The organism is Achromobacter mucicolens, assembly GCF_902859725.1.
In the GTDB taxonomy this organism is placed as follows: Bacteria; Pseudomonadota; Gammaproteobacteria; order Burkholderiales; family Burkholderiaceae_B; genus Achromobacter; species Achromobacter mucicolens.
In genome coordinates this window covers 54594-151469 of record NZ_CADIJP010000014.1, presented here as the reverse complement: position 1 = coordinate 151469, position 96876 = coordinate 54594, and the positions used below count along the sequence as shown (strand labels likewise).

Annotated in this window: 101 protein-coding genes and 1 pseudogene (1 of these 102 cut by a window edge); 60 read left to right on the top strand and 42 right to left on the bottom strand. The window is 66.1% G+C overall.

The features are described 5' to 3' along the window. The 6 genes and pseudogenes from HV786_RS18875 to fliF form a co-directional block, all read right to left on the bottom strand. A pseudogene (locus HV786_RS18875) lies at positions 1-579 on the bottom strand (flagellar hook-length control protein FliK); the annotation flags it as partial. A 24-nt stretch (positions 580-603) separates the two neighbouring features. Continuing rightward, positions 604-1059, bottom strand: a complete 456-nt coding sequence (gene fliJ / locus HV786_RS18870; RefSeq protein ID WP_056316675.1) for a flagellar export protein FliJ — start codon at positions 1057-1059, stop codon at positions 604-606. Continuing rightward, positions 1052-2479 carry a flagellar protein export ATPase FliI gene (gene fliI / locus HV786_RS18865; RefSeq protein ID WP_056318674.1) on the bottom strand — a complete coding sequence of 476 codons (1428 nt, stop codon included), beginning with the start codon at positions 2477-2479 and terminating at the stop codon, positions 1052-1054. The genes fliJ and fliI overlap by 8 nt, the downstream gene beginning before the upstream one ends. A gap of 92 nt (positions 2480-2571) precedes the next feature. Continuing rightward, entirely contained in the window at positions 2572-3315 is a 744-nt protein-coding gene (gene fliH, locus HV786_RS18860; protein WP_056316677.1) for a flagellar assembly protein FliH, read from the bottom strand. Next, positions 3308-4318 (bottom strand): flagellar motor switch protein FliG, encoded by a 1011-nt coding sequence (fliG, locus tag HV786_RS18855; RefSeq protein ID WP_056316680.1) that lies wholly within the window; start codon positions 4316-4318, stop codon positions 3308-3310. The genes fliH and fliG overlap by 8 nt, the downstream gene beginning before the upstream one ends. Beyond that, the gene (gene fliF, locus HV786_RS18850; protein ID WP_128828152.1) at positions 4308-5984 is read right to left on the bottom strand and encodes a flagellar basal-body MS-ring/collar protein FliF; all 1677 of its coding nucleotides are present in this window, start codon (positions 5982-5984) and stop codon (positions 4308-4310) included. Before fliF ends, fliG begins: the two co-directional genes overlap by 11 nt. Before the next feature lie 329 nt (positions 5985-6313). Here fliF and fliE point away from each other — a divergent pair, with 329 nt between their 5' ends. Further along, positions 6314-6646 (top strand): flagellar hook-basal body complex protein FliE, encoded by a 333-nt coding sequence (gene fliE / locus HV786_RS18845; RefSeq protein ID WP_056316686.1) that lies wholly within the window; start codon positions 6314-6316, stop codon positions 6644-6646. A 93-nt stretch (positions 6647-6739) separates the two neighbouring features. On the opposite strand, the gene HV786_RS18840 is transcribed toward fliE, so the two are convergent. The 7 genes from HV786_RS18840 to HV786_RS18810 all read right to left on the bottom strand — a co-directional run bounded on the left by HV786_RS18840 (position 6740) and on the right by HV786_RS18810 (position 12004). Further along, entirely contained in the window at positions 6740-7540 is an 801-nt protein-coding gene (locus tag HV786_RS18840) for a flagellar brake protein (protein WP_128828429.1), read from the bottom strand. Positions 7541-7554: 14 nt separating this feature from the next. Continuing rightward, entirely contained in the window at positions 7555-7881 is a 327-nt protein-coding gene (locus HV786_RS18835; protein WP_056316694.1) for an EscU/YscU/HrcU family type III secretion system export apparatus switch protein, read from the bottom strand. Further along, entirely contained in the window at positions 7881-9251 is a 1371-nt protein-coding gene (gene fliK / locus HV786_RS18830) for a flagellar hook-length control protein FliK (RefSeq protein WP_175211540.1), read from the bottom strand. The genes HV786_RS18835 and fliK overlap by 1 nt, the downstream gene beginning before the upstream one ends. Beyond that, positions 9248-9598, bottom strand: coding sequence for a flagellar protein FliT (locus HV786_RS18825; RefSeq protein ID WP_063952296.1), 351 nt, complete (start codon positions 9596-9598; stop codon positions 9248-9250). The genes fliK and HV786_RS18825 overlap by 4 nt, the downstream gene beginning before the upstream one ends. A gap of 47 nt (positions 9599-9645) precedes the next feature. Then, entirely contained in the window at positions 9646-10074 is a 429-nt protein-coding gene (gene fliS, locus HV786_RS18820; RefSeq protein WP_062841390.1) for a flagellar export chaperone FliS, read from the bottom strand. Between the two features lie 20 nt (positions 10075-10094). Further along, positions 10095-11483, bottom strand: coding sequence for a flagellar filament capping protein FliD (gene fliD, locus HV786_RS18815; protein WP_128828153.1), 1389 nt, complete (start codon positions 11481-11483; stop codon positions 10095-10097). A gap of 143 nt (positions 11484-11626) precedes the next feature. Further along, positions 11627-12004: a flagellar protein FlaG gene (locus HV786_RS18810; protein WP_056316709.1), complete on the bottom strand. Its 378-nt coding sequence runs from the start codon at positions 12002-12004 to the stop codon at positions 11627-11629. A gap of 139 nt (positions 12005-12143) precedes the next feature. Here HV786_RS18810 and HV786_RS18805 point away from each other — a divergent pair, with 139 nt between their 5' ends. Beyond that, the gene (locus HV786_RS18805) at positions 12144-12881 is read left to right on the top strand and encodes an IclR family transcriptional regulator (RefSeq protein ID WP_128828154.1); all 738 of its coding nucleotides are present in this window, start codon (positions 12144-12146) and stop codon (positions 12879-12881) included. A 28-nt stretch (positions 12882-12909) separates the two neighbouring features. Here the strand turns inward: HV786_RS18805 and HV786_RS18800 are convergent, their stop codons facing one another. From HV786_RS18800 to HV786_RS18785, 4 genes are all read right to left on the bottom strand, one after another. Then, entirely contained in the window at positions 12910-14076 is a 1167-nt protein-coding gene (locus tag HV786_RS18800) for an acyl-CoA dehydrogenase family protein (RefSeq protein ID WP_128828155.1), read from the bottom strand. Next, positions 14066-15307, bottom strand: a complete 1242-nt coding sequence (locus HV786_RS18795) for a CaiB/BaiF CoA transferase family protein (RefSeq protein ID WP_175211538.1) — start codon at positions 15305-15307, stop codon at positions 14066-14068. The genes HV786_RS18800 and HV786_RS18795 overlap by 11 nt, the downstream gene beginning before the upstream one ends. After that, complete coding sequence (locus HV786_RS18790; RefSeq protein ID WP_175211536.1) at positions 15304-16275, bottom strand: Bug family tripartite tricarboxylate transporter substrate binding protein; 972 nt, start codon at positions 16273-16275, stop codon at positions 15304-15306. The genes HV786_RS18795 and HV786_RS18790 overlap by 4 nt, the downstream gene beginning before the upstream one ends. A 65-nt stretch (positions 16276-16340) precedes the next feature. Next, positions 16341-16757, bottom strand: a complete 417-nt coding sequence (locus HV786_RS18785) for a cupin domain-containing protein (protein ID WP_128828156.1) — start codon at positions 16755-16757, stop codon at positions 16341-16343. Between the two features lie 166 nt (positions 16758-16923). Here HV786_RS18785 and folC point away from each other — a divergent pair, with 166 nt between their 5' ends. The 4 genes from folC to purF all read left to right on the top strand — a co-directional run bounded on the left by folC (position 16924) and on the right by purF (position 21174). Then, entirely contained in the window at positions 16924-18234 is a 1311-nt protein-coding gene (folC, locus tag HV786_RS18780; protein WP_175211534.1) for a bifunctional tetrahydrofolate synthase/dihydrofolate synthase, read from the top strand. Between the two features lie 73 nt (positions 18235-18307). Continuing rightward, positions 18308-19135 (top strand): SPOR domain-containing protein, encoded by an 828-nt coding sequence (locus tag HV786_RS18775; RefSeq protein ID WP_175211532.1) that lies wholly within the window; start codon positions 18308-18310, stop codon positions 19133-19135. Beyond that, positions 19135-19623 carry a CvpA family protein gene (locus tag HV786_RS18770; protein ID WP_056316730.1) on the top strand — a complete coding sequence of 163 codons (489 nt, stop codon included), beginning with the start codon at positions 19135-19137 and terminating at the stop codon, positions 19621-19623. Before HV786_RS18775 ends, HV786_RS18770 begins: the two co-directional genes overlap by 1 nt. A 30-nt stretch (positions 19624-19653) precedes the next feature. After that, entirely contained in the window at positions 19654-21174 is a 1521-nt protein-coding gene (gene purF / locus HV786_RS18765; RefSeq protein ID WP_062841383.1) for an amidophosphoribosyltransferase, read from the top strand. A 74-nt stretch (positions 21175-21248) separates the two neighbouring features. Here the strand turns inward: purF and HV786_RS18760 are convergent, their stop codons facing one another. The 5 genes from HV786_RS18760 to map all read right to left on the bottom strand — a co-directional run bounded on the left by HV786_RS18760 (position 21249) and on the right by map (position 26542). Further along, the gene (locus tag HV786_RS18760; protein ID WP_128828158.1) at positions 21249-21770 is read right to left on the bottom strand and encodes a YgjP-like metallopeptidase domain-containing protein; all 522 of its coding nucleotides are present in this window, start codon (positions 21768-21770) and stop codon (positions 21249-21251) included. Positions 21771-21783: 13 nt separating this feature from the next. Further along, a complete protein-coding gene (locus HV786_RS18755) occupies positions 21784-22266 on the bottom strand; it encodes a disulfide bond formation protein B (RefSeq protein WP_128828159.1) in 483 nt (160 codons plus the stop codon). A 49-nt stretch (positions 22267-22315) separates the two neighbouring features. Then, positions 22316-23029: a MarC family protein gene (locus tag HV786_RS18750; protein WP_056316742.1), complete on the bottom strand. Its 714-nt coding sequence runs from the start codon at positions 23027-23029 to the stop codon at positions 22316-22318. A gap of 68 nt (positions 23030-23097) precedes the next feature. After that, positions 23098-25704 (bottom strand): [protein-PII] uridylyltransferase, encoded by a 2607-nt coding sequence (locus HV786_RS18745; protein ID WP_175211530.1) that lies wholly within the window; start codon positions 25702-25704, stop codon positions 23098-23100. Between the two features lie 16 nt (positions 25705-25720). Then, a complete protein-coding gene (gene map, locus HV786_RS18740) occupies positions 25721-26542 on the bottom strand; it encodes a type I methionyl aminopeptidase (RefSeq protein ID WP_056316747.1) in 822 nt (273 codons plus the stop codon). A 913-nt stretch (positions 26543-27455) separates the two neighbouring features. On the opposite strand from map, the gene rpsB reads away from it, so the two are divergent. The 20 genes from rpsB to HV786_RS18640 all read left to right on the top strand — a co-directional run bounded on the left by rpsB (position 27456) and on the right by HV786_RS18640 (position 45302). Next, the gene (gene rpsB / locus HV786_RS18735; protein ID WP_063952311.1) at positions 27456-28205 is read left to right on the top strand and encodes a 30S ribosomal protein S2; all 750 of its coding nucleotides are present in this window, start codon (positions 27456-27458) and stop codon (positions 28203-28205) included. A 180-nt stretch (positions 28206-28385) separates the two neighbouring features. After that, positions 28386-29264, top strand: a complete 879-nt coding sequence (tsf, locus tag HV786_RS18730; RefSeq protein ID WP_056316754.1) for a translation elongation factor Ts — start codon at positions 28386-28388, stop codon at positions 29262-29264. A 179-nt stretch (positions 29265-29443) separates the two neighbouring features. Further along, a complete protein-coding gene (pyrH, locus tag HV786_RS18725; protein WP_056316757.1) occupies positions 29444-30160 on the top strand; it encodes a UMP kinase in 717 nt (238 codons plus the stop codon). 15 nt (positions 30161-30175) lie between these two features. Further along, positions 30176-30736: a ribosome recycling factor gene (frr, locus tag HV786_RS18720; RefSeq protein WP_056316760.1), complete on the top strand. Its 561-nt coding sequence runs from the start codon at positions 30176-30178 to the stop codon at positions 30734-30736. A gap of 176 nt (positions 30737-30912) precedes the next feature. Beyond that, positions 30913-31677: a polyprenyl diphosphate synthase gene (uppS, locus tag HV786_RS18715; RefSeq protein ID WP_056316763.1), complete on the top strand. Its 765-nt coding sequence runs from the start codon at positions 30913-30915 to the stop codon at positions 31675-31677. A 51-nt stretch (positions 31678-31728) separates the two neighbouring features. Continuing rightward, complete coding sequence (locus tag HV786_RS18710) at positions 31729-32586, top strand: phosphatidate cytidylyltransferase (protein WP_175211528.1); 858 nt, start codon at positions 31729-31731, stop codon at positions 32584-32586. Then, complete coding sequence (locus HV786_RS18705; RefSeq protein WP_175211526.1) at positions 32583-33782, top strand: 1-deoxy-D-xylulose-5-phosphate reductoisomerase; 1200 nt, start codon at positions 32583-32585, stop codon at positions 33780-33782. Before HV786_RS18710 ends, HV786_RS18705 begins: the two co-directional genes overlap by 4 nt. A 54-nt stretch (positions 33783-33836) precedes the next feature. Then, positions 33837-35168 (top strand): RIP metalloprotease RseP, encoded by a 1332-nt coding sequence (gene rseP / locus HV786_RS18700; protein WP_175211523.1) that lies wholly within the window; start codon positions 33837-33839, stop codon positions 35166-35168. Between the two features lie 53 nt (positions 35169-35221). Further along, positions 35222-37555, top strand: coding sequence for an outer membrane protein assembly factor BamA (gene bamA, locus HV786_RS18695; RefSeq protein WP_056316774.1), 2334 nt, complete (start codon positions 35222-35224; stop codon positions 37553-37555). 109 nt (positions 37556-37664) lie between these two features. Beyond that, entirely contained in the window at positions 37665-38225 is a 561-nt protein-coding gene (locus tag HV786_RS18690) for an OmpH/Skp family outer membrane protein (protein WP_056316777.1), read from the top strand. Positions 38226-38243: 18 nt separating this feature from the next. Then, positions 38244-39341, top strand: coding sequence for a UDP-3-O-(3-hydroxymyristoyl)glucosamine N-acyltransferase (lpxD, locus tag HV786_RS18685; protein WP_056316781.1), 1098 nt, complete (start codon positions 38244-38246; stop codon positions 39339-39341). A 67-nt stretch (positions 39342-39408) separates the two neighbouring features. After that, positions 39409-39864: a 3-hydroxyacyl-ACP dehydratase FabZ gene (gene fabZ / locus HV786_RS18680; RefSeq protein WP_006385190.1), complete on the top strand. Its 456-nt coding sequence runs from the start codon at positions 39409-39411 to the stop codon at positions 39862-39864. Next, positions 39865-40659, top strand: a complete 795-nt coding sequence (gene lpxA, locus HV786_RS18675; protein WP_128828161.1) for an acyl-ACP--UDP-N-acetylglucosamine O-acyltransferase — start codon at positions 39865-39867, stop codon at positions 40657-40659. Next, the gene (lpxB, locus tag HV786_RS18670) at positions 40656-41852 is read left to right on the top strand and encodes a lipid-A-disaccharide synthase (protein WP_128828162.1); all 1197 of its coding nucleotides are present in this window, start codon (positions 40656-40658) and stop codon (positions 41850-41852) included. The genes lpxA and lpxB overlap by 4 nt, the downstream gene beginning before the upstream one ends. Further along, on the top strand, positions 41839-42447 hold the full coding sequence (gene rnhB, locus HV786_RS18665; protein ID WP_128828163.1) for a ribonuclease HII: 609 nt from the start codon (positions 41839-41841) through the stop codon (positions 42445-42447). The genes lpxB and rnhB overlap by 14 nt, the downstream gene beginning before the upstream one ends. Then, positions 42444-43232 (top strand): TrmH family RNA methyltransferase, encoded by a 789-nt coding sequence (locus HV786_RS18660; RefSeq protein ID WP_128828164.1) that lies wholly within the window; start codon positions 42444-42446, stop codon positions 43230-43232. The genes rnhB and HV786_RS18660 overlap by 4 nt, the downstream gene beginning before the upstream one ends. A 125-nt stretch (positions 43233-43357) precedes the next feature. Next, on the top strand, positions 43358-43825 hold the full coding sequence (locus tag HV786_RS18655; protein ID WP_128828165.1) for a DUF2846 domain-containing protein: 468 nt from the start codon (positions 43358-43360) through the stop codon (positions 43823-43825). A 166-nt stretch (positions 43826-43991) separates the two neighbouring features. Then, positions 43992-44324, top strand: a complete 333-nt coding sequence (locus HV786_RS18650; protein WP_223575383.1) for a hypothetical protein — start codon at positions 43992-43994, stop codon at positions 44322-44324. Beyond that, positions 44321-44800, top strand: a complete 480-nt coding sequence (locus tag HV786_RS18645) for a DUF2846 domain-containing protein (protein ID WP_128828166.1) — start codon at positions 44321-44323, stop codon at positions 44798-44800. The genes HV786_RS18650 and HV786_RS18645 overlap by 4 nt, the downstream gene beginning before the upstream one ends. A 22-nt stretch (positions 44801-44822) precedes the next feature. Beyond that, positions 44823-45302: a DUF2846 domain-containing protein gene (locus HV786_RS18640; protein WP_128828167.1), complete on the top strand. Its 480-nt coding sequence runs from the start codon at positions 44823-44825 to the stop codon at positions 45300-45302. A gap of 72 nt (positions 45303-45374) precedes the next feature. On the opposite strand, the gene ppsR is transcribed toward HV786_RS18640, so the two are convergent. After that, positions 45375-46202, bottom strand: coding sequence for a posphoenolpyruvate synthetase regulatory kinase/phosphorylase PpsR (gene ppsR / locus HV786_RS18635; protein ID WP_056316802.1), 828 nt, complete (start codon positions 46200-46202; stop codon positions 45375-45377). A gap of 214 nt (positions 46203-46416) precedes the next feature. On the opposite strand from ppsR, the gene ppsA reads away from it, so the two are divergent. Beyond that, on the top strand, positions 46417-48783 hold the full coding sequence (gene ppsA / locus HV786_RS18630) for a phosphoenolpyruvate synthase (protein WP_128828168.1): 2367 nt from the start codon (positions 46417-46419) through the stop codon (positions 48781-48783). 85 nt (positions 48784-48868) lie between these two features. Here ppsA and HV786_RS18625 read toward each other — a convergent pair whose 3' ends face one another. Then, positions 48869-49714: a bifunctional transcriptional activator/DNA repair enzyme AdaA gene (locus HV786_RS18625; protein ID WP_056316807.1), complete on the bottom strand. Its 846-nt coding sequence runs from the start codon at positions 49712-49714 to the stop codon at positions 48869-48871. Positions 49715-49858: 144 nt separating this feature from the next. Beyond that, complete coding sequence (locus HV786_RS18620) at positions 49859-50599, bottom strand: glutamine amidotransferase (protein WP_128828169.1); 741 nt, start codon at positions 50597-50599, stop codon at positions 49859-49861. 169 nt (positions 50600-50768) lie between these two features. Here HV786_RS18620 and HV786_RS18615 point away from each other — a divergent pair, with 169 nt between their 5' ends. From HV786_RS18615 to HV786_RS18605, 3 genes are all read left to right on the top strand, one after another. After that, the gene (locus tag HV786_RS18615; RefSeq protein WP_128828170.1) at positions 50769-51200 is read left to right on the top strand and encodes an NfeD family protein; all 432 of its coding nucleotides are present in this window, start codon (positions 50769-50771) and stop codon (positions 51198-51200) included. Positions 51201-51296: 96 nt separating this feature from the next. Next, the gene (locus tag HV786_RS18610) at positions 51297-52223 is read left to right on the top strand and encodes an SPFH domain-containing protein (RefSeq protein WP_056318680.1); all 927 of its coding nucleotides are present in this window, start codon (positions 51297-51299) and stop codon (positions 52221-52223) included. A gap of 25 nt (positions 52224-52248) precedes the next feature. Next, positions 52249-53436 carry a GGDEF domain-containing protein gene (locus tag HV786_RS18605; protein ID WP_128828171.1) on the top strand — a complete coding sequence of 396 codons (1188 nt, stop codon included), beginning with the start codon at positions 52249-52251 and terminating at the stop codon, positions 53434-53436. 1 nt (position 53437) lies between these two features. Here the strand turns inward: HV786_RS18605 and smpB are convergent, their stop codons facing one another. Continuing rightward, positions 53438-53911, bottom strand: a complete 474-nt coding sequence (smpB, locus tag HV786_RS18600) for an SsrA-binding protein SmpB (RefSeq protein WP_128828172.1) — start codon at positions 53909-53911, stop codon at positions 53438-53440. A gap of 244 nt (positions 53912-54155) precedes the next feature. Between smpB and HV786_RS18595 the strand changes: the two genes are divergently transcribed. The 7 genes from HV786_RS18595 (at position 54156) to HV786_RS18565 (ending at position 59681) form a co-directional block, all read left to right on the top strand. After that, positions 54156-54590: a type II toxin-antitoxin system RatA family toxin gene (locus tag HV786_RS18595; RefSeq protein WP_056316825.1), complete on the top strand. Its 435-nt coding sequence runs from the start codon at positions 54156-54158 to the stop codon at positions 54588-54590. Continuing rightward, on the top strand, positions 54580-54927 hold the full coding sequence (locus HV786_RS18590; RefSeq protein WP_128828173.1) for an RnfH family protein: 348 nt from the start codon (positions 54580-54582) through the stop codon (positions 54925-54927). The genes HV786_RS18595 and HV786_RS18590 overlap by 11 nt, the downstream gene beginning before the upstream one ends. Before the next feature lie 246 nt (positions 54928-55173). Continuing rightward, on the top strand, positions 55174-56328 hold the full coding sequence (locus HV786_RS18585) for an acyl-CoA dehydrogenase family protein (RefSeq protein WP_062841365.1): 1155 nt from the start codon (positions 55174-55176) through the stop codon (positions 56326-56328). Next, the gene (locus HV786_RS18580; protein ID WP_062841364.1) at positions 56325-57500 is read left to right on the top strand and encodes an enoyl-CoA hydratase/isomerase family protein; all 1176 of its coding nucleotides are present in this window, start codon (positions 56325-56327) and stop codon (positions 57498-57500) included. Before HV786_RS18585 ends, HV786_RS18580 begins: the two co-directional genes overlap by 4 nt. Before the next feature lie 88 nt (positions 57501-57588). Further along, complete coding sequence (gene mmsB, locus HV786_RS18575) at positions 57589-58479, top strand: 3-hydroxyisobutyrate dehydrogenase (protein ID WP_056316836.1); 891 nt, start codon at positions 57589-57591, stop codon at positions 58477-58479. A gap of 1 nt (position 58480) precedes the next feature. Beyond that, entirely contained in the window at positions 58481-58918 is a 438-nt protein-coding gene (locus tag HV786_RS18570; RefSeq protein ID WP_056316839.1) for a PaaI family thioesterase, read from the top strand. A 73-nt stretch (positions 58919-58991) separates the two neighbouring features. Beyond that, positions 58992-59681 carry a VIT1/CCC1 transporter family protein gene (locus HV786_RS18565; RefSeq protein ID WP_175211521.1) on the top strand — a complete coding sequence of 230 codons (690 nt, stop codon included), beginning with the start codon at positions 58992-58994 and terminating at the stop codon, positions 59679-59681. Between the two features lie 54 nt (positions 59682-59735). On the opposite strand, the gene ygfZ is transcribed toward HV786_RS18565, so the two are convergent. Then, on the bottom strand, positions 59736-60734 hold the full coding sequence (ygfZ, locus tag HV786_RS18560) for a CAF17-like 4Fe-4S cluster assembly/insertion protein YgfZ (protein ID WP_175211519.1): 999 nt from the start codon (positions 60732-60734) through the stop codon (positions 59736-59738). 160 nt (positions 60735-60894) lie between these two features. On the opposite strand from ygfZ, the gene mltG reads away from it, so the two are divergent. The 11 genes from mltG to HV786_RS18505 all read left to right on the top strand — a co-directional run bounded on the left by mltG (position 60895) and on the right by HV786_RS18505 (position 71151). Next, positions 60895-61980, top strand: coding sequence for an endolytic transglycosylase MltG (mltG, locus tag HV786_RS18555; protein WP_420809645.1), 1086 nt, complete (start codon positions 60895-60897; stop codon positions 61978-61980). Next, positions 61977-62600 (top strand): dTMP kinase, encoded by a 624-nt coding sequence (gene tmk, locus HV786_RS18550; RefSeq protein WP_063952342.1) that lies wholly within the window; start codon positions 61977-61979, stop codon positions 62598-62600. The genes mltG and tmk overlap by 4 nt, the downstream gene beginning before the upstream one ends. Next, positions 62597-63646, top strand: a complete 1050-nt coding sequence (holB, locus tag HV786_RS18545; RefSeq protein ID WP_175211516.1) for a DNA polymerase III subunit delta' — start codon at positions 62597-62599, stop codon at positions 63644-63646. Before tmk ends, holB begins: the two co-directional genes overlap by 4 nt. Positions 63647-63712: 66 nt before the next feature. Beyond that, positions 63713-64483: a TatD family hydrolase gene (locus HV786_RS18540; RefSeq protein WP_056316856.1), complete on the top strand. Its 771-nt coding sequence runs from the start codon at positions 63713-63715 to the stop codon at positions 64481-64483. A 38-nt stretch (positions 64484-64521) separates the two neighbouring features. Beyond that, the gene (locus HV786_RS18535; protein ID WP_175211514.1) at positions 64522-65403 is read left to right on the top strand and encodes an ankyrin repeat domain-containing protein; all 882 of its coding nucleotides are present in this window, start codon (positions 64522-64524) and stop codon (positions 65401-65403) included. A 204-nt stretch (positions 65404-65607) separates the two neighbouring features. Then, positions 65608-66348: an IclR family transcriptional regulator gene (locus HV786_RS18530; protein WP_128828174.1), complete on the top strand. Its 741-nt coding sequence runs from the start codon at positions 65608-65610 to the stop codon at positions 66346-66348. Positions 66349-66403: 55 nt separating this feature from the next. Then, on the top strand, positions 66404-67147 hold the full coding sequence (locus HV786_RS18525; protein ID WP_175211502.1) for a glutamine ABC transporter substrate-binding protein: 744 nt from the start codon (positions 66404-66406) through the stop codon (positions 67145-67147). Then, positions 67144-67812, top strand: coding sequence for an amino acid ABC transporter permease (locus HV786_RS18520; protein ID WP_128828175.1), 669 nt, complete (start codon positions 67144-67146; stop codon positions 67810-67812). The genes HV786_RS18525 and HV786_RS18520 overlap by 4 nt, the downstream gene beginning before the upstream one ends. Then, positions 67809-68597, top strand: a complete 789-nt coding sequence (locus HV786_RS18515) for an amino acid ABC transporter ATP-binding protein (RefSeq protein ID WP_056316871.1) — start codon at positions 67809-67811, stop codon at positions 68595-68597. The genes HV786_RS18520 and HV786_RS18515 overlap by 4 nt, the downstream gene beginning before the upstream one ends. Next, a complete protein-coding gene (hutG, locus tag HV786_RS18510; RefSeq protein ID WP_175211500.1) occupies positions 68594-69541 on the top strand; it encodes a formimidoylglutamase in 948 nt (315 codons plus the stop codon). The genes HV786_RS18515 and hutG overlap by 4 nt, the downstream gene beginning before the upstream one ends. 320 nt (positions 69542-69861) lie before the next feature. Continuing rightward, positions 69862-71151, top strand: a complete 1290-nt coding sequence (locus HV786_RS18505; protein ID WP_056316875.1) for a Glu/Leu/Phe/Val family dehydrogenase — start codon at positions 69862-69864, stop codon at positions 71149-71151. A 159-nt stretch (positions 71152-71310) separates the two neighbouring features. Here HV786_RS18505 and HV786_RS18500 read toward each other — a convergent pair whose 3' ends face one another. The 6 genes from HV786_RS18500 to HV786_RS18475 all read right to left on the bottom strand — a co-directional run bounded on the left by HV786_RS18500 (position 71311) and on the right by HV786_RS18475 (position 75474). Next, positions 71311-72129 carry an RsiV family protein gene (locus tag HV786_RS18500; protein WP_128828176.1) on the bottom strand — a complete coding sequence of 273 codons (819 nt, stop codon included), beginning with the start codon at positions 72127-72129 and terminating at the stop codon, positions 71311-71313. Between the two features lie 30 nt (positions 72130-72159). Next, positions 72160-72936: a lipoate--protein ligase family protein gene (locus tag HV786_RS18495; RefSeq protein WP_128828177.1), complete on the bottom strand. Its 777-nt coding sequence runs from the start codon at positions 72934-72936 to the stop codon at positions 72160-72162. After that, entirely contained in the window at positions 72933-73208 is a 276-nt protein-coding gene (locus HV786_RS18490) for a lipoate-protein ligase small subunit (protein ID WP_056318682.1), read from the bottom strand. The genes HV786_RS18495 and HV786_RS18490 overlap by 4 nt, the downstream gene beginning before the upstream one ends. A 36-nt stretch (positions 73209-73244) precedes the next feature. Then, the gene (locus tag HV786_RS18485) at positions 73245-73709 is read right to left on the bottom strand and encodes a GNAT family N-acetyltransferase (protein WP_056316881.1); all 465 of its coding nucleotides are present in this window, start codon (positions 73707-73709) and stop codon (positions 73245-73247) included. A gap of 17 nt (positions 73710-73726) precedes the next feature. Next, positions 73727-74428 carry a glutathione S-transferase N-terminal domain-containing protein gene (locus tag HV786_RS18480; protein WP_128828178.1) on the bottom strand — a complete coding sequence of 234 codons (702 nt, stop codon included), beginning with the start codon at positions 74426-74428 and terminating at the stop codon, positions 73727-73729. Between the two features lie 140 nt (positions 74429-74568). After that, entirely contained in the window at positions 74569-75474 is a 906-nt protein-coding gene (locus tag HV786_RS18475) for a DMT family transporter (protein ID WP_128828179.1), read from the bottom strand. Positions 75475-75596: 122 nt separating this feature from the next. Between HV786_RS18475 and HV786_RS18470 the strand changes: the two genes are divergently transcribed. Beyond that, positions 75597-76064 carry an Lrp/AsnC family transcriptional regulator gene (locus HV786_RS18470; RefSeq protein WP_056318685.1) on the top strand — a complete coding sequence of 156 codons (468 nt, stop codon included), beginning with the start codon at positions 75597-75599 and terminating at the stop codon, positions 76062-76064. Here the strand turns inward: HV786_RS18470 and HV786_RS18465 are convergent. Then, entirely contained in the window at positions 76061-76552 is a 492-nt protein-coding gene (locus HV786_RS18465) for a glutathione peroxidase (RefSeq protein ID WP_128828180.1), read from the bottom strand. The two genes, HV786_RS18470 and HV786_RS18465, sit on opposite strands and share 4 nt — an antisense overlap. A gap of 158 nt (positions 76553-76710) precedes the next feature. On the opposite strand from HV786_RS18465, the gene HV786_RS18460 reads away from it, so the two are divergent. Next, a complete protein-coding gene (locus HV786_RS18460; protein ID WP_128828181.1) occupies positions 76711-77043 on the top strand; it encodes a tetratricopeptide repeat protein in 333 nt (110 codons plus the stop codon). Here the strand turns inward: HV786_RS18460 and HV786_RS18455 are convergent. Beyond that, entirely contained in the window at positions 77006-78676 is a 1671-nt protein-coding gene (locus HV786_RS18455) for a methyl-accepting chemotaxis protein (RefSeq protein WP_175211498.1), read from the bottom strand. The genes HV786_RS18460 and HV786_RS18455 overlap by 38 nt on opposite strands. A 92-nt stretch (positions 78677-78768) precedes the next feature. Then, positions 78769-80187, bottom strand: coding sequence for a deoxyribodipyrimidine photo-lyase (gene phrB, locus HV786_RS18450; RefSeq protein ID WP_175211496.1), 1419 nt, complete (start codon positions 80185-80187; stop codon positions 78769-78771). 308 nt (positions 80188-80495) lie between these two features. Between phrB and HV786_RS18445 the strand changes: the two genes are divergently transcribed. Next, positions 80496-81944, top strand: coding sequence for a CoA transferase (locus HV786_RS18445; RefSeq protein ID WP_128828182.1), 1449 nt, complete (start codon positions 80496-80498; stop codon positions 81942-81944). A 78-nt stretch (positions 81945-82022) separates the two neighbouring features. Here the strand turns inward: HV786_RS18445 and HV786_RS18440 are convergent, their stop codons facing one another. From HV786_RS18440 to dbpA, 5 genes are all read right to left on the bottom strand, one after another. Then, positions 82023-82559, bottom strand: a complete 537-nt coding sequence (locus tag HV786_RS18440; protein ID WP_128828183.1) for a peroxiredoxin — start codon at positions 82557-82559, stop codon at positions 82023-82025. A 76-nt stretch (positions 82560-82635) separates the two neighbouring features. Further along, entirely contained in the window at positions 82636-84108 is a 1473-nt protein-coding gene (locus HV786_RS18435) for a YXWGXW repeat-containing protein (RefSeq protein WP_175211494.1), read from the bottom strand. A 31-nt stretch (positions 84109-84139) separates the two neighbouring features. Further along, positions 84140-84307, bottom strand: a complete 168-nt coding sequence (locus HV786_RS18430; RefSeq protein WP_174245455.1) for a hypothetical protein — start codon at positions 84305-84307, stop codon at positions 84140-84142. Positions 84308-84584: 277 nt separating this feature from the next. Further along, positions 84585-84992: a DoxX family protein gene (locus HV786_RS18425; protein ID WP_128828184.1), complete on the bottom strand. Its 408-nt coding sequence runs from the start codon at positions 84990-84992 to the stop codon at positions 84585-84587. Positions 84993-85180: 188 nt separating this feature from the next. Further along, entirely contained in the window at positions 85181-86569 is a 1389-nt protein-coding gene (dbpA, locus tag HV786_RS18420; protein WP_175211492.1) for an ATP-dependent RNA helicase DbpA, read from the bottom strand. 144 nt (positions 86570-86713) lie between these two features. Between dbpA and HV786_RS18415 the strand changes: the two genes are divergently transcribed. Further along, on the top strand, positions 86714-87232 hold the full coding sequence (locus tag HV786_RS18415; protein ID WP_175211490.1) for a hypothetical protein: 519 nt from the start codon (positions 86714-86716) through the stop codon (positions 87230-87232). A 10-nt stretch (positions 87233-87242) separates the two neighbouring features. Here HV786_RS18415 and HV786_RS18410 read toward each other — a convergent pair whose 3' ends face one another. Next, complete coding sequence (locus HV786_RS18410) at positions 87243-88001, bottom strand: IclR family transcriptional regulator (RefSeq protein ID WP_056316911.1); 759 nt, start codon at positions 87999-88001, stop codon at positions 87243-87245. Positions 88002-88162: 161 nt separating this feature from the next. Here HV786_RS18410 and xsc point away from each other — a divergent pair, with 161 nt between their 5' ends. From xsc to HV786_RS18370, 8 genes are all read left to right on the top strand, one after another. Continuing rightward, positions 88163-89974 (top strand): sulfoacetaldehyde acetyltransferase, encoded by a 1812-nt coding sequence (xsc, locus tag HV786_RS18405; RefSeq protein ID WP_175211488.1) that lies wholly within the window; start codon positions 88163-88165, stop codon positions 89972-89974. 100 nt (positions 89975-90074) lie between these two features. Then, positions 90075-90995, top strand: coding sequence for a bifunctional enoyl-CoA hydratase/phosphate acetyltransferase (locus HV786_RS18400; RefSeq protein ID WP_175211486.1), 921 nt, complete (start codon positions 90075-90077; stop codon positions 90993-90995). Between the two features lie 124 nt (positions 90996-91119). Next, positions 91120-92697 (top strand): ABC transporter substrate-binding protein, encoded by a 1578-nt coding sequence (locus tag HV786_RS18395; RefSeq protein ID WP_128828187.1) that lies wholly within the window; start codon positions 91120-91122, stop codon positions 92695-92697. A gap of 11 nt (positions 92698-92708) precedes the next feature. After that, a complete protein-coding gene (locus HV786_RS18390; protein WP_128828188.1) occupies positions 92709-93677 on the top strand; it encodes an ABC transporter permease in 969 nt (322 codons plus the stop codon). After that, the gene (locus tag HV786_RS18385; RefSeq protein WP_062841338.1) at positions 93674-94576 is read left to right on the top strand and encodes an ABC transporter permease; all 903 of its coding nucleotides are present in this window, start codon (positions 93674-93676) and stop codon (positions 94574-94576) included. Before HV786_RS18390 ends, HV786_RS18385 begins: the two co-directional genes overlap by 4 nt. Next, positions 94573-95574, top strand: coding sequence for an ABC transporter ATP-binding protein (locus HV786_RS18380; protein ID WP_128828189.1), 1002 nt, complete (start codon positions 94573-94575; stop codon positions 95572-95574). Before HV786_RS18385 ends, HV786_RS18380 begins: the two co-directional genes overlap by 4 nt. Next, the gene (locus tag HV786_RS18375; RefSeq protein WP_062841336.1) at positions 95571-96593 is read left to right on the top strand and encodes an ABC transporter ATP-binding protein; all 1023 of its coding nucleotides are present in this window, start codon (positions 95571-95573) and stop codon (positions 96591-96593) included. The genes HV786_RS18380 and HV786_RS18375 overlap by 4 nt, the downstream gene beginning before the upstream one ends. A 40-nt stretch (positions 96594-96633) precedes the next feature. Further along, positions 96634-96876, top strand: partial view of an amidohydrolase gene (locus HV786_RS18370; protein ID WP_128828190.1) — the start only. The gene runs 1410 nt beyond the window's last position; the window shows 243 of its 1653 coding nt (coding positions 1-243); it begins with the start codon at positions 96634-96636; the stop codon falls past the right edge of the window.

The window sequence follows — 96876 nt, the reverse complement described above, 5'->3', positions numbered from 1 at the left end:
GGCTTCGGCGTCGCGGGCGATCTGGGCGGCGGCGGCTTGCGCCTGGCCGGCGGTCGCGGCCACCGGCGTCTGCTGCGCGGCCTGCGGCGCCAACGTGTCGGCGGCATTGAGCGCGGCCGTCAGCACGGCGGCGCCCTGGTTCATGGCGGTGACGGCCGCAGCGGCATTGCCGCGGGCAAGCTGCACCTGTTCGGCGGCCTGGGCCGCGATCTCCAGGGCCTGTTGCGGCAGGTCGGACGGGGCCACGGGCAACTGCGCCGCGACGGCCAGAGCGCCGGCTTCGGCCTGGGCGGCGGTCTGCACCGCTTCATTGATGGCGCCGGCGGCGGCGCCTTCGGCCGTGGCGGCCGGATCGCCGGGCTTGCCGTCCTTGGACGGCGTCTTGCTGTTGCCGTTCGCGGGGCGGGCGTCGGCGGCCTGGTTGGGCCGCTGCTGCGCCGGACGCTGTTGCGCCAGGACGTCGGAAAAGGCGGGGCCTTTATCTTTCTTGTTCCCGGCAGCCGGTTTGGCGCCGAGCACGTCGTTGACCGGCGACGGAGAGGCCGGCGCGATCGAAGGCAAGGGCAGGGGAGCGGTCATCTAAAGCTTCCTGTGAGGTATTGCTTAATGCTGCATGCCGCTGGCCTGGCGCTGGACCAGGCGGGCGGAGTATTCGTCGTTGGCGCGCTGTTCACGGCGCGACTCCACCAGCGCCTGGGCGCGCTGCTCGCGCTGCGCCAGGGCATCGTAGGAGTTGAGCTTGCGTTTTTCCTGCTGCCAGTAGAGCTGCCCCTTGGACAGGTTTTCCTCGGCCTGGCGCAGCACGCCCTGCTGCTGGCCGATCGCGTCGTCCAGCGTGCCGATGAAGCGCTGATAGTTGTGGCAGTCGCTGGCGGCCATGCCGGTCGTCATCGCCGTCTGAAGGCGCTCGAGGTAGTCCTGGCGGTAGTCGTGCAGCATGGAAAGCTGGCGTTGCGCATTGCTGCGTTCGGCGGTCAGCCGGCCGAGCAGGCGCGCGGCTTCGTCCGTGCTTTCCTTGGCCAGGTTGATCAGCATGTCCAGAGGCAGTTGGCTAGGCATAAGTGTCCCGTGATTCGAAACTGGCTCGCAATTGGTTGACGGCGTCTTCGTAACCGACGTTCTCGCCGATGTCCTGCTGCAGGAAGGCTTCCAGGCGCGGGTAGCGCGCGATGGCGTCGTCCAGCTGCGGGTCGTTGCCGGCGGCGTAGGCGCCCACGGCGATGAGGTCGCGGTTGCGCTGGTAACGCGACAGGCTTTGCTTGAAGCGGCGCACGATGGAGAACTGCTGCGGCGTGATGAGCGAGGTCATCGCCCGCGAAATCGACGCTTCGATGTCGATGGCGGGGTAGTGGCCCGATTCGGCCAGGTGGCGCGACAGCACGACGTGGCCGTCCAGGATCGCGCGCGCCGAGTCGGCGATCGGATCCTGTTGATCGTCACCCTCGGCCAGCACGGTGTAGAACGCCGTGATGGAGCCGGCCTTGCCGGACGGGCCGGGCGCGCCCATGCCCGCGCGTTCCACCAGCGTGGGCAGCTTGGCAAACACCGACGGCGGATAGCCCTTGGTGGCGGGCGGTTCGCCGATGGCCAGCGCGATTTCCCGTTGCGCCATCGCATAGCGGGTCAGCGAGTCCATGATCAGCAGCACGTCCAGGCCTTGGTCGCGGAAATGCTCGGCCAGGCGAGTGGCGTACGCGGCGCCTTGCAGTCGCAGCAGCGCCGACACGTCGGCCGGCGCGGCCACCACGACCGAGCGTGCCAGGCCTTCCGGGCCCAGGTTGTGCTCGATGAATTCCTTGACTTCACGGCCCCGTTCGCCGATCAGGCCGACCACGATCACGTCGGCCTTGGTATAGCGGGCCATCATGCCCAGCAGCACGGATTTACCGACGCCGGAACCGGCGAACAGGCCCATGCGCTGGCCGCGGCCGACAGTGAGCAGGCCATTGATGGCGCGCACGCCGGTGTCCAGCACCGTATCGATGGGCGCGCGCGACAGCGGGTTGATCGGCTGGGCAGACAGGGGCGCCAGTTCGGCGCCGGTCAGCGGACCCAGGCCGTCGAGCGGACGGCCCGCGCCGTCCAGCACGCGGCCAAGCAGGGCGTTGCCGACTGGCAGGTGGCGGCCAAGCTGGGGCTTGGCATTGCCGTTCAGTTCGGCCTTGCGCGGCAGCGGAATCTGGCGCTGCACGGGCGGTTCGCCGGGCACGACGCGCGCGCCGGGCGGCAGGCCGGAAATGTCGGCCTGCGGCATCAGGTACAGCGTGTGACCGTCAAAGCCCACGACTTCGGCGTCGGCCCAATGGTCGTGTCCGCGCGCGATCTCGATGCGGGCGGCGGCGCCGACGGGCAGGCGCAGGCCGGTGGCGTGCAGCACGAGGCCGGTCGCGCGCGTGATCTTGCCGCTGACCAGCCACGGATCGGTGGACGCCGCGCGGATCGAGCCGATCTCAAGCTGCGTCTGCCAGCGGTCGAGCACCGGCGCGGTGGGCTTGGCCGACGCGGAAACGGCCGGGGCGCCCGCGAGGGGCGCGCCGGCCTGGCCGGGTTGCTCGGAGGCCGGATTGCCGTTCACACCGGCTCCTCCCAGGAGGCGTTGCGGCCGAGCGAGGCGGCCACGCGGCGCCAGCGAGTCTGCAAGGTGGCGTCGATGTCGCCGAAAGGCGTCTCGGCGCGGCAGCCGCCACGCAGGATGGATTCATCGGCCAGCACGCGCCAATGGCCTTCCTTCAATTCGTCGGCCAGGTGCAGGCGGATCAGTTCGATATCGTCCGGATTGGCCCACAGACGCATCTGGCCGCCGGCCGTCGGATTGATGTGCAGCACGTCGCGCACGGCGTTCACCACCGTCTCGGGCTGTTCGGCGAGGGTGGTGCGCACGACTTGCTGGGCAATGTCCAGGGCCAGCGTCAACAGGCTCTGGCCCATCTTTTCTTCCAGCGCGCCGATCGAGACGGCGCAGGCTTCCACCAGCGCATGCAGGCGCTGCGCTTCGGCGGCGCCTTGTTCGCGGCCTTGGGCCAGGCCTTCGGCGTGGCCGGCTTCGCGGCCAGCGGCAAGACCGGCCTCATAGCCCGCCTGCTGGCCAGCTTCGAACCCGGCGGCATGACCGCGCGTCACGCCTTCCTCGTGGCCTTCCGCAATCGCCTGGGCGCGCAACTGCGCCATCACCACGGCGGGATCGGGGCCCGGATCGGGTTCCGGCTCGGGTTCGACTTCGACGGGCGCCGGCTCGTCGAACGACAGCATCTGCCAGCGCCGCCAGGCGGCGCTGCGCGAGATGAGCGTCGCCGCGCCGTTGTCCGCTTCAGACATACGCGTCGTCTCCGGAATTGCCCAGCACGATCTGGCCGCTTTCCGCCAGGCGGCGGGCGATCTGCAGGATCTTCTTCTGTTCGGTCTCGACCTTCGACATGCGGATCGGGCCCTGGGCTTCCAGGTCCTCGCGCAGCATTTCGGCCGCACGGCTGGACATGTTGCGCAGGAACTTGGCGCGCAGCTCTTCCTGGGCGCCCTTGAGCGCGACCATGAGCGTGTCGTTGTCGATTTCCTTGAGAATGAGCTGGATCGCGCGGTCTTCCACGTCGAGCAGGTTGTCGAAGACGAACATCTCGTCGATGATCTTCTGCGCCAGGTCGTTGTCGCGTTCGCGCAGGCTGGCGACCACGGTTTCTTCCTGCGTCGAGTTCATCATGTTCAGGATCTCGGCCGCGGTGCGCACGCCGCCCATCTTGCTTCGCTTGGCGCCCTGGCCGGCCAGGACGGAGTTCAGCACTTCGGTCAGCTCGGACAGCGCGGCCGGCTGCACGCCGCCGAAGGTGGCGATGCGCAGCATGACGTCGTTGCGCAGGCGGTCGGTCAACAGCGCCAGCACGCCGGCGGCGCGGTCGCGCTCCAGGTGCACCAGGATGGTCGCGATGATCTGCGGGTGCTCGTCGCCGATCAGTTCGGCCACGGTGTTCGGATCCAGCCAGTTCAGCGCGTCGATGCCGCTGCCGCCGTCGCCGGCTTCCAGGATGTCCTCGATCAGGCCGGCCGCGCGGTCGCTGCCCAGCGCCTTGGTAAGCACGCTGCGGATGTAGTCGTCCGAGCCCAGCGTCACGGCCATGAACTGGTCGGCTTCCTGGCGGAACTCTTCCAGCACGACGGCGACGTCGTTGCGCGTGACCTGTTTCAGACTCGCCATCGCGGCGCCGACCTGCTGCACTTCACGGGCGCTCAGGTACTTGAACACTTCGGCCGCGGCGTCTTCGCCCAGCGACATCATCAGGACGGCGCTGCGCGTCATGCCGTCCATTGGCAGGGAATCATTTTTCATCTTTGGTCATCCAGGTGCGCAGGACCATCGCGACGGCGCGCGGATCCTTGTTGGCCATGGTGCGAGCGCGTTCAAGGTTGTCCTGATAGCGATCGGTTTCCTTGGCGCGGGCCAGGTCCTGGGCCTCGCGGGCGGCTTCGGCGCGCTCGGCTTCGGCCTGTTCCGGATCCACCGGCGGGTACAGGTACTCGGTGACCGAGCGGCGAATCTTGCGGTACAGCCACAGGGCCAGGACGCCACCGATCAGCCAGAACAGGATCGTCTTGAACAGCGAGATCATTTCCGGATCGCGCCACATCGGCAGCGGCGGCGGGCCATCGTTGAACTGGCTGTTGACCAGGTTCAGCGAGTCGCCGCGGCCTTCGGAATAGCCCATTGCCTCGCGCACCAGGTTGGTGAGCTTGTTCAGTTCCTCGGGCGGCAAGGCTTGCAGTTCGCCATCCTTGTCGCGCACGTAGTTCACGACCACGGCCACCGACATGCGCTTGAGGTTGCCAACGGGCTGTTTGATGTGGCTGATGGTGCGGTCGACTTCGTAGTTCGTCGTTGCGTCGCGGCGTTCGTTCAGGTTGCCGGCGGGGGCCTGCGTGCCGGTCTGCTGCTGTTGCTGTTGCTGCTGCTGTGCATTGGCCTGCGGCGGTTGGCCGGGGCGGGGCGGTTGCTGCTGCGGGGGATTGGTGACGGGCGCCTGCGCGTTGGCGGGCGCCTGGTTCGACAGCGCGCCGGGCACGCCTTGGGCGGGGCCGACGCCACGCTGGGTGGAATCGCTGGTCTGCTGGCTGCGCACGGCGGCCTGACCAGGTTCCTGGTTGGGGCGGTAGACCTCGGACGTTTCCTCGCGGCGCGAGAAGTCGACGTCGGCGGTGGCCTGGGCGTGCACGTTGCCGGGGCCGACCAGGGGATTCAGGATGGTAAGGATGCGCTCGACGGTGCGCTGCTCGATCTCGCGCACGAAGCGAAGCTGGTCGGCGTCCATGCCGCGGCCTTCGCCCAGCGGGGCGGACAGCAGGCGGCCGTTCTGGTCGACGATGGACACGCTTTCGGCGGTCAGCTCCGGCACGCTGGAAGCCACCAGCCAGGAGATCGCGGACACCTGGGCATCGCTCAGGCTGCGGCCCGGGTACAGGTTCAGCAGCACGGAGGCGGTGGGCGCCTGGCGCTCGCGCACGAACAGCGACTGGCGCGGCATGGCCAGGTGGACGCGGGCGTGCTGCACGGTGTTCATGGCTTCGATCGAACGGGCCAGCTCGCCCTCCAGACCGCGCTGGTAGTTGATCTGTTCCGCAAACTGGCTGGCGCCGAAGCGGGCGTTGTCCATCAGTTCGAAGCCGACGGAGCCGCCGCGCGGCAGGCCTTGCGAGGCCAACTGCAGCCGGGCGTCATAGACGCGGTCGGCGGGCACCAGCAGCGCGGTGCCGTTTTCGTTGTATCGGTAGGGCACGTTCATCGTGCCCAGGGCCGTCACGATGGCGCCGCCGTCACGGTCGTCCAGGTTCGAGAACAGAACCTTGTACTTCGGTTCGCTGCTCCACATGACCACGGCGACGATCACCGCGACAAGGGCCGCGGCGGCGCCGAGCAGGACGGGCTTGGGAAGCGCGCGGACCCGTTCCAGCACGGGGAACTTGGCCAGAAGCGACGAGCTCAGGGTAGCCTGCTGATTCATTGACGGCTCCCGCTGGCTTCGCGGAGCAGGGAAAATGACTTCATGTCTGGGTAGGGCCGATTACACATGCAACGTGCTTCTGGTCTGGGGAGAGCGTGGATTATTGCCCCTGAGACACCAATCCCAATCGATGAAAACAGCCGTTTTTTGGCGTTACTTAAGCCCTATGTCGATGACGAGGCGCAAAGCGGGGCCGCATCCCCGGCGGGGGACGTTCGCATTCGTTGAAATGTCAGGTTTTTTGGCGGTTCTTGTCGGCTATGGACAGCCCTGATCGGCGTTACGCTGCGTCTTCAATTTGGCGTAATCCCACCAGCAAGGAATAGGTAATGGCTGTATCAGGCTTGTCCGGCATCGAAGGCATGCTCCAGCAGATGCGCGCGGTCGTGAGCAAGGCGGAGACGGGTAATCTGTCCGCCGGCGAGGGCGTCGCGCAACCCGACGGTTTTGCCGCGGAACTGCAGCGCTCCATCCGTCGCGTGACCTCCGCCCAGAACGCCGCCAGCAACCAGGCCAAGGCCTTCGAGCTGGGCGCGCCCGACATCTCGCTCAACGACGTCATGATCGACCTGCAGAAGGCCAGCCTGGGCTTTCAGACGGCGGTCCAGGTGCGCAACAAGCTGGTTGCGGCCTACAAGGAAATCTCGTCGATGGCCGTGTAAGGCCGGCAAGCAGCTCAAAGGCCTTCCCGCGGGAAGGCCTTTTGCGTTGCAGCGGCGCCATCAGGAGCGCGCCATGCGGCCCGAGGCGCCGTTTCAGTTGCGCTGCGCGCCTTTCTCCAGGCGCCACACCACCTGCTGCAGCCAGTTTTCCTGGCGGGCGTTCAGGTTCATGAAGAGGGCGCCCACATGGCTGACCGGGGGTTCGCCCGTCAGCGACACGTGCTTGGGCGCTTCACCGTCGCTGCCGTCGGCGGCGGCCATCGGCTGGCCCGACACCGGATAGATGTTGCGCACTTCCAGGTCGGCGCTCAGCTTGCCCAGTTCGCCGAAATCCAGTTCCACGTCTTGCATCACCGTGCCGCGCTCGGGCAGCTCGCCCACGGCCAGTCCCACGCGCAGGCCCACGCCGTCCACTGAAATGTCGCGCACGGTGAAACCCACTGGCTTGTCCGCCGGCGCCGCTTGCCATGTGGCGAAGCACCGGTTGGCGCTGGTGATCATCGAGGCGCGGAACATTTTGCGCCGCTGGATGCGGGCCAGGCGATCGGGGAAGGGCGACATCAGCGCCGCGCTGCCGTCATCGAAGTGGATGACTTCAGGACGCTGGACGCGAAAGCGGATCTGCACGCCGCCATAGGCGGTGGCATGGAAGTGGAAGTTCGTGCCGCTCAGGAGGCCCATGCTGTCCGACTGCTCGAAGTCCGCGCCATCGTAGTCGCGCGGGCGCCAGAAGAACTGGCGCGTCTGCTTGTCGGCTCCCAGGATCAGCACGGCAATCTCACGGTCCGCGGCATCGCGCACCAGGATGTGGCTGTCGGGGTGCGTCAGCTCGAAAAGGGCTGAGCGCATGTCTTCCGGCCGGGTCAGCAGGAATTCCGGATCGGCGGCATCCAACACGGTGATCGTCCTTAGGTAGAGATTTCGGGCCGCGCGGCCTGGGGTATGTCGCGCGATTCCAGGCGGTAGAGCCAGGCGAGCAATTCTGCCACCGCGACATAGAGTTGGGGGGGAATATGCGCGTCCAGGTCGACCTGCATGAGCAAGCCCACCAGTTCGCGCGATTCGTGCACGTACAGTCCGTTTTCCTCGGCCGCGCGGACAATCGTGTCCGCCAGCTGGCCGTAGCCCTTGGCCACCACGCGGGGCGCGCCGTCGCTTTCGTCGTACGAGATGGCGACCGCCGCGTTGCGGTTGGCGTTCGGGCCGGCGTCCGCGGGGGAGGAAGGGGTGTTCATCAGAAATCGGTCGGGATGACGGGACGGGGTTCAACCACGCTTACCGTCAGATTGCTCAGGGTCAGGCCGGCAGCCAGCAGGCGCGAGCGTAGCATGTCCGAGGAGTCGTTGATCTCGGAGGCGCTGTGCGGCGCAATGAGCTGCAGCACGATCTGGTCGCCCGCAAGGTTCAGGCGCGCGTCCACCAGGCCCAGGCGCGGCAGATCCAGCTTCACGCGCGTGGCCCAGGTGGGAACCGCCGATTCGCGGTCGGCGCCGTAGGGGTCACGTTCGACTTCCCACTCCATCTGCGTGCCGGGCCAGGCTTCGCCTTGCCAGTTCACCGTCTGATTGGCCAGCACGTCCAGCTGCTGGCGCACCAGCACCGTCAGATCCTGATGGATGCCGCTGATCGGCGCGCCGGGCGTGGACGATGCCGCCGAGCCGCCCGAGGACGCCGGCGCCTCGGCGCCGCCGCCGGACCGGCTGGCGCTGGCCGCTTCGGTGCGGCCGCGGGCCTGGACGTTGGCGTGCGAGGCCGTGTCGCGAGACAGCCGGGCTTGCGGCTCGTTCTCCAGCGTGGACGGATTCTTGCGGCCAAAGACCATGTCGGTCAGATGCGATTCGTAGAACAGGCCGCTGGTCTGCAACGCATTGCGCAAGGCCTGGCCGAGGGCGCGGGCAGACGGGCCGCCCGCGGCAAGCGAGGCATGCGAGACGGCCTCGGCGCCTTTCGCGCCACCGGCTTGTCCAGCTGGATGCGTGGCCGGCTTGGCGTTGGCGGCGTCTGCGGTCGCAGAAAGAGGGGCGCCCGGGGTGGCGGCAGACGTGGCTGCAGACGCGGCGGCGGCCGCGGGCAGTGGGGTTGCCGGTGCGGCGGCGGGCTGGCCAGGCTGGCCAGCCTGCGCGGGTTGGCCGGGTTGGGCCGGGCCGGCCTGGCTGCCCGGGGCGGCGCCGCCGGGTTGCTGTCCGCCCTGTGCATCGGCGCTCCACAAGGGCGCGCGGCCTTGCACGGCCGGTGCGGCTTCGGGGTATTGGGCAAGCAGGGCCAGGATGGTGCGGGCCGTCGTGCCCAGCGTGGTCGGGGCCGAGGCGGTCGTGTCGCTGCTGGTGACCAGGCCGCGCGCGGCCAGTGCCAGCGCGGCGGCGGTTTTGGGGTCGACAACAGTATTCTGGCGGTCGCCTCGGGCGCCGCCAGTTTGTATGCCTTGCCGGGTATCGCGCGCCGAGCCGTCCGAAGGCCCGGCTTTCTCCGGGCTGCCGGGCTGGCTGACCGCGTCAGGCCGTGCGCCCGAAATCTGGTTGGCGTTCGCGGCGGACATCGTCGTGCCAAGCACGGCGTCCAACCGCTGCACCAGGACGTTGCCGAGCGCGGCGGGACCGATGCTCATTCGTCAGGCGCCTGTTTGCCGTAGGCGGACAGCAGGGTCTGCTGGCGCTTCATGCGTCCCAGCAGTTCGCCCAGCCGCGCCAATTGGGGCAACGCCAGGTCGCGCGTCATGGCATCGTTTTCAAGAATGCGCACGAGCAAGTCGTACTTCATGCTGCGCCCGGCTTCGTCCAGCGGGTTGACGGGTTCGGCATGGCGCAGGCGCTCGACCTGCTCGCAGTAGAGCTGGCCGTGCATGAGTGCGGTGTCCCAGTCGCCGGCCTGGGCGGCCGTCAACATCTCGCTCGTTGAGAGCGCGATCTCCTGGTACTGTTCCAGGATGGTGGAGGACTGGGTGAGCGACGTCATAGAAATCTCGGGCGATCGATGGCTGGCAATAGCGGTTATGGGGGCCATCAAAGCGTTGCGCCCGGGGCAGGCCGATCGATGGAAGTCTGCCAGGCGTCGGCCAGGTCCGCCAGCAGGCGGTCCGCAATGTCCAACTGCTCGACGTCGGCTTTCAGGTTTGCCATGAGCAGGGTGCGGACGATGTAGTCGTAAAGCCGGCTCAGGTTGGCGGCGATGTCGCCGCCGGCTTCCATGTTCAGGCCCATCTTCAGGCCTTCGTCGACGATCTTGATGGCCTTGGTGATTGCTGCGCCGCGCTCGGCAACCCGCCCTTCCTGCAGATGCAGGCGAGCCTGTCCGATTGCCGCGCGCGCACCCTGGTAAAGCAGGGTGATCAGCCTTTCCGGTGTGGCGCTCATCACTTGGGTCTCCAGGCCGATATCGGCGTAGGAGCGGACAGAGTATGAGCCTGTGGGGCGGCGCGCGGCGTACGTCATTTAATGCATCTTCTCGGTTATCACTTCGTCGACTTGTTCATGGCCGCGAACTGCTGCGTCAGGTAGTTGGCCGTGACCGACTGCTGCGCAACGAATTTGTCCAACTGGACGAACTGCGCGCGCATCAGCTCCAGCGAAGCTTCGCCAGCGGCCTTGGCGCGCGTGTACTGATCCTTCACGTTGGCGATCGACTTGGCCAGACCGTCGGTCTTGGTCTTGATCGAGCCGGTGTCGCTCAGGATGTCCTTGGTCGCCTTTTCAAAATTGGCGGCCAGGCCGTTTTCGCCCGTCAGCATGCGCGAGACGTCCGCGCCGTTCGTGGACAGCGCCTTGTCCAGCTTGGTCTGGTCCAGCGTCAGCTGGCGCGTCTGCGGGTTGGTCGTGATGCCCAGGTCTGCCAGCGAACGCAGCGTGCCTTCGCCTGTCACGAACTGCAGGGCGCTGGCGAGCGACGACTGGATGGCGCGCGTCGTGCCGTCGCCGGTGAGCGGCTGGTTGGTGGCGGCGGCGGCGTCGAAGGCCGTCAGGTTCTTGATCGTCGTCTGCAGCGTGTTGTAGGCGGTCACGAAGCTCTGGATCGCCTTGCTGGCCACCGAGGGATCGCTTTCCAGCTTCAGCGTGATGGGCTTGCCGGCTTCGGTCTTGGACGACAGGTTGAGCGTGACGCCGTCGATGGCGGTCGAAATGTTGTTCGTGCCGCTCTTGACGGTGATGCCGTTGATGTCGATTTCAGCGTCGACAGCGGCGGTGGCCGTCATCTTCGCGCTGGTGTCGGCAGCGTCGGTGTTGTAGTTCAGGACGTCCTTGAGCGACTGGTCGCCCGTCACCGTGATGGACTTGACCGACGCCTGCACGCCCGTGTTCTTGGCGGTCATCATCAGGTAGCTCTTGCCGTCGCCGTCGGTGATGACGGTGGCGCGCACGCCCAGCGAGTCGTCGGCGTTGACCGCCTTGACGATGCCGTTCAGCGAGGTGTCGTCCTTCAGGTCGACGGTCTTCTTGGTGCCGTCGGCCAGTTCGATTTCAAAGGAACCGGTGGCGCCATTGGACGCCTTGCGGTCGGCGACCGCGCCCGATTGCAGGGTCTGGGAGGTGGCAACGTTCTTCACGTTGATCGTGTACTGGCCAGCCACGGCGCCTTCGGCGGCCACGGTCGCGGTCAGGGCGTCGCCGCCGGTCACGCTGCCTTTCACGGCGCCCAGCGTCTCGGGCTTGCCCAGCGCAGCGGCAGCCTTCTGCACGGCTTCCACGGCGCTCTTGAGCTGGCCGTATGCCGTAACGCGGGTTTCGAAGCTGGTCTGCCGTACGGTGTACTGCTGCAGCTTCTTTTCCTCGGCAGCTTCCAGCTTCGAGAGGATGTCCTCCAGGGGCAAGCCTGAATTCGAACCGAGGTTGGTGATGGTGGCCATGTGAAGTTCCTTCCTAGCGATGCAATTCTGACAAAAATGTGGTCCCGGCTATCGGCCGGGTAAAGGCATAAGGCGGGCCTATTTCGACGGTTCTCGTGCCGGGCCCCGCGTCAATTTTGGCGAACGGCGTTTTAAGTGCCGGATCAGGCCGAGGTCTTGATACCGTTTCCCTGCATGTTCACGATCATTTTGGCGATCTTCAGCACCGCTTCGCTGGGGATGGTGCGCAGGACGTCACCCGACTCGGCGTCGATCACGGACACAACCACCTGGTGCACATTCGGGTCGATCTCGAACTGAAGCTGGGTCGACCAGGCCTTCATCTGTTCGTTGATCTCGTCCAGCGCCTTATCGAGCGGCATCTTCTGCGCATTGGCCTGATCCGACGTGGCGTTGCCGGAGCCGCTGCTGTTGCTGCTGGCGGGTGCGGGCGTGGCGGTGGCGGAAGGGTCGGGCGTGGCGATAACGGTCGAAACCGGTAACGACGCGAACGCTGCGGGGGCTAACGGGGTTACGGCCATGATCACTCCAACGGCGAGGGGGGCGTCTCGGAGAACGCGCTGTTTTCAGGAAATTCTCAGTTACCATAACGGCACCCTCGGGGCGAACTTTAGCCCCGCGCAACTGGATGGTTCACGTGCTAAGAGTCTGGATCGGGCAATGAGTGTCAAGACGGCGTTGCGAGTTATCGAAATCATCGAAACCTACGCCCGCGAGAAACGCGCGCTGCCCCTGTCGGAACTGGCCCGCCTGCTGGATGTGCCGGTGTCCAGCTGCCTGGCGCTGATCCGCACGCTCACCAGCTTGGGTTACCTTTATGAAACCGGACGGCGCCAGGGCTACTACCCGACCGGCCGGCTGCTCGCGATGGCCCAGCGCATCGCGCGGGCCGATCCCGTCCTGGACCGGGTGTATCCCAGCCTGGTCGAACTTCGCGACGCCACGCGCGAAACGGTGGTCTTCGCCAAGCTGTCGGCCGACGGCCGCGTCGTGTACCTGGATGTGCTCGATTCCCCCCATACGATCCGATACGCGCCGGTTGCCGGCGAGTTCAAGGACGTTCACGCCAATTCGCTGGGTAAGGCGTTGCTTTCGCTGCTGGACGACGCGGCGCGCGATGCGCTGTTGGCGGCCATCCCCATGACGCGCTACAACGAGCGCACCCTGGTGACCCGCGAGGCGCTGCTCGCGGATCTGGACGCCTCGCGGCAGCGGGGATGGTTCATGAATAGCGGCGAGTCGATCGCCGACGTGGGCGCGATCGCGTGGCCGGTCACGCTGTCTGGCGAACACTACGCCATTTCGGTGGGCGGCCCGATCTACCGGATCGAGCCGGAGCAGGAATCGTATGCCCGGATCCTGCGGGCGGCCTGCACGGGGCTGGAGCAGCAGGCCTGAATCGCGCCCGCCTGCCGTCGTGGTCCGCCTAGTACGACTTGGGCAGGCCCAGCACCTTTTCCGCAATGAAGCACATGATGAGCTGCGGGCTGACCGGCGCGATGCGGGGGATGAAGCTTTCGCGCAGCAGCCGCTCCACGTGGTACTCCTTCGCGTAGCCCATGCCGCCCAGCGTCATCACCGCCGTCTGGCAGGCGTTGTAGCCCGCTTCGGCCGCCAGGTACTTGGCCGAGTTGGCGGCCGGGCCGCAGGGCTTGCCCGCGTCGTACAGGCTGGCCGCCTTGAACACCATCAGGTCCGCGGCCTCCAACTGCATCCACGCCTGGGCAAGCGGGTGCTGGATGCCCTGGTTCTTGCCGATGGGGCGGCCGAACACGGTGCGTTCGCCGGCGTACTTGACCGCCCGGTCCAGCGCCGCGCGGCCAATCCCGACCGCTTCGGCGGCGATCAGGATGCGCTCGGGATTCAAGCCGTGCAGGATGTATTCGAAGCCGCGGCCTTCCTCGCCAATACGATCGGCCACCGGAATCCGCAGGCCATCGATGAACAGCATGTTCGAATCGACCGCCTTGCGGCCCATTTTTTCGATCTCCCGCACCTCGATCTTTTCGCGGTCCAGGTCGGTGTAGAAGAGCGACAGGCCCTGCGTGGGCTTGTCCACCTCGGACAGCGGCGTGGTGCGCGCCAGCAGCAGCATCTTGCTGGCCACCTGCGCCGTCGAGATCCAGATCTTGCGGCCATGGACGATGTACTCGTCGCCCTGGCGCACGGCGCGGGTGCTCAGTTTGGTCGTGTCCAGCCCCGCGTCGGGCTCGGTGACCGCAAAGCAGGCCTTTTCCCGGCCGGCGATCAGCGGTTCGAGCCACCGGCCGCGCTGTTCATCGCTGCCGAACACCACGACCGGATTCAGCCCGAAGATGTTCATGTGGACGGCCGAGGCGCCGGTAAAGCCCGCACCCGACGCGGCGATGGTCTGCATCATCAGCGCCGCTTCCGTCATGCCCAGGCCCGCGCCGCCGTACTCCTGCGGCATCGCGATGCCCAGCCAGCCGTCGCGCGCCAGGTCCGCGTGCAGGGGTTCCGGAAACCCGCCCTCGCGGTCTCGTTCCAGCCAGTATTCGTCGGGGTAGCGTTCGCAGATGCGGGAAACCGCGTCGCGCAGGGCGAGCTGGTCGGGGGTGAATTCAAAGTCCATCGTTGTTTCCGTCCTGGGTAATGCCACGGGCAAGCATGGCGTCGATCTGTTCCTGGCCGTAGCCCGCCTCGGCCAGCACCTCCCGGCTGTGCTGCCCGAGGCGCGGGGCCGCGCGTCGTATCGACGTCGGCGTGCCTTCGTAGCGGCCCAGCGTTCCGGTGGTGCGAATGCGGCCCTCCGACGGGTGGTCCATTTCCTGGATGAAGCCGGTCGCGGTCAGGTGCTCGTCGTGCAGCAGGCCGTCGATGGTGTAGAGCTGCGAGGCGGGAATGTCGGCGCGCGCCAGTTCCGTCAGCCAGTCCTGGCTTGGGCGGGTGGCGATCACCTCGGCCACGAAGGCGTAGACCTCGCTGATGTGCGCCGCGCGGGCCCCGTGGGTGCAAAAGCGCGGATCCTGCGACAGCTCGGGACGCCCGATCAACGCGAAGAAGTTGCGCCAATGCTTGTCGTTGTAGATCAGCAGGCAGATGTATCCATCCGCGGTGGCGTACGGCCGGCGATGCGGCGCCAAGAGGCGCGCGTAGCCCGTGGGGCCCATCGGCGGCTCAAAGGTCGCGCCGCCCAGGTGGTCGCCCAGCACCAGGTGCGCCATGCCCTCGAACATCGGGATCTCCACCTGCTGGCCGCGGCCGAGCGTGCGGGCGCCCAGCACTGCGGACACCAGCGCGATGCCGACGTGCAGGCCGACCGCCCGGTCCGCCAGCGTCAGCGGCGCATAGCGCGGCACATCGCCGCTCTGCTGCGCGGACAGCGCGGCAATGCCGGTCTGCCCCTGGATCAGGTCGTCGTAGGCGGGGCGGCCGGCATAGGGGCCGGCCTCGCCGAATCCATAAGCGCCGACATAGACAAGTCGCGGGTTGCGCGCGGCCACCGCCTCGTACGACAGCCCCAGCCGCGCCATCGCCTGCGGGCGAATGTTGTAGAGCAGCGCGTCGCAGCTTTCCGCCAGTTTCAGGCAGGCCTCCCGGCCCTCGGGGGTCTTCAGGTCCAGGACGATCGACCGCTTGTTGCGGTTCAGGTGCAGGTAGAGATGCCCCATGCCCGGGTTGCGCATGGGGCCGACGGCCCGCATGTTGTCCCCCGCCGGCGACTCCACCTTGATGACGTCCGCACCCAGGTCCGCCAGGACCTGGGTCGCATACGGCCCCATCACCACCGAGCTCAAGTCCAGGATGCGCACGCCGGCGAGCGGCCCGGCGGCCGGCGTGTCGGACAGGGGCTGGTCGATCATTGCTGCTCGATCCCCGCGTCGCGGATCAGTTTGCCCCACAGGTCGCGCTGTTCACCGACGAACTGGGCGAAGGCCTCGGGGGTGCTGGAGAACGCGTCAAATCCCAGTCCCGCCAGGCGCTTTTTCGTGTCGGGATTGGCGGCGATCTTGTTGATGGCCGCATTCAGCTTGGCCACGATCTCGGGCGGCATGCCGGCCGGGCCGAAGTAGCCATTCCAGGAATTCAGGTCGAAGTCGGGCACGCCCGCCTCGGCCATCGATGGCAGGTCGGGCGCGATGGCGCTTCGCTCGGCCGTGGACACGGCCAGGGCGCGCAATTGCCCCGACTGCACGAACGGCAGGCCCGAGGCCAGATCGGTGAACATGAAGTCCACCTGGCCGCCCACCACGTCGGTCAGGCTCTGCGGCGTGCCTTTGTAGGGCACGTGCAGGATATCGATCTTGGCGCGGTTGGCCAGTGTTGCGCCGGCGACGATGCCCGTGCTGTTGCCGCTGGCATAGGTGATGCGGCCGGGGTTCTTCTTGGCGTCGGCCACCAGGTCAGCCACCGTCTTCCAGGGGCGCTTCGGATTCACCACCAGGAGGAAGGGCAGGTTGCCGCCCCGCGCGATGGGGGTGAAATCCTTCACCGGGTCGTATGGCACGTTCTTCATCAGCCACGGCGCGGCCGAATGGGACGTATTGGTGGTGACGAAGAGCGTGTAGCCGTCCGGCTTGGCGCGCGCCACGTAGTTGGCCGCGATCGTCGCGTTGGCGCCGGGCTTGTTCTCGACCACGACCTGCTGGCCAAGGATGGTCGACAGTTCGGCCCCGAAGATGCGCCCCACGGCGTCCGTGCCGGATCCGGCGGGAAAGGGCACCACGAGGGTGATGGGCTTGGTGGGGTAATCGGCGGCGTGTGCGGGGCCAGCGGCCATCAAGGCGGCGCCGCTCACTAGCGCGGCGCCCAGCAGGCGTAGGGATTGCATGGGTGTGTCTCCTGTTTTTATGGAATGCGGCGCGGCTCTGCGGCCGCTGCCTGGGGCAAGCCGCGTCAAGCGGCTGAGGGTGGCGCCGGAAAATCGCGTATCACGCGGTCGGGGGATTCTTCGTACGGGGGCGTGTAGATGACCAGCAGCCGGGCCGGCTCGTCGCTCGTCACCGTGAAGACGTGGGGGATGTCAGGCGGGAAATAACAGCAGTCGCCCGGGCCCATGTCGGCCCATTCGTCCTGCACCTGGGCGCGGGCGGTGCCCGATATCAGGTAGCAGACCTGTTCAATGCCGGGATGCGCGTGCGGCAGCGCGCCCTTGCCCTTGTCGATCACGCCCAGCAGGACTTCCACGCCGCGGGCGCCCACGGTGTCCGGACTGATCAGCCGGCGGTTGAGGGTGCCGGTGTGGTTGGCCGGGTGGTAACCGGGCACGTCGGCTTCACGCACCAGCCAGCTCGGGGTATCACGCTGCGTCATGTCTCTTCCTTATATTTTTCATACATGAATTTATTTTTACGTATGAGAAAAACATGGGCAAGCACTTTTTGTTCCGGGATACCGGGCCGCGCCCTAGGGGATTAGGGAAAACACCGGGCGCGGACTGCTAAAATCGCAGGCTGATTTCCTTTCGCGAACCCGCCTCATGTCTTCTGTCCGCACGCCTGACGCCGCCGCCAACCTGTCTGATTGGCTGCAGTACCTGGAGTCCATCCACGCAACGGCGATCGACATGGGCCTGGATCGGGTGCGCCAGGTCGCGGACCGCATGGCGCTGTCGCTGCCGGGCATAAAGTTCGTCGTCGGCGGCACCAACGGCAAAGGTTCTACCTGTGCCATGCTCGAGGCCATCCTGCTTGCGGCCGGCTACAAGGTGGGCCTGTACACCTCGCCGCACCTCATCGACTTCAACGAGCGCGCCCGTGTCAATGGGCAGATCGCGTCCGACCAGGACCTGATCACCCAGTTCCAGGCCGTCGAAGCCGCGCGCGGCGACGTGTCGCTGACCTACTTTGAATTCACCACGCTGGCCATTCTGCGCCTGTTCTCGCAGTCGCGGCTCGACGCCGTCGTCCTCGAAGTCGGCTTGGGCGGACGTCTGGATGCCGTGAACATCGTCGACGCCGACTGCGCTATCGTCACCAGCGTCGACTTGGACCACACCGACTGGCTGGGCGACACGCGCGAAAAGATCGGCTTCGAAAAAGCCCATATCTACCGCAGCGGCCGGCCCGCCATCTGCAGTGACCCGGTGCCCCCGCAGTCTCTGCTGGATTACGTCCAGGAGATCGGCGCGGACCTGTGGCTTTTCGGACGCGACTACAACTACTCGGGCGACCGCCAGCAGTGGGCCTACGGCGGGCGCGAGCAGCGCCGCAGCGCGATGGCTTATCCGGCCCTGCGCGGCGCCAACCAATTGCTCAACGCCTCGGCGGCGCTGGCTGCGCTGGAATCCGTGCGCGACCGGTTGCCCGTGCAGCAGCAGGCCGTGCGCCTGGGGCTGCTGCAGGCTTCGCTGCCGGGCCGCTTCCAGATCCTGCCGGGCCAGCCCACGGTCATCCTGGACGTCGCACACAACCCGCACGCCGCCGCCGTGCTGGCGCAGAACCTGGACAACATGGGCTTTCATCCGTACACCCACGCGGTGTTCGGCATGCTGAACGACAAGGACCTCGCCGGCGTGGTGGCCAAGCTCGGTTCCCGCGTCGACTACTGGTATTGCGCGGGCCTGCCCGGACCTCGCGGCACCCCGGGCCAGGCGCTCGCGGACCAGGTCGGCGCGGCGCTCCCGCCGCTGCCCGCCGGCAGCGAAAGCCCCGGCATCCAGGCCTACGCCGATCCCGCCCAGGCCTTTGCGGCAGCGCGCGAACGGGCAGGGGAGAATGATAGAATCGTCGTATTCGGATCGTTTCTCACCGTAGCCTCCGTTTTGCAGGCTCTGGGTCGCAAGGCATAGGCAAATCGGGCCATTCGCGTCATGGCGGCCGTGCCGCCGCAATGCCGCAAGGCGCCGCAAGGAATTCTCTTCCATGGGTTTTTTCAAACGCAAAGATCCTGCCGAGCAGGCGCAGGCCTCCAAACGGGCTGCCGTGCCCAGCGAGGTCCAGGCGGCCGAGTTGCGCGGCCGCGCGCGGCGCAGGCTTGCGGGCGCAGTGGCGCTGGTGCTGGCCGCAGTCATCATCCTGCCCATGGTGCTGGACTCTCAGCCCGCCCCGGTCGATGACAACATCCCCATCAAGGTGCCGGAACGCACGACGCCGTTCCAGCCTCAGGTCTCCGAACCCCAGGTTGCCGCTCCCGCCGACCCCTCGGCGTCCGGGGCCACTGATCCGGCTGCGGTGCCTACGCCTCCCGCCGTGAATTCCGTGCCGCCCGTGGCCGCCGCGTCCGGCACGCCCACCACCACGCCTCACACCACGCAGTCGGCCAACCCGCCCGCGACGCCTGCCGTCCCGCCGGCCACGCAGCCCAAGCCCGAAACCAAGCCCAAGCCCGAGCCCGCCAAGCCGGCCAAGCCTGAAACGCGTTCCGACGACGGTGCGCGCGCGCTGGCGCTGCTCGAGGGCCGCAGTGCGCCGGCATCGGCGGCCAAGCCGGAAGCGGCCAAACCCGCCGCCGCGAAGGGCAATTTCGTGCTGCAGATCGCTGCCTACACGACCTCCGAAGATGCCCAGTCGCGCCGCGGCAAATTGCATCAGGCCGGCGTCACCAACGCCTTTGTCGAGCAGGCCACGATCAATGGCAAGCAGCAGTACCGTCTGCGCGTGGGGCCGTTCCCGTCGCGCGAGGCGGCCCAGGCGGCCCAGGCGCGGTTGCGCACGCTGGGCTATGACAATGGTTTCATTGCCGCCCAATAGTGACCGGCTTCGACTTCGTCGTGCTGGCCATCCTGGTGGTATCGGGTGTGCTGGGCCTGGTGCGCGGCTTGCTCAAAGAGGTGCTGTCGCTGGTCGCCTATCTGCTGGCTTTCGTGGCCGCGATATGGTGGGGGCCCACGGTGTACACCTGGCTGGAGCCCTATATTGAAACGACGCTGCTGCGCATGGGAGTCTCCTACGCGGCGGTGTTCATCATCGTGTTGCTCGGCGTGGGGTTGGTCAATATGACGCTTGCCGCCCTGATCCGCAGCACCGGACTCAGCCCCGCCGATCACGGCCTGGGCGGAATGTTCGGGCTGGCCCGTGGTCTATTGATCGTGCTGGCGCTGGTCGCCGCCGCAGGGTATACGCCGCTGCCGCAAGAGCCGTGGTGGCAGGACGCCATGTTTTCGCATTCGGCCATCGAGGCCATCAAACATATCAAGACGTGGCTGCCGCCAACCCTGGCGACGTGGCTGCCGTATTGATTAGCTTCAAATCAACCAGGAAATCTCACCATGTGTGGAATCGTAGGGGTCATCGGGCGCGGGCCGGTCAACCAGCTGCTCTATGACAGCTTGCTGCTGTTGCAGCATCGCGGGCAGGACGCCGCGGGCATTGCGACGTCGCAAGGCAACCAGTTCAATATGTACAAGGCGCACGGCCTGGTGCGCGACGTTTTTCGCACGCGCAACATGCGCGCGTTGCCCGGCACGTCGGGCGTCGGCCAGGTCCGCTATCCCACCGCCGGTTCCAGCGCCAGCGAGGAAGAGGCCCAGCCGTTCTACGTCAATGCCCCATTCGGCATCATGTTGTCCCACAACGGCAACCTGACCAACTGGCGTGAACTGCGCGAGTCGCTGTATCGCGTCGACCGCCGCCACATCAACACGAACTCCGATTCCGAAGTCCTGCTGAACGTGCTGGCGCACGAGCTGCAATCGGCCGCCAACGGCGTGTCGCTCGACGAGGACGCCATGTTCCGCGCCGTGTCCGCCCTGCACAAGCGCGTGCGCGGCGCCTATGCCGTCGTGGCCCAGATTTCCGGCTACGGCCTGCTGGCCTTCCGTGATCCCAACGGCATCCGCCCGCTGTGCATCGGCCGCCAGGAGACCGAAGAGGGCGTGGAATGGATGGTTGCTTCGGAATCCGTGGCGCTTGAAGGCAGCGGATTCACGTTCGTGCGCGACGTTGAACCCGGCGAAGCCGTCTTCATCGACCTGGACGGCCGCATGGTGGCCCGCCAGTGCGCCGACAACCCCCAATTGGTCCCCTGCATTTTCGAATACGTCTACTTCGCCCGCCCCGATTCGATGATCGACGGCGTGTCGGTGTACGACGCGCGCCTGCGCATGGGTGAGTACCTCGCCGACAAGGTCGCGCGCAACATGCGCCTGGGCGACATCGACGTCGTCATGCCGATTCCCGATTCCTCGCGCCCGGCCGCCATGCAGCTTGCCGCGCGCCTGAACCTGGATTATCGCGAAGGGCTCATCAAGAACCGCTACGTGGGCCGTACGTTCATCATGCCGGGCCAGGCCGTGCGCCGGAAGTCGGTGCGCCAGAAGCTCAATGCGATCGGCATGGAATTCAAGGGCAAGAACGTGCTGCTGGTGGACGACTCCATCGTGCGCGGCACGACCAGCCGCGAAATCGTCGACATGGCTCGCGCCGCCGGCGCCAACAAGGTGTACTTCGCCTCGGCAGCGCCTCCGGTGCGCTTCCCCAACGTGTACGGCATCGACATGCCCACGCAGAGCGAGCTCATCGCCACCGGCCGCACCGACGAGGAAATTGCCCGCGCCATCGGCGCCGACAGCCTGGTCTACCAGGACCTGCACGACATGCAGCAGGCCGTGCGCGACATCAATCCCAAGCTGACGCGCTTCGAGGCCTCGTGCTTCGACGGCCAGTACATCACCGGCGACATCACGCCCGAGTACCTGGCCCGCCTGGGGCAATCGCGCTCCGAGCCCGGCAAGGACGAAGACGCGGGCGGCCTGCGCTTCAACATGGGGCACACCTCCGACGACGCCTGATCGCCTACGGCGTTTCGCGCAGAACAAAATGCCGTCCCTCGGGACGGCATTTTTTTACCCGTTGCAGATGCGATCTAGCCTTTCGCTTCCCACAGCGGCGTGCGCGTGGCCTCCAGGTGCGTCAGGTACAGTCGCAGGTCGAATTCGTACTGATGGTAGTGCGGCTCCATGCGCAGGCACATGTTGTAGAAGGCCTTGTTATGGTCCTTCTCCTTCAGGTGCGCCAGCTCGTGCACGGTGATCATCTTAAGGAATGGCGCGGGCACGTTCTTGAATAACGTCGCCACGCGGATCTCGTGCTTGGCCTTCAGCTTGCCGCCTTGCACCCGCGATATGTAGGTGTGCTGGCCCAGCGCGTGCTGAATCACATGGATCTTGCTGTCGAACGCGACCTTGTTGATCTGGTCGCCATTGCGCATGTGGGCGTTCTTCAGCTCGGTCACGTACTGGTACAACGCCTTGTCGGTGCGCACGTCGTGCACGCCTTCCGGATAGCGCGCCAGGAGGGCCGCACCCAGCTTGTCCTGGTCGAGCAGTTTCTGGGCCTGCGCCAGCAGCGGTTCCGGATAGCCGGCAAGGTATTTCAGTGTCTGCATGTGCACGCCGGGTTCAGGCACGGCCGCGCCTGAACGCCACCGGCAGCGCCATGAAGAACAGGATGACAAAGAGCGCCAGGCTCCACAGGGCGTATTCAACGCCCAGCACCGGCACCTTGGCGTCCATGCAGGTGGCGAAGATGCCGAACAGCGACGGGATGGCGCTTTCCAGCCCGATGCCGGTCATGAAGCGATCGGCAAACGTCTGATCGCACGAAAGCATGTTGGCGGCCACGCTGTACTGGTACCAGGCGGCCGCAACCCCCGACAGCGACAGCAGACCGGCCAGAATGCCGCAGATCCGCGTCAGGGCGCGTCCGCCGCCAAAGCCGCCCACCAGGGCGACGACGCCGATCACCAGGTAGATCAGGCGCTGCAACACGCACCAGGCGCAGGGCGGCATGTCGAAGACATGCTGGGAAACGAGGGCGATGCCTACGGCGCCGAAGGAGAATAGGGCGATCAGGCGGAGCAGGCGTTCTGAGCGAGAGGTCATTGTTGCGTTGGAATGGGTTGGACGAGGCCGGCGCGACGGCCGGCCATGCTTAGGCCTTCGGGACGGGAATTGGTTGCATCACCTGGGTCAGCACGCCCAAAAGGAGTTCCCGGGCGCCCTCCCAGAAGATCTGCACCCCCAGGCACAGCATGATGAAGGCCGACAACCGCATGAAGACAGCGGTGCCATTGTCGCCCAGTCGGTGCAGCATCTGGGCCGCGAAGCGCAGGCAGACATACAGCGTGAGCGAAACGACGATGATGCCAGGAATGGAGCCGGCCAGGCGCACCAGGCTCAATGCGTGATTCTGGTCTCGCAGCGAGACCCCGACCGTGATGGCGGCCGCGATGGAGCCGGGACCGCAGCTGATGGGAAAGGTCAGTGGATAGAACGCGCGGGCCTTTGCCATTTCGGGCGTGAACGATTCGGCCATGCGGGCGACGCGTTCGGTGTCGGCATCTGGCGAGTTCACCAGCCGCCAGGCGCTGGCGATCACCAGCATGCCCCCGCCCACTCGCACGATCGACAGCGAGATGCCAAAGAAGCTGAGGAGCACGTTGCCCGCCACCATGGCCACGATCAGCATCAGGCACACGTTGGTGGCGACCCGCTTGGCCAGCACCACCCGCGTGGCGGACGAGGCGCCTTCGGTCAGCGATAGGAAGATGGGGGCGATCGCGGGTGGGTTCAGAAACGGCAGCAGGGTGGCCAGCGCGAAGAAAAAGCTGCCACCGAAAACGCGCAGATAGTCATTGAGCTGCATGGGAGCAAGCATCGCCTGGCCGAAAACCCGGATTGTATGCGGTCCGGGCGGGGTCTGGCGATGCGGGCTCAGGCGGCGCGCTGCTGGGCCTCGTCGCCGGAAAGCGCGTCCAGGATGTCGCGTTCGAACTGCATCTGGCTGCGGGGGCGCGCCAGCGCGGATCCGTCCACGATGAACACGTCCTCGACGCGGTCGCCGAGCGTCATGATCTTGGCCATGAGCAGGTTGACCTCGTGGCGGGCAAAGACGCGCGCCAAGGCATGCAGCAGGCCCGGCCGGTCGGTCGCCGTGACGGACAGGCGCCACGATGTGCTGCGCTCGTCCGGTTGCAGTTCGGCCTGCGGCATGACTGGAAACACGCGCGATACGCGCGACTGCCGGCCGCGTCCGTACCATCCGCCGCGCCCGGGCTGGGCCTGCGCGGCGGCCTGCGGGTCCTTCAGCCGCTCGGCCAGTTCGTGTTCGACCAGCGTGGCCTGCGCCCGCAGGTCGCTGGCGCCTTCCGGCAGCAGCACGATGAAGCTGTCCAGCGCCCAGCCATGGCGAGTCGTGTGGATGCGCGCGTCCTGAATGGACAAGGACTTGGCGTCAAAATAGCCGCAGATCGCCACGAACAGGTCGGGTGCATCCCGCGTGTAGACCATGATCTGCAGGCCTTCTCCCTGCTCGGTGGGGCGGGCCTTGACCACGGCCCGCGTGGGCTCGACCTGGTGGTACAGATGGCGCGTGTGCCAGGCGATGTCCGAGGCGTCGTGCCGCAGGAAGTACGCCACGTCCAGCTGATTCCAGAAGGCTTCGCGCGCGTCGTCGCGCAGCCCGGCCAGGCGGGTCAGACGCGCCGCTTCTTCCTTGCGTTCGGCCAGCACCGTATGGGCGTCGGCGTGTGCGCCGCCCAGCGCGGCCAGCGTCAGCTTGTACAGGTCTTCCAGCAGCTTGCCCTTCCAGGCATTCCAGACCTTGGGGCTGGTTCCGCGGATGTCGGCCACCGTCAGCAGATACAGCGCGGTCAGATGGCGTTCGTCCTTGACCGTCGCGGCAAATTCCTTCACGACGTCGGGATCGGACAGGTCACGCTTTTGCGCCACCGCCGACATCAGCAGATGCTGACGCACCAGGAATTCCACCAGTTTGGCGTCTTCGGGATCCATGCCGTGGTCGGCGGCAAACTTGCGCACCTCGCGCGCGCCCAATTCGGAATGGTCGCCGCCGCGGCCCTTGGCGATGTCGTGAAACAGCGCGGCCACGTACAGCAGCCAGTGACGGTCCAGGCCCGCGATCAGCTGGCTGGCCAAAGGATATTCCTGTGCGTGCTCGGGCATGGTGAAACGGCGCAGGTTGCGCACCACCGCAAGCGTGTGCTGGTCCACCGTATAGGCGTGGAAAAGATCGTGCTGCATCTGGCCCACGATGCGGCGGAACACCGGCAGGTAGCGCGGCAGGATGTTCAGCATGGTCATGCGCCGCAATTCGTGGACGATGCCGCGCGGCTGCTGCAGGATCTGCAAAAACAGCTTGCGGTTGACCGGGTTGCGGCGGAACTGCGCGTCGATGCGGTGACGCGAATGCCAGATGGCGCGCAGTGTGCGGGCAGACATGCCCGTCAGCTCGGGGTGCTGCTGCATCACCAGGAAGGCGCGCAGGAGCAGGGTGGGATTGCGCTCGAAGCCGTCGTCCCGAATGATGTCCAGACGGTCACGCAGATTGCGAAAATCGTCGTCGATGTCGCGCGCGTCGCTGTCGGGGCGGGGGAACAGCCGCTCCTCGATGTTCTGCACCAAAATGCCGTTCAGCTGCGTTACAAGCCGCGCCGCCCAGTAGTAGCGCTGCATCAGCAATTCGCTGCCGCGCCGCGTGGCGGTGGCATGGATGCCGTAGACCTCGGCCAGCGCGGGCTGCAGGTCGAACAGCACCCGGTCTTCGCGCCGGTTGGCCAGCAGGTGCAGTTCGATGCGCAGGCGCTTGAAAGCCTGCTCGGCCTTGCGCAGGTCGCGCGCCTCGGACGAGGTCAGCAGACCCGCCTGCGCCACCGAGCGCCAGTTGTTGCCAAATCCGGCGGCCCGGGCCATCCACAGGATGACCTGCAGATCGCGCAGCCCCCCCGGCGATTCCTTGCAATTGGGTTCCAGCGCGTAGGGCGTGTCGTGGTAGCGCCCGTGGCGCTGCTGCATTTCGACGCGCTTGGCCAGAAAGAAAGCTTGCGGATCGAGCCGCGACTTGGTGGCCGCGTCGAACTTGCGCATCAGCACGCGGCTGCCGGCGAGCCAGCGGGATTCCAGCAGGGCGGTTTCCACGGTGATGTCCGCGTCCGCCTCGCGCTCGCAATCCTCGATGGTGCGCACGCTGTGTCCGGGTTCCAGTCCCAGATCCCACAGCGACGCCACCAGCTTCTCGATCGCGCTTTCCTCGTCGGGCGTCGGCGCGTGCGGCAGCAGGATCAGCAGATCGACGTCGGAGTGGGGGTAGAGCTCGCCGCGGCCATAGCCGCCCACGGCCGCCAGCGTGGCGCCGACCGGTAGCGGGCAATGCTTGACCAGATCCCGCAGGGCGGCATCCACGATGCGCCGCAGCTCGGTCAGCAGGATGTCGGGGCGTTCGTGTTCCCGGAACTGGGCCACCGCGGCCCGCCGGGATTCCTGAATGCGTTCGCGCAGCTGAGTAAGGATTTCGGCGGTCATGGATGGCTGCGGTGCTTCAGACGGCGGGGATGACGATGGGTTCGGTGATGAACGCGGGCGGCTGGGGCATGCCGGGCGACAGGGTCAGGACCTCGTAGCCGGTCTCCGTCACGCAGACGGCGTGTTCCCATTGCGCGGACAGGCTGTGGTCGCGCGTGACCACGGTCCAGCCGTCGGCCAGTTGGCGGATCTCGCGGCGCCCGGCGTTGATCATCGGCTCGATCGTGAACAGCATGCCGGTCACCAGCTTCACGCCCGTGCCCGGCTTGCCGTAGTGCAGGACCTGGGGGTCTTCGTGAAAGCGCTGCCCGATGCCGTGGCCGCAGAATTCGCGCACCACCGAAAAGCCGTTGGACTCGGCGTGCTTCTGGATCGCGTTGCCGATGTCGCCCAGGGTGGCGCCGTTCTTGACCTGCTGGATGCCTTTCCACATGCACTCGAACGTGATGTCGGACAGGCGCCGGGACAAAATGGACTGTTCGCCCACCGCGTACATCCGGCTTGTGTCGCCGAACCAGCCATCCTTGATGATCGTGACGTCGATGTTCAATGAGTCCCCATTTTTCAGCACCTTGTCGCCCGGAATGCCGTGGCACACCTGGTGATTCACGGAGGTACAGATGGCGCCGGGGAAGGGCGGGTAGCCGGGGGGCGCGTAGCCGACCGTGGCGGACTTCACCTTCAGTTCGTCGGTCAGGTACTCCAGACAGAGACGGTCGAGTTCGCCCGTGGTAACGCCCGGTTTGACGTGCGGCGTGATGAAATCGAGAACTTTGGCGGCGTCCTGGCAGGCGGCGCGCATCTTGGCCAGGTCGGCCGGATCAGTGATTGTGCCCATGGAAAGCTTGCGATGTGTCGCTTGAATGTCTGCTTGAAAGAATAGTAGAATTATAGGCTTCCCTAAAAATTTGGGGAGCAATCGGGTTACCGGCAAGAAGGGTCTGCACTATCCATGCGTGGCAAGAGCTGGGGCGAAAGCGCTTCGGCAAAAGCCACCGCTAGGGCAGTCTGACCCCCAGCCAAACCCGGCGGGTGCTGGCCTTTGGGTCCAGGGCACACCCGGCAGGATTTTTTCGGTCACGCGCGGTTCTTCCTTGAGATCACGCGGCAGGCCCTGAAGTTTCACCGCAAGCGAAGGTTGTGGAGCGAATTCGGGCAAGCCGCAGGGTGTTGGGAAGCAGTCGGGCGTCAATCGGGATCCGGCCGGATGCGTTCGGGACATGAATGCTGCCGCCAGCTGGGCGCGGCGTGCTTGCAAGCCCGGAAGTGTTTTCGAGCGGCGATGCAGGTTCGGTATGGGCGCTGGATTAAGTTCTTGGAAATGTGCTGAAAAGCGCACCCTGAAAAGGGCATTCCTGAAAAGGACCTTAAGAACTGCCACAGCGGCCTGATGCGCGGGCTGGCCTAGCGGCCAGGTTTGCGAAGAACTGGATTTCGCCGCCAACAAAACAATTCCGGGTGCGTCTCGAAGAAACTTCCAGGAATCTCCTGGAGTGTCGGAAAGACGCAATGCAAGAATCTTGTGGTGGCGGCCGTCTGGGTTTATCGCGGCAGCGTAGTAGAAGTCGTTAAAGGCGAGCCGCTACAGGCAACGCGCCTGGAGCGTCGTAGTTATTGCGGCAGTGATCGGCCGGCCCGGTTAAAATCTTTGTCATCCCGCGTTTTGCGGGAAATCGCGCGCAACACCACCCAGGGTGTCAGCAAGATGCTGATGCAGGTGCGGCGCAAGAAACCAACCCTTGGAGAATTAAATGTCTTTGATGCGCGAAATGCTGGAAGCGGGTGTCCACTTTGGTCACCAGACCCGTTACTGGAACCCCAAGATGGCTCAGTACATCTTCGGTCACCGCAACAAGATTCACATCATCAACCTCGAAAAGACGGTTGATAAGTACCAGGAAGCCACCAAGTTCGTGAAGCAGCTGGCTGCTCGCGGCGGCAACATCCTGTTCGTCGGCACGAAACGCGCCGCTCGCGAGCTGGTCGCCGCTGAAGCCGCCCGTTGCGGCATGCCCTACGTCGACGCCCGCTGGCTCGGCGGCATGCTGACCAACTTCAAGACGGTCAAGACCTCGGTCAAGCGCCTGAAGGACATGGAAGCCGTGGTCGCCGAAGGCGGCGCCGAGCGCATGATCAAGAAGGAAGGCCTGCTGTTCCAACGCGAACTGGACAAGCTGAACAAGTCGATCGGCGGCATCAAGGACATGAACGGCCTGCCCGATGCCATGTTCGTGATCGACGTCGGCTACCACAAGATCGCCATCGCCGAAGCCAAGACCCTGGGCATCCCCGTGGTCGCCGTGGTTGACACCAACCACTCGCCCGAAGGCATCGACTACGTGATCCCCGGCAACGACGACTCGGCCAAGGCCATCGCGCTGTACGCCAAGGGCATCGCCGACGCCGTCCTGGAAGGCCGCGAGCAAAATCTGAACGGTCTGGTCGAAGAGCTGGGCGAAGGTCAGGAAGAGTTCGTCGAAGTGCAAGACAACCAGGCCTAAGCCTGTTGTCATGTCCGGCGGGTAAGGTCTGGAAGCGGCGCCGAATCTGGTCCGCTTTCGCCCCGCCGGCGCTGCGAAGCTGGGCTCCCATCTTCCAGGCCCGCCACGTGCGGGCGTCTCATCGAATCAAATCACAGCCCCGGCCCGCCGGGGCGTGTCTTAGCAAAATTTGGAGCAAACATGGCTGAAATTACCGCTGCCCTGGTCAAGGAACTGCGCGAAAAGACTGACGCGCCCATGATGGAATGCAAGAAGGCCCTGACGGAAGCCGAAGGCGACCTGGCCCGCGCCGAGGAAATCCTGCGCGTCAAGCTGGGCAACAAGGCCAGCAAGGCCGCCGCCCGCGTCACCGCCGAAGGCCTGATCGGTCTGTTCATCTCCGCCGACGCCAAGAAGGGCGCCGTCATCGAAATCAACTGCGAAACCGACTTCGTCGCCAAGAACGACGACTTCGTCGGCTTCGTGAACAAGCTGGCCGAGCTGGTCGCCACGCAGAACCCGGCCGACGTCGCCGCGCTGTCGGCGCTGCCCTTCGGTGAAGGCACCGTCGAAACCACCCGTACCGCCCTGATCGGCAAGATCGGCGAAAACATCTCGATCCGCCGCTTCGAGCGCATCGAGACCGCCAACTCGCTGGCCAGCTACGTGCACGGCGGCAAGATCGGCGTGCTGGTGGAATACACCGGCGCCGAGGAAGTGGGCAAGGACCTGGCGATGCACATCGCCGCCACCAAGCCCAAGGCCCTGAATGCCGACGGCGTGAACCCCGCCGACATCGCCGCCGAGCGCTCGGTTGCCGAGCAGAAGGCCGCCGAATCCGGCAAGCCGGCCGACATCGTCGCCAAGATGGTCGAAGGCTCGGTCGTGAAGTTCCTGAAGGAAGTGACGCTGCTGTCGCAGCCGTTCGTCAAGAGCGACAAGCACACGGTCGAACAGCACCTGAAGGAAAAGGGTGCGTCGATCAGCAAGTTCGTGCTGTTCGTCGTCGGCGAAGGTATCGAGAAGAAGACCAGCGACTTTGCCGCTGAGGTTGCCGCCGCCGCCGCTGGCGCCGCCTGACCTCTAGGTAGTGCTTAAAGGCCGGCGCTAGATTAAATTCTAGTCCGGCCTTTTTCGCCGCATGGGTCCCCAAAGGCTGACGCCGATGGGGCAGCCAACCCGCCAGGCGGGCGCGGTGCTGGGGGTCAACCCCATTCTTGTCTTACACTTTCGTCGGATTGTTCTTCGGGATATCACCTATGAGCAGCAGGGCATACAAACGGGTTCTTCTCAAACTTTCCGGCGAGGCGCTGATGGGCGACGATGCATTTGGCATCAATCGCTCCACCATCGTCCGTATGACCGATGAGATCGCTGAAGTCGCCGCCGCAGGCGTCGAATTGGCCATCGTCATCGGCGGAGGCAACATCTTCCGTGGCGTCGCCCCGGGTGCGCAGGGCATGGACCGCGCCACCGCCGACTACATGGGAATGATGGCCACCATCATGAACGCGCTTGCGCTGCAAGACGCGCTCAAGCACAAGGGTATCGACACCCGGGTACAATCCGCGCTGAATATCGATCAGGTCGTCGAGCCCTACATCCGGCCGAAGGCCTTGCGTTACCTCGAAGAGGGCAAGGTCGTGATCTTCGCCGCGGGTACCGGCAATCCCTTCTTCACCACCGACACGGCTGCGGCTCTGCGCGGCGCCGAGATCGGCGCGGAGATCGTGCTGAAGGCCACCAAGGTGGACGGCATCTACAGTGCGGATCCCAACAAGGATCCCACTGCGACGCGTTACGCGCGCATCAGCTTCGACGAGGCGATCGTTCGCCGCCTTGAAGTCATGGACGCCACCGCCTTCGCGTTGTGCCGCGACCAGAAATTGCCGATCAAGGTGTTTTCGATCAATAAGTCCGGCGCGCTCAAGCGAGTCGTGAGCGGCGAGGACGAAGGCACGTTGGTACACGTTTAAAGAAAAGGAAATTCCATGAGCGCAGCAGAAATCCGCAAATCCGCCGAAGCCAGGATGGCCAAGTCGCTTGATACGCTCAAGACCAACCTGGCCAAGATCCGCACGGGCCGCGCCCACACCGGCATCCTGGACCACGTGCAGGTCGAATACTACGGCTCGCCCGTGCCGGTCGGCCAGGTCGCCAACGTGAACCTGGTCGATGCCCGCACCATCAGCCTGCAGCCGTACGAAAAGCACATGGCCGGCCCGATCGAAAAGGCCATCCGTGAGTCGGACCTGGGCCTGAACCCCATCTCGATGGGCGACACGATCCGCGTTCCGATGCCCGCGCTGACCGAAGAACGCCGCCGCGACCTGACCAAGGTCGTGCGCAGCGAAGGCGAAGACGCCAAGATCGCGGTGCGCAACCTGCGCCGTGAGGCCAACGAAGCGCTCAAGAAGCTGGTCAAGGACAAGGAAATCTCCGAGGACGACGAACGCCGTTCGCAGGACGACGTCCAGAAGCTGACGGATCGTGCCGTCGCCGACATCGACAAGATGGTCGTCCAGAAAGAAGCCGAAATCATGACCGTATAATCCCAACACGCCACGCGGCGCCGCTTTGTCGGCCCGCGTGGCGTCAGGATTTCGTTGCACATGCGCCGTCCTGTCCATTGCCTCGCGGTACTTCCTCGTAGCGATGGAAACGACGGCGCAGGTTTTTTCCCGTATTCGTGTCTTTCGCCGGTCCGCCGCGCGCAGCCCCCAAACTAATGGCAACAAGTTCGACTCAGGCGGTTCCCGATATCCGCGACATCCCCGAGCACGTGGCTATCATCATGGATGGCAACGGCCGCTGGGCGACGCGGCGTCTGCTGCCTCGCACGGCCGGGCATGCCAAGGGCGTGCAGGCCGTCCGCCGCGTGGTCGAGGCCTGCGGTCGCGCGGGTGTGCGCTACCTGACGCTGTTTGCGTTCAGTTCCGAGAACTGGCGCCGTCCGGCCGAAGAAGTCTCGCTCTTGATGCGCCTGTTCGTGCAGGCGCTCGAGCGTGAGGTCGGCAAGCTGCAAGAGCAGGGCGTGCGCCTGCACGTCATCGGCGACCTGAGCGCCTTCGAGCCGCGCCTGCGCGAGCTGATCGCCGCCGCGCAAGAGCGCACCGCACACAACGACCGGCTGCACCTGACCGTCGCCGCCAACTATGGCGGCCGTTGGGACATCCTGCAAGCCACCCGCGCCATGCTGGCGGCCGAGCCCGACCTCGCCGCGCACCCCGAGCGGGTGGACGAGGAGCGCCTTTCCAGGCACCTTTCCATGGCATGGGCCCCCGAGCCCGACCTGTTCATCCGCACCGGCGGTGAGCAGCGCATTTCCAATTTCCTGATCTGGCAGATGGCGTACGCGGAGTTCTACTTCACGGACCGCTACTGGCCGGATTTCGGCGCCAATGAACTCATGGCCGCCTTTGATTGGTACCGCACGCGCGAGCGCCGCTTCGGCCGCACCAGCGCACAAGTCAGCGAAGCGGCTGCAAAGTAAGCTGAACGCGACGCGCGCGTCTTTCCAGGCTGCACAAGAGGAGACCGTCACATGCTGGGCCAGCGTATCGTTACCGCCGTCGTTTTGTTGGCCATTCTGGCCGCCGCCATGGCGAGCGCCAATCCCTGGTGGTTCGTCGCGCTGCTGGCCCTCGCGGCCGCTTGCGCCAACTGGGAGTGGTTGCGCCTGACGCTGCCGCAACCGCCGTCCCCCCTGATCTCCGTCGGTGTCGCCGTCCTGCTGTTCGCTGGCATGCTGGTGCTGACGTCCGCCTGGCTGGCGGGTGACCGGACGGGCGCTGGCGATCCCGGCTGGGTGCTGCGCTACCTAGTGCCGGCCGTGTCGGCCGTCTGGCTGTTTGCGGGCGTGGCCGCCGTGGTGCGCGGGCGCGCCGACGCGCCGCCGGCCAGTCTGGCGTGGTCGGTCTTCTCCGTCCCGGCCGCCTTTGCGGCCTGGGCGGTGCTGGCGCAGATGTACGTGGCGCGCGGCGGCGTGTTCGTCGTGTCGCTGCTGGCCCTCGTCTGGGTGGCCGATATTGCCGCTTACTTTGCCGGCCGGGCCTTTGGCAAGCGTAAACTGGCTCCGCGAGTGAGTCCGGGCAAGACCATCGAAGGCGCCATTGCCGGCGTCCTGGGCGCGGTGGTGTGGATCGGGCTGTCCAGCCTGTGGGACGGCACCTTCGGTCACGCCCTGGTGGAACGCTGGACTTTCTGGATCGCCCTGCCGATCGCCGCGGTGCTGGGCGTGCTGTCCATTGTGGGAGACCTGTTCGAGTCGCTGCTCAAGCGCCGCGCGGGCCGCAAGGATTCCAGCACTCTCTTGCCTGGCCATGGCGGCGTCTATGACCGGATCGATGCGATTCTTCCCGTCGCGCCGTTCGCGCTACTTTTGTCTGGAGTCTTGTTTTGACGGCTTTTCAACGTGTCGTCGTGCTGGGATCGACCGGTTCGATTGGTGAAAGCACGCTGGACGTGATTGCCCGCCACCCGCAGCGGATGGCGGTTTACGCGCTTTCGGCCCACAGCCGGATGCAACGGCTGGCCGAGCAGGCGCTCTCCAGCCGGGCCGCGGTCGTCGTGGTGCCCGACACCGCCGCCCGCCAGAAATTCATCGATGCCTGGACGGGCGGGCAAGCCATGCCCGAAATCCGCGTGGGCGCACAGGCGCTGGCCGACACCGCCGCGGATTCGCAGTGCCACACCGTGATGGCCGCCATCGTGGGCGCCGCAGGCCTGCCTTCGGCGCTTGCCGCCGCGCGCGCCGGCAAGCGCGTGCTGCTCGCCAACAAGGAGGCGCTGGTCGCCGCCGGTACGCTTTTCATGCAGGCCATCCGCGACAACGGCGCCGAATTGCTGCCCATCGACAGCGAACATAACGCCATCTTCCAATGCCTGCCGCACCAAGGTCGTGCCGATGCGCCGCAGCAACCGGCCAAGGGCGTGCGCCGTTTGCTGCTGACTGCGTCGGGCGGGCCTTTCCGCGGCCGCGACCTGGAAGACCTGCACGACATCACCCCTGAACAGGCCTGCGCCCATCCCAACTGGAGCATGGGCCGCAAGATCTCCGTCGATTCGGCCACGATGCTGAACAAGGGGCTTGAGGTCATCGAAGCGCACTGGTTGTTCGCGATGCCGGCCGATCGGATCGACGTGGTCGTACACCCGCAGAGCGTCGTGCATTCGATGGTCGAATACGACGACGGCTCGGTGCTTGCGCAGCTGGGCCAGCCCGACATGCGTACGCCCATCGCGTACGGCCTTGGCTTTCCCGACCGCATCGAGAGCGGCGTAAGCCCGCTGGACTTGACCCGGCATGGCCGCTTGGACTTCGAAAAGCCGGATCTGACCCGCTTTCCGTGCCTGGCGCATTCCTTCGCCGCGATGCGGGCGGGGCAGGGCGCCTGCGTGGTGCTCAATGCGGCCAACGAGGTGGCGGTTGACGCATTTCTGGACGGGCGGCTGGCCTACACCTGGATTCCGCGGGTCATCGAGGCTGCGCTCGAGTGGCAGGCGCGGCAAGCATCTGTTACGCTCAGCAGTCTTGACGACGTACTTGCGCTTGACGCCGAGGCGCGCGCCTTTGCGGGCAACCTCGGACTGGCCTGATGGCGGGCCGCGATTGCCTCTGCGTTTGCCTCTGATTTCCTAGATTCCGACCCCATGCTTTTCACCTTGCTGGCCTTTGCGGTAGCGCTCGGCTCACTGATCATTTTCCATGAGCTTGGGCACTATTGGGTTGCCCGCCTTTGCGGTGTGAAGGTCCTGCGTTTCTCGGTGGGCTTTGGCAAGGTCATCCTGCGCCGCACCGACCGGCACGGCACCGAATGGGCGGTATCCGCGCTGCCGCTGGGCGGCTACGTCAAGATGCTGGACGATGCGCCGCCTGGGGCCTCGCCGGAAGTGGCGGCTTCCGCCTTCAATACCAAGCCTGTGGGCCAGCGCATCGCCATCGTGGCAGCCGGCCCCATCTTCAATCTGATCCTTGCGGTGTTCCTGTATGCATGCCTGAACATGGCAGGCACCGAGGAGCCCGTCGCGATCATCGCGCCGCCCGCGGCCGAAACTCCCGCCGCCCGGGCTGGCCTGTTGGCCGGCGACCGCATCCTGGCCATCGATGGCCAGGAAGTCGCGTCGTGGTCCGACGCCCGCTGGCGCCTGATGGACGTCATGTCCACCGGCGGGCGCGCCAGCATCGAGGTCAGCACGCCGTCCGGCGCCGTCCAGCGGCGCGAACTCGATCTTCCCCCCAATACGATGGACCCGGCCGAGGGCGACCCGCTTGCCGCGGCAGGCGTGCGTCTGGCCCAGCCCAAGCCCGCGGTGCGCGCTGTGATCGACGGCGGCGAAGGGCAGGCCGCCGGCCTGCGCGCGGGTGACCTGGTCGTGGCCGTCAATGGCCAGCCGGCGCCCGACACCGGCGCCCTCGTCAAGCAGATCCAGGAAAGCGCCGGCAAGCCGCTCGCCCTGACCGTGGTCCGCGATGGCGCCAACGTCACCCTGAACGTCACGCCCCGCCCTGAAGTCGTCAACGGCCAGGAAATCGGCCGATTGGGCGTGCAACTGGGCGGCAACGTGCCGATGGTGACTGTGCGCTATGGCGTCTTCGACAGCCTCTGGCGCGGCGCCGTCCGCACCTGGGACACCGCCTGGTTTTCGCTGCGCATGATGGGCCGCATGGTGACGGGCGACGTGTCGTGGCGCAATGTGAGCGGTCCGGTCACCATTGCGGATTACGCCGGCCAGACCGCCCGGATCGGTATTGTTGCGTATATCGCCTATATCGCATTGATCAGTATCAGCCTGGGCGTTTTAAATTTGCTTCCCATTCCTATGCTGGATGGTGGCCATCTGCTGTACTATCTCGTCGAAATTGTGCGGGGTAGCCCCCCGCCCGCAAGATGGATCGACATCGGGCAACGCGCCGGCATAGGCATATTGGCAAGCCTGATGGGGCTTGCGCTGTTCAACGATTTCACGCGTTTGTTCACTTGAACGCCATTTAGCATAAAATCCCCCGCCATTTGCACGACCGAGGATACTCAAGGATGTCTTTTCGCCGGATGTTTCAACACAAAAAGGGTGTACTGCCGGGTCTCGTAGCCGCGCTGATGTTGCCGGCCTTGGCCCACGCCTTCGAACCCTTTGTCGTGCGGGATATCCGCGTAGAGGGTATTCAACGAACCGACGCCGGCACCGTCTTTGGTTATCTGCCTGTCAAGGTCGGCGAGAAATTCACCGAAGAAGAAGCCACCGAAGCCATCCGTCGTTTGTATGGCACGGGCTTTTTCACCGACGTTCAGATCCAGACGGACAATAATGTCGTCGTGGTGGTCGTTCAGGAACGTCCCACCATCGCGTCCGTTAACTTCAACGGCATGCGCGAATTCGATTCCAAGGCGATCACCACCTCGCTGGCGCAGGTCGGTTTTGCGGAAGGCCGCATTTTCGACCGCTCCATGCTCGAGCGCGCCGAATACGAATTGAAGCAGCAGTATCTGTCCAAGGGCAAATACGGCGTCGAAGTCACTTCCACCGTCACGCCGCTGCCGCGTAACCGCGTCGGCGTGAGCTTCGACGTGTTCGAAGGCTCGGTTGCCCGCATCCAGGAAATCCGTTTCGTCGGCAACAAGGCCTTCTCCGAAAGCGACCTGCTGGACGAATTCAAGCTGACCACCCCGGGCTGGCTGACCTGGTACACCGATACCGATAAATACTCGCGCGAAAAGCTCGAGGGCGACCTCGAACGCCTGCGCTCGTTCTACCTGGACAAGGGTTACCTTGAGTTCTCGGTCGAGCCGCCGCAGGTCACCATTTCGCCGGATCGCCAGGACATCCGCATCACGATCACCGTCCACGAAGGCGAGCCCTACAAGGTGCGTAGCGTCAAGCTGGCCGGCAACCTGCTGGGCCTGGACAAGGAAATCAACGACCTGGTGCAGATCAAGGCAGGCGAGACCTTCTCGGCCGCCAAGACCAATGATTCCGCCAAGGCGATCACCGACTACCTGGGTGAGCTGGGGTATGCGTTCGCCAACGTCAACCCGAACCCGCAACTGGACCGCGCCAAGCACGAAGCCGACCTGACGTTCTACGTCGATCCGAGCCGCCGCGTCTACGTGCGCCGCATCCAGATCGGCGGCAACACCCGTACCCGCGACGAAGTCGTGCGCCGCGAAATGCGCCAGCAGGAAGCCGCCTGGTACGATGCCGGCGACATCAAGACCTCGCGCGACCGCGTGGACCGTCTGGGCTACTTCAGCGACGTTAACGTCAAGACCGAGCCGGTCCCGGGCTCCCCTGACCAGGTCGACGTCAACGTCGACGTGAAGGAAAAGCCCACCGGCATGATCAACCTGGGCGTGGGCTACGGCTCGTCCGAAAAGGCCATTCTGTCGGCCGGTATCAGCGAAGACAACGTCTTCGGCAGCGGCACCAACCTGACGCTGCAACTGAACACCAGCAAGACGAACCGCGCCGTGGTGCTGTCGCATACCGATCCGTACTGGACCAAGGACGGCATCAGCCGCACCACGTCGGCGTACTACCGCGTGACCGAGCCCTGGAACAACAACGACGGTGATTACCGCGTCAAGGCCTTGGGCCTGGGCATGAACTTCGGTATCCCGATCTCGGAGTACGACCGCATCTTCCTGGGCGGCAACTTCGAACGTAACCAGATCGACCTGTACAACAACTCGCCGGCGGCCTACGAAAGTTTCGTTGACCAGTATGGCGATGCGACGAACTCGGTGATCCTGAGCGCCGGCTGGTCCAAGGACACGCGTGACAGCGCGCTGGCGCCGACCAAGGGTTCGTACACGCGCTTGAAGGCCGACGTGTCGACCATCGATCTGCAATACACGATGCTGACGGCGCAACAGCAGTATTACGTGCCGCTGGGCGGCTCGTACACTCTGGCGCTGAACGGCATGGTCGATTGGGGCCAGAGCTACGGTAGCAAGGATTACCCGGTCATCAAGAACGTCTATGCCGGCGGTATCGGCACCGTCCGCGGCTACGAAGGCTCCTCGCTGGGTCCGCGCGACGTCAAGACGGGCGATTACCTGGGCGGCACGCGCCGCATCGTGGCCAACGCCCAGCTGTACCTGCCGTTCCCGGGCGCCTCGAAGGATCGCACCCTGCGCTGGTTCATCTTCAGCGACGCCGGTCAGGTGTCGGCGGGCAGCGGCCTCTCTTGCACCCGCGGCCGCGACAACACCGAGGTCGAGGATCCTTGCGGCTGGCGTTTCTCGGCCGGTATCGGCCTGTCTTGGCAATCGCCGATGGGCCCGCTGCAGTTGTCGTATGCGCGGCCGCTCAATTCCAAGCCGGGCGACGACAAGCAAAGCTTCCAGTTCCAGATCGGGACCGGATTCTAAGCGAAGCGTTACTCTTGAAAACAAGGGCGCGGCCCCCTGGTCCGGCGTCCTTGCTGTTTAGTGGCACAATACACACTTTGGCTTTGCCTTACTGGAAGGTGAGATTTTCATGATGTCTGATTTCGCACTTAAATCATCGAAGACGCTGGGCGCCAAGCGCCGTGGCAAGCTGGGCGGCTCCATTGCCCTGGTGGGTGCGCTCATTCTCGGTTCGGCTGCCGCGATCCCCGCGCAAGCGCAAGGCACCAAGATCGGTTTCGTCAATACCGAACGCATCCTGCGCGAATCGGGTCCGGCCAAGACTGCCCAAAGCAAGATCGAAGCCGAATTCAAGAAGCGCGACGACGAGCTCCAGCGCCTGAACAACAGCCTGCGCTCGCAAGCCGAGAAGTTCGACAAGGACGCCCCCGTCCTGTCGGAATCCGACCGCGTCAAGCGCCAGCGCGAACTGGCCAACCTGGACACCGACCTGCAGCGCAAGCGCCGCGAGTTCCAGGAAGACTTCAACCGCCGTCGCAACGAAGAATTCTCGGGCATCGTGTCCAAGGCCAATGACGCCATCAAGCGCATTGCCGAACAGGAAAACTACGACCTGATCATCCAGGACGCGGTGACGGTCAACCCGCGCATCGACATCACCGACAAGGTGATCCAGAGCCTGGGCAAGTAAAGCGATACCCGTCTAGTCATGCCGGTTTTACTGGATCTTGCCCGCGCGCCGACACTCGAAGCATTGTTGAGCGCCGCCAATACCCAGGGTATGGACTGGCGTATCAGTGCGGTTCCCGGCGCAGACCCCATGCGGGTCTGCGGCATCGGGACCCTGTCTTCGGCCGGTCCCCAGGAAATCACTTTCCTGTCCAATCCCCGTTACCAAAGCCAGCTTGGCGCAACCGGAGCGGGGGCGGTCATCGTCTCCACCGACGTCGCCGAGGCGCTCGAAGCCCAGGGCAGCGACCGCCCGCCATTCGCGCTGGTCGTCTGCAAGCATCCCTATCTGCTCTACGCGCGCGTCGCGCAGTGGTTCGACACTGCCCGCAGACCCGCCTTGCCCGCTGAAACCCATCCCTCCGCCGTGGTTGCGCCCGACGCGATCATCGAAGAGGGCGTGCGTATTGGCCCGAACTGCGTCGTCGAAGCCGGCGTGCGCATCGGACGGGGCACGGTGCTGGGTCCGGGTTGCGTCATCGGCGCCGGATCGTCCATCGGGCCTGACGGCCGGCTGCATGCCAACGTCACGCTTTATGAAGGCGTCAAGATCGGCGCCCGCGTCATCCTGCACAGCGGTTCGGTGCTGGGGGCCGATGGTTTCGGCTTCGCGCCGGATCCTTCGCTGGGCAAGGGCGCCTGGGGCAAGATCCCGCAGTTCGGCGGCGTTTCGCTGGGCGATGACGTCGAAATCGGCGCCAACACCACCGTCGACCGCGGCGCCCTTGAAGACACCGTCCTGGCGGACGGCGTGAAGCTCGATAACCAGATCATGATCGGCCACAACTGCCGCATCGGCGCACATACCGCGATGGCGGCCTGCGTGGGTGTGGCGGGCTCGACCACCATCGGTGAGCGCTGCACCATCGGCGGCGCCGCGATGCTCTCGGGGCATCTGGTGCTGGGCGACGACGTGCATATCTCGGGCGGCACGGCAGTGACGTCCAACATTTCCAAGCCTGGCCGCTACACCGGGGTCTTCCCGTACGCGGAGCATGGCGAATGGCAGCGCAACGCCGCCGTGATACAACAATTGGCGCAATTGCGCCGCCGCGTGCGCACGCTGGAAAAGGACTAGGGCGCGTTCGCCGCCCTGGCGCGCCCGCGCCGCCACTTTATTTAATTTCGCAGGAACGCATAGAAAAATGGAACTCGACATCAAGGGGATCATGGAGAGGCTGCCGCATCGCTACCCGATGCTGCTGATTGACCGTGTCGTGGAAATGGTGCCTGGCAAGTCGATCGTCGCCATCAAGAACGTCTCGATCAACGAGCCGTTTTTCAACGGTCACTTTCCTCACCATCCGGTGATGCCGGGCGTGCTCATCGTCGAAGCCATGGCCCAGGCCTCGGCGCTGTTCTCGTTCACGGACGAGAACGGCGGCCTCAAGTGCGAAGGCGCCAAGACCGCCTATTACCTGGTCGGCATCGACGGTGCGCGCTTTCGCCGCCCCGTCGTCCCGGGTGACCAGCTGCGCATCGAGGTCGAAGCGGAACGCCTGAGCCGCAGCATCTGTAAGTATCAAGCACGCGCGACGGTCGACGGCCAGGAAGTGGCCTCCGCCAAGCTGATGTGCGCGATTCGCAGCCTGGAAGAGTAAATGGCAGGAAACATCCATCCCACCGCTGTTGTCGATCCGGCGGCAAAAATCGACCCGACCGTGGTCATCGGCCCGTTCGCAGTGGTGGGGCCTGATGTGACCATCGGTGCGGGTACCGAAATCGGCCCGTACTGCATGATCGACGGTGTGACCACCATCGGTCGCGACAACCGCTTCTATCGTTATTGCTCCATCGGCGGCATGCCGCAGGACAAGAAGTACGCGGGCGAGCCGACGCGCCTGACGATCGGCGACCGCAACACGGTGCGCGAATTCGTCACGCTGAATACCGGCACGACGCAGGATGGCGGTGAAACAACGCTGGGCAACGACAACTGGATCATGGCCTATGTTCACGTGGCCCATGACTGCCACATCGGCAGCAACACGATCCTGGCCAATTCGGTGCAGCTTGGCGGCCACGTGCATGTGGGCGACTGGGCCATCATCGGCGGCCTGACCGGCGTGCATCAGTTCTCGCGCGTGGGCGCGCACACCATGACGGGCGGCAACAGCTCCCTCATGCAGGACACCCCGCCTTTTGTGCTGGCGGCCGGCAACCCGTGCCGTCCGGTGGGCATCAACGTCGAAGGCCTGAAACGCCGCGGTTTTTCCGCGGCCTCGATTTCGGTCCTGCGCGAAGCCTACAAGATCATCTACCGCCGGGGCCTGCCCCTGGACGCGGCGCGCGCCGAACTGCGCGAGCGCCAGCAATCCACCCCTGAAGCCGCGGAACATCTGCAGACGCTGCTGGACTTCCTTGACGTCGCCTCCCGCGGCATCATCCGCCCATGAGCACTCGGATCGGCATGGTGGCCGGCGAGCCTTCGGGCGACCTGCTGGCCGGACGCATCATTGCCGGTCTGCAAGCGCGCGACAGCGGCGTGCGCTGCGAGGGCATCGGCGGACCGCAGATGCAGGCGCGAGACTTCGACGCCTGGCATCCGATGCACGCGCTGACCGTGTTTGGCTATGTGGACGCGCTCAAGCGCCTGCCCAGCCTGCTGGCCACCTACCGCGACGTCAAGCGCCGCTGGCTCGCCGAGCCGCCGTCCGTCTTCGTGGGCATCGACGCACCCGACTTCAATCTGCGGCTGGAGCACCAGCTTCGCCAGGCGGGCACGCCGACGGTGCATTTCGTCGGCCCCTCGATCTGGGCCTGGCGCTACGAGCGTATTCACAAGATCCGTGAATCGGTCTCGCATATGTTGGTGCTGTTTCCGTTCGAGGAAGAGATCTACCGCAAGGAACGCATACCGGTGACGTACGTGGGCCATCCGCTGGCCGGCGCCGTGCCGATGCAGCCGGACCGCGCGGCGGCCCGCGAGCGCCTGGGCATCGATCAAGACGCCCGTGTGCTGGCGATCCTGCCCGGCAGCCGGTCTTCCGAGATCCGTCTGCTCGCGCCGCGCTTTCTGCAGGCGGCCCAGCAACTGCTGAAGAAGGATCCGGCCCTGCAGTGCATCGTGCCCATGGTCAATGACCAGCGGCGGGCCGAATTCCTGGAAATCCTGGCCCAGTACCCGGTGCCCGATCTGCGCTGCGTCACCGCGCACGACCTGCACGGCGAGGGCGGCGACCGCAAGGCGCCGGTGGCCTGGTCCGTCATGGAAGCCGCCACGGCCGTCCTGGTCGCCAGCGGCACCGCCACGCTGGAGACGGCGCTGTTCAAACGGCCCATGGTCATCTCCTACGTCCTGTCGCCCTGGATGCGGCGGATCATGGCGTGGAAGTCCGGTCAGCAGCGCCCGTACCTGCCCTGGGTGGGCCTGCCCAACGTGCTGCTTCGCGACTTCGTCGTTCCCGAGCTTTTGCAGGACGACGCGACGCCCGATAAACTGGCCGAAGCGACCTGGCAGGCGTTGACCGACGACGCCCTGATCGCCCGCGTGGAGGCCCGTTTCACCGCCATGCACCAAGACTTGTTGCGCGATACGCCGGCGCTGGCCGCGCAGGCGATCCTGGAGGTGGCCGATGGAGCAGCCTGAGCTTTTCGTGGCGCCGGAGCAGCCCGCGCTGCTGACCGCCGGCGTCGACGAGGCGGGCCGTGGCCCGCTTGCCGGCGAGGTCTACGCGGCGGCGGTCATTCTGGATCCGTCACGCTTCATTGACGGCCTGGCCGACTCCAAGGTCCTCACCGCCGTGCGCCGCGAGGAACTGGCGCTGCAGATCAAGGAACAGGCGCTTGCCTGGTGCATCGCCAGCGCCACGGTCGCGGAAATCGACAGCCTGAACATCCTGCGCGCCACCATGCTGGCGATGCAGCGCGCGGTGCAAGGCCTGACCACCGTGCCGCAACTGGCGCTGGTCGACGGCAATCAGGCGCCCAAACTGCGCTGCACCGTGCAGACCGTCATCAAGGGCGATGCGCTGGTGCCGGCAATTTCGGCCGCCTCCATCCTTGCCAAGACCGCCCGCGACGCCGATCTGCTTCGCCTGCACGCCCTGTATCCGCAATACGCGTTCGACCAGCACAAGGGCTACGGCACGGCGCTGCATCTGCAACGGCTGCGCGAGCACGGTCCGTGCGCTGAACACCGGCGCAGCTTCGCGCCCATCAAGGCCTTCGGCCTGGTTTCATGAAGCACATCAGTTCCCGGGACAACCCGGCGGTCAAGGCGCTGGTCAAGTTGGCCGGCACCGCGGGCAAGCGTGGCGCCCAGGTGCTGCTCGATGGCGTGCACCTTTGCCAGGCATGGTTGCAGCACCACGGCGCGCCGGACAGGGCGATTTTCGACGTGGACCGCCTTTCCCAGCCGGACATCGCGGCGCTCGCCGCGGCCGTGCCGGACAACGTCAGCCTCGCGCTGGACGCGCGCCTGATGCACGCCGTGGCCGCCGTCGAAAGCGGGCAGGGCGTCGCCTTCCTGGTCACGCCGCCGGTGCCCGCGCTGCCTGAACAGGTGGATGAAACCTGCGTGCTGTTCGACCGCATCCAGGACCCTGGCAATGTGGGCACTTTGCTGCGCACGTGCGCCGCGGCCGGCATCAAGCGGGTGTTTCTTGCCACGGGCTCGGCGGCGGCCTGGTCTCCCAAAGTGCTTCGCAGCGGCCAGGGCGCGCATTTTGCCCTGGATATCCACGAGCATGTCGATCTCCAGGCCTTGCTGCCGCGCTTGCGTTTGCCGCTGGTGGCGACGGCGTTGGACGGCTCGCGCGACCTTTATGCGGACCGCCTGCCTGAGCGGTGCGCGTGGGTGTTCGGGCATGAGGGCCAGGGTGTGGCGCCCGCGCTGCTGGCCGCTGCCAGCCTGAAGGTGCGCATTGACCACGACGCCGCCGCCGTCGAGTCGCTGAATGTCGGCGCCGCCGCAGCGATCTGCCTGTTCGAGCAGCGCCGCCAGGCGAGCCTGCGCCATCCCGCCTGAGCCGGCGCGGGATCCCCCCGTTTTTCCACCGATTGATGGGCGAATCTGCCCCCTATACTGCGGCGCTTGTGCAACGTGGGCGGCGCACTGACGCGGCCCGCATTTCGAGCCCGGGGAGGGGACACGTGAAACACTGGATCAAACTGAGCCTGGCCGCGCTGGGCGCCGCAACCGTGCTGGCGGGCTGCGCGGGCCCCCGGTATGGCGACGTGGCGGCCAAGATCTCCGCGCTGGAGCCAGGCGAAGGGCGGATCTATTTCTACCAGCCCAAGACGTCCAACGGCGACAAGGTGCCGCATCCAGCCATCCTGGTCGACAACGCCCGCGTCGGCAAATCCAAGGCAGGCCACTTCTTTTTCGTGGACCGGTCGGCCGGGACGCTCGAAGTGATCACGGCAACGGACCGCAAGGAACGCAAGGACCCGCTGGTCGTGCCGCTAGCGGCAGGGCAGACGCAATACGTCCGGGTGGACGTCGCGGGAGGCAAGCAGGTGCTGCGCCTGGAGCAGTCGCCCGACGCCGCGCAGCAAGCGCTGGCCGACTTGCGATATTGGGGCGCGGGCCGCCGCGAGCGCGAGCCGCTGCGCTATTGAGCGCAGATACGTTTTGTAGATTTCTGATGCACCCCTATACTTACGCACTTCATTTGTCGCCGGGGTATCCATGGTGTCGTCGGTAGTTCCAACAATCGCGGGCGCGGCCCGCCTGAGCAAGTTTGCCGTGTTGGCCGTCGCGGGCATGCTTTCCTTAAGCGCGTGCATGTCCGTGTCGACACAGCGGGCGAACCTGGTGCCCGTGGCGCCGGCGGACCCGGTCAACGTGATCCAGCTGTCGCGCTTGGTCACCGCCCAGCTTCCCAATGACAGCATCGCGAATCTGCCGGCGGCGTCGCAATGGCAGCGCGTGGGCGCCTTGCCGCAAGGCGACGTCTACCGGTCGCTTGGCGGCCTGTTCACAGTCCAGACGCGGCGCCAGGGAGAGGCCTATCTCGTGGCGTCCTCGGGAAAGCTCGTTGGCTTTTACCTGCCTGGTGAAATGGCCTATCTGCCATTGAACCGTCCTGTGACCCTGCCTGTGGAAAAGCGTCAATGAAGATCTGGCTGAAATTGGCGGCGACGGCCGCGACGGTGGTTGCGCTGGCCGGGTGCGCTGGACCGCAGTACCAATCCTTGCAGGGGCGCATGCCGCCAATCGCGCAAGGCGACGGGCGCATCTACTTCTACCAGCCGCAGGCGCAGGCGTCGGCCGCCGCGGTGGCGCAGCAAAAGCTGCGCGTGAACGGCGATGTCGTAGGGCGCAACAAGCCGGGCAGCTTCTTTTTCGTGGACCGCCCGGCAGGCAGTTATGTCGTGACCAACCTGTATTGGACGGGCGACGGCGTGAGTTTCAAGCTTGATCCCGGTCAGACGCGCTATGTGCGCATCAAGGCCGAATCGCTGGGCAGCACGGGCACGGTGGGCAAGCTCTCCATGGAAATGGTCGATCCGCCCGAAGTCGCTGAAACCGAGCTCCTGAAGATGCGCTATTGGGGCGCGGCTTCGCCCGAGCAGGTTCCTGGCTTGCGTTAGACCCAAACCTGAAGAGAAATCCATGCAGAGCAGTTTGAAGTTGATGGCCGCCGCCGCGCTGGGCGCCGCCTTGTTGGCCGGTTGCGGCGGTCCCCGCTACAAGGACGTGGCGGGCACCATTCCCGTCATGGTCCCGGATACGGGCCGCATCTATTTCTACCAGCCGCCGGCGCCGATTGGCGTGGTGTCGAATCAACCGTATCTGCGCGTCAATGGCGTGAAGGTCGGCCGGTCCAAGCCGGGCAGCTTCTTCTACGTGAACCGTCCGGCGGGCAAGTACGAGATCGATACGCTGCGCGATGGCGAGACCCTGACGTTCGACCTGGCGCCGGGCCAGACGCGGTACGTGCGCCTGAGCATCGAGGGCGCAACCGGAAATGCCGCCAGCGTGGGGCGGCAGGACATGCGGCTGGAGGAATCCGAAAAGATTGCCCAAGAGGAGATGTCGCCGCTGAAGTACTGGGGCGCGGGATCGCGTGAGCGCGTCAAGCTGCGTCCCTGAATATTCACAGTGAACATTCGCCGGCTGAAACCGCCGGCCAATCAAGGGCGCGCCTGAACGCGCCCTTTTTCTTTATCCGCGATCCAGTCCGACTTCCTGCAAGACGGTGGTCGCGATCTCTTCGATCGATTTCGTCGTGCTGGACAGCCACGAAATGCCTTCGCGGCGCATCATGCGTTCGGCTTCCGCCACTTCGTAGCGGCATTGCTCAAGTTGCGCGTAGCGGCTGTTGGGGCGGCGCTCGTTGCGCACTTCGGCCAGGCGCTCGGGCTGGATCGACAGGCCGAACAGCTTGCCCCGGTGCGGCGCAATGGTCGAGGGCAGGGTGCCGCGTTCGAAATCGTCGGGCGTGAGCGGGAAATTCGCGGCCTTGATGGCGTACTGCATGGCCAGGTACAGACTGGTGGGCGTCTTGCCGCAGCGCGAGACCCCGACGAGGATCACGTCGGCCTGATCGAGCTGGTTCACGAACTGGCCGTCGTCGTGCGCCAGGCTGAAGTTGATGGCGTCGATTCGGTTCCGGTACTTTTCCGAGTTGGCCTGCATGTGCGAGCGGCCGATGGAGTGGCTGGATTTGAGACCCAGCGCCTGTTCGATGTGGCTGACGAACGTGCCGAACAGATCCAGGAAGATGCCGTTCGCCTGGCGAACACGTGCCAGGATCTCGGGGTTGACCAGGGTGCTGAAAACGATGGGCGGCACGCCCGCGTCCTGGGCGCTGCGATCGATCCGCATGGCGACTTCCGCGGCCTTTTCAAGCGTGTCCACGAAAGGCAGGCGGATGGGCTTGAAATTGACCTCCTCGAACTGCGAAAGTACTGACTGGCTGAAGGTTTCTGCGGTGATGCCGGTACTGTCGGAAACGATGTATACCGTGCGTACGATAGGGGTAGATGTCATGTGTAAAAAATTCCAACCAGGCAGATGGCCGGACGTACTCCACCGAGTACAATCAGGCCCCTATAAGTCACCCCAAGGGCGGTCCAAGGCCAGTTTGGTCAGCGTCTGAAAGCGTGTCTGCACAAGCCGGAAAAAGCGTTTCTCCGGCAGCCAAAACAGCGCATTTCATCCATTGACCAAACTCGCTTTCATTCCATTGTAAAAGGTGACTTCAATGTCGTATGTTGTTTTGTTCGAGCAGCTCCGCATGACGGACGTGGACTCGGTAGGAGGCAAGAACGCATCTCTTGGCGAAATGATCAGCCAGCTGTCTGGCGCGGGTGTCCGCGTGCCGGGCGGCTTTGCCACGACCGCGGATGCCTTCCGCGATTTCCTGAAGGCTTCGGGCCTGGACAAGCGGATCGCTGAACGCCTGACCACGCTGAATCCCGAAGACGTGCGTGAACTGGCCACCGCCGGTGCGCAGATCCGCCAATGGATCGTCGAGGCGCCGTTCTCGCCGGAATTCGAATCGCAGATCCGCGAAGCCTTCGCCAAGCTCGATGCCGATGGCAAGGGCTCGTTCGCCGTGCGCTCGTCCGCCACGGCCGAAGACCTTCCCGACGCCTCGTTCGCCGGCCAGCAGGAAACCTTCCTGAACGTGGTGGGCATCGACGACGTGCTGGACAAGATCCGCCACGTGTTCGCGTCGCTGTACAACGACCGCGCCATTTCCTATCGCGTGCACAAGGGCTACGCCCATGCCGACGTCGCCTTGTCGGCCGGCATCCAGCGCATGGTGCGTTCCGACAAGGGCAGCGCCGGCGTCATGTTCACCATCGACACCGAATCGGGCTTCCAGGATGTGGTGTTCATCACCTCGTCCTACGGCTTGGGCGAAACCGTCGTGCAGGGCGCCGTCAACCCTGACGAGTTCTACGTCTTCAAGCCCACGCTGGAGCAAGGCCACTATCCCATCGTCGGCCGCCGCATCGGCTCCAAGCTCATCAAGATGGAATTCGATCCCGAGCGCCCCGAAGGCCGTGCCGTGCGCACGGTGGACGTGCCCGTGTCCGAGCGCAACCGCTACTCGCTGACCGACGACGAGGTCAACGAACTGGCCCGCTACGCCGTCATCATCGAAAAGCACTACCAGCGTCCTATGGACATCGAGTGGGGCCGCGACGGCGTGGACGGCAAGATCTACATCCTGCAGGCGCGCCCCGAAACGGTGAAGTCGCAGCAGGGCGCCAATGACGTGCAACAGCGCTACCGCCTGAAGGCGACCGGCCAGGTGCTGATCACCGGCCGTGCCATCGGCCAGAAGATCGGTTCGGGCCCGGTGCGCGTCGTGGGCGACATCTCCGACATGGACAAGGTCCAGCCGGGCGACGTGCTGGTCACCGACATGACGGATCCCAACTGGGAACCCGTGATGAAGCGCGCCTCGGCCATCGTGACGAACCGCGGCGGCCGTACGTGCCACGCCGCGATCATCGCGCGTGAACTGGGCATTCCGGCGGTGGTGGGCTGCGGCAACGCGACCGATCTGCTCAAGGAAGGCCAGGCCGTGACCGTGTCCTGCGCCGAAGGCGACGAAGGCCGCATCTATGACGGCCTGATCGAGACCGAAGTCGAGGAAGTGCGCCGTGGCGACATGCCCGCCATCGATCTGAAGATCATGATGAACGTGGGCAACCCGCAACTGGCGTTCGACTTCGCCCAGATCCCGAACGGCGGCGTCGGCCTGGCTCGCCTGGAATTCATCATCAACAACAACATCGGCATCCACCCGAAGGCAGTCCTGGACTACCCGAACGTGGACGGCGAGCTGAAGAAGGCCGTGGAATCGGCCGCTCGCGGCCATGCCAGCCCGCGCGCCTTCTTCGTCGAGAAGATGGCCGAAGGCGTGGCAACGATTGCCGCCGCTTTCTACCCCAAGCCGGTCATCGTGCGCATGTCGGACTTCAAGTCCAACGAGTACCGCAAGCTGGTGGGCGGCTCGCGCTACGAGCCCGAGGAAGAGAACCCCATGTTGGGCTTCCGCGGCGCGTCGCGCTACATCGCCGAAGACTTCGCCGAGTGCTTCCGCATGGAATGCGAAGCCCTCAAGAAGGTGCGCGATGAAATGGGCCTGACGAACGTCGAGATCATGGTGCCGTTCGTGCGCACGCTGGGTCAGGCCGAGAAGGTCGTGAACCTGCTCGCCAAGCACGGCCTGGCGCGCGGCGAAAACGGCCTGAAGCTGATCATGATGTGCGAAGTGCCGTCCAACGCCATCCTGGCCGACGAGTTCCTGCAGTACTTCGACGGCTTCTCCATCGGCTCGAACGACATGACCCAGCTCACGCTGGGCCTGGACCGCGATTCGGGCATGGAGCTTTTGGCCGCCGACTTCGACGAGCGCGACGAAGCCGTCAAGTTCATGCTGCGCCGTGCGATCAAGGCTTGCCTGGCTGCCAACAAGTACGTCGGCATCTGCGGCCAAGGCCCCAGCGACCACCCGGACTTCGCGCAGTGGCTGAAGGACGAAGGCATCCTGTCGATGTCGCTGAATCCGGACACCGTTGTCGATACGTGGCAGCGCCTGGCCAAGAACTGATCGGCCGGTTGAAACGAAAAACCCCGCGTCTTTTGGGACGCGGGGTTTTTTTTATTCGCTCGTGTCTTATTCGACCCGTGCCGGCTCAGGCAGCCTTGGCTTCCCGGGCGATGAGTTCGCGCTTGCGGTCGATGCCCCAACGGTAGCCAGCCAGCGAGCCGTCGGTGCGCACCACGCGATGGCAGGGAATGGCCAGCGCGATGTTGTTGGTGGCGCAGGCGCGGGCGACGGCGCGCACGGCGGTGGGCGCGCCGATGCGCTCGGCCACCTGTGCGTAGGTGGCGGTTTCGCCCAGCGGGATCTCGCAAAGCGCCTCCCAGACCTTGCGCTGGAACGCCGTGCCCCGTACGTCCAGCGGCAGGTCCAGGCCGCGCGCCGGATCTTCGACAAAGCCGACCACGTCCGCAACCCAGCTTTCGAACTGGGGATCGGCGCCGATCAGCCTGGCGGCGCGAAAGCGGTCCTGCAAGTTCTTGACCAGCCGGTCAGGGTCCTCGTCCAGCGCGATTTCGCAGATGCCGGTGCTGCTTGCCGCCACCAGCAGCGCGCCCAATGCGCATTGCGCGACCGCGAACCGGATATCCACGCCTTCGCCGTTCTTGCGGAACGCGGTGGGCGTCATGCCCAGGATGGCGGGGGCGGCCTCGTAGAAGCGTCCGCTGGAATTGAAGCCGGCGTCGTACATGGCGTCGGTGACGCTGGCGCTTTCTTCCAGGCGCTGGCGCGCGCGGCTGGCCCGCAGGGCGTTGGCGTAGGCCTTGGGCGTGATGCCCGTGGCGGCCTTGAAAACGCGGTGGAAATGGAAGCGGCTCATGCCGGCCTGCTCGGCCAGCGTCGACAGATCGGGCGGCTGCTCGGCTTCCAGGGCGCGGCAGGCGCGCTCGACGGCGGCGGCGTGCTGTTTGCTCAGGGGGACGGCGGCGGGGCTCATAAGGGACTCCTGACTGGCGCGTGTTGGCGTAACGCTTGACGCTATCGTCTCAAGACTGGCCGGGCCCGGCACTCCGCTTGTTGCGGCGGAGCCATTGGTGTCCCCCGTGGCGTCCCGGCAAGGCCAGCGGGACGCCTGAGGACATCAGGCGCCGGGTGCGTAGGTCTCCAGGAAGCGCCGCAGCAGGCCTGCCGCCACGGGCGTCGCGCGCACGTTGGCCGACAGATCGGGCATGTCGAGGTTTTCGGCGGCGTAGCGGCGGCCATAACGCTCGAGATGAGCCAGGATGAAATCCGGCCCGAACTCGGGGTGAAACTGGGTGGAAAAGACGTTGCGGCCGATGCGGATCATCTGGTGGTCGTCCAGATCCGATCGCGCCAGCACTGCCGCGCCCGGGGGCGGTTGCAGCACGGTCTGCGCATGCAGCATCTGCGCAGGGAAGGTGGACGGCACGCCGGCCATGAGTTGATCGCCGGAGGCGGTCGGCAGCAATTCCACGGTCTGGGTGCCTACTTCCCGGCCCGAAGGGTTGTAGCCGACTTTGCCGCCCAGCGCGTGCGCCAGCAACTGGTGCCCGTAGCAGACGCCGAACATCGGCAGACCGGCGTCGACGGCCTCGCGCAGCCAGGCGGCGGTGTCTTCGCTCCAGGGTTCCTTGTCGGACACCATCGCGGGGGAACCGGTGATCAGGGCGGCGCGGTAGCAGGAGGGCGCCTGCGGGCGCTGGCCCTCGTATACCGCGACGATCTCGACGTTGCTGGCGGCCAGGCCGGCCGCCGTCATGATTTGTTCGGCATAGCCGCCGAACTGGCTTTTGAGCGTATCGTCCGGATCGCCGGTATGCAGGATCAGGACGGGAAGAGCAGAAGGAGTTGCGGCGGTCATAAATGCATATAGGTGGATGAGGGCGGCGCGTTGGTCCCGCGACTTGGCGCGCCAGCGCACATAGTAATCCAGCGAAAATGTTCCCGTCGGCGCACTGCGGCTCCCGCTCCGTCCCGGAAATACGTACAATCCGCTCAGATACTCATCCTTACAGACGATTCTCAATACTATGTGGATTTGGCTGGGATTGGCCGCGCTGGCGCTCATCGGAGAGCTGGCGACAGGAACCTTCTATTTGCTGCTGGTCGCCTTGGGTCTGGCCGCCGGCGGCATTGCGGCCTGGCTGAACGCGGGCCTGCAATGGGAGCTGGTGGCTTGCGGCGTCGTGCTGCTGCTGGGGCTATTGGTGCTGCGCAAGACCCGGGTGCTGAAAAAGCGTGAGGTCAATTCCGCCCGCAACGCCGACGTCAACCTGGACATCGGCCAGACCGTCGTCGTGGAGGCGTGGTCCGACAGCGGGGCGGCGCGCGTCTGGTACCGGGGCGCGCATTGGCAGGCTGAGCTGGCCAAGGGACATGCCGCCCATCCCGGCGAACACATCATTACCGAATTGCGCGGCTCGATCCTCGTGCTGACTCCCAAGCGCAGCAGATCGGCATAGCAGAACGCACCCGCGCAGCGCCGCGGGCAATCGCCGGAACCCCGGCCAGCATGGCGGGGCAGGCCGGCGCATCCATCCGAAAAGAGGCTTCACATCATGATCGATACTTCAACCGTCGTGCTGCTTGTCATCGTTGCGCTGGCGATCCTTATCGTCGTCAAGGCGATCGCCATCGTGCCGCAGCAGCATGCCTGGGTGGTCGAGCGGCTGGGCAAGTTCGACCGCGTCCTGTCGCCGGGCGCCGGGTTCGTGATTCCGTTCATCGAACGGGTGGCCTACAAGCATTCCTTGAAGGAAATCCCCCTGGATGTGCCCAGCCAGGTCTGCATCACGCGCGACAACACCCAGCTGCAGGTCGACGGCGTGCTTTATTTCCAGGTCACGGACCCGATGCGCGCCTCGTACGGTTCGTCCAACTACATTTCGGCGATCACGCAGCTTGCCCAGACCACCTTGCGTTCGGTCATCGGCAAGATGGAACTGGACCGTACCTTTGAAGAGCGCGACTCCATCAACAGCAACATCGTCTCGTCGCTGGACGAGGCGGCGCTGAACTGGGGCGTGAAGGTGCTGCGCTATGAAATCAAGGATCTGACGCCGCCCAACGAGATCCTGCGTTCGATGCAGGCCCAGATCACGGCGGAACGCGAAAAGCGCGCGCTGATCGCCGCCTCCGAGGGCCGCCGCCAGGAGCAGATCAATATCGCCACCGGCGAACGCGAAGCGGCGATCGCGCGATCCGAAGGCGAGAAGCAGGCGCAGATCAACCAGGCGCAGGGCGAGGCGGCCGCGGTGCTGGCGATTGCCGAAGCCACCGCCAAGGCCATCACGCAGGTTGCCGATGCGGTTCGCCAGCCGGGCGGCATGGAAGCGGTCAACCTGAAGGTTGCCGAGCGCTACGTCGAGGCGTTCGGCAACGTGGCCAAGGAAGGCAACACGCTGATCCTGCCGGCCAATCTGTCCGACGTGGGCGGGATGATCGCCTCCGCCATGACCATCGTGAAGTCCACGCGCAACACCTGATACCGCGCCTCGCGGCGCGCCGCCCATGATCGCTCCCGTTAATTTGCTTCTGATAGCAGCGCTGGCGGGAGTGCTTTCGCTGTGCGTGCTGGGATCCCTGGCGCGCAGCGGCATGGCCGGCATCCGCGAGACCATACGCGCCAACCTGCTCACGCTGTTGGCGTTTTCTACATTTGCGCTGCAGAACACCGAGGCGCCGCTCTGGGCGTCCATCCTGGTGCCGAACGCAGCGATCGCGCTGGCCCTTTGTGCGTATTACGCGGGCGTGCGCCGGTTGCTCGGTCTTGCGGTGCCCCGGCATCTCATGACCCTGGGCTGCCTGGCGGCGCTGTCGGTCGTGGCCACCTACACCTACGTGGACTGGCAGGTGAGTCCGCGCATCGTCGCGATGTCGTTGCTGCAAATGGGCTTCATGCTCGCCGTGGCCATCGTCGTCCAGCGCAACATGCCCAAGCATCGCTCGCGCTACGCCTACCGTTTCGTGTGGGCGGTGACGCTGATCTCCGCCGTGGTTTGCGCGCTTCGCGCCGGGGTCTACCTGGCGGGGCTGGACACGGTGTCCGCCTTTCTTGAACCCACGCTGTGGGGCGTTGCGTTCCTGACGTTGGGCGTGTTGATCATGCCGTGCCTGACGCTGGGAACCATCATGATCATCCACGACCGCATGCTGGCCGACCGCGAACAAGAGGCCAACACCGACTTCCTGACGGGTCTGATGTCTCGCAAGGCGTGGTGGCTGCAGGCCGAACGGTATTGCGCCCAGGCCCTGCGCATGCGCCGTCCGCTGACCTTGCTGCTTTTGGACATCGACCATTTCAAGCGCATCAACGACACGCATGGCCATGCGGCCGGCGATGCGGTGCTGCGCCATTTCGGCTTGCTGGCGACCGCGACACTACGAACCGGCGATCACGTGGGACGGGTGGGGGGCGAGGAATTCTGCGTGCTGTTTGCGGACATGCGCAGCGACGCGGTGCTGGAGGTGGCCGAGCGGCTGCTGGATTCGGTGCGGCGCACGCCTTGCGCGCACGGGGGCAGCACGATTTCGTATACGTTCAGCGCGGGCGTCGAGGACTGGATTCCGGGCGAAAACCTGCAGGTGCTGTTCGAACGGGCCGACCGCAAACTCTATGCGGCCAAATCGGCGGGGCGCAACCGCGTGGTGGGACCCGGCCACGAGGCCGAGCGCCCGGCGCTGCCGGTGGCCGCCTGAATCAGTCGTCCTTGTCGCGGCGCGGTGCGCGGGTGTCGTGCTTCATGATGCGTTCCTTTTCGCGCGCCCAGTCCTTCTCGCGCGCGGTGTCGCGCTTGTCGAACAGCTTCTTGCCGCGGCCCAGCGCGAAATCCAGCTTGATGCGGCCGTTCTTGTAGTGCAGGTTCAGCGGCACGAGCGTATAGCCGCGCTGCTCGACCTTGCCGATGAGCTTGCTGATTTCCTCGGCCTTGAGCAGCAGCTTGCGCGTGCGCATCGCGTCGGGGTGGATGTGCGTGGAGGCCGTGGGCAGGGGGCTGACGTGCATGCCGAGCAGGAACAGTTCGCCATCGCGCACGATGACGTAGCTTTCCTTGAGCTGCACGCGGCCGTCGCGGATCGCCTTGACTTCCCAGCCTTGCAGGACAAGGCCGGCTTCATAGCGGTCTTCGATGAAATAGTCGTGCGTGGCCTTGCGATTGTCGATAATGCTCATAAAGCCTTCTTGCTGGGGGATTCTGCGAATCCGGCGGATTGCGGGTTGTTGCGGGCGGCGATTGCTCGGTATCCTGGCGGCTGTCTTTTGCCGCTGCTTTGTTCACTGCTTTGTTTACTGCGCTGGCCGCTGCACTACTTTGGCCGCAGTTTTGTTCACTGTTTTGGCCTCTGTTTCGGCCCATTCAAGCCCACAAAGCGCTGTGCCGGTAAAATCTTGCCATTCTAGCCATTTGCGATAGTCGATGCACAAAGTACAACGATCCGTCCTGGTGCCTTACAGCGCCGCCCAGATGTTCGACCTGGTTGCCGACGTGGAGAAGTACCCCGAGTTCATGCCGTGGTGTGGCGGCGCCGAGGTGCAGACCCGCGACGAACACGGCATGCAGGCTTCCATCCTGATTTCCTTCGCGGGGATGAAGCAGCGCTTCACCACCCGCAATACCCACGTCTACCCCGAACGGATCGACCTGGAGCTGGTGGATGGGCCGTTCTCCAGCCTGGTTGGTCATTGGGTGTTCCAGCCGCTGGCCGAAGACGCGTGCAAGGTCCTGTTCACCATGGAGTACGCGTTCTCGAACCGGCCGCTTGAAATGGTCGTGGGTCCGGTCTTCAACCGCATTGCGACCAGCTTCATCGATTCCTTCACCAAGCGCGCGCAGGCCAAGTATGGCGAATGAGGGGTCCGCGGGCGGGCAGATCGGCGTCATCGTCTGCTACGCCTTGCCCGGCCACGCCTGGCAGCGCGACGTGCGCTTGCCGGACGGCGCGACCGTCGAGGACGCGTTGGCGGCCAGCGGTTTTGCACAGGCATTTCCTGTCGTCAAGCCGTGGGAAGCGGGCGTGGGCATCTTCGGCCGCGCCACCGAACCCCACGCGCGCCTGGCCGACGGAGACCGCGTGGAAATCTATCGCGGCCTGACCTTCGACCCGAAGGAGTCGCGCCGCCGCCGCGCCGAGCATCGGCGGGCCAAGACGGCCCGCAACGGGCGCATCCGGCCGGCAGGGCTGCTGTAACGGCGAACTGACGGCCCCCGGCCCAGCGTCCCGTACGCCACCGTCGACATCCGCCGGTGGCGTTTTGCTTTCGGCCGTCCCCGCACATTGTCATCAATAAGACAAAGCGCCCGGCCGCTTCGGGCGTAACATTGAGCCGGATTCCCGCTTACGTTTACGTCAACGTCATGTCAAAATCGACGGGCTGGCGTTCACGAGACGGCAGCAACGCCACGAGACAATACCGACTACAACAGGAGACAGGCTGTGGACTTGGAACTGACCGACGAGCAGCGCGCGTTCGCGCAGGCCGCGCGCGACTACGCTGAGGGCGAACTGGCTCCCCACGCCGCGCGCTGGGACGCCGAGGGCATCTTCCCGCGTGAAGCCTTTGCCCGGGCGGGCGAGATGGGTTTCTGCGCGATCTACGCCAGCGAGGATATCGGCGGCCTGGGCCTGCCGCGCCTGGACGCCACGCTGGTGTTCGAGGAAATGGCGGCGGTGGATCCGTCCACCACGGCGTTCCTGACCATACACAACATGGCGACCTGGATGGTCGGCAAGTGGGGCCAGCCGGCCTTGCGGCAAGCCTGGGGACCCTTGCTCGCCAGCGGTGAAAAGCTGGCCTCTTATTGCCTGACCGAGCCCGGCGCGGGCTCCGACGCGGCGTCGCTGTCCACGCGCGCGCAGCGCGATGGCGACAGCTACATCGTCAACGGCGCCAAAGCCTTCATCTCCGGGGGCGGCGACACCGACCTGCTGGTCGTGATGGCCCGTACCGGCGGCGAGGGGGCCGCGGGCATCAGCGCCTTTGCGATCCCCGCAGACAGCGAAGGCATCGGCTATGGCCGCAAGGAAGAGAAGATGGGCTGGAACAGCCAGTCCACGCGTCCCATCACCTTTGAGAACGTCCGCGTGCCGGCCGCCAACATGCTGGGCGTGGAGGGCGAGGGCTTCAAGATCGCCATGAAGGGCCTGGATGGCGGCCGGATCAACATCGGCACCTGCTCGGTGGGCGCGGCGCAGGGCGCGCTGGACGCCGCCCGCCGCTACATGGACGAGCGCCGCCAGTTCAACCGCAGGCTGGCGGAGTTCCAGGCCCTGCAGTTCAAGCTGGCCGACATGGCGACGCACCTGGTGGCGGCGCGTCAGATGGTGAGGCTGGCCGCCTGCAAGCTGGACGCCGGCGCGCCCGATGCGTCCACCTACTGCGCGATGGCCAAGCGTTTCGCCACCGACATGGGCTTCCAGATATGCCTGGACGCGCAACAGATCCATGGGGGTTATGGTTACCTGAAAGACTATCCCTTGGAGCGTTTGGTGCGCGATACTCGCGTTCATCAGATTCTGGAGGGCACCAACGAGATCATGCGCGTGATCATTGCCCGCCAATTGTTGGAAAAAGGAGCCGACATAAGATGAATGCACCGGTGTTGTTCGAAGAAAGATCCGCCGCCAATGGAATGCGTTTCGGCATTGCGACGCTGAATGCGCCGCAAACGTTGAACGGCCTGTCGCTCGAGATGGTTGACCTGCTGGCGGACCGGCTGGACGCCTGGGCGCGTGATCCCGGTGTTGCGCTGGTGGTGCTGCAGGGCGCGGGCGACAAGGCGTTCTGCGCCGGGGGCGACCTGCATGGCCTGTATCGCAGCATGACCGAGAACGCGGGCAAGCCCAGCTGGAGCAACACCTACGCGCGCACCTTCTTCGAACGTGAGTACCGGCTGGACTATCGCATCCACACGTATCCGAAGCCCGTTCTGTGCTGGGGCCATGGCATCGTCATGGGCGGCGGTATCGGCCTGATGATGGGCGCAAGCCACCGCGTCGTCAGCGAGACCTCGCGCCTGGCCATGCCGGAAGTGTCGATCGGCCTGTTCCCGGACGTGGGCGGCAGCTGGCTGCTGAACCGCATGCCTGGCCGCAGCGGCGTCTTTTTGGCGCTGACGGGCGCGCAACTGAACACATCCGACGCCTTCTTTGCGGGGCTGGCGGATTTCCGCCTGAATAGCGCCGATTGGCCGGCGCTGCTGGCTTCGCTGGAGCAGCAGCCGTGGGCTGGCCAGGCCGCGGATGCGGCCGAGGACGCGATTCCCCCGCGCTCGATCAACGACGGCCTGCTGCGCCGCGCGCTGACCGCGCTGGAACCGCCCACGCCGCTTGAACCCGGGCCGCTGCGCCAGCACTCGTTCGTCGTCAACAACCTGTGCAACGGCAACCGGCTGGACGACATCTACGAAGAGCTGTCCTTTCTGAAGGACCACGAAGACCCCTGGCTCTCGCGCGCGGCCAAGACGATGCTGGCGGGCTCGCCGGGATCGGTGCGCCTGGCGTTTGCCTTGCAGCAGCGTACGCGTCTGCGGTCGCTGGACGACGTGTTTCGCGTCGAGTACATCGCCGCGCTGGCGTGCACGGCGCATGGCGACTTTGCCGAAGGCATCCGTGCGCTGCTGGTCGACAAGGACAAGAACCCGCGCTGGAATCCCGCCGTCATCGACATGGCGACTGACGCCTGGGTGCAGAAATTCTTTGAAGAACCCTGGCCCGAGGGCGAGCCGCATCCGCTTGCCGACCTGGGCCAGGAAGGGCGCTGATCCGCGGCCGGCCCGCCAGCCGGCCGATCCGCCACGCAGGTCACGATGAATCCATACCTACAGCAATAGCAACAGGAGACAAGACATCATGAGCAGCATCGCGTTTATCGGTTTGGGCAACATGGGTGCGCCCATGGCATTGAATCTGGTCAAGGCTGGCCACAGCCTGAAGGTGTTCGATCTGGTGCCGGCGGCCATCAAGCTGCTGACCGATGCCGGCGCGACTGCGGCCGCGTCCGCGTCGGAAGCGGTCCAGGGCGCAGAGGTCGTGATCTCGATGCTGCCGGCCAGCAAGCACGTCGAGGGCCTGTACCTTGACCAGGACCTGCTGGGCAAGATTTCCTCGAGCGCGCTGGTCATCGAATGCAGCACCATTGCGCCGGATTCGGCGCGCAAGGTGGCCCAGGCGGCCGAGGCGCGCGGCATTGCCATGATCGATGCGCCGGTGTCGGGCGGCACGGGCGGCGCGGCCGCGGGCACGCTGACCTTCATCGTGGGCGGCGCGGCCGCCTCGCTGGAGCGCGCGCGGCCCGTGCTGGAAAAGATGGGCAAGAACATCTTTCACGCGGGGCCTGCCGGGGCCGGACAGGTCGCCAAGATCTGCAACAACATGCTGCTGGGCATCCTGATGGCCGGCACGTCCGAGGCCCTGGCGCTGGGCGTGGCGAACGGCCTGGATCCGAAGGTGCTGTCGGACATCATCGCCAAGAGCTCGGGCCGCAACTGGGCGACCGAACTCTACAACCCGTGGCCGGGCGTGATGGAGCATGCGCCGGCCTCCAAGGGCTATGCCGGCGGATTCGGCGTGGACCTGATGCTCAAGGACCTGGGGCTGGCCGCCGAGGCCGCCCTGTCGGCGCGGGCGTCCATTCCGTTGGGCGAACTGGCGCGCAACCTGTATTCGCTGCATAGCGCCGGTGGTTCGGGCAAGCTGGACTTTTCCAGCATCGTCAATCTGGTCAAGCGCGAGCAGGACTGACGTGGCGCACGTCAACGCCTCGGAAGACCCGGCCGCGCGGGTCCAGGCCAGCTTCGATCAGCAGAGCATCATGGCGCTGCTGGGCGCGCGGCTGCATAGCGTCGAGCCGGGCAGGGTGGACATCGTCCTGCCGTACCGGCAGGACCTCTGCCAGCAGAACGGCTTTCTGCACGCGGGCATTTCCACCACCATTGCGGACAGTGCGGGCGGCTATGCGGCCTACACGCTGTTCGGACCGGGCGAGGATGTACTGACGTCCGAATTCAAGATGAACTTCCTGGCGCCCGCCAAAGGCGACCGGTTCGTCGCGACCGGCCGCGTGGTCAAGCCGGGCAAGCGTCTTTCGGTCTGCCAGGTGGAGATGTTTGCGCACGACGGAGAACAAGCCACGCTGTGCGTGATAGGCTTGCTCACCGCGGTGCGCGTGACGCCGCGATGAACGCTGCCGGGCATGCCGGGGCCATCGCCTCGCATGCCCGGCGTCCGTCACGCGTTGCATGGGTTTTCCGGCAATGCCAGCAAAAGAACACCACAGAATTTTCCGCAGCAACTGGCTGCGCGCCGCAGTGCTGGGCGCCAACGACGGTATCGTCTCCACGGCCAGCCTCATCACCGGCGTCGCGGCTGCCCAAGCCTCGCACGGCGCCATTCTCACTTCCGGACTGGCCGGCCTGGTGGCCGGCGCGCTGTCGATGGCGGCGGGCGAGTACGTGTCCGTGCGCACCCAGGCCGACACCGAAGCCGCCGACCTGCGGCTTGAACAGCGCTCGCTCAAGCGCAACTCCGGCGAAGAACTGGCAGAACTGGTCGACATCTACGTCGATCGCGGGCTGACCCGCGACTTGGCCGAGCAGGTGGCGCGCCAGCTCACCAGCCATGATGCGCTGGATGCGCACGCCCGCGACGAGCTGGGCATTTCGCTGCACAACCGCGCGCGGCCGGTCCAGGCGGCATTGGCGTCGGCGGCGTCGTTTGCCGGCGGGGCCGCCGTGCCGCTCGCCGTGGCGGCGGTATCGCCCGGATCGCCCCTGATCGGGTGGGTGATCGGCGCATCGGTCTGTTGTCTGGCGGCGCTGGGCACCATGGCCGCAAAGGCGGGGGGCGCGCCCAAGCTGCCCGCCGCGCTGCGCGTCACGGTGCTGGGCGCGGCGGCCATGGCGGTGACGGCGGGCGTGGGTGCGCTGTTCGGCGTGGCGGTCTGAAGACGAACGCCAGATTCGTGCGCGCCACGATTGGCGCGCACGGGCGCAGCAGGGTCAGGGATTGATGGCGTAGGGCAGCGGGGCGGGCGCGATGCGCGGACCGTCGGCGCTGGCCAGACGCAGATCGCCTTCGGGCAATGCGGCCAGGGTGGTTTCGAACAGCACCGACACCACGCCGGCATCGCTGGCGGCTTGCACCACGCGGCCAATGGCCTCGCCCGGTTGCGTGGCATCGAACACGTCCACCCCCGTCAGCGCCGGGCCCTGCAGGCTGGCGTCGGCAACGGTGCCGAAGGCCATGCGCCGCTTGACGGTGCCCCGGTAGTGGCTGCGCGCCACCACTTCCTGCCCGGGGTAACAGCCCTTGGTGAAGCTGACGCCCTGGATCAGGTCCAGGTTGACCGTCTGCGGAATGAAGACGTCCTGCGTGGCCGCGGCAATCCAGGGGATGCCAGCCGCCAGGTCAGCCGCCTGCCACTGCTGCGCCGAGGCCAGTCCCAGGGCCTGGGTCAGCGTGGCGGACTGTTCCAGCTGCTCGTCAGAGGCAATCCACCACCAGCGCAGACGGTCGTCGGCCGACGGCGCGACGATCCAGGTGCCGGACGGCAGGTCGGCGCGCTGCCACGTGGCGCGCGGCAGGGTGCCCGTCACGGCTTCCAGCGCGGCAGCCTGTTCCGGGGTGGCCTGCACGCCGGCCACGTGCAGGGGCGCGGCGGCCAGCTTGGCCTTGGCCCGCAGGACGAACATGGACAGGCGCTTGATCAGTGCTTGGGACAGGTCCTGGCGGACCATGCCGTAGAACTGGGGGGCGTCGTCGGTATCGCCGGCGCCGCGCCACATGACCATCGTGGCCAGCAGACGGCCCTTGGCGGTGCAATAGCCGGCCAATCGCGCGGCGTCTTGGGGCAGGCCCGTGACGTCCTGCGTGAGCTGGCCGTGCAGGAAGGACAGGGCGTCGGCGCCCGAAGCGGTGAAGACCGCCAGATCTTCCAGCGGAGCGCATTGCGCGCAACCTTCGGCGCGGACTGGAATCGAAGCGTAATAGGCGTGCATGGCGGCGGGAGTTATCGCGTCATCAAAGTGCTGATGATAGCCGTGTTCCCGGGCCGGCCCGGGCATGTCCCCGATGCGCAAAGGGGCGCGCCTCGCGATCCGGCCCCGGTTGTGTCACGGCTGCGGCCCGCGATCCATTAAACTTCCGACACTTATGAAGATGCGACTCCGAAATTTCGTCCTGTGGTTCCTGTTGCTCATCGTCCTGGCCGTGGGCGGCGCGGTGGGCGCCGCCTATACCTGGATGCACCGCCCGATGACGCTGTCGTCCGACAAGATCGACTTTGTGGTGGATCCGGGCAGCAGCCCGCGCACCGTCGCGCGCGCACTCAATGCCGCCGGCGTCCCGATGTGGGAGCCGGGTTTCGTATGGATGGCACGCCTGTCCGAGCGCGACAAGCTGATGAAGGCGGGCGGCTACCAGGCGCTCAATGGCGACACGCCCTGGCTGCTGCTCGAACGCCTGGCCCGCGGCGACATGACGCAGCGCCAGATCACCTTTCTTGAAGGCTGGACCTATCGCCAGATCCGCCAGGCGCTGCGCGAGAACCCCGACGTCAAGCAGACGCTGGGCGATGTCAGCGACGAAGAACTGATGGAGCGGCTGGGATCGACCATCAAACACCCGGAAGGCCTGTTCTTTCCGGATACCTATGTCTTCACGCCCGGCAGCACGGATTTCGACCTGCTGCGCCGCGCCTACCAGGAAGGGCAGCGCATCCTGAACGACACCTGGGACAAGCGCCAATCGGACGTGGCGGTGTCCACGCCCTATGAAGCACTGGTGCTCGCCTCCATCATCGAAAAGGAAACCGGCCATGGTCCGGAGCGCCGGCGCGTGTCGGGCGTGTTCACCAACCGGCTGAAGATCGGGATGCTGCTGCAGACCGATCCGACCGTAATCTACGGCATGGGCGAGGCCTACCAGGGCCGCATCCGCAAGCGCGACCTGCAGACCGACACGCCCTGGAACACCTACACGCGCCCGGGCCTGCCGCCCACGCCGATTGCCGCGCCCGGCCGGGCGGCCTTGCTGGCCGCCGTGCAGCCCGAGCAGCACAAGTTTCTTTATTTCGTGTCCCGGGGCAACGGCACCAGCGAGTTCTCGGCCAACCTGTCCGAACACAACCGCAACGTGGCCCGCTACATTCTTGGTCAGCGGTCCAACCCCACGCCCGCGCCCACCCCCGCGCCGGCGGCCTCGGCAGCGCCCGAACCCGAATCAGCACAAGGACAAGATCAATGACCTCACGCGGACGTTTCATTACGCTGGAGGGCGTGGACGGCGCGGGCAAGAGCACGCACACCGTCTGGATCGCGGATTTCCTGCGCGCGCAGGGCCTTGAGGTCGTGTCCACCCGCGAGCCCGGCGGCACGCCGCTGGGCGAGAAGCTGCGCGCGTTGGTCCTGAACGATCCGATGGGGCTGGATACGGAAACCCTGCTGATGTTCGCAGCCCGTTGCGAGCATTCGCGCCAGGTGATCGAGCCTGCGCTGGCGCGCGGAGCGTGGGTCGTCTGCGACCGTTATACCGACGCCAGTTACGCCTACCAAGGCGGCGGCCGCGGCCTGGGCGCCGAGCGCGTGGCGGTTCTGGAAGCCTGGATGCATGCCGGCCGGCCGGACCGCACCTGGCTCTTTGACGTGCCGCTGGAAGTCGCCCGGGCGCGCCTGGCCGACGCGCGCGAACCGGATCGCTTCGAGCGCGAGGGCGCGGCGTTCTTCGAGCGCACCCGCCAGGCCTACCATGCCCGCGCAAAGGCCGATCCGGACCGTATCCGCGTCGTCGATTCGACGCGCGCCATCCCCGAAATCCGCGCCGACCTGGAAGCCGGCCTGCGCGAGCTGTTGGCCATTCCCGCATGAGCGCGCCCCAGTTTCACCCCTGGCAGATGGACACGGCCCGTGCCTGGCTGGGCAATCGCGACCGCTTTGCGCATGCCTGGCTGGTGCATGGGCTGGCTGGCATCGGCAAGCTCGATTTCGCCATCGCGGCGGCGGCCAGCCTGCTGTGCGAGACGCCTGAAAACGGCCTGGCCTGCGGCCACTGCGCCGCCTGCGCCTGGTTCGCCAGCGGCAACCATCCCGACCTGCGCCGCATCCGCCCCGAGGCGGTGGCCGTGGAAGAGGGCGCCGACGCCGCCGAGCAGGCCGAAGACGCCGAACCGGCGGCCGGCGCCGCCAAGCGCGCGCCGTCCAAGGAAATCCGCATCGACCAGATCCGTTCGCTGGAGTCCTGGTTCAACACCGCCACGCACCGCGGCGGCTGGCGCGTGGCGTTGCTGTACCCGGCCCATGCGCTCAACGTCGTGTCGTCCAACGCCTTGCTCAAGGTGCTGGAAGAACCGCCTCCCCATACGGTATTCCTGCTGGTCGCCGATGCGCCGGACCGGTTGCTGCCCACGCTCGTGTCGCGCTGCCGCCGCTTGCCGCTGCCTGCGCCCGATGCGGATACGGCGTTGCAGTGGCTGCGGGACCAGAACGTCGAGCCCGCGCGCGAGTGGCTGGCCGCGGCGGGGGGCGCGCCGCTGGCGGCGCTGCGCCTGGCGCAGGCCGGTGAATCCGCCTGTCCAGCGTGGCTGGGCCAGCTGGTCAACCCGCTGGCCAAGGGTCAGACGCCCGACGTGGGCACGCTGGCCGAAGCGCTGGAGAAAGTGGCCGCGCCAGAATGGATCGATGCCCTGCAACGGCTGTACACGGACCTGATGCTTGTCAGCGCCGGTGCGCCGGTGCGCTATTTTCCGTCGCTGGCGGCCGGCGTGGCGCAGGTGGCCGCCCGCATGCATCCTGCCCGCGTGGCCGAGGCCGCCCGCTGGCTGACGCGCCAGCGCGCGCTGGCCACCCACCCCTTGAACGCCAAGCTGTTCGCCCACGCCACCCTGCAGCGCGTGGTGCTATCCTGCCAGGCGTAAGTCCTTGATCCGGCGGCGCTTTGCTTCGCTTCGCAAAGCGTCCCGGTTCGCAACACCAGACTCACCATGTACGTCGATTCCCACTGTCATCTGAATTTCCCCGAGCTTGCCAACGATCTGCCGGCCATTCTTGACCGCATGACGGCCAATCAGGTCACGCACGCGCTCGTCGTCAGCGTCAACATGCCGGAATGGCCCGGGCTGATGTCGCTGGTCGAGCCGCAGCCCCGTCTGTGGGCCTCGGTAGGCGTGCACCCCGACTACGAAGACACGCCGGACCCGACGCCCGAGGAACTGGTGCGACTGGCCGAGCATCCCAAGGTCGTGGCCATCGGCGAAACCGGGCTGGACTACTACCGTCTGTCCGAACCGCTGGATTGGCAGCGTGAACGTTTCCGCCGCCATATCCGCGCCGCGCGCGACGCCGGCCTGCCGCTCATCGTGCACACGCGATCGTCCGCCGAGGACACCGTGCGCATGCTGCGCGAGGAAAAGGCGGCCGAGGCGGGCGGCGTGATGCATTGCTTCACCGAGACGTGGGAAGTGGCGCAGGCCGCGCTGGACCAGAACTTCTACATTTCGCTGTCGGGCATCGTGACGTTCAAGAATGCGCAGATCGTGCATGAAGTGGCCGCCAAGGTCCCGCTGGACCGGCTGCTGATCGAAACCGACTCGCCCTACCTGGCCCCGGTGCCGTTTCGCGGCAAGCTCAACGATCCGTCCAAGGTGATCCACGTGGCCGAAAAGATCGCGGACCTGCGCGGCATCACGGCAGCCGAGGTCGCCCGCGCTTCCACCGACAATTTCTTCAAGCTTTTCAGCAAGGTGAAGAAATAGGTCGACCCGATTTTTTGAATCTGCATCCTAGGACAGCCATGGCCATCCGCATTGCCTCCGCCCATAAAGCCCTTCTGACGTGCAGCCGCGCCGGCCTGCTTGCGCTGGCCATCGGTCTGGCCGCGCCGACCGCGCAGGCGGCCAATCCGGGCGACTGGTGGGTCTACGTCGCCAACGATTACCCCGACGACATCCGCGACCTGCTGGCGCAGGGGTCGGATCCCAACGTGCGCTACAAGAATGGCCAGCCGGCCATCATGCGCGCGGTCGTGGACAACGCCTGGAAGGTGTTTGATGTGCTCGCCGCGGACAAGCGCACCGACGTCAACGCCGAGAACCCGGCGGGCGAAACGCCGCTGATGTACCTGGCCATCGCCGGCCAGACCGAGCGCGCCAAGAAGCTGATCGCGCGCGGCGCCCAGGTGAACCGCCTGGGATGGACGCCGCTGCATTACGCCGCCTCCAAGGGGCAGATGGAAATGGCGCGCCTGCTGCTCGCGAACAAGGCGATGGTCAACGCGCCGGCGCCCAATGGCGAGACGCCGCTCATGATGGCGGCGCTGTCTGGCCGCAAACCCATGGTCGAATTGCTGATCCGGGCCGGGGCCGACGTCACCACCCAGGACACGAAGGGGCAGGATGCGGCCGCGTGGGCGGCCACGGGCAAGTCGGAGTCGCTGGCCGCCGAGCTGACGGCCATGGCCCAGAAGGAAGCGGACGCCAAGCGCAAACGCCGCGCGTCGGCGCAAGGGGCGCCGCAGGAGGCGGGCGCCGCTCTCACGGGAGCGGGGCAACCCGTCGAGGCGCCTGCGCCGGTCCCGGCACCCGCGCCGGCCGCCGCCGCGCCGGCGGCTGGCGGCGGTGTGAAGGGCGTCTCCGGCGTCGGGCTGTCGGATTACGAGAAGCCGCCTGCGCCCTGATGCTCGGTCTCTACCTTGCTCTGCCCCGCGGTCTGACCCAACCGCCGCAGACGCCGCCATTGCACCAAACCCGCCTCCCGGCGGGTTTTTTTGCGTCCGGAATTCGGGGTTTTCCCTTGTGATTCTCATTTGGTGGGAAAAAATATAAGTGAAACCGCCACAAATTGATAATCTCGCGTCCATATTGCTGGGAGTTGAGTCGTTATGTCGGAAACATCTGTCGGGGCGGGCGCGGATCGCGTCCTGTATGTGCTGGCCACCTTGGCCCGGCACGACGGCCCGCTCAGCATTGCCGCGCTGGCCGACAAGACGGGCCTGGCGCAAAGCACGCTGTACCGGCAGATTGCGCTCCTCAAGCGCTGGGGTTTTGTCGCCGAACACGACGGCGAGTACGGACCCGGGCCGCTGTGCGTGCAGCTTGCGTGGGGCTTTGACCAGTCATCGTTCCTGATTCATGAAGCGCAGCCCGACATGGCTGCGCTTGCCGCATCGTCCGGCGAAACCATCGGACTGCTCGTCGCCGTGAAGGACCAGGCCGTGTGCCTGGACATGGTGGAAAGCCAGCATCCGCTGCGCTGCTCGTTCACCAAGGGCCGCGGACTGCCGCTGGCGCGGGGCGCGTCGGCCAAGTCGCTGCTGGCTTTCATGCCGCACGCCCGGCTGCAGGCGACGCTGGCCTACCTGGCCAACGAGGCCGCCGTGGATGCCGACCGGCTGGCGAACGAGCTCGAGGCCATTCGCGACCAGGGCTATGCCGTGACCGACAGCGAGGTCGACGCCGGCGTCTGGGGCGTCAGCGTGCCGATCTTCCAGCGGCCGAACCAGGCCGTGGCCTCGATCACGCTGATGGCGCCGTCCACCCGCGCCGCGCAGCATCCCGACGCGCTGATCGACATGACCTTGGCAGCCGCCCGCCGCATCTCCGAACGCCTGAAGGCCGCCTGACGCCGCATTGCACACCCTCTTACCTCACGTCGTACCCACTTCCATAGGACCCACCATGATGAATCGCCGCACTCTGCTGTCCGCCGCTCTGTCCCTGAGCCTCGCCTGCGCCGCTGGCGCCGCGCACGCCCAGGAAACGATCCGCGCCGTCACCGACGCCACCTTCCCGCCGATGGAATTCGTCAAGGACGGCAAGCGCACCGGCTTTGACATCGAACTGGTCGAGGCGCTGGCCGGCGCGATGGGCAAGAAGGTCGAGTGGATCGACATCGACTTCAAGGGCCTGATTCCCGCGCTGCAAGCCGGCCGCGCCGACATCGCGGTGTCCGCCATCTACATCACGCCCGAGCGCAGCAAGGTCGTCGACTTCACCGACCCGTACTACGCGGGCGGTCTGGTGGTCCTGACCAAGGCCGACGGTCCCATCAAGTCGCTCAAGGACCTGGAGGGCCGCAAGGTGTCGGTGCAGGTCGGCACGAAGTCGGTGAACTACCTGAAGGAGCATTTCCCCAAGGTCCAGCGCGTGGAAGTCGAAAAGAACCAGGAGATGTTCAACCTGGTGCAGATCGGCCGCGCCGATGCCGCGGTGACGGGCAAGCCCGCCGCCAAGCTGTTCGCGCAAAGCACCAACGGCCTGACCGTGCTGAACGAGCAGATCACGACCGAGGACTACGGCATCGCCGTGCCCAAGAACAAGCCTGAGCTCACGCGCGACCTGAACGCCGCGCTGCAGAAGCTGAAGGCTGATGGCAGCTACCAGGCCATCGTCAACAAGTGGTTCGAGGCGCCCGCGAAATGAACATGGATTTTTCTCCCGTCTTCGCCGACTTCGACGCGCTCTTGCGGGGCGCGGTGGTCACCATCGAGGTGACCGCCGGCGCCTTGCTGCTGGGCTGCGTGATGGGGCTGCTGGTCGGTATCGGCAGGCTCAACCCGCAGCGCCGCGTCATTTATCACCTGTGCAGCACGTATCTGCTGTTCTTTCGAGGCACGCCGCTGCTGGTGCAGCTTTTCATCTGGTTCTTCGGCCTGCCTCAGTTTGGAGTGACGCTGCCGGCGTTCGCCTGCGGCGTGCTGGGCCTGGGTATGTACTCCGGGGCCTACGTGTCGGAAATCGTGCGGGGCGCGATCCAGTCGGTGGATCGCGGCCAGACGGAGGCGGCGCGTTCGCTGGGCATGTCGTCCGGCCAGGCCATGCGCATCATCATCCTGCCGCAGGCGGTGGTGCGCATGATCCCGCCGCTGGGCAACGAGTTCATCGCGCTGATCAAGAACTCCGCGCTGGTGTCGCTGTTGACCATTCACGATCTGATGCACGAAGGGCAGAAGATCATCAGCGTGTCTTACCGCTCGCTGGAAACCTACCTGGTGGTGGCATTGATCTATCTGGCCCTGACCACGATCGCCATGGTGATTTTGCGCAAGATCGAACATCGCCTGCGCGCTGGAGGAATGGTGCAATGAGCCTCGTCATTGAAGGGCAGGAAATGATCCGCATCCGCGGCCTGCATAAATCCTACGGCGATCACGCCGTCCTGCGCGGCATCGATTTCGATGTGTTGAAGTCGCAAGTGGTCGTGGTCATCGGCCCCAGCGGATCGGGCAAGAGCACCTTGCTGCGTTGCTGCAACGGCCTTGAAGTGGCTCAGCGCGGCACCGTGGACATCTGCGGCCAGACGTTGCAAGACAACGGCGCGCTGTTGCCGGAGGCCGAGCTGAACGCGTTGCGCACGCAGGTGGGCATGGTGTTCCAGGGCTTCAATCTGTTCCCGCACCTGTCGGTGCTGGACAACGTGACAGTCGGCCCGCGCACGCTGCTCGGCATGGGCCGCGAAGAGGCCAATGGGCTGGCCGCGGACCTTCTCAACAAGGTGGGCCTGTCGCAGAAGATGGCGGCCATGCCCGCCAGCCTGTCGGGCGGGCAGAAGCAGCGGGTGGCCATCGCACGCGCGCTCGCCATGCAGCCGCAGGTCATGCTGTTCGACGAGCCGACCTCGGCGCTGGACCCGGAATTGGTGGGCGAAGTGCTGCAGGTCATGAAGCTCTTGGCCCGCGAAGGCATGACCATGATGGTCGTGACACACGAAATGGGCTTTGCCCGCGACGTGGCCGATGTGGTCGCCGTGATGGACGGCGGCGTGATCCTGGAGTCCGGTCCGCCGGACGTGATCTTCACCCAACCACGCGAAGCCCGCACCCGCGAGTTCCTGCAGGCGGTGCTGAGCGCGAGTCCGGGGGCGGCAGCATGAACGCACCGCAACTGGACAAGAGCGTGTGGAAGGCGCGCGACGACAGCGCCGAGCAGGGCGACACGCGCCGGCTGGCGCATATCGTCGAGCCTGAAGCAGGGCAGGGCGAAATGGGCGAAGCCGTGCTGCTGGGCTTTGCCTGCGATGCGGGCGTGGCGCGCAACCAGGGGCGCGTGGGCGCCGCCGCGGGGCCGGCCGGTATCCGCAAGTACCTGGCGGGCCTGCCGGCGCACGGTCTGACGCGCCTGCTGGATGCCGGCGACGTCGAATGCCACGGCGACAAGCTGGAGGACGCACAGGAGCGCCTGGGCTTGCGTCTGGCCGAACTGATGGGCCGGGGCGCCCGGCCGGTCGTGCTGGGCGGCGGGCATGAAATCGCCTGGGGCAGTTTTCAGGGGTTGGCCCGCTGGCTGGATGCGCGCGGCGACGCCGGCGCCGTGCTGGTCCTGAACCTGGACGCGCACTTTGATCTGCGTACGGGCCGTCCCGGCAGCTCGGGCACGCCGTTCGACCAGATTGCGATAGACAGCGAGGCGCGCGGGCGCGACCTGCAATACGCCTGCCTGGGCGTTTCGCGGTTGGCCAATACACCGGCGCTATACGCCCGCGCCGCGGAAATCGGGTCCGTGTGGATTGAAGACCGGGACATGCAGGAGCGTCATCTTGAGGCGCGGCTGGCCGATGTGGATGGGTTGCTGGCCAAGGCGCAGCACGTGTATCTGACGATCGACCTGGACGTGCTGCCCGCGGGCGTGATGCCGGGGGTGTCCGCGCCGGCGCCTTATGGCGTGCCGATGGCGGTGATCGAGGAAATCGTCCTGCGGGTCAAGGCCAGCGGCAAACTCCGGCTGGCCGACCTCGCGGAATTCAATCCCAAGTTCGACGTCGACGGCCATGGCGCGCGCGCGGCGGCGCGGCTGGCCTGGCAGTTGTTGTCGGCGTGATTCAACACGGATGTGGTGTCTGACACCCTTGTTGCGATGGTGCAGGCTGTAGACCGTCTCACCAGAGTGTCAGATACCGGGGCAGATGCAGGGCGGCTCCTCTTTGCGAGGGCCGCCGTTTTTTATCGGCCGTTGGCGTCCCGCGCAGGCTGGACGCGCCCGGTTTCGCGGCTTAGGATAGGTGCAGCTTCCGGCCCCGCCTGCGACCCGTTCGGTATCTGCAACATCTATACGTCCCTATTTAAAAAATTTAGACTTTAAATAGGGACGGTATTAGTTTCGTGGATAAAATGGCGCAACTTTGTCAGGAGAGCATGCTCATGTCTCAAACTCCCACCCATGCCTTGCCGTCGTATCTGAATGCCGAGGACCTCGGCCCCTGGGGTAATTACCTGCAACAAGTCGACCGGGTCACGCCGTACCTCGGTTCCCTGAGCCGGTGGGTCGAGACGCTGAAGCGTCCGAAGCGCTCGCTGATCGTCGATGTGCCGATCGAACTGGACAACGGCACCATCGCCCACTTCGAGGGCTACCGCGTGCAGCACAACGTGTCGCGTGGTCCGGGCAAGGGCGGGGTGCGTTTCCATCAGGACGTCACGCTGTCCGAAGTGATGGCGCTGGCGGCCTGGATGTCGGTCAAGAACGCCGCGGTCAACCTGCCGTACGGCGGCGCCAAGGGCGGCATCCGTGTCGATCCGCGCAAGCTCTCCGCGTCGGAACTCGAACGCATGACCCGCCGCTACACCAGCGAGATCGGCGTCATCATCGGACCGTCCAAGGACATTCCCGCGCCTGACGTGAACACCAACGCCCAGACGATGGCCTGGATGATGGACACGTATTCCATGAACGAAGGCGCCACCGCCACGGGCGTGGTCACGGGCAAGCCGATCGCGCTGGGCGGCAGCCTGGGCCGCGTCGAAGCCACGGGCCGCGGCGTGTTCGTCGTGGCGTGCGAAGCCGCGCGTGACAGGAACATCGATGTGGCCGGCGCACGCGTTGTCGTGCAAGGCTTTGGCAACGTGGGCGGCACCGCCGCCCGCCTGTTCCACGAGGCCGGCGCCAAGGTCATCGCCGCGCAGGATCACACCGGCACCGTGCACAACCCGGCCGGCCTGGACGTGCACAAGCTGCTGTCGCATGTGTCGCAAACCGGCGGCGTGGGCGGCTTCTCGGGTGGCCAGGCGCTGGACAAGAACGAGTTCTGGACGCTGGAAACCGAGTTCCTGATCCCGGCGGCCCTGGAAAGCCAGATCACGGTCGACAACGCCGCCAAGGTGCGCGCCAAGATCGTGGTGGAAGGCGCTAACGGCCCGACGACGCCGGAAGCGGACGACATCCTTGCCGAGAACGGCGTGTACGTGGTGCCCGACGTGCTGGCCAACGCTGGTGGCGTGACGGTCAGCTACTTCGAGTGGGTGCAGGACTTCTCCAGCTTCTTCTGGAGCGAGGAAGAGATCAACCAGCGCCTCGAGCGCCTGATGCGCGAAGCCTACGCGTCGGTGGCGCAGGTGTCGCGCGAGCACAAGGTGACGCTGCGTACCGCCGCGTTCATCGTGGCTTGCACGCGCATCCTGCAGGCCCGCCAGGTGCGCGGCCTGTACCCGTAAAGACTGAATCGGCATGGCGCCTTCGCGGGCGCAATGCCGAGGAGGCAGAGAGAGACAAAAAAGGAATCGCTCCGCAAGGGGCGATTCCTATTGGTGGTTATGAAAAATGCCGGGCAGATGCCCGGCATTTTCACGTCAAGACCCGGGCTGGCCGAGTCTTCACGATGCCGGCAGCAGTTCCGGCTTCAGGATGCCGCGCAGATCGTGGTACGAAATCGTCAGCTCCGGCTCGCCATGCGAATATGGCGCGATCGAGTAGGCGTCGTACTTGACCACGATGCCATCGCGCGTGATCGCGAAATTGTCGCTTTCCTGGAAGGGCCACATCTTGTTGTAGGCCGCAGGGTCGCGCTTGGCATCCGGGTTGCCCGTCAGCCATTTCGCGTGCGCACGCTGCAACGCGGCGACGTACTCGGCGCGGCGTCCCGGGATCAGTGCTTCGTCCAGGCTCATGACGCGGCCGCGGCTGCGCTCCCAGTTCAGGTACTGGGTGGCCGGGATGCCGTGCGCGGCGCCGGTCAGGTACTGTTCCGTGTGCAGTTCGACGGCGACGATGTCGCCCACCGTGTCCTTCACGCTGGCCTTGAAGTAGGTCGCGTCGCGCGGGCGCGCCGTGGACCAGAAATACTGCGTGTATTCCGACAGCGTCTCGTAGGGGCCGCGGCGATTGGCGTCGGTGCCGGTCATGTAGGCAAGCACGTGGTCCACCAGCGCGGTCAGTTTCGGGATGCCCGGAAACGCCACACTGTCGATTTCGATGCGCGGGCAGTCGCCCTCGCAGCCCGGCTTGTTGGCCGCCCATTTGATGCGCTCGGTGGACAGGTCGCCCAACTTTTCCGGCGTGGCCGAAGACGAGGCATCGGGCGTTGCCAGGGTGATGTTCGAGGGGGGCGTGCTGCCGCAGCCGGCCAGGGCCAGCAGGGCGGCGCCCAGGATCAGACCGCGTATCGCGCCAGCCGGCGTGAAGCTGCGATTCATGCAATTACCTCCAGAAAACGCACGGCGCCGTCAGGGCACGACGCCTGTCCACTCGTCGCGGGAGAATTTTTCGTCCGCCTGCGCCTGGGCGCGCGCCAACGTTTCCGTGCCCACGCTACCCGGGGTCAGACGATGCAGCCCGGCAAAAGTTTCCACCATGCGGTCGATGATGACCTCACGCGCCAGCCCGGTCTGCGTGCGCAGCGGATCGACGCGCTTCTTGGCGCTGGTGGTGCCCTTGTCGGAAAGCTTCTCGCGCCCGATGCGCAGGACCTCGACCATCTTGTCGGCGTCGATATCGTAGGACATGGTGACGTGATGCAGCACGGCGCCGGCGCGGCGAGCCTGCGCGGCGCCGCCGATCTTGCCGATGTCGGAGGCGATGTCGTTGAGCGGCTGATACCAGGCCTTGATGCCCAGGCCCTGCAGCGCGGTCAGCACCCAGGCGTCCAGGAAGGCATACGACTCCTGGAAGCTCATGCCGTGGACCAGCGCCTGTGGCGCGCTCAGCGAATACGTAATGGAGTTGCCCGGCTCGATGAACATTGCGCCGCCGCCGCTCACGCGGCGCACCACTTCGATGCCGTGGCGCTTGGCGCCGTCCGGATCGACTTCGTTCTTCAGGGATTGAAAGCGGCCGATCACGACGGCCGGCGCGGACCACTCCCAGATGCGCAGGGTGGGTGGGCGCTGGCCGGCGCCGACTTCGTCGGTGATGACGGCGTCCAGCGCCATGTGCAGCGCGGGCGGCTGCGGGCCTTCGTGGATCAGCTGCCAGTCGTAATCGTTCCAGTCGGTGCGGCTCATGCCAGCGCCCTCCGCAGCACCACGGCGATGGCTTCGGCCGAGAAGCCGAACATTTCGGCGTCGGCCGGCAGGGCCGATTGCACGGCAACCGCCAGTTCCAGTTCGCCGGCGTCCGCGGGCATGCCGTTCAGGCCGCGGTTGATGGCTTCCAGCGCCTCGGGCGGCTCAAGGAAAAAGTCGCCGCTGATGCGCACGTCGGCCAGGCGGCCGTCGCGCACTTCCAGGTCCGCGACGACCAGCTTGCCGCCGGGAACTTTGTATTCGCCATGCAAAGGCATTGGGCGCTCCTTTCAAATCAGAATCAGACGTTACAGGCTGAGCTTCATGCCGTCATGGCTGGCCTTGAAACCCAGGCTTTCATAGAACCGGCGCGCATCGGGGCGCGCGCGGTCGGTGGTGAGCTGGACCAGTTCGCAGCCCTGGATCCGGCATTGTTCGATGGCCCATTCGAACATCGCGTGGCCCAGTCCCGCGCCGCGAAACGCCGAGGCGATGCGCACGCTTTCGATCTGGCCCCGCCACATACCCCGCCGCGACAGGCCGGGTATGAACGATAACTGCAAACAGCCCGCCAGTTGTGAATCCTGCTCAACCACGGCGAGGAATTGGTTGGAATCCTGCTCGATGGCCTCGAAGGCGGCAAGGTAGCGCGGGTTCAGCGGGACCGAGGCGTCCTCGCGGCCTGCGCCCAGATCGTCATCGGCCAGCATGGCCACGATGGCAGGCAGATCGGCCGCGCGTGCGCGGCGAAAAACGCGTTGCGGGGCAGTCATGGCGTGCTCCTTCGCGGTCAACGGGCGACGTTCTGGGCGGTCTGGCCGAACAGGATGCGGCGTGAGGCTTCGTCGCTGACTGACGGGGTGGTGTTGATGGTGTCGGCCAGCGCGTAGGCGCGTTGCGTCGCCGGACGCGCGCCGATGGCTTCGAACCAGCGCTTGAGGTGCGGAAATTCGTTCAGGTCCTGGCTTTGCTTGGCGTGCGGCACGATCCACGGGTAGGCCGCCATGTCCGCGATGGAATAGTCGCCGGCGACGAACTCGCGGTCGGCCAGGCGCTTGTTCAGCACGCCGTACAGGCGATTGGTTTCCTTGACGTAGCGCTCGATCGCGTAGGTGATGCGTTCCTGCGCGTAGCCGGAAAAGTGGTGGTTCTGGCCGGCCATGGGACCCAGGCCGCCCATCTGCCAGAAGAGCCACTGCGACACTTCGGCGCGCCCGCGCACGTCGGCGGGCAGGAACTTGCCGGTCTTCTCGGCCAGGTATTGCAGGATGGCGCCCGACTCGAACAACGAGATCGGCGCACCGCCGTCGGCGGGCGCGTGGTCCACGATGGCGGGGATGCGGTTGTTGGGCGCGATGGCCAGGAATTCGGGCTTGAATTGGTCGCCGCGGCCGATGTTGACCGGGTGGATCTTGTAGGGCAGGCCAGTTTCTTCGAGGAACAGCGTGATCTTGTGGCCGTTGGGGGTCGTCCAGTAATAGAGATCGATCATGAGGGTGTCCTGTGTGTCATGGCGCCGCGGGCAAGCGCCCGCGGATGGAAGGGCCATGATAGCGGCGCACACCGGACGGATGCCTGAATAACCGGGGGCCGGATGCGGGTTTCCGCGCAGGGCCCCGGGCGAACTTGGGGTCAGACCGCGCCCGGACGCGGGCTGCGCGGCAGCCGCCACGTCCAGTTCAGGCTGACTGCGGCGGCGGCCAGGAAGATCAGCGCCACGCCCGCGATCTGCGAGGCGTCCATGCGGTGGCCGTAGACCACGAAGTCGAGCAGGATGGCGACAGCGGGATAGATGAAGCTGAGCGCCGCGGTGGACGTGGTGGGCAGCTTCTGGATGGCCGAGTACATCAGGATGTACATGAGGCACGTGTGGATGAGACCTAGCGCCACCAGGTATCCCCATTGCACAGGCTGGGCGGGCAGGGCATTGAAGTCGGCCATCGGCAGCAGCATCACCGCGCCCAGCGTCACCTGCACCAGCGCCAGCACCTGCGGGGGGACGCCCTTCAGGCGCTTTACGATGATGGCGGTGATGCCGTACAACGCGGCTGCGCCCAGGCCCAGCATCAGACCCGTCAGATAGGCGCCGCCGCCCGCCGCGCCGCCATCGCCCAGACGCAGCACCAGCAGCAGCCCGGCGAACGCCACGAGGGACCACGCCACCTTGCCGCGGGAGGGGCGCTCGCCCAGGAACAGCACGCCCAGCCCGATCAGGAAGAACGGCTGCACGTTGTAGACCGCGGTGGCCAGCGAAATGGACGCCAGCCGATAGGCCGAGAACAGCAGCACCCAGTTCAGCACCAGCGCGGCGCCGGCGGCCAGCGCCAGGGCCAGCGTTTTCGGGGTAAAAAGTCCCGGCTTGAGCAGGCCGCGCGCCCAGCAGTACAGAAACAGCGACAGGGCGCCGAACACGCAGCGAAAGAATACGACGTTCCAGGCGCTTTGCCCGGACTCCAGAACGAAGACGCCGAGCGTGCCCGACAGGGTCATGGCGGCCGCCATCTGCGCGAGGCCCGTGCGTTCGGTCGAGGGGATCATGGTGGTTCTCCAAAGGCCATCTGGCCAGGAATTCGATGGAGAAATTATCCCAGGCGGTTTCATCCGCTTATATGATGTTGCCGTGGCACTTTCGCGATTCAACCTTGCTTTGGGTGGAATTTATGCAGAACGACCTAAAAAATGAAAGTCCGGTTTTGGATGGGATCGACCGCCGTCTCGTGGAGATGCTGTCTGCCAATGCGCGCACCACCACGGCCGACCTGGCGCGGCAGGTGGGCATGTCGGCGCCCAGCGTCGCCGACCGCATGCGGCGGCTCGAGGAATCCGGCGTGATTCGCGCATACACGCTGGACGTGGATCCGGTGGCGCTGGGTTATTCGCTGGAGGCCGTTGTGCGCATCCGGCCGTTGCCCGGGCAGTTGCGCCACGTCGAGGGCCTGATCCAGCAGATTCCGGAATTCGTGGAGTGCGACAAAGTGACGGGCGATGATTGCTTCATCGCCCGCATGGTGCTCCGGTCCATCACGCACCTGGACGGCATCCTGGAACGGGTGACCGAATTTGCCGAAACCAACACCGCCATCGTCAAGTCGCACACGGTGCGCCGGCGACTGCCGCCGCTGCGTTAGACGGGGGCGGACAGGGCCGCGGTGATGTCCTCGCGCAGGCTGGCCGGCGTGTCGGTGGGCGCGTAGCGCTTGATCACGCGGCCGTCGCGCCCGACCAGGAACTTGGTGAAGTTCCACTTGATGCCTTCGGTGCCGAAGACGCCCGGCTTTTCGCCCTTGAGCCATTGGTACAGCGGGTGGGCGTTCGGGCCGTTGACATCGATCTTGACAAAGAGCGGAAAGGTGATGTCGTACTGGGTGCTGCAGAAATTGCGGATCTCGGCCTCGTCGCCGGGCTCCTGGTGGCCGAACTGGTCGCACGGAAAACCCAGCACGGTCAGACCGTCGTCGTGGAACGCGCGGTAGAGCTCTTCCAGGCCGGCATACTGCGGCGTGAACCCGCATTTGGAGGCGACGTTCACCACCAGCAGCACGCGGCCGCGGTATGTCTCTAGGGACTGCTGCGTGCCGTCGATGGCGCGGACGGAGAAATCATGGATTGTGCTCATGCGGGCTCCTGGAATTGGGCGTCGTCCGCGCATCGGCGCGGGCGTTGGGGCAGACTTGGGAGTGTAGCGCCGCAGACGCGCGTGGGGGCTTTGCGGCCCCGCGGCAAGGCCCAGCCTATGATGCGGGTTTACCGAAGACGCTGGCAAGGAGCTGCGGCATGGAAGGAATGATCGAGCGACTGGAGGCGATGCTGGCCAAGGGCACCGACAATCTGCTGCTGCGGTTTTCGCTTGGCAAGGCCTACGCGGAACAGGAACGCTTTGCCGAGGCCTGCACCCATCTGCGCGCCGCGCTGGCTTTCGATCCCACTTATTCGGTCGCCTGGAAATGGCTGGGCAAGGCCTGCCTCGGGTTGAATGACAAGCCCGGCGCCCGCGCCGCCTGGGAGTCGGGGCTGGCGGCGGCCCAGGCGCGGGGAGATCAGCAGGTCGTCAAGGAATTGCAGGTGTTCATCAAGCGCCTGGACAAGGAAGCGGCCGCGGGCGCCTGAGACTTTCGGGTTTCGCTGGCAGTTCCGCGGCCGGAGCCGGTGCGCTGGCGACGCGGAAGACCTCGATGGCGTGACGCAGGCGGGCGCCATCCGTGCGCAGGTTGGCAACCGCCTTGGCGGCCTGTTCGACGCGCGCGGCGTTGCCCTGCGCGGCGCTGTCGGTTTCCGAGATGCTGCGGCTTACCGTGTCGATGCCCGCATGCTGGTCGGTCGAGGTGGCGGCGATCTCGTTGATGATGCGCGTGACCTTTTGAACGGATTCCACGATATCGCGCATGCTGGCGCCGGCCCGCTCGACGTGCCGCACGCCTTCACCGACGCGCGCGTCCGAGCTTTCGATGAGCGCCTTGATCTCGCGGGCGGCGGTGGCGCTTTTCTGTGCAAGGCTGCGCACTTCGCTGGCCACCACCGCGAATCCCTTGCCGGCCTCGCCGGCGCGCGCGGCTTCGACGGCGGCGTTCAGCGCGAGGATGTTGGTCTGGAAAGCGATGCCGTCGATGATGCCCACGACCTCGGCAATGCGCGATGAGCTTTGGACGATGCCTTGCATGGCGTGCGCGGCCTCGTCGACCACATTGCCGCCACGCCGGGCGAGGTCGCTGGCCTGGTTTGCCATGGCGTCGGCATCCTGCGCGTTGGCGGCATTTTGCTTCACAGTTACGGCCAATTGCTCCATGCTGGCCGCCGCCTGTTCCAGCGACGCTGCCCGGCGCCCGGTGTGGGCCGAGAGGTCTGCGTTGCCTTGTGCGATGTCGGCGGCGGACTGCAGGGCGTTCTCGATGCCGCCGTGCACGTCGCGCGTGATGCTGACCAGGCTTTTGCGCATGACTTCCAGGGAAAACTTCAGTTCGCCGATCTCGTCCCCGGTCAGGGCGCCGGGCAGCGGCGTGCTCAGGTTGCCCGCGGCGATCTGGCGCGTGAAGTCCGTGGCCGCGCCCAGCAGCCCGGCGATGGAGCGGGCAAAGCCCCAGCCCGACGCGAAGATCAGCGCGACGCCGCCCGCGGTCAGCGCGACGGCCGCGGCCAGGGCGCTGATGCTCAGGCGGTCGTGCATGCCGTAGATGGCCGCGCCGGCCGCGCCGATGAACAGCGAGGCGGACAGCACTGCCCACGCCAAGAGGCGCGAACGCACGCCGGTCAGGCGCCAGAGTTTGAGCCGCGCCAGGACGCCGCGCACTCCCGCCGGTTTGACTTGGCCGCCGCAAAGCCGGATGCCGCGCGCCGTGCCCAGACGCAGGCTGGCATAAACGGCTTCGGCCGTTTCGATCTGCTGGCGGGTGGGCTTGACCCGCACCGAGGCATAACAGACGGTGGTGCCGCGTTCCACGATGGGCGTGACGTTGGCCAGCACCCAATAGAAGCCGCCGTCCTTGCGCCGGTTCTTGACCATGCCTGTCCACGACTCACCACGCTGGATGGTGCCCCAGAGGTCTTCGAAGGCGGCCGGCGGCATGTCGGGATGGCGCACGATGTTGTGCGGCGCGCCGACCAGTTCCTCGCGTGAAAAGCCGCTTGCGTGAACAAACGCCGGATTGGCGTAGATGATCCGGCCGCGCGAGTCCGTGCGGGATATCAGGTATTGCTCGTCTCGGAGTACGTATTCCGTGTCGTTGACCGGCTGGTTGTTGCGCATGCGTCGCTCGTCCTGTGATGGGCGAGGGCATCATCGGGGACGGGCGCGGCGGCGGCGTTGATGTACGTCAACGCCGCCACAGGTCGACGCGCTTACGCGGCGGGCAGGTTGCCAAAGGCTTCAAGCGCCCGCAGCCGGCTTTGCGCCAGATCCACGATCGGTTCCGGATAGCCCGCGGCGGCTCGTTCCATGGGATTCGGATCGTGGATGGCCTTGTCGTCCAGATGCGCCAATTCAGGCAGCCATTCGCGCAAAAACACGCCGCGCGGGTCAAATTTGCGGGACTGGGACAGCGGATTGAAGACGCGGAAGTAGGGCACCGCGTCGGCGCCCGTGGAGGCGCTCCATTGCCAGCCGCCGTTGTTGGCGGCCAGGTCGCCGTCCACAAGCTGCGACATGAACCAGGCCTCGCCCAGACGCCAGTCGATGAGCAGGTTCTTGGACAGGAACATCGCCGTCACCATGCGCAGCCGGTTGTGCATCCAGCCCAGCGCCAGCAACTGGCGCATGGCGGCGTCCACGATGGGGATGCCGGTCTTGCCCTGCTGCCAGGCCGCCAGGTCGTCGGGCGCGTCGCGCCAGGGCACGGCCGCCGTCTCCGGCTTCATGGGCTGGTGCATGGACAGGGCGGGGTAGGCCGCCAGCAAGTGCAGGTAGAACTCGCGCCACAGCAGTTCGTTGATCCATGTGGCGGCGCCGGCCTTGCCGCTGTCGATCTCGCCCTGGTTGGCCGCCAGCGCGGCGCGCAGCGCCTGGCCGGGAGACAGGACGCCCGCGGCAAAGTATGGCGACAGGCAACTGGTGGCGGGCAGCGAAGGGAAATCGCGCTCGTCCTTGTAGGCGAAGATCGCCTCGTCGGCAAAGGCGGCCAGCCGGTCGCTGGCGGCAGCTTCACCGGCGGGCCACAGCGCCCGGACGGCGTCGCTGGGCGCGTCGAACCCGTCGAACGATTCCGGCAGCGGATCGGACTTCCAGCGCGGCGGCGTCTGGGCGCTGGGCGCGGGAATGGGCCGCACGGGCGCGCTGCGCAGGCGCTCGCGGCAGGTGCGGGCATAGGGCGTGTAGACGCGATAGCAATCGCCCTTGCCGGTCAGCACGGTGCCGGGACGCAGCAGCGTCGCGCCGTGGTGCACCGTCCACTCGATGCCGATGTCGGACAGCGCGGCTGCGACGGCGTCGTCCCGGCGGCGTTCATTGACGCCCCACTCGGCGTTGACGTGGACCGCTTCGATGGCGTGTTCCTGGCAGAACGCGGCCACGGCCCGCGGTGCGTCGCGCCAGTCGTTAACGGTCAGCAGCTTGAGCGGAATCCCGGCCTGTCCCAGGTCCTGGGACAGCTCGCGCAGGTTGCGCAGCCAGAAATCCACCTTGGCCGGCGCGTCGCCATGCTGGCGCCATTGTCCGGGCGCGGCCAGGAAAAGCGCGGTGACCGTGCCGGCCTCGGCCGCCCCGGCCAGGGCGGCGTTGTCGTGCATGCGCAGGTCGGTGCGCAGCCAGAGCAGCGTGTTCATGGGGAGGCTCCAGGGACTGGGGGCCGGGCGGCGCGCCGGCGAGGCTGCGATTCTATCCCGAGCACGCGCGCGGACCAGGGCGAAAGCGCCTGGAAGACGATGTAAAAACTACGAGGAGATGTGACCGGTGTTGCACTGCAACCCTTTGCGGCCCCTGGTTGGCAGGGGGAGGGGCCAGACGGCCCCCAAACGCCAAAACGCCCCACGTTGGCCGTCAAACCATGAAACACGCTGGCGCGTGGCGTGTATTGACGCACGTGTGAACGCCGCCATGTAATGCAAGTAAACGACTAATGCAGGCAAACGCTATGGGAAATCTGATGGACCTCCGCCCGTCCTTTCTGAAGGGACGCACACCCGCCGGCAAGACGTCCCGCGATGTCTTGCAGAAGCTCTGGCGTTCGGTCGATTTACCGGACGCGTCGCTCGAGCACGTCGTGCTGACAGGCGCAGACCCTGTCGTCCCGTCCTCATTTGCCGTCGGCACGGCCGCGCAGACCAGCATGGCTGCGGCGGCCCTGGCTGCCGCGGAGGTCTGGAACCTGCGTGGCGGCGCCCGGCAGCAGGTCAGCGTGGACATGCTGCATGCGGCGCAGGAGTGCCGCAGCCACTACACCATCAATGGCGTCACGCCCAATCCGTGGGATCCCATCACCGGCGTCTATCGCTGCGGCGATGGCGGCTGGGTGCGCATTCACGCCAACTTCGCGCATCACCGTGACGGGGCGCTGGCCTTGCTGGGCTGCCCGACCGGCGACGGCGCCACCCGCGAAGCCGTGGAACGCGCGCTGAGCCGCTGGAAGGCGCTGGATTTCGAGCAGGTGGCGGCCGATGCCGGCATGGTCGTGTCTGCCATGCGCTCGTTCGAGGAATGGGACCGCCATCCGCAGGGGCAGGCTGTCGCCGCGCAACCGCTGCTGACCATCGAACGCATCGGTGAAGCCGATCCGCGCCCGCTGCCGAAGTACGCGCAGAATGCACGTCCGCTGCAGGACATCCGCGTGCTGGACCTGACGCGCATCATCGCCGGACCGGTGTGCGGCCGCGCGCTGGCCGCCTACGGCGCCGACGTCATGCTGGTCAACAGCCCGCAACTGCCCAATATCGACAACATCATCGATACCAGCCGCGGCAAGCTGTCCGTGCTGGCGGACCTGGACACGGCCGATGGCCGCATCGCGCTCGGCAACCTGCTGCGCAGCGCGCATATTTTCGTGCAGGGCTATCGGCCTGGCGGCATGTCCGCACTGGGATTCGGCCCGCAGGACGCGGCACGCATCCGTCCGGGCATTGTCTATGTGTCTTTGTCCGCGTACGGCACGACGGGCCCGTGGGCGAACCGGCGCGGGTTCGATTCCCTGGTCCAGACGGCCACGGGCTTTAACCACGCGGAAGCGCTGGCTGCCGGTCAGGAGGCGCCCAAGGCGTTGCCGATGCAGATTCTGGACCACGCGTCGGGTTACCTGATGGCGTTCGGCGCGCAGGTGGCGCTGGCGCGCCAGGCAACCGAAGGCGGCAGCTGGCACGTGCGCGTGTCGCTCGCCCAGACGGCGCATTGGCTGCGCGGATTGGGGCGGGTGGACGGCGGGCTGGACTGTCCCATGCCAGGCTTTGACGGCCTGATGGAGACGTCGCCATCAGGTTTTGGCGAGTTGGTCGCGGTGCGCCATGCGGCGCGCTTCTCGGAGACGCCGGCGCGCTGGATCCGGCCGTCCAGTCCGCCCGGCACGCACCCGACGGTCTGGCCGTTCAATTGATCTTCGACAGGCGCGGTACGTAACGTCGAACCGTTCAAGAGCGCGCCTTATTCCGCGCGCCGGTTTCTCATCAAGGCCTTACTGCTTGGCCTTCCATTCCCGCAGTGCGCGCATCGTGTTTGCCACGTGCGACTCGGGGCTCATGTTCGTGTATTCGTACAGGATCTTGCCTTCGGGCGAGATCACGTAGGACACGCGCTGCGCATATTCCGGCCGCTTGTCGTGGACGGCGTCGTACGCCTTCATGACTTTGCCGTCGCCATCGGCCGCGACGGCGAATTTGTTGCGGCACTCGCTGACCGAAAACTTCTTGAGTGTGTCGATGTTGTCGGTCGATACGCCGATGACCGTGGCGCCCAGCGACTTGTATTCGTCCGTGGCCTCGGCGAAGTTGTGGGCTTCGATGGTGCAGCCCTGCGTGAATGCGGCGGGGAAGAAATACAGCACCACCGGACCTTGCTTGAGCGCTTCCTTCAGCTTGAAGGTGTATTCGTTGCCGCCCAGCGAGGCCGGCACGCTGAAGTCCGGAGCGGCGGCGCCCACCGGCAGCGCGGCGAGGGCCGGCGTGCCGGCCATCAGGCCGCATACGAGGAACCAGGGGGCAAGGCGCTTCATGGGTGTCTCCCGTTGGAGCCGCGGAAACGCCGCGGCAAGCTGTCTACTGTAGCGGCGGGGCGCGCAAGGGTCCAGTTCAGCCGCCGTCAGGCCCGCCGCGGCCATTGTTGCCGCGCGGCTGGTCGCGTTGCTGCTGCTGGCGTGACTGCTGCTGTTCCCGCTGCTGCTGCTGCTGTTGGCGGGCCTGCTGCGCCTGCTGGTCGCGCTGTTGCCGTTGCTGCTGTTGTTGCTGCTGCTGTTGTTGCTGCTGCTGACGGACCTGTTGCGCCTGCTGGTCGCGTTGCTGTTGTTGGCGGTTTTGGCGCGCCTGTTGTTCGTGCTCTTGACGGTCACGCGCCATTTGGCGCGCCTGGTCGTCGCGTTCCCGCTGCTGGCGGGCCTGTTGATCCTGTTGCCGGCGTTCGCGCAGGTCCTGCTGGTTCTGCTGATCGCGTTGCTGCTGCTGGCGCGCCTGCTGGTCACGCATCTGCTGCTGGCGCAACTGCTGCTGGGCCTGCGCGTCGTTCTGCTGCCGGTCGCGCAACTGCTGGTCACGGCTTTGCTGTTCGCGAGCCTGCTGTTGGCGCTGCTGATCGTTTCTCAACTGATCGCGCGCCTGCTGGTCGCGGACCTGCTGCTGGCGCTCTTGCTGCTGGCGCTCCTGCTGCCCGGCCGGGTCGCGCGGGCGCGGGCCGGGGCGGCCGTCGCGTCCACGATCGTCGGCGAGCGGCACGGAGGGGTTGTTGCCCTGCGGGCGGGCGTCCCGGCCGGGCCTGCCGTTGTTCGGGTGGTCCACATACGCCTGGGGCGGCTTGCCCTTGTTGTGTTCATAGAACTGGGCGCGGTTGCCGCCCGCTTCGCGCACATAGGCGCGCTGCACGTCGGTGGGGCCCGCGTGGCGGTCATTGCGCGCGGCCAGCTCGCGCGGGTCGGCATTGCGCCGCACGCCTTGCGGCCCGCCGTGGTAGCTGACCCGGCGGTTGTCCACGTTGTTGACGACGATGTTCCGGTTGTAGACGTTCGTCACGCGGGTGACGTTCACGTTCGTGACGGACCGGTTGTAGTAGAAGCGGTCGCGCTTCCAGTAACCGCCCACATAACCCAGGCCCGTATAGCCGAAGCCGTAGTTGATGCCGCCGTAGAAACCCACGTGCGGGCCCCAATAGCCAGGGTTCCAGAGGTAAACGCCATTGGAAAAGCCCCAGTACCCCGGAGTCCAGAGAGCGCCCTGATACGGCGCCAGCACCCATGCGCCGGGCACCCAGAAAAAGCCGTAACGGTTGAGGCTCCAGTAGCCGGGCACCCACAGATAACCGTCAGCCGGAGCGGGCGGCTGCACGTAGACCGGCAGGGGCGGCGGCGGCTCGGGACTGCGGTCAACCAGCGCAAGATTCGCGTTGGCGGGATCGCCCTCGTCGTATGCGGGTTGTTGATACGCAGACGGAACCGGCACCTGCTGCGTGGAGTAGACGTTCTGCGCGGCGGCCAGCGCGGGGGCGGCGGCGGTCACTGCCAGCAGGGCCGCGGTGGCCAGCGGCCGCAAGCGGGCAATCTGGAAGGAAGGGCTCATGAGAATGTCCTTGGCGCAGCAGATCCGATGTTCAATAGCCGCGATAGTAATAATGCGGGGCGGGGTACGCCGGGTAGTAGTAATAATGCGGCGTGGCGTAGACCGGCGCGGGCCGGTAGTAAGCCGGCCGCGCCGGGACGACCACACAGCCGCTCAAGGCGCTTGTCATCGCCACCATCAACAACAAAGTCTTTTTCATCATCCGGCTCCCGCCTGGCGCAAGGCGCGAAATACGCCTTCATTGCGCGCATGCAAATTAGGCCATGCCGGCGGGACCAAGTTCGGGGACTGTAATGGTTCCGAAACAGCTTTCGCGTGACGGATGTTTGCGCCTGCGTGACGGTCGATGACGTTCGTATCAATGTCTGCGCAAACGCGTCATAGTCGTCGCAAAAAGAAAGGGACCGCGAATGCGCGGTCCCTTGTGGTGTTGCCTTGCATGTCCGCCGCGTGGCGCGGCGGACGGGGGCAGCCGGTCAGTTCCAGCGGCCGCCGGCGCCAGCCAGGCTGAAACGGCCAGCGCCCATGAACGCGATCGCCACGGCGGTGAACAGGTACATGCCTTGCAGTTCCAGCGCCCAGCCGCCGTTGTTGGTCATGCTTGCAAGACTGCCGCTGTGGGCGAGCAGGATGGCGACGACCATGTTGATGGCGATGATCAGACCGCCCAGACGGGTGTAGACGCCGATGATCAGCAGGACGGGGGCGACGATTTCGCCAATGTACACGCCGTAGGCCAGGAAGCCGGGCAGGCCGTGCGAGGACAGCATGCCGCTGATGCCGCCGACGCCGCCGCCGGTCAGTTTGAACAGGCCGTGGAGCAGAATCAGAATACCGAGGGTCAGGCGCAGGATCAGCTTGCCGGTGTCATCGGACTTGATCATGGTGAGTTTCTCTTGTGATGGTTAAGGGGGACAGTGGGCAGGTTGGAGCCCACTGCTTGCCTTTGGTTCCGCGCCCGCCGTGCCTTTCGAAAAAACCAGCATACCGGCGTGCAGGCGGCGCCATTATGGCAAAGCCGGTGTGAAACCCACAAGCTTTGCGGCGCGTGCCTGCCGCCAGCCGTGCCGGATCAGAATTCTTCCAGGAACCGCATCCGGAACCGGCGGCCTTTGATGTTGCTATTGGAAATCCGGGAGAACGCCTGCTTGGCGATCTGGCGGTCCAGCGCCACGTACGACGTGAATTCGGTGATGTTGATCTTGCCGACCTGCTCGAACGTCAGGCCGCCGTCGCCGGTCAGCGCGCCCAGCAGGTCGCCGGGGCGCAGCTTGTCCTTCTTGCCGCCCTGGATGCTCAGCGTGATCATGGGCGCGCGCAACGGGCGGTCTGCCTTGGGGCGCAGCGATTTGAGATCGCCCCATTTCAGCGGCGATCCCTGGTATTGCTCGATCAGGGTGGCCCAGCGCATTTCCTCGGGCGAACACAGGCTGAGCGCCAGGCCCTTCTGGTCGCCCCGGCCGCTACGGCCGATGCGGTGAACGTGGACTTCGGTGTCCTTGGTGACGTCCACGTTGATCACGGCGCCCAGGTTCTGGATGTCCAGCCCGCGCGCGGCCACATCGGTGGCCACCAGCACGGCGCAGCTCTGGTTGGCGAACTGGATCAGGATTTCGTCGCGCTCGCGCTGTTCCAGGTCGCCATTGAGCGCCTGGGCGCTGATGCCTTCGGCTTGCAGGCGCTCCACGAGGTCATGGCTGCGGATCTTGGTGTTGCAGAAGGCCAGTGTGGAGGCGGGACGGAAATGCGCCAGCAGCTTGACCACCGCGTCCAGGCGTTCGCCTTCGTCGATCTCGTAGAAGATCTGCTCGATGCGGCTGGCGTCGTGCTGCGCCTGGACCTTGACCTCGGCGGGATTGCGCAGGAAACGCGCGCTGAGCTTGCGGATGTTGTCGGGATAGGTGGCCGAAAACAGCAGCGTCTGGCGCTTGGCGGGGCAGTGCGAGGCAATGGCGACGATGTCGTCATAAAAGCCCATGTCCACCATCCGGTCGGCTTCGTCCAGGACCAGCGTGTTCAGGCCCGACAGATCCAGGCTCCCGCGTTCCAGGTGGTCCTGGATGCGGCCGGGCGTGCCGACCACCAGATGGGTGCCGCGGGCCAGCGACTCTGCCTGCGGCCGCGCCGCGGCGCCGCCGCACAGCGTCAGGATCTTCACGTTGGGAATCAGGCGCGCCAGCCGCCGCAGCTCTTGCGCAACCTGATCGGCCAGTTCGCGGGTGGGGCAGACCACCAGCCCCTGCGGGACCAGGTTGTTCACGTCCAGGTTCTGGAGCACGCCCAGACCGAACGCCGCCGTCTTGCCGCTGCCGGTCTTGGCCTGGGCGATCACGTCGCGCCGGTCCAGGATAAGCGGCAGCGCCTGCGCCTGGATCGGCGTCATCTGTTCGAAACCCAGGGTTTTCAGGTTTTCGAGCAGCGGGGGAAGGAGGGGAAGGGTGGAGAAGGCGGTGTCGGTCACGGGGGGGCGGATCCGGTCAGGGATCGGAGAAAAGCTGAGTTGGGCGTAGTGTAAAGCCTGAGTCGGTATGATCTACCGACGGGTTGGCCGGCTGCGGGGCGGGTCTGTCCCGATCATCAACGCCAACTGACGTCAGGGTGGATCATGTTCGACAAGTTCAAGGCGCTGTCCGAAGGCGCGGCCGTCAAGGCGCGCGCGCTGACCAGCCGCACGGCTGGGGCGCTGGAAAGTTCAAAAGCCCAGCTGGGCGATGCCGCCGCGAATGCGCGGGCCAAGGGCCTGGCGCTGGCGGGCGCCACGGCGGTGAAAGGCCGCGAGCTGGCCGGGGCCACAGCGGAAAAGGGCCGCGAACTGGCGGGCGCCACCGCCGAGAAGGGCAGCGCGCTGGTGGAACAGCATTGGCAGACCATCGAGCGCGTGACGGTCGATGGCTTGCTCAGCGTTTCGGCCGAAAAGCTCAAGGACGACGCCATGGTCAAGGACGTGCTGGAGCGCGCCTACGAGGCGCTGCCGACCGTGGTGCGGCTCGTCCTGCCGCGCGACCGGTATCTGGAAATCGTCATTCAGAAAAAGCAGCCGCTGCTGGCCAAGATCGAAGGCGCGAGAAACCGCCGCCAGGAGCGGGCGCAGGCCGGCGCGGCCAGGAACGACCCGGACGCGTGAATCGTCGGGACTAGGCCGACGCCTCGTACGTTCCTGCCAACGCCCGGGCGGCTTCCTGCATGCGCGGCAGCCACGCCCGCGCGCCGTCGATCGACAACCTTGCCACCGGCGCATGCAGCGCCACCGCCGCAATGGCGCGCGATCCATGCAGGATGGGCACCGCCATGCAGACGATGCCCAGCAGGAATTCCTCGCGGTCGAAGCTGGCGCCTTCTTTCTTGATGGTCCGCAGTTCTTCTTCCAGCGCCGCCGCGTCGCAGAGCGTGTTCGGCGTATAGCGCGGCAACTGGGCCGCCGCCAGCATGCGCTGGCGGGTTTCGCGGCGCATGTACGCCAGGAACAGCTTGCCGCTTGCCGAACAATGCAGCGGCACGCGCGAGCCCGATTGCAGGTTGACGCGCAGCGGCCAGGCGGTTTCCACCCGATCCAGGTAAATGACCTCGTCGCCGTCGAGCATGGTGCAGTTGCAGGTCTCGCCGATTTCGTCGACCAGGCTGTCCAGGATGCGGTGGCGCTCGCCGCGTAGCGGTGAATTGAGCAAGGTGTCGCGCGCCAGCGCCCCAAGACGCGGGCCGCTGACGTAGCTTTTGCCGGCCGGTTCGCGCAGCAGCATGCCGGCGTCGACCAGGCGAGACAGGATGCGCAGGACGGACGGTTTGGGCAGGCCGGTGGCCTCGGTCAGTTCGGCCAGCGAGACCGGCTGGGACGAACGGGCAACCTGTTCCAGCAGCGTCAGCGCCCGCAGGGCGGCGGAGGATTCGTCTTTCATCTTTCAATAATCGAGATTTCAGCGATCGGCTGCCCATCGTCGCACACAAAATGCAGAAAATGGAACGCCCGGGGGTGGGAAGAGAGGGATTTCTGGCGCAGTATCGGATCACACCGGCCAACTAGCAATCGGACGAGCGCCGGCATGCCAGGAGAGAGACCATGAGCAGCAAGCAACACATGACCCCCAGCGAAGCGTTTGTCGAAACGCTGGTCGCGCAGGGCGTCAAGGATGTTTTCGGCATCGTCGGTTCGGCCTTCATGGATGCGCTGGACCTGTTTCCCGCGGCCGGCATCCGCTTCGTGCCGACGGTGCACGAACAGGGCGCTGCGCACATGGCCGACGGCTATTCGCGCGTGACCGGCCGGCACGGCGTGTGCATTGCACAAAACGGCCCCGGCATCACCAACTTCGTGACGGGCGTGGCGGCGGCCTATTGGGCGCACAGCCCGGTGGTGGCGATCACGCCCGAGACCGGCACGTCGGGCATGGGGCTGGGCGGCTTCCAGGAAACCGAGCAGCTGCCGATCTTCTCGCGCATCACGAAATACCAGGCGCACGTGAACCGCCCGGATCGCATGGCCGAATTCACGGCCAAGGCGTTCGACAATGCGATGGCCGAACGCGGCCCCGCGCAGCTGAACATTCCGCGCGACTATTTCTACGGCGAGATCGACGTGGCCATCCCCGAGCCGCGCCGCATCCGGCGCGGGCCGGGCTCCGAAGAGGACCTGGAAGCCGCGGCGCGCCTGCTGGCCGAGGCCAGGTTCCCGGTCATCGTGGCGGGCGGCGGCGTGTTGTTCTCGGACGGGCAGGCGGAATGCGTGGCGCTGGCCGAGCTCTTGGGGGCGCCGGTGGTGACCAGCTATCTGCACAACGACGCGTTCCCGGCCAGCCATCCGCTGTGGTGCGGCCCGCTGGGCTACCAGGGCGCCAAGGCCGGCATGAAGCTCTTGTCGCAGGCGGACGTGGTGCTGGCGCTGGGCACCCGGCTGGGGCCCTTCGGCACGCTACCGCAACACGGGCTGGAATACTGGCCGCAGAATGCCCGCATCATCCAGGTCGACGCCGACCATCGCATGCTGGGACTGGTGCGTCCGGTGTCCGTGGGCATCTGCGGCGACGCCAAGCCGGCCGCCGCCGCGCTGACGGCCAAGCTGCAGGGTCGCGACGTGGCCTGCGTGCGCACCAAGGATCAGCGCGCCAGCGAGATCTCTGCCCAGAAGGCCGAGTGGGAACAGGAATTGGACAGCTGGTCGCACGAGCGCGACGACTGGAGCCTGGACATCATCGAGCAGGGCGGCGGGCGCATGCACCCGCGCCGCATGCTGCGCGAGCTTGAGCGCGCGATGCCCAAGCATGTGATGGTCTCCACCGATATCGGCAACATCTGCTCGGTGTCCAACAGCTATCTGCGTTTCGACGAGCCCAACTCCATGCTGGCGGCCATGAGCTTCGGCAACTGCGGCTACGCGCTGCCGGCGTTGATCGGCGCCAAGCTTGGCCGGCCCGACCGCCCGGCGGTGGCGTATGTGGGCGATGGCGCCTGGTGCATGAGCTTCCAGGAATTGCTGACCTGCGTGCGCGAGCAGATCCCGGTGACCGCGGTGGTGTTCCACAACGGCCAGTGGGGCGCCGAGAAAAAGAACCAGGTCGACTTCTATGGCCGCCGCTTCGTGGGCAGCAACCTGCGCAATCCCAACTTCTCGGAATTGGCGCGCGCCATGGGGGCCGAAGGCATCCGCGTGGAACACGCCGACCAGGTCGGCGCCGCGCTGCAGGCCGCATGCCAGGCGCAGCTTGAGGGCAAGACCACTGTGCTGGAGATGATGGTCAGCCAGGAGCTGGGCGATCCGTTCCGCCGGGATGCGCTCAAGCAGCCGGTGCGGTTCCTGGACAAGTACCGCAAGTACGTGAACCAGCCGTTCCAGGCCGGCGAGGTGCCGCTGTCGATCGAGCCGGTGGGACGCTGACCGGCACGCCCGGCGCGGGCAGGGGCTGGCCGTCACGCCCTGGCCCCGCGCCGGTCAATCACCCGGCCGCCGCACGCGCGGCCGCGGCAGGAGCGAAGACATGGCATTCGACCGTTTGTTCGAGCCGCTGCGCGTTGCCGCGCTGGCGGCGGGGCGGCTGCGCACCGCGGTGGCGTATCCGCTGTGCCCCGTCAGCCTGCGCGCCGCCGTAGAGGCGAGCGAGGCAGGCTACATCGAGCCCGTGCTGGTCGGGCCCGCGGACCGCATGGCCACGCTGATGGCGCAGGAAGGCATACGCGCGGGTTCCATGGAGATCGTCGACACGCCAGACGATGAGCTTGCGGCCGCACGCGCGGCCGCGGCGCTGGCGCGTGACGGCGCGGTTCGCATGCTGATGAAGGGCAGCCTGCACACCGATCACTTCATGTCGGCGGTGGTGACGCGCGAATCGGGCCTGCGCACGGGCCGGCGCATCAGCCACGCCTTCGTGATGGCGGTGGCGGCCTACCCGAAGCTGCTGATCCTGACCGACGCGGCGGTCAACATCGCGCCCACCTTGCAGGAAAAGGCGGACATCGCGCAGAACGCCATTGATCTGGCGCGCGCCCTCGGCGTGGAACGGCCCAAGGTTGCGGTGCTGTGCGCCACCGAATCAGTCAACCCGGCGATGCCGGCCACGCTGGATGCGGCCGCGCTGTCCAAGATGGCTGACCGCCAGCAGATCCGGGGCGGCGACATCGACGGGCCGCTGGCCTTCGACAACGCCATCTCGCGCGAGGCCGCGGACCAGAAAGGCATCGTGTCGCGCGTGGCGGGCGACGCCGACATTCTGCTGGTGCCCGACATCGAGGCCGGCAACATGCTCTACAAGGAGCTCACGTGGCTGGCGGGCGCCGGCGCGGCGGGCCTGGTGCTCGGCACGCGGGTGCCGGTGCTGTTGACGAGCCGGTCAGATTCCATGGAAGCGCGCGTGAACAGTTGCGCCGTCGCGGCGCTGCACGCGCACGCCATGGGCCGGTGACCGCAGGCAAGCCTGGCACCACCAAGTCTGGCGGTTTGGTACTAAGCGTGCATCCGGCGGATGACTACGCTAGACCGCAAGCCATCCATGAATGGTTCATGCCACAACATCAAAGGGGTAGCACATGCGCAGCGCAAGACTAGGCCTGGCCACGATTCTGTCGGTGTTTGCAATGGCGGGGAGCGCCGCGGCGGCGGACACGCCCAAGGCCGGCGGCACGCTGGTCATCGGATCCACGCAGGTGCCACGGCACCTGAACGGCGCGGTCCAATCGGGAACGGCCACCGCGCTGCCCAGCGCGCAGCTCTTTGCCAGCCCCCTGCGCTACGACGCCGACTGGAAGCCGCAACCCTACCTGGCTGAGTCGTGGGAACTGGCGCCGGACGGCAAGTCGCTGACGCTGCACCTGCGTGGTGACGCGGTCTTTCATGACGGCAAACCCGTGACGTCCGAGGACGTGGCGTTCTCGATCATGGCGGTCAAACAGAACCATCCCTTCCAGACGATGTTCGCACCCGTCGAAAGCGTGGACACGCCCGACGCGCGCACCGCCGTGCTGCGCATGAGCAAGCCGCATCCGGCAATCCTGCTGGCGCTGTCGCCGGCGCTGATGCCGGTGCTGCCCAAGCACATCTACGGCGATGGCCAGGACCTGAAAACGCACCCGCGCAACTCGGCGAACGTGGTGGGTTCGGGCCCGTTCATCTTCAAGGAGTTCAAGCCGGGACAGGAGATCGTGCTGGAACGCTTCGACAAATTCTTCTTGAAGGGCAAGCCGCTGCTGGACCGCGTGGTGGTCAAGATCAACCCCGACGCCACCAATCTGCTGATCGGGCTGGAGCGCGGCGACATCGGCGCGCTGCCGTTCATGACCGAGCCGACCATCCTGCGGCGCGCCAAGGACAATCCGTCCATCGTCATGACGAGCAAGGGCTATGAAGGCATCGGCGCGCTCAGCTGGCTGGCGTTCAACACGGCGCGCAAGCCGCTGGACGACGTGCGGGTGCGCCAGGCCATCGCCTACGCGACGGACAAGGGCTTCATCACGAAGGCGCTGAATGCGGGCTTTGCCGCGCCGGCGCATGGTCCGATCGTGGGCACCAGCCCCTTTGCCAGCGACGACGTGAAGAAGTATCCGCTGGACCTCAAGCGCGCCGAACAGCTGCTGGACGAGGCCGGGTTCAAGAAGGATGGCAAGGGCGAGCGCATGACGCTCACGGTGGACTACATGCCGGGCAGCGACGTGCAGGGCAAGAACGTCGCCGAGTACCTGCGCAGCCAGTTGAAGAAGGTGGGCATCAACGTGCAGGTGCGCGCGTCGCCGGACTTTCCGACATGGGCCAAGCGCATCGCCGGCAAGGATTTCGACATGACCACCGACATCGTCTTCAACTGGGGCGATCCGGTCATCGGCGTGCACCGCACATACATGTCGTCCAACATCCGCGACATCATCTGGACCAACACGCAGTCCTACAAGAATCCGAAGGTCGATGCGCTGCTGGAGCAGGCGGGCACCGAGACCGACGCGGACAAGCGCCGCGCGCTGTACGCGGAGTTCCAGCGCTTGGTCACCGAGGACGTGCCCATCGACTTCCTGACCGTCATTCCGTACCACACGCTCTCGTCCAAGAAGGTGCAGGGCCTGCCGTCCGGCATATGGGGACTTCTGTCGCCGCTGGATGAAACCTCCGTGCAGTAGCGGGAGCCGTCATGCTGCGATATCTCTCGCGCCGCCTGGCCTACGCCGCGATCCTGCTGCTGGCCGTGGTGACGCTGAACTTCCTGCTCATCCACATTTCGCCGGGCGACCCCGTGGAGACCATCGCGGGGTCCATGGGCGGCATCAGCGAAGACCTGCGCGCCCAGCTGCGCGCGCAGTACGGGCTGGACAAACCGTTTCTCGCGCAGCTTGGCATCTATCTGGGCCAGGTCGTGCGCGGCGACCTGGGGTATTCCTATTTCTTTAACGTGCCGGTCGCCCAATTGATCTGGGAGCGCGTGCCGGCCACGCTGCTGCTGGTGGTGACGTCGGTGACCGTGGCGTTCCTGACGGGCACGCTGCTGGGCACGTTGGCCGCCAGAAAGCCCAACGGCCTGCTGTCGCAGGGCATCACGCTGCTGTCGGTCGTGGGCTATTCGGCGCCGGTGTTCTGGACCGGCATCATCCTCATCATCCTGTTCGGCTCGGTGCTGCCGATTTTTCCGGTGTCCGACATGCGCACGGCGGGCGGACCGCAGGACGGTTGGGCGGGCGTGCTGGACGTGCTGCATCACCTGGTGCTGCCGGCGTTCACGCTGGCCTTCGTGTACCTGGCGCAATACAGCCGGCTGGCGCGCGCCAGTGTCATGGACGCGCTGTCGGCCGACTACATCCGCACCGCGCGCGCCAAAGGCCTGCCGGAGAACACGGTGCTGTACAAGCACGCGCTGCGCAACGGCGTGCTGCCGGTGGTGACCATGCTGGGGCTGCAGTTCGGCAACGTGCTGGCCGGGGCAATTCTTGTGGAGACCGTCTTCAATTGGCCGGGGCTGGGACGCCTGGCCTTCGATTCCGTGCTGCGCCGCGACTATCCGACGCTGCTGGGCATCCTGCTATTTGCCTCGTTGCTGGTCGTGGTGATGAACCAGCTTACCGATCTGGCGTACCGCCTGATCGATCCCCGGATCAAGACATCATGAGACCCGCACCCATCGCGCTGCCCGGGCAGGCCCGCGCCGACGCCCGTCCCAAACCGCCGCCCCGGCCGTCCTACGAGGCGCTGCGCGTGTTCGCGCGTAACCCCAGCGCGCTGGCTGGCGTGCTGCTGCTGGCGGCGATCCTGGCGGTCACGATCTTCGGTCCGATGATGATGCAGGCCGATCCCTTCGAGATCGCCGCCGCGCCGATGGAACCGCCCGGTGGCGAACTGCTGCTGGGGTCCGACTACCTGGGCCGCGACGTGCTGACCGGCATGATCTACGGCGGCCGTGCAACCCTGCTGGTGGGCGTGGTGGCGGCGGTGCTGTCCATGGCGATCGGCATCACCGTGGGCGCGCTGGCGGGCTATTACGGCGGCTGGGTCGACGAAACCCTCATGCGCATCACGGAATTCTTCCAGGTGCTGCCCACCTTGCTCTTTGCGATGGTGCTGGTGACCCTCTTCAGCCCGTCGCTGGCCACCATCGCGGTCGCGATCGGCGTGGTCAGCTGGACGGGAACCGCGCGGCTGGCCCGCGGCGAGTTCCTGCGGTTAAAGCGCCGCGAATACGTGCTGGCCGAGCGCGTGATCGGCGCGGGCGACGCGCGCATCATCTGGCGCGTCATCCTGCCCAATGCGCTGGCGCCGCTGATCGTGTCGGCCACGCTGGCCATCGGCACGGCGATCCTGTTCGAGGCAGGGTTGTCGTTCCTGGGCCTGGGCGATCCCAACGTGATGAGCTGGGGCCTGATGATCGGCAGCAACCGGCCCTACATCCTGACCGCATGGTGGGCGGTGACCTTGCCGGGCGCGGCCATCTTCCTGACCGTGCTGGCCGTCAGCCTGATCGGCGATGGCTTGAACGACGCGCTCAATCCGACGTCGCGGGGCCGGGCATGAACGCGGCCGACCTGACTCCCGTGCTGCAAGTGGACGGCCTGAGCCTGGAATTTCGCACGCGCGGCCGCGCGGCCGAAGTGCTGAGCGACGTGAGCTTTGACCTGCATCCCGGCGAAACGCTGTGCCTGGTCGGCGAGTCCGGCTGCGGCAAGAGCATGACGGCGCTGGCGATCATGCGCCTCATCCCGCCGCTGGCTCGCATCGGCGCGGGCCACGTGCGCCTGCGCGGCGCGGACCTAGCCTTGCACGACGACGAGGCCATGCGCCGGGTTCGCGGCAACAACATCTCGATGATCTTCCAGGAGCCCATGACCGCGCTCAATCCGGTCTACACCGTGGGCGATCAGATCGGCGAGCCGCTGCGCCAGCACCAGGGCCTTTCCAAGCGCCAGGCGCGCGAGCGCGCCATCGAGATGCTCAAGTCCGTGGGCATCCCGCTGCCCGAGCGCCGCGTGGACGACTATCCGCACCAGCTGTCCGGCGGCATGCGGCAGCGGGTCATGATTGCCATTGCGCTGGCCTGCGACCCGGACGTGCTCATCGCCGACGAGCCCACGACCGCGCTTGACGTGACGGTGCAGGCGCAGATCTTCGACCTGTTGCGCGAGCAGCAGGCGCGCCGCGGCACAGCCGTGCTGCTGATCACGCACGACATGGGCGCGGTGTCTGAAATGGCGGATCGCGTGGTGGTGATGTATGGCGGGCGCGTGGTGGAGCAGGGCAGCGTCGGCCAGATCCTGGCCCAGCCTCGCCATCCGTACACGCAGGGCCTGATTGCCTGCCTGCCGGAACTGGATCGGGAGCCCGGCGACGACCGGCCCGATCTGCCTGAAATTCCTGGCGTGGTGCCCTCGGTCTGGGAGCGGGGCGCCGGCTGCCCCTTCGTTGACCGCTGCAAGCACGCGATGGCGCGGTGCAGCCGCGAGTTTCCGCCCATGATGCTGCTGGACGGCGGCCAGGGCGTGTCCTGTTGGCTTTTTCCGGAGGCATCGCAATGAGCCCGTCGCACGCGTCGTCCCTGCTGTCCGTGCGAGACCTGTCTGTGCATTTTCCGGTGGGCGGGCGCGGGCGCGATGGCAAGCCGGTGGTCGTGCGGGCGGTGGACGGCGTGTCGTTCGAGCTTGAGCGCGGCCGCACGCTGGCCATCGTGGGCGAGTCCGGTTCGGGCAAGACCACCACGGCGCTGTCGGTGCTGCGCCTGGCGGACCCCACGGGCGGCAGCATCCATTTCGACGGCAACGACCTGACCGCGATGCGCGGCGCGGCGCTGCGGCGCATGCGGCGGCGGTTGCAGCTTGTGTTCCAGGATCCGTACTCGTCGCTCAACCCGCGCCAGCGCGCCGAGGACATCGTGCGCACGCCGCTGGACCTGATGGGGATCGAACCGCCGGGCGGGCGCGAGGCGCGTGTGGCGTTGATGTTCGAACTGGTGGGCCTGCGGCCCGAACAGCGCCAGCTGTTTCCGCACCAGTTCTCGGGCGGGCAGCGCCAGCGGCTGAACATCGCGCGGGCGCTGGCCAGTGCGCCGGACCTGATCGTCTGCGACGAGCCCGTGTCCGCGCTGGATATCGCCATCCGCGCGCAGATCCTGAACCTGCTGCGCCGGATCCAGCGCGAGCAGGGGCAATCGTTTCTCTTCATCTCGCACGACATGGCGGTGGTGGAGCACGTGTGCGACGACATCGCCGTCATGTATCTGGGCAAGATCATCGAACGGGCCTCGCGGCGCGCGTTTTTCTCGCGGCCGCTGCATCCGTACAGCGTGGCGCTGATGTCCGCCGTGCCCACCGTGAAGGGCGGGCGCGAGACGGCGGCGCGGCGGGTCAAGCTGTCCGGCGATCCGCCCAGCCCGGTCAACCCGCCGCCGGGCTGCCGCTTCGCGGGCCGCTGTCCAGCCGCGCAGGCGCTGTGCTCGACCCGGGAACCCGCCTTGCGCGAGGTTGCCCCGGCGCATCACGTGGCCTGCCATTTCGTGGAGACGCGCGGCGGCGTGACGGTGTCGCCGTTGCAGGGCTGATGCGCGCGTGCCGATATTTCCCGACTGACAAGGAATCCCGATGAACCAGCCTTCCGGCGCCACGACCTTCTACGTCGCGCGAACCATCCTCACCATGAACCCCGCGCAGCCGCGCGCGACCCACGTGGCCGTGCGCGATGGCCGCATCCTGGGCGTGGGAACGCGGGAGGATCTTGCCGGCTGGGGGCCGGCGCAGGTCGACGACCGGTACGCGGACAGCGTGCTGATGCCGGGCCTGGTCGAAGGCCATTGCCATCTGCCCGAGGGCGGCATGTGGAAGTTC

What these genes read in the sequence shown, in the direction of transcription:
- fliJ (WP_056316675.1), bottom strand. Translation starts at nt 1,059, where the DNA reads ATGCCTAGCCAACTGCCTCTGGACATGCTGATCAACCTGGCCAAGGAA.
- fliH (WP_056316677.1), bottom strand. Translation starts at nt 3,315, where the DNA reads ATGTCTGAAGCGGACAACGGCGCGGCGACGCTCATCTCGCGCAGCGCC.
- fliG (WP_056316680.1), bottom strand. Translation starts at nt 4,318, where the DNA reads ATGAAAAATGATTCCCTGCCAATGGACGGCATGACGCGCAGCGCCGTC.
- fliF (WP_128828152.1), bottom strand. Translation starts at nt 5,984, where the DNA reads ATGAATCAGCAGGCTACCCTGAGCTCGTCGCTTCTGGCCAAGTTCCCC.
- fliE (WP_056316686.1), top strand. Translation starts at nt 6,314, where the DNA reads ATGGCTGTATCAGGCTTGTCCGGCATCGAAGGCATGCTCCAGCAGATG.
- HV786_RS18835 (WP_056316694.1), bottom strand. Translation starts at nt 7,881, where the DNA reads ATGAACACCCCTTCCTCCCCCGCGGACGCCGGCCCGAACGCCAACCGC.
- fliK (WP_175211540.1), bottom strand. Translation starts at nt 9,251, where the DNA reads ATGAGCATCGGTCCCGCCGCGCTCGGCAACGTCCTGGTGCAGCGGTTG.
- HV786_RS18825 (WP_063952296.1), bottom strand. Translation starts at nt 9,598, where the DNA reads ATGACGTCGCTCACCCAGTCCTCCACCATCCTGGAACAGTACCAGGAG.
- fliS (WP_062841390.1), bottom strand. Translation starts at nt 10,074, where the DNA reads ATGACGTACGCCGCGCGCCGCCCCACAGGCTCATACTCTGTCCGCTCC.
- fliD (WP_128828153.1), bottom strand. Translation starts at nt 11,483, where the DNA reads ATGGCCACCATCACCAACCTCGGTTCGAATTCAGGCTTGCCCCTGGAG.
- HV786_RS18810 (WP_056316709.1), bottom strand. Translation starts at nt 12,004, where the DNA reads ATGGCCGTAACCCCGTTAGCCCCCGCAGCGTTCGCGTCGTTACCGGTT.
- HV786_RS18805 (WP_128828154.1), top strand. Translation starts at nt 12,144, where the DNA reads ATGAGTGTCAAGACGGCGTTGCGAGTTATCGAAATCATCGAAACCTAC.
- HV786_RS18800 (WP_128828155.1), bottom strand. Translation starts at nt 14,076, where the DNA reads ATGGACTTTGAATTCACCCCCGACCAGCTCGCCCTGCGCGACGCGGTT.
- HV786_RS18795 (WP_175211538.1), bottom strand. Translation starts at nt 15,307, where the DNA reads ATGATCGACCAGCCCCTGTCCGACACGCCGGCCGCCGGGCCGCTCGCC.
- HV786_RS18790 (WP_175211536.1), bottom strand. Translation starts at nt 16,275, where the DNA reads ATGCAATCCCTACGCCTGCTGGGCGCCGCGCTAGTGAGCGGCGCCGCC.
- HV786_RS18785 (WP_128828156.1), bottom strand. Translation starts at nt 16,757, where the DNA reads ATGACGCAGCGTGATACCCCGAGCTGGCTGGTGCGTGAAGCCGACGTG.
- folC (WP_175211534.1), top strand. Translation starts at nt 16,924, where the DNA reads ATGTCTTCTGTCCGCACGCCTGACGCCGCCGCCAACCTGTCTGATTGG.
- HV786_RS18775 (WP_175211532.1), top strand. Translation starts at nt 18,308, where the DNA reads ATGGGTTTTTTCAAACGCAAAGATCCTGCCGAGCAGGCGCAGGCCTCC.
- purF (WP_062841383.1), top strand. Translation starts at nt 19,654, where the DNA reads ATGTGTGGAATCGTAGGGGTCATCGGGCGCGGGCCGGTCAACCAGCTG.
- HV786_RS18760 (WP_128828158.1), bottom strand. Translation starts at nt 21,770, where the DNA reads ATGCAGACACTGAAATACCTTGCCGGCTATCCGGAACCGCTGCTGGCG.
- HV786_RS18755 (WP_128828159.1), bottom strand. Translation starts at nt 22,266, where the DNA reads ATGACCTCTCGCTCAGAACGCCTGCTCCGCCTGATCGCCCTATTCTCC.
- HV786_RS18750 (WP_056316742.1), bottom strand. Translation starts at nt 23,029, where the DNA reads ATGCAGCTCAATGACTATCTGCGCGTTTTCGGTGGCAGCTTTTTCTTC.
- HV786_RS18745 (WP_175211530.1), bottom strand. Translation starts at nt 25,704, where the DNA reads ATGACCGCCGAAATCCTTACTCAGCTGCGCGAACGCATTCAGGAATCC.
- map (WP_056316747.1), bottom strand. Translation starts at nt 26,542, where the DNA reads ATGGGCACAATCACTGATCCGGCCGACCTGGCCAAGATGCGCGCCGCC.
- rpsB (WP_063952311.1), top strand. Translation starts at nt 27,456, where the DNA reads ATGTCTTTGATGCGCGAAATGCTGGAAGCGGGTGTCCACTTTGGTCAC.
- tsf (WP_056316754.1), top strand. Translation starts at nt 28,386, where the DNA reads ATGGCTGAAATTACCGCTGCCCTGGTCAAGGAACTGCGCGAAAAGACT.
- pyrH (WP_056316757.1), top strand. Translation starts at nt 29,444, where the DNA reads ATGAGCAGCAGGGCATACAAACGGGTTCTTCTCAAACTTTCCGGCGAG.
- frr (WP_056316760.1), top strand. Translation starts at nt 30,176, where the DNA reads ATGAGCGCAGCAGAAATCCGCAAATCCGCCGAAGCCAGGATGGCCAAG.
- uppS (WP_056316763.1), top strand. Translation starts at nt 30,913, where the DNA reads ATGGCAACAAGTTCGACTCAGGCGGTTCCCGATATCCGCGACATCCCC.
- HV786_RS18710 (WP_175211528.1), top strand. Translation starts at nt 31,729, where the DNA reads ATGCTGGGCCAGCGTATCGTTACCGCCGTCGTTTTGTTGGCCATTCTG.
- rseP (WP_175211523.1), top strand. Translation starts at nt 33,837, where the DNA reads ATGCTTTTCACCTTGCTGGCCTTTGCGGTAGCGCTCGGCTCACTGATC.
- bamA (WP_056316774.1), top strand. Translation starts at nt 35,222, where the DNA reads ATGTCTTTTCGCCGGATGTTTCAACACAAAAAGGGTGTACTGCCGGGT.
- HV786_RS18690 (WP_056316777.1), top strand. Translation starts at nt 37,665, where the DNA reads ATGATGTCTGATTTCGCACTTAAATCATCGAAGACGCTGGGCGCCAAG.
- lpxD (WP_056316781.1), top strand. Translation starts at nt 38,244, where the DNA reads ATGCCGGTTTTACTGGATCTTGCCCGCGCGCCGACACTCGAAGCATTG.
- fabZ (WP_006385190.1), top strand. Translation starts at nt 39,409, where the DNA reads ATGGAACTCGACATCAAGGGGATCATGGAGAGGCTGCCGCATCGCTAC.
- lpxA (WP_128828161.1), top strand. Translation starts at nt 39,865, where the DNA reads ATGGCAGGAAACATCCATCCCACCGCTGTTGTCGATCCGGCGGCAAAA.
- lpxB (WP_128828162.1), top strand. Translation starts at nt 40,656, where the DNA reads ATGAGCACTCGGATCGGCATGGTGGCCGGCGAGCCTTCGGGCGACCTG.
- rnhB (WP_128828163.1), top strand. Translation starts at nt 41,839, where the DNA reads ATGGAGCAGCCTGAGCTTTTCGTGGCGCCGGAGCAGCCCGCGCTGCTG.
- HV786_RS18660 (WP_128828164.1), top strand. Translation starts at nt 42,444, where the DNA reads ATGAAGCACATCAGTTCCCGGGACAACCCGGCGGTCAAGGCGCTGGTC.
- HV786_RS18650 (WP_223575383.1), top strand. Translation starts at nt 43,992, where the DNA reads ATGTCCGTGTCGACACAGCGGGCGAACCTGGTGCCCGTGGCGCCGGCG.
- HV786_RS18645 (WP_128828166.1), top strand. Translation starts at nt 44,321, where the DNA reads ATGAAGATCTGGCTGAAATTGGCGGCGACGGCCGCGACGGTGGTTGCG.
- HV786_RS18640 (WP_128828167.1), top strand. Translation starts at nt 44,823, where the DNA reads ATGCAGAGCAGTTTGAAGTTGATGGCCGCCGCCGCGCTGGGCGCCGCC.
- ppsR (WP_056316802.1), bottom strand. Translation starts at nt 46,202, where the DNA reads ATGACATCTACCCCTATCGTACGCACGGTATACATCGTTTCCGACAGT.
- ppsA (WP_128828168.1), top strand. Translation starts at nt 46,417, where the DNA reads ATGTCGTATGTTGTTTTGTTCGAGCAGCTCCGCATGACGGACGTGGAC.
- HV786_RS18625 (WP_056316807.1), bottom strand. Translation starts at nt 49,714, where the DNA reads ATGAGCCCCGCCGCCGTCCCCCTGAGCAAACAGCACGCCGCCGCCGTC.
- HV786_RS18620 (WP_128828169.1), bottom strand. Translation starts at nt 50,599, where the DNA reads ATGACCGCCGCAACTCCTTCTGCTCTTCCCGTCCTGATCCTGCATACC.
- HV786_RS18615 (WP_128828170.1), top strand. Translation starts at nt 50,769, where the DNA reads ATGTGGATTTGGCTGGGATTGGCCGCGCTGGCGCTCATCGGAGAGCTG.
- HV786_RS18610 (WP_056318680.1), top strand. Translation starts at nt 51,297, where the DNA reads ATGATCGATACTTCAACCGTCGTGCTGCTTGTCATCGTTGCGCTGGCG.
- HV786_RS18605 (WP_128828171.1), top strand. Translation starts at nt 52,249, where the DNA reads ATGATCGCTCCCGTTAATTTGCTTCTGATAGCAGCGCTGGCGGGAGTG.
- smpB (WP_128828172.1), bottom strand. Translation starts at nt 53,911, where the DNA reads ATGAGCATTATCGACAATCGCAAGGCCACGCACGACTATTTCATCGAA.
- HV786_RS18595 (WP_056316825.1), top strand. Translation starts at nt 54,156, where the DNA reads ATGCACAAAGTACAACGATCCGTCCTGGTGCCTTACAGCGCCGCCCAG.
- HV786_RS18590 (WP_128828173.1), top strand. Translation starts at nt 54,580, where the DNA reads ATGGCGAATGAGGGGTCCGCGGGCGGGCAGATCGGCGTCATCGTCTGC.
- HV786_RS18580 (WP_062841364.1), top strand. Translation starts at nt 56,325, where the DNA reads ATGAATGCACCGGTGTTGTTCGAAGAAAGATCCGCCGCCAATGGAATG.
- mmsB (WP_056316836.1), top strand. Translation starts at nt 57,589, where the DNA reads ATGAGCAGCATCGCGTTTATCGGTTTGGGCAACATGGGTGCGCCCATG.
- HV786_RS18565 (WP_175211521.1), top strand. Translation starts at nt 58,992, where the DNA reads ATGCCAGCAAAAGAACACCACAGAATTTTCCGCAGCAACTGGCTGCGC.
- ygfZ (WP_175211519.1), bottom strand. Translation starts at nt 60,734, where the DNA reads ATGCACGCCTATTACGCTTCGATTCCAGTCCGCGCCGAAGGTTGCGCG.
- mltG (WP_420809645.1), top strand. Translation starts at nt 60,895, where the DNA reads ATGCGACTCCGAAATTTCGTCCTGTGGTTCCTGTTGCTCATCGTCCTG.
- tmk (WP_063952342.1), top strand. Translation starts at nt 61,977, where the DNA reads ATGACCTCACGCGGACGTTTCATTACGCTGGAGGGCGTGGACGGCGCG.
- holB (WP_175211516.1), top strand. Translation starts at nt 62,597, where the DNA reads ATGAGCGCGCCCCAGTTTCACCCCTGGCAGATGGACACGGCCCGTGCC.
- HV786_RS18540 (WP_056316856.1), top strand. Translation starts at nt 63,713, where the DNA reads ATGTACGTCGATTCCCACTGTCATCTGAATTTCCCCGAGCTTGCCAAC.
- HV786_RS18535 (WP_175211514.1), top strand. Translation starts at nt 64,522, where the DNA reads ATGGCCATCCGCATTGCCTCCGCCCATAAAGCCCTTCTGACGTGCAGC.
- HV786_RS18530 (WP_128828174.1), top strand. Translation starts at nt 65,608, where the DNA reads ATGTCGGAAACATCTGTCGGGGCGGGCGCGGATCGCGTCCTGTATGTG.
- HV786_RS18525 (WP_175211502.1), top strand. Translation starts at nt 66,404, where the DNA reads ATGATGAATCGCCGCACTCTGCTGTCCGCCGCTCTGTCCCTGAGCCTC.
- HV786_RS18520 (WP_128828175.1), top strand. Translation starts at nt 67,144, where the DNA reads ATGAACATGGATTTTTCTCCCGTCTTCGCCGACTTCGACGCGCTCTTG.
- HV786_RS18515 (WP_056316871.1), top strand. Translation starts at nt 67,809, where the DNA reads ATGAGCCTCGTCATTGAAGGGCAGGAAATGATCCGCATCCGCGGCCTG.
- hutG (WP_175211500.1), top strand. Translation starts at nt 68,594, where the DNA reads ATGAACGCACCGCAACTGGACAAGAGCGTGTGGAAGGCGCGCGACGAC.
- HV786_RS18505 (WP_056316875.1), top strand. Translation starts at nt 69,862, where the DNA reads ATGTCTCAAACTCCCACCCATGCCTTGCCGTCGTATCTGAATGCCGAG.
- HV786_RS18500 (WP_128828176.1), bottom strand. Translation starts at nt 72,129, where the DNA reads ATGAATCGCAGCTTCACGCCGGCTGGCGCGATACGCGGTCTGATCCTG.
- HV786_RS18495 (WP_128828177.1), bottom strand. Translation starts at nt 72,936, where the DNA reads ATGAGCCGCACCGACTGGAACGATTACGACTGGCAGCTGATCCACGAA.
- HV786_RS18485 (WP_056316881.1), bottom strand. Translation starts at nt 73,709, where the DNA reads ATGACTGCCCCGCAACGCGTTTTTCGCCGCGCACGCGCGGCCGATCTG.
- HV786_RS18480 (WP_128828178.1), bottom strand. Translation starts at nt 74,428, where the DNA reads ATGATCGATCTCTATTACTGGACGACCCCCAACGGCCACAAGATCACG.
- HV786_RS18475 (WP_128828179.1), bottom strand. Translation starts at nt 75,474, where the DNA reads ATGATCCCCTCGACCGAACGCACGGGCCTCGCGCAGATGGCGGCCGCC.
- HV786_RS18470 (WP_056318685.1), top strand. Translation starts at nt 75,597, where the DNA reads ATGCAGAACGACCTAAAAAATGAAAGTCCGGTTTTGGATGGGATCGAC.
- HV786_RS18465 (WP_128828180.1), bottom strand. Translation starts at nt 76,552, where the DNA reads ATGAGCACAATCCATGATTTCTCCGTCCGCGCCATCGACGGCACGCAG.
- HV786_RS18460 (WP_128828181.1), top strand. Translation starts at nt 76,711, where the DNA reads ATGGAAGGAATGATCGAGCGACTGGAGGCGATGCTGGCCAAGGGCACC.
- HV786_RS18455 (WP_175211498.1), bottom strand. Translation starts at nt 78,676, where the DNA reads ATGCGCAACAACCAGCCGGTCAACGACACGGAATACGTACTCCGAGAC.
- phrB (WP_175211496.1), bottom strand. Translation starts at nt 80,187, where the DNA reads ATGAACACGCTGCTCTGGCTGCGCACCGACCTGCGCATGCACGACAAC.
- HV786_RS18445 (WP_128828182.1), top strand. Translation starts at nt 80,496, where the DNA reads ATGGGAAATCTGATGGACCTCCGCCCGTCCTTTCTGAAGGGACGCACA.
- HV786_RS18440 (WP_128828183.1), bottom strand. Translation starts at nt 82,559, where the DNA reads ATGAAGCGCCTTGCCCCCTGGTTCCTCGTATGCGGCCTGATGGCCGGC.
- HV786_RS18435 (WP_175211494.1), bottom strand. Translation starts at nt 84,108, where the DNA reads ATGAGCCCTTCCTTCCAGATTGCCCGCTTGCGGCCGCTGGCCACCGCG.
- HV786_RS18430 (WP_174245455.1), bottom strand. Translation starts at nt 84,307, where the DNA reads ATGAAAAAGACTTTGTTGTTGATGGTGGCGATGACAAGCGCCTTGAGC.
- HV786_RS18425 (WP_128828184.1), bottom strand. Translation starts at nt 84,992, where the DNA reads ATGATCAAGTCCGATGACACCGGCAAGCTGATCCTGCGCCTGACCCTC.
- HV786_RS18415 (WP_175211490.1), top strand. Translation starts at nt 86,714, where the DNA reads ATGTTCGACAAGTTCAAGGCGCTGTCCGAAGGCGCGGCCGTCAAGGCG.
- HV786_RS18410 (WP_056316911.1), bottom strand. Translation starts at nt 88,001, where the DNA reads ATGAAAGACGAATCCTCCGCCGCCCTGCGGGCGCTGACGCTGCTGGAA.
- xsc (WP_175211488.1), top strand. Translation starts at nt 88,163, where the DNA reads ATGAGCAGCAAGCAACACATGACCCCCAGCGAAGCGTTTGTCGAAACG.
- HV786_RS18400 (WP_175211486.1), top strand. Translation starts at nt 90,075, where the DNA reads ATGGCATTCGACCGTTTGTTCGAGCCGCTGCGCGTTGCCGCGCTGGCG.
- HV786_RS18395 (WP_128828187.1), top strand. Translation starts at nt 91,120, where the DNA reads ATGCGCAGCGCAAGACTAGGCCTGGCCACGATTCTGTCGGTGTTTGCA.
- HV786_RS18390 (WP_128828188.1), top strand. Translation starts at nt 92,709, where the DNA reads ATGCTGCGATATCTCTCGCGCCGCCTGGCCTACGCCGCGATCCTGCTG.
- HV786_RS18385 (WP_062841338.1), top strand. Translation starts at nt 93,674, where the DNA reads ATGAGACCCGCACCCATCGCGCTGCCCGGGCAGGCCCGCGCCGACGCC.
- HV786_RS18380 (WP_128828189.1), top strand. Translation starts at nt 94,573, where the DNA reads ATGAACGCGGCCGACCTGACTCCCGTGCTGCAAGTGGACGGCCTGAGC.
- HV786_RS18375 (WP_062841336.1), top strand. Translation starts at nt 95,571, where the DNA reads ATGAGCCCGTCGCACGCGTCGTCCCTGCTGTCCGTGCGAGACCTGTCT.